At 60.0% G+C, this 115,343-nt stretch carries 75 protein-coding genes (1 of these 75 only partly in view); 35 read left to right on the forward strand and 40 right to left on the reverse strand.

All coding sequences use genetic code 11. The features are described 5' to 3' along the window. The first annotated feature begins 17 nt into the window (after positions 1-17). A complete protein-coding gene (locus tag HS122_05030) occupies positions 18-1,202 on the forward strand; it encodes an MFS transporter (protein ID MBE7537755.1) in 1,185 nt (394 codons plus the stop codon). 6 nt (positions 1,203-1,208) lie between these two features. Here HS122_05030 and HS122_05035 read toward each other — a convergent pair whose 3' ends face one another. The 3 genes from HS122_05035 to HS122_05045 all read right to left on the reverse strand — a co-directional run bounded on the left by HS122_05035 (position 1,209) and on the right by HS122_05045 (position 2,900). Then, positions 1,209-1,637, reverse strand: coding sequence for an SUF system NifU family Fe-S cluster assembly protein (locus HS122_05035; protein MBE7537756.1), 429 nt, complete (start codon positions 1,635-1,637; stop codon positions 1,209-1,211). 154 nt (positions 1,638-1,791) lie between these two features. Continuing rightward, complete coding sequence (locus tag HS122_05040; GenBank protein MBE7537757.1) at positions 1,792-1,983, reverse strand: hypothetical protein; 192 nt, start codon at positions 1,981-1,983, stop codon at positions 1,792-1,794. Between the two features lie 8 nt (positions 1,984-1,991). Continuing rightward, positions 1,992-2,900, reverse strand: coding sequence for a folate-binding protein (locus tag HS122_05045; GenBank protein MBE7537758.1), 909 nt, complete (start codon positions 2,898-2,900; stop codon positions 1,992-1,994). Positions 2,901-3,189: 289 nt separating this feature from the next. On the opposite strand from HS122_05045, the gene HS122_05050 reads away from it, so the two are divergent. Next, positions 3,190-4,248, forward strand: coding sequence for a 3-deoxy-7-phosphoheptulonate synthase (locus tag HS122_05050; protein ID MBE7537759.1), 1,059 nt, complete (start codon positions 3,190-3,192; stop codon positions 4,246-4,248). A 112-nt stretch (positions 4,249-4,360) separates the two neighbouring features. Next, the gene (locus HS122_05055) at positions 4,361-5,347 is read left to right on the forward strand and encodes a malate dehydrogenase (GenBank protein ID MBE7537760.1); all 987 of its coding nucleotides are present in this window, start codon (positions 4,361-4,363) and stop codon (positions 5,345-5,347) included. A 36-nt stretch (positions 5,348-5,383) separates the two neighbouring features. Here the strand turns inward: HS122_05055 and hflB are convergent, their stop codons facing one another. Continuing rightward, positions 5,384-7,252, reverse strand: coding sequence for an ATP-dependent zinc metalloprotease FtsH (gene hflB, locus HS122_05060; protein ID MBE7537761.1), 1,869 nt, complete (start codon positions 7,250-7,252; stop codon positions 5,384-5,386). Between the two features lie 125 nt (positions 7,253-7,377). Continuing rightward, the gene (locus HS122_05065) at positions 7,378-7,566 is read right to left on the reverse strand and encodes a hypothetical protein (protein MBE7537762.1); all 189 of its coding nucleotides are present in this window, start codon (positions 7,564-7,566) and stop codon (positions 7,378-7,380) included. Positions 7,567-7,822: 256 nt separating this feature from the next. Here HS122_05065 and HS122_05070 point away from each other — a divergent pair, with 256 nt between their 5' ends. The 5 genes from HS122_05070 (at position 7,823) to HS122_05090 (ending at position 13,305) form a co-directional block, all read left to right on the forward strand. Then, positions 7,823-8,341, forward strand: a complete 519-nt coding sequence (locus tag HS122_05070; protein MBE7537763.1) for a DUF4388 domain-containing protein — start codon at positions 7,823-7,825, stop codon at positions 8,339-8,341. Between the two features lie 7 nt (positions 8,342-8,348). Further along, positions 8,349-10,106 (forward strand): response regulator, encoded by a 1,758-nt coding sequence (locus HS122_05075; protein MBE7537764.1) that lies wholly within the window; start codon positions 8,349-8,351, stop codon positions 10,104-10,106. Positions 10,107-10,150: 44 nt separating this feature from the next. Continuing rightward, positions 10,151-10,981, forward strand: a complete 831-nt coding sequence (locus tag HS122_05080; GenBank protein MBE7537765.1) for an RDD family protein — start codon at positions 10,151-10,153, stop codon at positions 10,979-10,981. 39 nt (positions 10,982-11,020) lie between these two features. After that, positions 11,021-12,082: a 6-bladed beta-propeller gene (locus tag HS122_05085; protein MBE7537766.1), complete on the forward strand. Its 1,062-nt coding sequence runs from the start codon at positions 11,021-11,023 to the stop codon at positions 12,080-12,082. A 143-nt stretch (positions 12,083-12,225) separates the two neighbouring features. Next, positions 12,226-13,305, forward strand: coding sequence for a lactonase family protein (locus HS122_05090; protein ID MBE7537767.1), 1,080 nt, complete (start codon positions 12,226-12,228; stop codon positions 13,303-13,305). A 228-nt stretch (positions 13,306-13,533) separates the two neighbouring features. Here HS122_05090 and HS122_05095 read toward each other — a convergent pair whose 3' ends face one another. Then, complete coding sequence (locus HS122_05095) at positions 13,534-14,289, reverse strand: GDSL family lipase (GenBank protein MBE7537768.1); 756 nt, start codon at positions 14,287-14,289, stop codon at positions 13,534-13,536. 80 nt (positions 14,290-14,369) lie between these two features. Between HS122_05095 and hflX the strand changes: the two genes are divergently transcribed. After that, a complete protein-coding gene (gene hflX, locus HS122_05100) occupies positions 14,370-15,653 on the forward strand; it encodes a GTPase HflX (protein MBE7537769.1) in 1,284 nt (427 codons plus the stop codon). A 56-nt stretch (positions 15,654-15,709) separates the two neighbouring features. Here hflX and HS122_05105 read toward each other — a convergent pair whose 3' ends face one another. The 19 genes from HS122_05105 to HS122_05195 all read right to left on the reverse strand — a co-directional run bounded on the left by HS122_05105 (position 15,710) and on the right by HS122_05195 (position 45,425). Continuing rightward, on the reverse strand, positions 15,710-16,009 hold the full coding sequence (locus HS122_05105; GenBank protein ID MBE7537770.1) for a Dabb family protein: 300 nt from the start codon (positions 16,007-16,009) through the stop codon (positions 15,710-15,712). Between the two features lie 73 nt (positions 16,010-16,082). Next, positions 16,083-17,144: an inorganic phosphate transporter gene (locus HS122_05110; protein ID MBE7537771.1), complete on the reverse strand. Its 1,062-nt coding sequence runs from the start codon at positions 17,142-17,144 to the stop codon at positions 16,083-16,085. 12 nt (positions 17,145-17,156) lie between these two features. Continuing rightward, positions 17,157-17,795 carry a DUF47 family protein gene (locus HS122_05115; GenBank protein MBE7537772.1) on the reverse strand — a complete coding sequence of 213 codons (639 nt, stop codon included), beginning with the start codon at positions 17,793-17,795 and terminating at the stop codon, positions 17,157-17,159. A gap of 504 nt (positions 17,796-18,299) precedes the next feature. Continuing rightward, entirely contained in the window at positions 18,300-19,082 is a 783-nt protein-coding gene (locus HS122_05120) for a 3-hydroxybutyrate dehydrogenase (protein ID MBE7537773.1), read from the reverse strand. A 24-nt stretch (positions 19,083-19,106) separates the two neighbouring features. Next, a complete protein-coding gene (locus HS122_05125) occupies positions 19,107-20,459 on the reverse strand; it encodes a 3-oxoacid CoA-transferase subunit B (protein MBE7537774.1) in 1,353 nt (450 codons plus the stop codon). A gap of 52 nt (positions 20,460-20,511) precedes the next feature. Continuing rightward, on the reverse strand, positions 20,512-21,690 hold the full coding sequence (locus HS122_05130; protein ID MBE7537775.1) for a thiolase family protein: 1,179 nt from the start codon (positions 21,688-21,690) through the stop codon (positions 20,512-20,514). A 208-nt stretch (positions 21,691-21,898) separates the two neighbouring features. Further along, the gene (locus tag HS122_05135; protein ID MBE7537776.1) at positions 21,899-22,852 is read right to left on the reverse strand and encodes a 3-hydroxyacyl-CoA dehydrogenase family protein; all 954 of its coding nucleotides are present in this window, start codon (positions 22,850-22,852) and stop codon (positions 21,899-21,901) included. Positions 22,853-22,922: 70 nt separating this feature from the next. After that, the gene (locus tag HS122_05140; protein ID MBE7537777.1) at positions 22,923-24,926 is read right to left on the reverse strand and encodes a sulfatase; all 2,004 of its coding nucleotides are present in this window, start codon (positions 24,924-24,926) and stop codon (positions 22,923-22,925) included. Between the two features lie 2 nt (positions 24,927-24,928). Next, complete coding sequence (locus HS122_05145) at positions 24,929-27,304, reverse strand: hypothetical protein (GenBank protein MBE7537778.1); 2,376 nt, start codon at positions 27,302-27,304, stop codon at positions 24,929-24,931. A gap of 351 nt (positions 27,305-27,655) precedes the next feature. After that, positions 27,656-29,077, reverse strand: coding sequence for a sulfatase-like hydrolase/transferase (locus HS122_05150; protein ID MBE7537779.1), 1,422 nt, complete (start codon positions 29,075-29,077; stop codon positions 27,656-27,658). Positions 29,078-29,134: 57 nt separating this feature from the next. Beyond that, the gene (locus tag HS122_05155) at positions 29,135-30,724 is read right to left on the reverse strand and encodes a sulfatase-like hydrolase/transferase (protein MBE7537780.1); all 1,590 of its coding nucleotides are present in this window, start codon (positions 30,722-30,724) and stop codon (positions 29,135-29,137) included. Between the two features lie 184 nt (positions 30,725-30,908). Beyond that, positions 30,909-34,784, reverse strand: a complete 3,876-nt coding sequence (locus tag HS122_05160) for a TonB-dependent receptor (protein MBE7537781.1) — start codon at positions 34,782-34,784, stop codon at positions 30,909-30,911. 303 nt (positions 34,785-35,087) lie between these two features. After that, the gene (locus HS122_05165) at positions 35,088-36,116 is read right to left on the reverse strand and encodes a FecR domain-containing protein (protein ID MBE7537782.1); all 1,029 of its coding nucleotides are present in this window, start codon (positions 36,114-36,116) and stop codon (positions 35,088-35,090) included. Next, positions 36,113-36,673 carry a sigma-70 family RNA polymerase sigma factor gene (locus HS122_05170; protein ID MBE7537783.1) on the reverse strand — a complete coding sequence of 187 codons (561 nt, stop codon included), beginning with the start codon at positions 36,671-36,673 and terminating at the stop codon, positions 36,113-36,115. The genes HS122_05165 and HS122_05170 overlap by 4 nt, the downstream gene beginning before the upstream one ends. Before the next feature lie 17 nt (positions 36,674-36,690). After that, positions 36,691-36,963 carry a hypothetical protein gene (locus tag HS122_05175; protein MBE7537784.1) on the reverse strand — a complete coding sequence of 91 codons (273 nt, stop codon included), beginning with the start codon at positions 36,961-36,963 and terminating at the stop codon, positions 36,691-36,693. Positions 36,964-37,253: 290 nt separating this feature from the next. After that, positions 37,254-39,356 carry a hypothetical protein gene (locus tag HS122_05180; GenBank protein MBE7537785.1) on the reverse strand — a complete coding sequence of 701 codons (2,103 nt, stop codon included), beginning with the start codon at positions 39,354-39,356 and terminating at the stop codon, positions 37,254-37,256. Between the two features lie 4 nt (positions 39,357-39,360). After that, positions 39,361-40,956: a sodium/solute symporter gene (locus HS122_05185; GenBank protein ID MBE7537786.1), complete on the reverse strand. Its 1,596-nt coding sequence runs from the start codon at positions 40,954-40,956 to the stop codon at positions 39,361-39,363. A gap of 12 nt (positions 40,957-40,968) precedes the next feature. Next, positions 40,969-41,676 (reverse strand): PIG-L family deacetylase, encoded by a 708-nt coding sequence (locus HS122_05190; GenBank protein MBE7537787.1) that lies wholly within the window; start codon positions 41,674-41,676, stop codon positions 40,969-40,971. Positions 41,677-41,735: 59 nt separating this feature from the next. Then, positions 41,736-45,425, reverse strand: a complete 3,690-nt coding sequence (locus HS122_05195) for a TonB-dependent receptor plug domain-containing protein (protein ID MBE7537788.1) — start codon at positions 45,423-45,425, stop codon at positions 41,736-41,738. Positions 45,426-45,868: 443 nt separating this feature from the next. Between HS122_05195 and HS122_05200 the strand changes: the two genes are divergently transcribed. The 5 genes from HS122_05200 to HS122_05220 all read left to right on the forward strand — a co-directional run bounded on the left by HS122_05200 (position 45,869) and on the right by HS122_05220 (position 51,380). After that, the gene (locus HS122_05200) at positions 45,869-46,684 is read left to right on the forward strand and encodes a helix-turn-helix transcriptional regulator (protein MBE7537789.1); all 816 of its coding nucleotides are present in this window, start codon (positions 45,869-45,871) and stop codon (positions 46,682-46,684) included. Between the two features lie 52 nt (positions 46,685-46,736). Then, the gene (locus HS122_05205; GenBank protein MBE7537790.1) at positions 46,737-47,708 is read left to right on the forward strand and encodes an SMP-30/gluconolactonase/LRE family protein; all 972 of its coding nucleotides are present in this window, start codon (positions 46,737-46,739) and stop codon (positions 47,706-47,708) included. Between the two features lie 242 nt (positions 47,709-47,950). Next, positions 47,951-48,985: a TIM barrel protein gene (locus HS122_05210; protein ID MBE7537791.1), complete on the forward strand. Its 1,035-nt coding sequence runs from the start codon at positions 47,951-47,953 to the stop codon at positions 48,983-48,985. A 55-nt stretch (positions 48,986-49,040) separates the two neighbouring features. Continuing rightward, positions 49,041-50,156: an IS630 family transposase gene (locus tag HS122_05215; GenBank protein ID MBE7537792.1), complete on the forward strand. Its 1,116-nt coding sequence runs from the start codon at positions 49,041-49,043 to the stop codon at positions 50,154-50,156. 93 nt (positions 50,157-50,249) lie between these two features. Continuing rightward, positions 50,250-51,380, forward strand: a complete 1,131-nt coding sequence (locus HS122_05220; protein MBE7537793.1) for a Gfo/Idh/MocA family oxidoreductase — start codon at positions 50,250-50,252, stop codon at positions 51,378-51,380. A gap of 179 nt (positions 51,381-51,559) precedes the next feature. Here HS122_05220 and HS122_05225 read toward each other — a convergent pair whose 3' ends face one another. The 6 genes from HS122_05225 to HS122_05250 all read right to left on the reverse strand — a co-directional run bounded on the left by HS122_05225 (position 51,560) and on the right by HS122_05250 (position 63,658). Then, a complete protein-coding gene (locus tag HS122_05225; GenBank protein ID MBE7537794.1) occupies positions 51,560-52,294 on the reverse strand; it encodes a hypothetical protein in 735 nt (244 codons plus the stop codon). 81 nt (positions 52,295-52,375) lie between these two features. Next, positions 52,376-53,974 (reverse strand): sulfatase, encoded by a 1,599-nt coding sequence (locus HS122_05230; GenBank protein ID MBE7537795.1) that lies wholly within the window; start codon positions 53,972-53,974, stop codon positions 52,376-52,378. Between the two features lie 14 nt (positions 53,975-53,988). Continuing rightward, a complete protein-coding gene (locus HS122_05235; GenBank protein MBE7537796.1) occupies positions 53,989-56,469 on the reverse strand; it encodes a hypothetical protein in 2,481 nt (826 codons plus the stop codon). 25 nt (positions 56,470-56,494) lie between these two features. Continuing rightward, entirely contained in the window at positions 56,495-58,285 is a 1,791-nt protein-coding gene (locus HS122_05240; protein MBE7537797.1) for a hypothetical protein, read from the reverse strand. A 142-nt stretch (positions 58,286-58,427) separates the two neighbouring features. Beyond that, positions 58,428-59,951 carry a hypothetical protein gene (locus HS122_05245; GenBank protein MBE7537798.1) on the reverse strand — a complete coding sequence of 508 codons (1,524 nt, stop codon included), beginning with the start codon at positions 59,949-59,951 and terminating at the stop codon, positions 58,428-58,430. A 593-nt stretch (positions 59,952-60,544) separates the two neighbouring features. Continuing rightward, the gene (locus tag HS122_05250) at positions 60,545-63,658 is read right to left on the reverse strand and encodes a glycoside hydrolase family 127 protein (GenBank protein MBE7537799.1); all 3,114 of its coding nucleotides are present in this window, start codon (positions 63,656-63,658) and stop codon (positions 60,545-60,547) included. Here HS122_05250 and HS122_05255 point away from each other — a divergent pair. The 13 genes from HS122_05255 to HS122_05315 all read left to right on the forward strand — a co-directional run bounded on the left by HS122_05255 (position 63,657) and on the right by HS122_05315 (position 90,001). Continuing rightward, positions 63,657-63,917 (forward strand): hypothetical protein, encoded by a 261-nt coding sequence (locus HS122_05255; GenBank protein MBE7537800.1) that lies wholly within the window; start codon positions 63,657-63,659, stop codon positions 63,915-63,917. The two genes, HS122_05250 and HS122_05255, sit on opposite strands and share 2 nt — an antisense overlap. A gap of 159 nt (positions 63,918-64,076) precedes the next feature. After that, the gene (locus HS122_05260) at positions 64,077-67,436 is read left to right on the forward strand and encodes a hypothetical protein (protein MBE7537801.1); all 3,360 of its coding nucleotides are present in this window, start codon (positions 64,077-64,079) and stop codon (positions 67,434-67,436) included. A gap of 115 nt (positions 67,437-67,551) precedes the next feature. Then, complete coding sequence (locus HS122_05265; protein ID MBE7537802.1) at positions 67,552-69,942, forward strand: hypothetical protein; 2,391 nt, start codon at positions 67,552-67,554, stop codon at positions 69,940-69,942. A 263-nt stretch (positions 69,943-70,205) separates the two neighbouring features. Beyond that, positions 70,206-71,453 (forward strand): DegT/DnrJ/EryC1/StrS family aminotransferase, encoded by a 1,248-nt coding sequence (locus HS122_05270; GenBank protein MBE7537803.1) that lies wholly within the window; start codon positions 70,206-70,208, stop codon positions 71,451-71,453. A gap of 52 nt (positions 71,454-71,505) precedes the next feature. Next, positions 71,506-74,274 carry a carbohydrate binding domain-containing protein gene (locus tag HS122_05275; protein MBE7537804.1) on the forward strand — a complete coding sequence of 923 codons (2,769 nt, stop codon included), beginning with the start codon at positions 71,506-71,508 and terminating at the stop codon, positions 74,272-74,274. Positions 74,275-74,360: 86 nt separating this feature from the next. Beyond that, positions 74,361-77,084 carry a c-type cytochrome gene (locus HS122_05280; GenBank protein ID MBE7537805.1) on the forward strand — a complete coding sequence of 908 codons (2,724 nt, stop codon included), beginning with the start codon at positions 74,361-74,363 and terminating at the stop codon, positions 77,082-77,084. An 81-nt stretch (positions 77,085-77,165) separates the two neighbouring features. Continuing rightward, positions 77,166-78,518, forward strand: a complete 1,353-nt coding sequence (locus HS122_05285) for a neutral/alkaline non-lysosomal ceramidase N-terminal domain-containing protein (protein ID MBE7537806.1) — start codon at positions 77,166-77,168, stop codon at positions 78,516-78,518. Between the two features lie 252 nt (positions 78,519-78,770). Further along, positions 78,771-79,082, forward strand: a complete 312-nt coding sequence (locus tag HS122_05290) for a transposase (GenBank protein MBE7537807.1) — start codon at positions 78,771-78,773, stop codon at positions 79,080-79,082. 217 nt (positions 79,083-79,299) lie between these two features. Continuing rightward, positions 79,300-82,962 carry a TonB-dependent receptor plug domain-containing protein gene (locus HS122_05295; protein MBE7537808.1) on the forward strand — a complete coding sequence of 1,221 codons (3,663 nt, stop codon included), beginning with the start codon at positions 79,300-79,302 and terminating at the stop codon, positions 82,960-82,962. A gap of 206 nt (positions 82,963-83,168) precedes the next feature. Then, positions 83,169-86,273 (forward strand): hypothetical protein, encoded by a 3,105-nt coding sequence (locus HS122_05300; GenBank protein ID MBE7537809.1) that lies wholly within the window; start codon positions 83,169-83,171, stop codon positions 86,271-86,273. Between the two features lie 128 nt (positions 86,274-86,401). After that, complete coding sequence (locus HS122_05305; protein ID MBE7537810.1) at positions 86,402-87,547, forward strand: DUF5009 domain-containing protein; 1,146 nt, start codon at positions 86,402-86,404, stop codon at positions 87,545-87,547. A 25-nt stretch (positions 87,548-87,572) separates the two neighbouring features. Beyond that, complete coding sequence (locus tag HS122_05310) at positions 87,573-88,499, forward strand: heparin lyase I family protein (protein ID MBE7537811.1); 927 nt, start codon at positions 87,573-87,575, stop codon at positions 88,497-88,499. After that, positions 88,496-90,001, forward strand: coding sequence for a sulfatase (locus HS122_05315; protein MBE7537812.1), 1,506 nt, complete (start codon positions 88,496-88,498; stop codon positions 89,999-90,001). Before HS122_05310 ends, HS122_05315 begins: the two co-directional genes overlap by 4 nt. On the opposite strand, the gene HS122_05320 is transcribed toward HS122_05315, so the two are convergent. Both HS122_05320 and HS122_05325 read right to left on the reverse strand, forming a co-directional pair. Next, positions 89,974-90,903 (reverse strand): ROK family protein, encoded by a 930-nt coding sequence (locus HS122_05320; GenBank protein ID MBE7537813.1) that lies wholly within the window; start codon positions 90,901-90,903, stop codon positions 89,974-89,976. The genes HS122_05315 and HS122_05320 overlap by 28 nt on opposite strands. Positions 90,904-90,908: 5 nt before the next feature. Then, positions 90,909-92,438, reverse strand: a complete 1,530-nt coding sequence (locus tag HS122_05325) for a sulfatase (GenBank protein MBE7537814.1) — start codon at positions 92,436-92,438, stop codon at positions 90,909-90,911. 68 nt (positions 92,439-92,506) lie between these two features. On the opposite strand from HS122_05325, the gene HS122_05330 reads away from it, so the two are divergent. Beyond that, positions 92,507-93,547 (forward strand): LacI family DNA-binding transcriptional regulator, encoded by a 1,041-nt coding sequence (locus HS122_05330; protein ID MBE7537815.1) that lies wholly within the window; start codon positions 92,507-92,509, stop codon positions 93,545-93,547. A gap of 56 nt (positions 93,548-93,603) precedes the next feature. Here the strand turns inward: HS122_05330 and HS122_05335 are convergent, their stop codons facing one another. Continuing rightward, the gene (locus HS122_05335; protein ID MBE7537816.1) at positions 93,604-94,674 is read right to left on the reverse strand and encodes a LacI family DNA-binding transcriptional regulator; all 1,071 of its coding nucleotides are present in this window, start codon (positions 94,672-94,674) and stop codon (positions 93,604-93,606) included. A 226-nt stretch (positions 94,675-94,900) separates the two neighbouring features. Between HS122_05335 and HS122_05340 the strand changes: the two genes are divergently transcribed. From HS122_05340 to HS122_05370, 7 genes are all read left to right on the forward strand, one after another. Next, positions 94,901-98,545, forward strand: coding sequence for a hypothetical protein (locus HS122_05340; protein MBE7537817.1), 3,645 nt, complete (start codon positions 94,901-94,903; stop codon positions 98,543-98,545). A 3-nt stretch (positions 98,546-98,548) separates the two neighbouring features. Next, positions 98,549-100,120 carry a sodium transporter gene (locus HS122_05345; GenBank protein ID MBE7537818.1) on the forward strand — a complete coding sequence of 524 codons (1,572 nt, stop codon included), beginning with the start codon at positions 98,549-98,551 and terminating at the stop codon, positions 100,118-100,120. Positions 100,121-100,142: 22 nt separating this feature from the next. Further along, a complete protein-coding gene (locus tag HS122_05350) occupies positions 100,143-103,316 on the forward strand; it encodes a carboxypeptidase regulatory-like domain-containing protein (protein MBE7537819.1) in 3,174 nt (1,057 codons plus the stop codon). 14 nt (positions 103,317-103,330) lie between these two features. Then, a complete protein-coding gene (locus HS122_05355; GenBank protein ID MBE7537820.1) occupies positions 103,331-104,695 on the forward strand; it encodes an alkaline phosphatase family protein in 1,365 nt (454 codons plus the stop codon). A 423-nt stretch (positions 104,696-105,118) separates the two neighbouring features. Next, complete coding sequence (locus tag HS122_05360; GenBank protein ID MBE7537821.1) at positions 105,119-105,535, forward strand: DUF4038 domain-containing protein; 417 nt, start codon at positions 105,119-105,121, stop codon at positions 105,533-105,535. A 41-nt stretch (positions 105,536-105,576) separates the two neighbouring features. Then, the gene (locus HS122_05365; GenBank protein MBE7537822.1) at positions 105,577-106,692 is read left to right on the forward strand and encodes an IS630 family transposase; all 1,116 of its coding nucleotides are present in this window, start codon (positions 105,577-105,579) and stop codon (positions 106,690-106,692) included. A 3-nt stretch (positions 106,693-106,695) separates the two neighbouring features. Beyond that, complete coding sequence (locus tag HS122_05370) at positions 106,696-107,721, forward strand: DUF4038 domain-containing protein (protein ID MBE7537823.1); 1,026 nt, start codon at positions 106,696-106,698, stop codon at positions 107,719-107,721. A gap of 90 nt (positions 107,722-107,811) precedes the next feature. On the opposite strand, the gene HS122_05375 is transcribed toward HS122_05370, so the two are convergent. The 6 genes from HS122_05375 to HS122_05400 all read right to left on the reverse strand — a co-directional run. After that, positions 107,812-109,899, reverse strand: coding sequence for an NPCBM/NEW2 domain-containing protein (locus HS122_05375; GenBank protein MBE7537824.1), 2,088 nt, complete (start codon positions 109,897-109,899; stop codon positions 107,812-107,814). Then, positions 109,896-110,708, reverse strand: a complete 813-nt coding sequence (locus tag HS122_05380) for a hypothetical protein (protein ID MBE7537825.1) — start codon at positions 110,706-110,708, stop codon at positions 109,896-109,898. The genes HS122_05375 and HS122_05380 overlap by 4 nt, the downstream gene beginning before the upstream one ends. Then, positions 110,705-111,919 carry a peptidase M14 gene (locus HS122_05385; protein MBE7537826.1) on the reverse strand — a complete coding sequence of 405 codons (1,215 nt, stop codon included), beginning with the start codon at positions 111,917-111,919 and terminating at the stop codon, positions 110,705-110,707. Before HS122_05385 ends, HS122_05380 begins: the two co-directional genes overlap by 4 nt. A 417-nt stretch (positions 111,920-112,336) precedes the next feature. After that, complete coding sequence (locus HS122_05390) at positions 112,337-113,578, reverse strand: CoA transferase (protein MBE7537827.1); 1,242 nt, start codon at positions 113,576-113,578, stop codon at positions 112,337-112,339. After that, complete coding sequence (locus HS122_05395) at positions 113,578-114,429, reverse strand: CoA ester lyase (GenBank protein MBE7537828.1); 852 nt, start codon at positions 114,427-114,429, stop codon at positions 113,578-113,580. The genes HS122_05390 and HS122_05395 overlap by 1 nt, the downstream gene beginning before the upstream one ends. A gap of 19 nt (positions 114,430-114,448) precedes the next feature. Continuing rightward, positions 114,449-115,343 carry the end of an SUMF1/EgtB/PvdO family nonheme iron enzyme gene (locus HS122_05400; GenBank protein MBE7537829.1) on the reverse strand. 1,265 nt of this gene lie beyond the right edge of the window, so 895 of the gene's 2,160 nt are visible here — the last part of the coding sequence; its start codon lies off the right edge, out of view; the stop codon is at positions 114,449-114,451.

Consider the following 115,343-nt stretch of genomic DNA (forward strand, 5'->3'; position numbering starts at 1 on the left):
CAGCCTTTCTTGGCTGGATGTTCGACGGGCTGGAAATGGGCCTGTTTCCATTGATCGCCCGGCCGGCCTTGCTCGAAATGCACGTGGTGTCGGCGACGGGGGCTGCCGACAACTTCGTCGGCTACTGGATGGGTGTCATCACAGCGGCATTTCTGCTGGGAGCTGCGGCTGGCGGACTGATCTTCGGATGGCTGGGCGACAAGATCGGGCGCGTCCATGCCCTTGCTGCCAGCATTCTTACCTATTCCCTCTTCACGGGTTTCACCTACTTCGTCCAAACCCCCGAGCAGCTCACAATAATCCGCTTCATCGCCGCGCTCGGCATGGGTGGCGAATGGTCCCTCGGAGTGGCGCTTGTCATGGAGGTCTGGCCGGAAAAGTTCCGCCCCATGCTCGCCGGCATCATCGGCGCGGCCGCAAATATTGGTTTCGCCCTGATCGCGATCGTCGGCCTCTTCGTGCACGTTACCCAGCATTCCTGGCGCTGGGTTGCCATCGTGGGCGCCGCGCCTGCGCTGCTGACATTCATCGTGCGCATGTTCGTGCCGGAATCCGAAAAATGGGAGCAGGCGGCTAAGGCTGAACCGACCCGCCCCATCAAGGAGGTTTTCTCCGGACCTTACCGGGGCACAATGATACTCGGCATAGCCTTCTCGGGAATCGTGCTGATCGGGACCTGGGGATCCGTGCAGTGGCTTCCGCTTTGGGCCGATCAACTGACGGGGGGGGTGGATCCCGAGGCAAAGGCTTGGACTGGACTCCTTAGCGGAGGCGGCGCGATTTTCGGCTGCATAGGCGGAGGCTGGCTCGGCGGACTATTCAAGCGGCGAGCGGTGTACTTCACCCTGTGTCTGGCCTCTCTCGTGGTTTGCGCCCTGCTGTTTCGAGGAACAGACGCCTATGGCGCCAAGTTTCTGACGCTTACGTTCCTTGCGGGCATGACAACGGCCGCATTTTACGGCTGGCTGCCGCTCTACCTGCCGGAGTTGTTCCCGACCCGCATCCGGGCAACCGCACAGGGTGTCGCCTACAATACCGGACGCATTTTTGCCGCCTTCGGGGCGCTCTACATGGGTCAGCTTATGCAGTCCTTCAACGGAAGCTACGCCCGCGCTGGTGCCATCATCACGCTCATTTACATTCTGGGCATGATAGTGATCTGGTTCGCACCCGAGACCAAGGGCAAACCCCTGCCGGCTTAGGTTCGATCAATGGGTTGGCGGCCCTCGCATGGCCTCGAGCGCCGCGTGCCAGCCCAGCGTGGCGCACTTTATCCGTGCCGGAAAAGCATGGACCCCGGCAAAGGCTGCAAGGTCGCTGATCTCCTCCGGCGCTTCGCCCGATGTCACAATCTGTTTGAACTGATCGTAAAGCGCCTGGGCCTCGCCGGTGGTCTTGCCCTTGACCTGGGTGGTCATCAGTGAAGCGCTCGCCTGTGATATGGCGCACCCCTGACCGTCGAAACTGATCTCGGCGACGCGATCGCCGTCCATCCGCAAATAGACACTGCACTGGTCACCGCAGGTCGGATTGTCACCGTGCGCCACGCGGTTGGCGGTTGGAAGCACCCCCCGGTTCCTGGGGCGGCGGTTGTGATCCAGAATGACTTGCTGATAAAGGTCGGAGAGATCGCTCATGAATGCATGGGCCACCATATGCGGTGGCGACTCTCTACCAATGAGGAAATTGCGGAAATCTTCAACCGTGAGCATGGGTGCGCTCCGTCGTGCCTGGTTTGAAGGTTCGTCCCCTTGATCTCGAATCGAACGCCCGACATTCCCAGCGTCCAGCCTACGGAGTTTCTCCTTTTCGTCCCTTGACAACCTTTTCGAGCAGCGCAGCCATGGCCTCCTCGCGATCAATCCCTCGTTCAATCACCCATTGATCGCAGCGTTTCTGAATCTGCGACGCCATGGTTTGTGCCTGCGCCCGCGCCGCTCCAAGATTCTCAAGCAACCGCGTAATCTGTTCGTGCTCGGTCATCTCAATCATCACTGAAACACCCGCAATTGTTCCGGTCCGTTCGGTTCAAGCGACAGCCCCTGTGCCGGATCAAATCCACGAAGTACGATGAGTGCAAATCCCACATACCCTCCCGCTGAAAGCGATGCCGTTGTCCGGAGTTCACCGATGCGTGCCGCTCCTTGGTACAACGCATGAGGTTGCTCCGCTGGTCTTTGCCCTTCCCCAACCACACGCATCAACTTCCTGCGAATCTGCCCCATCGACCTCAGCCGCGCCATGGTCTCCTGGCCAAGGTAACATCCCTTGGAAAAAGAAATGGCAGACTCCTCCAAACCCGCCTCTTGCGGCAATTCGCCAGGCCCCACATCCGCCGGCACCGCCGGAATGCCCGCAAGGATGCGGCCGCGATCCACCGCCTCCACCCCGAGCAAGGGATCCGCCCGCTGCGGAAGGAGCAGCTTCGTCTCCGATATCCACTCCACGCTTGGTTCAATTCCGCGCCGACCACTGAAAAGAAAACCCCCGCCAGATCGATGAAATTTCTTGGAACGCAGCATGGCTCCCGTGGAATCTGAAACCCACCGGACCGCTGCCTCACCACACGCCAGCACCCCATGCCAGACCGAAGAAAAATCTTCGACAATGACGTCGTCAGCAACGATATAGGTCTCCATTCGTTCGCGAAAAAAACTTCCGGATGTGCCATGGCTGAGAATCCGAAATTCATGATCACTGATTTTGAAAATCAAACTATCCGCCAAAAGCCGCCCTTTCTGGGAAAGCCAAAGAGCATACGAAACGGCCCCGGCTTCCTGTGACCTTAAATCCTGCGTCACTTGACTTTGCAAAAAATCGAGCACATCGTCTCCCGTCACCTTCAGCCATGCGGCAGGGCGATATTCAAAGAGGCCGGAGGGGTTTTCTGAAATATTCACGTATTTAAATTACTAGCTATAAGTATATTAAGAATCCTTACACGAAAATTACCAAACTTTCGTTTGACATGGGATGCAGCCGGTGTATCACTTGGACCATCAGATTTTTCGATTCTCCCGCATAGCGGGAGTTTTGGGGTAACTAAGAAAGCAAATGGCCGGTCGCTTAGGGGTAGGCGACCGGCCAACTTTTTTTATTCGATTCGCCTTTGGCAATCCTGAATGGCTTCCAGCCGACTCCGATGACGGGCTTGCGTGGATCGCCCTCCATCCGCCAATTTGGCAGGTCATGCATGTTACGTCCGACATCAATGTCGTTGAGAACCGTGCCCTGCCATCTCCGGCGGAGCTGCTGGCCGAAATTCCGAAATCTGCGACACAGTCCGCCTTCGTGACCGAAGCTCGTTCCCAGATCCGGCGTCTCATATTCACGGATGACAAGCGGTTCCTCCTGATCGTCGGCCCGTGCTCAATCCATGATGTCGAAGCCGGCCGCGACTACGGCAGGCGGCTGGCCAACCTCTCCCGCGAGGTCTCCGATCGCATCATGATCGTCATGCGGGTCTATTTTGAGAAACCGCGCACGACCGTCGGCTGGAAGGGCCTCGTCATGGATCCGCACCTGGACGGAACGCACGACATCGCCCATGGGCTTCGCACTGGCCGCGCCTTTCTCCGCGATATCCTCGATCTGGGTCTGCCAACCGCAACCGAGCTCCTCGACCCCATCACCCCCCAATACGTCGCCGATCTGATCTGCTGGGGCGCCATTGGAGCCCGCACGACCGAGTCCCAGACCCATCGGCAGATGGCGTCCGGCCTTTCCATGCCCCTCGGTTTCAAGAACGGAACCGACGGTGGAATCCAGACGGCCATAAACGCCATCAAGGCCGCCTCGCAGCCCCAGACTTTCCTCGGCATCAATGTCAATGGCGCCGCCTCCGCTGTCGTCACCCGCGGCAACCCCAACTGCCACGTGGTGCTTCGCGGCGGATCCGCCGGCCCCAACTACTCCGCGCAGCACATTGCACAGACGGAAACCGCGCTCGAAAAGGCGGGACTTCCCCTCTCGATCCTCGTCGATTGCTCCCACGACAACTCCCTCAAGAAGCCCGAACGTCAACCCGAGGTCATGCGGACGCTGCTTGCCCAGATCGCCTCCGGAAACCGGTCCATCATGGGTGCCATGGTCGAAAGCAATCTGAGCGCCGGCAGCCAGCCGTTCCCACAGCCCCGGGAAAACCTTCGTTACGGAGTCAGCATCACGGACGGCTGCATCGACTGGGCGACCACCGAATCGCTCGTCCGCGAAATCCACGCAGCTCTGGCACCGCGCTTCAGCAAATAGGGAACCAGGCGGAGTTCCGCCGACGCAGGACATCTCCGGCATCATTCTCCAAAAGCGGCAGGCAGGGATTGCCTCCACAGCCTCGCACTTCGTACACTCGCTCCTCTCATCAATCATGAAAGCTCCCTTACGTGTCGCTGTGACCGGTGCCGCCGGCCAGATCGGATATTCCCTCCTTTTCCGCATCGCCTCAGGCGCGATGTTCGGACCCGAACAGCCGGTGATCCTCCAGTTGATCGAGGCACCGATCGAAAAGGTCATGAAGGCCTTGGAGGGTGTCGCCATGGAACTCGACGACTGCGCATTCCCGCTGCTCAAGGGAATCGTCATGACCGACGACGCCCGGGTCGGTTTCAAGGACGCCAACTGGTCCCTGCTGGTCGGCGCCAAACCACGCGGTCCCGGCATGGAGCGCGCCGACCTCCTCAAGGACAATGGAAAAATCTTCATCGGGCAGGGCCGCATCATCGATGAAGTCGCCTCTGCGGACGCCCGTGTCGCCGTCGTCGGCAATCCGGCAAACACCAACTGCATGATCGCCGCCAGTCAGGCGCGGCGACTCACTCCCGATCGTTTCACCGCCATGGTTCGGCTGGACCAGAACCGCGCGCAAACCCAGCTCGCGAAGAAGGCCGGCGTCGACCTGACCACCGTCCAGAACATCTTCATCTACGGCAACCACAGCCCGACGATGTTCCCCGCGTTTGCCCACGCCACGATCGGCGGCAAACCCGCCTCCTCGGTCATCAACGACGCCACCTGGCTCCAGGGCCCCTTCTGCGAAACAGTCGGCAAACGCGGAGCCGCAATCATCGCCGCACGCGGCGCCTCCTCGGCCGCCTCAGCCGCAAACGCCCTCGTCGACCACGTCCGCAGCCTCGTCACTCCAGGCGCCATTCACTCCGTCGCGGTGAAGTCCAACGGCGCCTACGGCTTCGATCCAAACGTCTGGGCCGGCATGCCGGTCAGGACAACCACGCCCGGCAGCTACGAGGTCATCCAGGGCTACGCCATGGACGACTTCGCGAAATCAAAGATCGCCGCGACGAACAAGGAGCTCGTCGAGGAGCGCTCCATGGTCGTCGACATGCTCGGTTGACATACTGTCATCGCGGAAGCGGACTCTTCGCGCTCTTCAGGAAGCCGCTTCCGCAGGGCTGGCCTCAGCAATCAGCTCGCGAACTTCGTCGCCCAGGATCGTCTCCTTGTCGATCAAAGCCCGGGCTATGGCATCAAGCTCCACGCGATGCTCCCGCACTTGATCCAGCGTATGAGAATACTGTTCGGCCAGCAGCGACTTCATGTGCTGCTCAGCCTCATGCACGGTCTGCGCACTGGCGAGCGGCTCGCTCGAATCCGGTCGGCTCAACGCGAGAAATCCGAGGGGTGACATTCCCCACTCAAACACCATCTGCCGCGCCAGCGCCGTCGCCTGCTGGATGTCCGCGGATGCTCCGCTGGTGATGCGACCCAGCGCAACCTCCTCCGCCACGCGCCCCGCCATCAGGCACCTGATCCGTGCGATGATCTGATCCCGCGAGAAATTCACGAGGTCGCGCTCGGGTGAAAAGTGCGTGCTGCCAAGCGAACCTCCGCGCGGGATGATCGTCACCTTGTGCAGCGTCACACTGCCGTCGCCGGTCAGCACCTGCATGAGCGCATGACCCGCCTCGTGAAAGGCGATCACGCGCCGGTCCTCCTCCGTCATCACGCGCGTATTTTCACGACCCCAGGAAATCTTGTCGCGCGCCTCCTCAAGGTCGGAGCGCAGCACCGTCGTCCGATTGTGCCGGGCCGCATGCAGCGCCCCCTCATTGATGAGATTCGCCAGATCGGCTCCCGAAAATCCCGACGTGCCCTTGGCCACCTCGGCCAGGTCGACACTTGCGTCCAGCCTCACCGCAGCGGCATGCACCTTGAGGATCTCCTCGCGTCCGCGCAGGTCGGGCAGCCCGACGTACACCTGGCGGTCGAACCGCCCCGGACGCTGCAGGGCCTTGTCGATGATGTCCGCGCGATTCGTCGCGCCAAAGACCACGACGGCGTCGTCGGACGAGAAACCGTCCATCTCCACCAGCAGTGCGTTCAGCGTCTGCTCATGCTCCTGGTTTCCGGAGGCGCTGCTCCCGCGCTGGCGTCCCACCGCGTCGATTTCGTCGATGAAGATGATGCTGGGAGCGTTGCGGCGCGCCTCCTTGAAGAGCGAGCGCACGCGCGAGGCTCCGACGCCCACGTAAAGTTCAACAAAATCAGACCCCGAAAGGCTGTAGAATTTCGCCCTCGCCTCCCCCGCCACCGCCTTCGCCAGCATCGTTTTTCCCGTTCCAGGCGGCCCCACAAGGAGAACCCCCTTGGGCATCCGCCCTCCGGCCGCGCGAAAGCGCTCGGGCGCCTTCAGAAATTCGACAATTTCCGAAACCTCCTCCTTGGCCTCATTGCAGCCGGCAACCGAAGAGAAGCGCACGCTCGAGTTCACCGGCTGAAACGCCTTGGACGAAAAGGCATGATTGCGACCCGCCAGCTTCATCAGCACGAAGGCGGCGACCACGAACAGCAGCGTGATCCCTAGCACCTGGGTGAGGCCGTCCACGACCGGAAGCGCGAGCTCCGCGACCGTTTTTCCACCGCCCTGCCCGCGAAGCCAGGCCAGATCGCCTTCGAGAAAACGCCGCTCCCGCAGCAGCGTGATGTCCGCGTCGGTCAGGCGGCCCGTGCTGCGCACGATCTCCGGGCGGCGCCTGCCATCGACCTCAACAAACGGCGCGCCGATCGCCTCCGCCCGAACCTCAGCCAGGCCCTGCGAACCCGAGAAGTATCCAATTTTCCCCGACAAATAGTCGCCCGCCCTGACCTTCTCCATGAACTCAGCCATCGAAACCTGCCGGATTCCCTTTGAAAGCGCGGCCGGATCCGGCTGCTTGTGCGTCAGGTAGACATCAAGGCATGCGAATGCGGCGAACAACCCGACCCCCGCTGAAATCCACGCGATGACGTTTCTATTCACTCCCTTCCTACTCGGCGCACCGCACTTCAGATTTAGGCGGGTTTTGGGCCGCATCACCGTCCGGACGCAGCCCCACCTGCGCGAACCTCCCTGTTCGCGGACCAACCGTCAGACGCGAGCGATGCTCACGCCTTTTCGTCCAACAATGCCGGTTTCTCGTCGGAGGCTATCGCCACCTCGTTGATCAACTTGAGGGCGGCATGTCCTTCCAGGGTCACCATGTCCTGGACCTTCCTTGCCACCTCCACGTCGTACAACGATGCGATGTCCACCGGAAGCAGCGGCACCGTGCTGACTGACGTCACTGAGTTCATGCCGGGAATATCGTCTTTCCGACGCGCAAGTTTAGCTCCTCCAGTGTCATACAACACGCATGCAACTCGTATGAACACTATCCCTCAGCCGATCCCGGGAATATTCCCCGGGGTGCCTGAGGGCGCCCCCGGGCGGCATCCCCGGAATCCACGGATTGTTTAAGGGAAACCGATAAATTTCGACCAAACCATGCCGATCAAACGGTGCGCGTCCGCCTCCACTCTTCGAGGCATCCGGCGCGCGCGCCGTACCTTCATGGAAACCTCGTCACCTTCCATCGACCTCCTCTGGGAGTTGAGTGAAATCGAACGCAAGCTGGCCACGGCTCCGGATGCAAAGGGCTACCTGAAGCTGGCCGCCGGATATGCCGATGCAGGCTGGCTCAAGGATGCCAAGCGCGCCGTTCAGCAGGCAACCGCCCTGTCCAACGGTCTTCCCGTGATCGCCGAGACAAAGGCGCCCGGATGCATCGGGCCCTGCACGCCGCCGGTCCTCCTGGAAATCATGCGCTCGCTCCACCTCACGGCCAAGTCAGGCGATCTCCGGCTGGAGGTTCCCGGTGGCGTTTCCGTCACCATCCACTTCCTCAAGGGTCATGTGATCGACGCCCAGTCCTCCGACACCACCCGCGGTGAGAACGCATGGCAGCGCGCCACGTCGCTCCCGGCCTCCTCCTACCATTTCAAATCCGGACATCCCGACACCAACATGCGATCGCTGCAGGGCAGCACCCGCGACATGATCGACGCGTTCGCCAAACGCATCGCCGCCTGATCCCGACATGCGCATCCTGATTCTCGAAGACGAACGCGCCACAGCGCAGCTGCTGGGCATGCTGCTCACCACGTCCGGCCACACCATCGTGCACGCCGTCGACGGCAACGAGGGGCTGAAGCAGCTTCGCGCCGCACCCTGCGATCTCGTCATTTCCGATGTCCAGATGGTCCCCATGGACGGGTTCCAGTTCCTCTCGGTCGTGCGCGACGAGTTTCCCCGCCTTCTGGTTGTCCTCGCATCCGCATGCAGCGACCTTCACGCGCGCGTGGAGAGCCAGCCGCACAAGCCGTTCGACGTCGTCCACAAGCCGTTCCGCATCGAGGAAATCCGCCGCGTGCTGAACCGCGCGGCGGAGGCCCTCAATGTCCAGGCCGGAATCGCCCAGGCCTCCACCGCTGGAGCGTCCGCATCACCATCCGATTCCACGGCATCCATCAACAATGCCCTTGCCGCTCTTTTCCCCGGCATCGCATTTGCCGCGACACGGTCGAAACTGGCGCGCATGATGCGCCAGCCTGGCAACGCTCTGGTCGTCGCCGAGCCCGGACTGATCTGCCCCGACTCGCTTCAACTCTGGCGCGAGGCGTCTCCCAACCCGGGTGCTTCCTGGCAGGTGCTCGACGCGAAAAACTGCGACACCGACACCAAGGCCGCGCTCTTTGGAGAGGATGGTCTTCCCGGCCCGATCACGCTCGCCGCCCGCGGAGGCACCCTCGTCCTTCTCAACCTGGATTCACTGCCTGCAAGCGACCAGGCGAAACTCACCGGACTGCTCCAGGGCACGCCACCCACGCGGATGATTGCAACCGTCCGCCGCGATCCCGACCTCCTGCTCGAGGAGGGTTTGATCGACGAGTCCCTCTATTTCCGCTTCTCGACAAGCGCCATCTCCATCCCTGCGCTCTGTGATCTCGTCGAGCACATCGACGCGATTTTCACGGATGTGCTTCGCGCGTCGCCTGACTTTCCCTTCGCGTCGATGGATCTCCAGATTGAATCCGCGGCTTCGGCCGCCATCCGCGGCTATCGCTGGCCCGACAATCTGTCGGAGCTGCGGGCCGTCGCCGACTGGACAGCCACGCAGATGCGCTCTCCACGGGTGGTCCTTTCCCACCTCCCGGAGCGCTTTCGGGGAATCCACATTGAGACGCTCGCCGACGCCCTTGCGAGAGCGCAGCGCGAGCACCTGCAGCGCGCCATACGCGTCACCCCGAGTCCCGCCGAAGCGGCACGGGCCCTGGGCGTCACCCACGAGGATCTGACCCGGGCTCTCGCTTCGAATGGACCGGATCTCTTTTCAATCGGCAGCGAGGCCGTTCAACGGACGGAAGGCGCCCCGGCCGCATCAGTCGGGACACGCACGCGAAACGGATTCCTCATCATCGCCGCCGATGACCGGCTTCGCCTCCCGATGGAGGCGCATTTCGCGGGCATTTCCATCGACACCCGTAGTGCGATTGACGGCCTGCAGGCCATCGCGCGGATCCTGCTCGCACCTGTCAGGCCCAGATTCGTGATCATCTGCGGGCCGACTCCTCCCTTTGAGCTGCCGGAATTCATCGCGCAGCTTCGACGCATCGAGCCTTCGCTCACCATCGCCACCCTGGGCGCCGAAACCGAGATCGACGGCGTCTCCTGCTTCCCCTCGCTCGACTGCATGGACAAGTTCGCGTCCTGCGTCGCCCACCTTCTCAGCGCGAGAACGCCCGCGCCCGTCAGCCCTCCGGCGGCCGCGGCCGCGGTCGCTGTCGCTGTCGCGTGAGAAGATTCTTGCGCGCCTGAAAAAGACCGCCTCCCATCGAAGGGATGGCCTCCGACGGAGAAAAATCTGGAAACAGGGAATGCGGGGTCGTCTCGCCGCGGGGATTCACCCTTTCTCAAGCCGTCATCGGTCGCACGCTCGCCACTCCATGGAAGCGGCTGCTCTCCATTCTTCTGGACATGGTTGTCGTCGCGGTGCTCTCCCTGCTCTCCGGCCCGTGGCTCGGCCTCGCCACCGGCGCCATGCTGATCGTGCTGTTTGGAAACGATCCTGAAGCGCCGATCCCCAAGAAGGCCGTTCGATGGGCCTGCCGCGCCATGGGCGCCATCGTCATCGTGCTTTCCGTCCTCGCCCTCGGCCATCTCCCCTTGCTGAAGGAGCGCGGGTTGCAGATCGATGCGCTGACCGGATTCGAGCCCAGCCAGGCCCAGCGGGAGGTCATCGTCCTCCCGCCCAACGCGACAAACGGAGAAGTGCGCACGGTCGTCGATCGACTTCAGCACCAGGTGGAGGAACTGAAGAAGGACAACGAAACCCAGCGCAAAACCGCGGGTTCGTGGCTCGGACAAACTCGCACACTGGCAGGCGCGCTCGGCGTCACATTCGGCTGGTCGGGGGTGTACTTTACGCTGCTCGCCGGAAGCTGGCATGGCCGCACCCTCGGCAAAGCGCTGTTCGGCATCCAGGCGCTGAAAACCGACGGATCCGCCTTCACGTACTTCGATGCATTCGTGCGCCACGGTGGATACGTTGCAGGTGTCGCGATGGGCATGACCGGCTTTCTCAAACTGCTCTGGGATCCCAACCGACAGGCCGTCGAGGACCGCATTGCGGGCACCGTCGTGGTCTGCGTCACAGGGCAGGCCACTGCCTGACTTCAATCCCGCCACAAGAGCACACGCGCACTCACCGTCATGCCGTCCTCCGACAGTCTTCCTCGCCGCCAGTTCATCCGCCTTTCCGCCGGCACGGCCGCAATCACCGCAATCGGCTGCGGTTTTCGCGGGATTTCCTTCGCAGACACCACCGCGCTTCCGACCCTTGGCCAGGGCGTGTTCCGGTATCGTCAGGTGACCGGCTGGGGCGAACTCGATGCCCGCACTCCAGTCAACAACTGCCACGGCCTGGCGCAAGATCGCCAGGGTCATGTGATTCTCCTGACCGACGACGTCACCAACAACGTCATCATCTACGACAAGGCGGGAAGGCTGGTCCACAAATGGGGCACGTCCTTTCCCGGCGCTCACGGCCTTTCGCTGATCGACGAGGGGAAACGACAGGTCCTGTACATCACTGATCTGAAAACCAATCGTGTCACGAAGACTTCGCTTGATGGTGAGGTGCTCAATGAGTGGCTCTGGCCATCAACGCTCGGAAAGTACGCCAAGGCAGACGAGTACCGGCCGTCGTGGACCCTCCATCGCGACAACGGTGAGTTCTTCGTCCTCGATGGGTACGGCCGCGACTATATTCTCCATTACGGCTCGGACGGCTTGCAGCGCCGCATCTTCGGAGGACCCGAGGGCGGCATCGTTCACTGGGGTCCGCACGGCGGCATGATTGACCGGCTTCCCAAGGGCGCGGATTCGTTGTTGATCGCCATGAGCGACCAGCGCTATCTCCTGCGTCTCGATCTTGATGGGAATCATCTGGAGCGGATCGAACTTCCGGGCGGCAACCCCCGCCAGATTAGAAAATACGGAACGCACTATTTCGTTGCCCACCTTGCCGACAACTGGCCCGCGGACCGCAACAGCCGTGGCTTCATTTCAATCCTCGACGAAAATTTCCGTGTTGTTTCCAACATCGGCGGACTGCCTCCTCACTACGACGACAATGGCCGGTTGCTCCCGATGTCGCACGATGGCTCAGTCTTTCAACACCCGCACGACCTGCTCGTCGACGACGACCAAAGCCTCTACGTCGCGCAATTCGCATCGGGCAGAACCTATCCGTTGAAGTTCGAGCGCGTATGAGGCGATCCGAACGCGCACCGCCGCCCACGATTTGCCGTCGACCTGCCTGTCGTCGCCCGGCATTTTTGATCGAATTATCCTGAGAGCGAAATTTCGAACTCATGCACGTCAAACCATCCCTCACGCTTGTTTTCTCCTGCCTCATGGCCCTCACCTCCATTTCGAACGCGAAGGAAATCCATGCGTTCATCGGCACCTACTCTCAAACCTCCAGCAAGGGCATCTACGCCGTAACGCTCGACCTGGAATCCGGCAGGCTGGGACCGGTGTCCCTTGCCGCCGAGGCGCGGGATCCCTCCTTCCTCGCCTATTCCCCCGATCTGAAGTCTCTCTACGCGATCAATGAATCCGAGGGGCGCATCCGCTCCTTTTCCGTCGGAAGGGATCACACGCTGCGCCCGCTCAACGATCTTCCCACGGACGCGGGTTATCCGCCGGATCTGGCCGTAGATCCAAGCGGCAGGATGATCGTCAGTGCGATCTACGGTGGCGGTGCGGTCGTCGGGTTTCCGATCATGAAGAACGGTTCGCTCGGCCAGCGCTCCGCATTGATCAAGCACAGCGGAAAGTCAGTCAACGCCTCGCGCCAGGAAGCGCCCCACGCCCATGGCGTCACGTTCTCGAAGAACGGCCGGTTCGTCGTGATCCCCGATCTCGGCATCGATCAGGTGAAGGTCTACGCTGTTGATGCTGCAAAGGGAGGACTCGCCGCATCCGCAGGCGATCACCTCGCCATCGAACCCGGAAGCGGTCCGCGGCACGCCGTGTTTTCCAAGGATGGAAAATTTCTCTATGTGATCAACGAGCTGGTCAGCACGATCACCGTGGCATCATTCAACGAGAAGACCGGTGGGCTCAAGACGCTGCAGACCGTGGGCACGCTGCCGGCCGGTTTCACCGGAGAAAGCTCCACGGCGGAAATCGCGCTGCACCCCGGCGGGCGCTTCATCTACGGCTCCAATCGCGGGCACGACAGCATCGCGCGCTTCAGCCGCGACGACAAGTCGGGCAGGCTCACGTTTCTCGACACCACGCCAACGGGCGGACGGACGCCGCGGCATTTCGCAATCACCCCCGACGGCCGATGGCTCGTCGCGGCCAATCAGGACAGCGACACGCTCTGCGTTTTCCGGATCGACGCGAAGACTGGCGCCCTCACTGCCACCGGCAGCACCGCAAACGTGCCACGGCCCGTGTGCGTGCGGTTTGAGAGTTATCCGTAGGCGAGTCGGCTCCAACCTGCGGTGGCTGTGGCTGGTTTCCAACGCCACGCGCGATCTCCAAGCCGGTCACGACGGAGCGTGCCCCTCCAACATTTGTCCCCACCCCTCCATTTTCCCTGCCCCCGTTTGCCTTGCATCCACCCCTCCGTTGGAGGGGCATGCTTTGTCATTCCCAGGGGACGCCCATCACCCCACGCCGCCGGTCAGCGACGTGCGATCGATCCGCCCCTACTTCAGCAGCTTGTTCAGCGGTCCCTTGATCGCGTCGGCCCAGATTTTGTAACCCGCCAGATTCGGATGCAGAAGGTCCGGCATGATGTCCTTCGACAGCGTGCCATCGGGTTCGAGAAAGCGCTTGTTGATGTTGAGAAACACGACGTGTTGTCCATCCTTCAGTTTCGCGATCATCTTGTTGATCTCATTGACTTGGGCGCGCTGCGGGGCGTCCTTCTCACCACGCGGAAAAATCGCGAGCAGCAAAATTTTGGCATCCGGCAGTTTGGCGCGCAGTCGCTCCACAATGGCACGCACCCCCTCGGCCACCTCGGCATTTGTATTGCGGGGTGTCGTCTTGTCAGGCTCAAACCCCGTGTTGTTCGTGCCAATCATCAGGACCACGGCCTTCGGCGAAATTCCGTCCAACTCCCCATTGTCAATGCGCCACAGCACATGCTGGGTGCGGTCGCCGCCTATGCCAAAATTGACCGCCTTGAGCGGCGCAAAGCGCTCGTTCCAGATTTCCAGTCCCTTTGTCCTCCATCCGTCAGTGATCGAATCGCCGAGGAAAAGGACATCGACATTGCCCGCCTTCGCAATCTCCACGAAACCCTTGTGCCGCGCCAGCCATCTGTCATCGCGCGGAACAGGCACCGTCGCTGTGTTTGCTTGAACGGAAACCGCAAAGGCCGCCATGAGAAGCAGGCCGGACAAGGCACGGGAAAAACGGGGTGTTTTCATCGGCCGGCAGACTGTCACTCCCGCCATGCCCTGGCCAGATCCTTTTTTCCGGGCGCACTTCAGTTGACGATTCGGCGAACCTCGGGCTGACTGGGCGGTTCATCTTCATGGCAGACTTCCTGGACACCCCGGCCAACACCAAACTCGAACGCGCCTTTCTCGTGGGTGTGCAAACCTCCGACATGGCGCCTGGCGAGGGCGCGGAGTTGCTCAGCGAGCTGCGCGAACTGGTGGAAAACCTCAAGCTCACCGTCTGCCAGTCGTCCCTCGTCAATCTCCGCACACCGACTCCCGCGCTGCTTCTTGGCTCCGGCAAGGCGAAGGAAATCGCCGAGCTCGCCAAGGCCGAGGGCGCCGATGTCATCGTCTTTGACGAGGCGCTTTCACCGGCACAGCAGCGCAACTGGGAGGAGCTCTCGGAACTCGCCGTGATCGACCGCCAGGAGGTGATCCTCGAGGTTTTCGCCGACCGTGCGCAGACGCGCGAGGCCGTGCTCCAGGTCGCGCTGGCGCGCATGGAATACTCCCTGCCGCGCCTCACCCGCGCGTGGACCCACCTCTCGCGCCAGCGCGGCAAGGGTGCGCTCGGCGGCGAGGGCGAGACGCAGCTCGAGCAGGACCGGCGCATCGTGCGCGATCGCATCGTTCACCTGAAGGCGGAGCTCGCCGAGGTGCGCAAACAGCGCGGAACGCAGCGCCGCCGCCGCCAGCGCGTCCCGGTGCCCACGGCCGCCATCGTCGGCTACACCAACGCCGGAAAATCCTCGCTGCTCAACGCGCTCACCGGCGCGAGCGTGCTCGCCGAGGACAAACTCTTCGCCACGCTCGATCCCACAACGCGGCAGCTTCAGCTCCGCGGAAACCAGAAGCTGCTCGTCACCGACACCGTCGGTTTCATCCGCCGTCTTCCCCACGGTCTGGTCGAGGCGTTCAAGGCCACGCTTGAGGAGGTCGTTGTCGCCGACTTTCTCATTCACGTCCTCGACCTCACCAGTCCGAATGTCGCGCACCACCACGCCACCACGCTGGCGGTCCTGAAGGAACTGGGGGCCGACGACAAACCGATGATCACCGTCTTCAACAAGGTCGATCTGGCCGACAGCGCGGCGCTCACGCGCGCCCATCACCTGGCACCCGAGGCGCTCCGGCTTTCCGCGCGCACGGGCGAGGGCCTGCCAGCGCTCGTCGACCGCTGCCTCGAGCAGATCGCCGACACGCTCTGCATGTCCACGCTGCTCATCCCGCATGAGCGCTATGACATCGTGGCCCGCCTTCACCAGGTCGGCCACGTGCAGCATGAGGAGCAGCGCGACGACGGCGTTTTCCTGCAGTGCCGTTTTCCACCGGCACAGTCGGCGATTTTTGCGCCGTTTGTCGTCAACGGAGACTGACCGCGCGGCGATTCCGTCACCGCACGGAGTGACGACCCGCACGCCGGTCGATCCCGTTACTCGGCGTCGTAGATCTGCACCTTCGACCAGTAGGTCTTGAAGGTGTTCACGAACTTCTCGTGGATCGGATCCACCTGGTAGGCATCGTGTGCGGCAACGTCCCTGCAGATGACCGTGAGGCCAACCGAATAGGAACGGTCGATGACCGGCCGGGGCGTGGTTGCAGCAGGGGCACCGACGTGGACCGCGGTGACCGACGTGATCGTGCCGAGCGACTCGACGCCCTTGCGAAATTCAGCGCATTGCGCGGCTGTCAGGTCGGGTCTGAGCCAGAAGAAGACGGTGTGAACGAGCATGGAAAGGGTTGAGAGCGGGTCCAAGCCGATCGAAACTCCCGAAAAACTCCAACTCAAAAGGCGGATTATTCCGTTAGATCCAGAGGCTCAGCAGCCGCTGCGTGCTCCACCCGAGCAGCGCCGTGATCGGCAGCGTCAGGACCCACGCCCAAAGAATACGGGAAACTACGCCCCACTTGACTGCGCTCGCCCGCTTGGTGGCTCCCACGCCCATGATGGAGGTCGAAATCACGTGCGTCGTCGAAAGCGGCACCCCGATGTGCGTGGCGGCCTGGATGATCACCGCCGCCGTCGTCTCCGCAGCAAAGCCATGCACAGGCTGCAGCTTCACCATCTTGTGCCCCATCGTCTTGATGATGCGCCAGCCGCCAGCAGCCGTGCCCGCGGCCATCGTCAGCGCGCACAGCACCATCACCCATCGCTCCACCTTGAACTCGGGGGTGCGCAGAAATTCCATCCAGAAGGGCACATGGTCAAAGGCGCCGGCCTGCGTCCCCGTGAACAGCGCCAGCGCAATGATGCCCATGGTCTTCTGAGCGTCATTCGATCCGTGGCTGAATCCCATCCAGGACGCGCTCACAAGCTGCAGCTTTCCAAAGATGATGTTGATCACGCGGGGACGCACTTTCCGCAGAATAGCGTAGAGAACGAACATGATGATCGCGCCAATGATGAAGCCCATCAAGGGCGACAGCACCATCGGCAGAACCACCTTGGGCCACAGCCCCGTGTGTTTTCCCGCTGCGTCGACGACTGACCAGTGCAACACGTGCCAGTCCCCGGCGCTGGTGCCCACCGCCGCGCCGCAAAGCCCGCCCACAAGCGCGTGACTGGAGCTCGATGGAAGGCCGAGCCACCAGGTGAAGAGCCCCCAGATGATCGCACCCACCAGGGCCGCAAGCACGGTGCCCATCGTGAGCGCGTGCATGTCAACCAGTCCCCGACCGATGGTCGTCGCCACCGCCGTTCCCCACATGGCGCCCGCAAGATTGAAAACGGCGGCCATCGCCAGCGCCTGCCGCGGGGAGAGCACCTTCGTCGACACCACTGTCGCGATCGCATTGGCGGCGTCGTGAAAACCGTTGATGTACTCGAACACCAACGCCGCAAGAAGCACCAGCAGGAAGAGCGTCATGGGACGGTCTGCTCAGGAGTACTTCAATACGATCTGGAAAACCACGCTGCCGGCATCGCGGCACCGGTCGATGCACTTCTCCGTCATCTCGAAGAGATCCTGGAGGATCATTGTCTCCTTGGCATCGGTCGGCCCCACATAGAGTTCACGGATCAACCCGAGCATGACCTTGTCCGCCTCGTTCTCAGCGTATTTCAGACGTTCATTCGCCTCCTGCACCCCCTCAAGTTTCGCGCCCTTGCGGAGCTGCTTGACCATGAAGGCAACCGCCGCCGCCGCCTGTCCGAGCAGTTCCGCCTGTCGAATGAAACCCTCTCGCGGAAGTCTGCCCGGGTAGAGCGACAGGCGCGTCACCAGCTTCTCAACCGTCTTGGGAATGCGATGCAGCGCCAGCGACAACGCCTCGATGTCCTCGCGCTCAAGCGGCGTGACAAAGGTCTTGCAGAGCTCTTCGGTGATCTGCCCGGTGATCTGCTTGTTCTTTTGGCGACGCTGGATGAACTCATCGAGATCGCCCGCCGCGGTGCCGGTGCCGCTCTTCTGCAGGTAGGCCAGAAAAAGTTTTGTGCTGGTCAGAACCTCGTCCGCACTCGCCTCAAGCAAGTCGTAGAACTTCTCATCTTTGCCGAACAGTTTGCGAAGCGTGAGCATGGGATGAAAATTCTAAGGGAAAAGCCGCCCACGTTGTAAACGACCTTTCTCCCGTGAACCGATGGTTTAGCCCAAGTCTTTCAAGGCAAGTCGCTTAAAATTCCTGGCATCGGCTGCCATGCTGAAATCCAGTGCGCTGCCTCAGCCTGACGCGTCCTGCGCCGTTGGCGCGCCGACCCCGGAGCCCCAACGGGGCGCAACATTTCCACCAATTGGTCGGCACTTTTCCAAAGCCCCGACGGGCCCCAACACCGCCACCCACGGCGGGCGCGTCTCCGAAGCCCCAACGGGGCGCAACATTTCCAGCCCATGGCAACGCCATGGGACTTGCATCGCACAAAATCCGTCGAGCCCTGAAGGGGCGGCCCAACTCGCGCTCAAAATTACGTTCAATCAACACCGCATGCCCCGCGTCCCGCAACGCATTCAACGCCGGATCCCAGTCGCTCACAAAACAATTGGCGGGTTCACAACCCACCCGTGCGCGGTGTCCGGCCCGGTGCCTCAACGGGCTGTCCATCCGCCATCGATGGGTAGCGCGGCGCCGGTTATTGAGCAGGCCTCGTCCCCGCAGAGAAACACTACCAACGCCGCGATTTCATCGATCTCAACAAACCGCTTGCTCGGCTGCGCGGCGAGAATGACTTCCCGAATCACGCGCTCGCGGGGCAGTTGATGCACCTTCGCCTGATCCTCGATCTGGCTCTCCACCAGCGCTGTCCTCACGTAACCCGGACAGATCGCATTGCACGTTACCCCCGTCTCCGCCAGCTCCAACGCCACACTTCGCGTCAGCCCCACCAAACCATGCTTTGCGGAAACATAGGCGCTCTTGTAGGGCGACGCCACCAGTCCATGGGCGGACGCGATATTGATGATTCGACCCCAGTTGCGTTCACGCATGCCCGGCACGACGCCTCGGATCGTGTGAAACGACGCATTCAATGCGATGTTCAGAATCGCCGTCCACCGCTCGGGCGGAAACTCCTCGACCGGCGACACAAACTGAATCCCCGCATTGTTCACGAGGATGTCGATCGATCCAAGTTTCTCCGCGGTCGCCCTCACCAGATCGACCGCCCGCTCCGGTTGACTGAAATCCGTGGCATCGTGGACGACTCTCACCCCCTTGCCCGCCGCCAATTCAGCCTGCAGCCGCGCAATCTGCTCCGGATCTCCCATGCCGTGCAGCATCAGGTTCACTCCACGCCGCGCCAGCGCACGTGCGATGCCCAGGCCAATTCCACTGGTGGAGCCGGTTATCAGTGCGTTTTTTCCAGCGAGCATGGTGACCGCCCAGTCCAAATACGCCTATCGGAGCGCGACTTCAAATGGCGCGCCCGTCTGTTTTCGCACTGCTTCGAGGTCCGCACCCGGTTGCAGCTCCACGAGCACCAGCCCTCCGCCCGCCTTGATTTCAAACACGGCGAGATTGGTGATGATCACGCTGACAACGCCCTTGCCGGTCAGCGGAAGCGTGCACCGACGCAGAATCTTGGGGCTGCCATCCTTCGCCGTGTGCTCCATCACGGCCACCACGCGCTTCACCCCGGCGACCAGATCCATCGCACCACCCGGGCCCTTCACCATTTTTCCCGGCACCATCCAGTTCGCGATGTCGCCATTCTCAGCCACCTCCAGCGCACCAAGGATCGACAAATCAATGTGCCCGCCCCTGATCATGGCAAACGAGTCCGCACTGGAGAAAAAAGCCGAACCGGGGATCGTTGTTATCGTCTGCTTGCCCGCATTGATCAGATCCGGGTCGACCTGATCCTCCGTCGGAAACGGGCCGACACCAAGCAGGCCGTTCTCCGAATGCAGGGTCACCTTGATTCCCGGCGGAATGTGGTTGGCCACAAGCGTTGGAATGCCGATCCCGAGATTGACATAATAGCCGTCGCGCAGCTCCCGCGCGGCACGTCCGGCTATCAGCTCGCGCATCGGCGATTCAATCCTGGGGGATCCACTCTCCCGCACCGTGCGCGACTCAATGCGCTTCTCATACCGCTCACCCTTTACAATGCGATCGACAAAAATTCCCGGGACATGGATCTGATCGGGATCAAGCGCCCCCGCATCAACCAACTCCTCCACTTCAGCGACACACACGCGGCCGCACGTCGCGATCATCGGGTTGAAGTTCCGCGCGGTCTTGCGAAAGATGAGGTTTCCCTGGCGGTCCCCTTTCCACGCCTTGATCAGCGAGACATCCGTCTGAATGCCTCTCTCGAGCACGTACTCCTTTCCGTCGAAAACCTTGGTCTCCCGCCCTTCCGACAACTGGGTGCCGCAGGCTGTGCGCGTATAGAATCCTGGGATGCCCGCGCCTCCGGCCCGGAGGCGTTCGGCCAGCGTGCCCTGCGGAATCAGCTCCAACTCAAGTTCACCCGCAAGCACCTGCCGCTCGAATTCGCGGTTCTCCCCAACATAGGAGGCCATCACCTTCCGGACCTGCCGGGTCGCAAGCAGCAGTCCCATGCCGAAGTCATCGACACCCGCGTTGTTGCCGACGATCGTCAGCCCCTTCACCCCGCTGTCGCGGAGCGCGAGAATCAGATTCTCGGGGATGCCGCACAAACCAAAGCCGCCGGCCGCGATGACCAGATTGTCCTGAAGCACGCCTTCCAATGCCGATCGAGAGCTGGAGTAAACCTTGTTCACGGTGAAAGTTTATCAAAGGCGGAGTCGGAAATCCTCCAGGATGCGCCCCGTTTCATGACATCTCCACGCACACGGCCAGGCCCTCACCACCGCCGATGCAGATCGCGGCAACGCCGCGCCTCAGCCCGCGCTCGCGAAGCGACGAAAGGAGCGTGATCAGAATGCGGGCGCCACTGGCGCCGATCGGATGGCCGAGAGCAATGGCACCGCCGCGAACGTTGACCCTTTCAGCCGGCACGCCGAGCTCATGCATGAACGCCATCGGCACGACGGCAAAAGCCTCGTTGACCTCCCAAAGATCCACATCGGCGACGCCCCATCCCGCCGCATCCAACGCCTGGCGCGCGGCGGGCACGGGCGCCGTGGTGAACCACACCGGCTCCTGCGCATGCGCGCCAAAGGCGACGATCCGCGCCAAGGGACTGAATCCCTTCGCCGCCGCGTGCGCCGCAGTTGTCAGAAGCAGCGCCGCGGCTCCGTCATTGATCGACGACGCATTTGCCGCGGTGATTGTGCCGTCCTTCTGAAAGGCGGGCTTCAAGGTCGGAATCTTGTCGTACCTCACCTTCGCGGGCCCCTCGTCGTGCTCGATCTTCGTGAGACCACCTTTCGCATCAACGATCTCAACGGGAGTGATCTCACCGGCGAAGGATCCGTCCTTTTGCGCGGCATTCGCGCGCCGAAAACTCTCCACGGCAAAGGCGTCCTGCTGCTCACGGGTGAACGAATACTTCGCGGCGCATTTTTCCGCACAGGCTCCCATGTGCAGATTGTCGTAGGGATCCCAGAGCCCGTCGGATACCAGCGAATCGATCACCTGCTGGTGGCCCAGGCGATACCCGTCGCGAGCCTTCGGAAGAAGGTACGGCGCCTGCGACATGCTCTCCATGCCACCCGCGACAACAATCGATCCCATTCCCGCCCGCAGCGCATGCGCGGCCTGCATGACGGACTGGAGCCCCGAGCCGCAGACCTTGTGCACCGTAACTGTTCGAACCGACAACGGGATCCCGGCATGAATCGCAGCCTGCCGCGCTGGTGCCTGCCCCTGCCCCGCCTGCAGCACATTGCCCAGAATGACATCGCTCACGTCGCCCGCAGCCACGCCGCCGCGAGCCAGCGCCCCCTTGATGGCCGCAGCCCCAAGCCTCCACGCAGGGACAGCCGCAAGCCCGCCTTGAAAGGCTCCGATTGGAGTACGGGCAGCCGAAATAATGACGACGTCAGACACCGGGGAATTTTGATTCAAACTTTGAAGGCAAGAATATCATGCCAAGGATAATCGTCTGCTGAGGACATTGGCTACGTCCGTTGACTCAATGTTGCGCACTATCGTCGCACAGGAGGCGGCGATTCCGAATCAGGAACCGCCCGTCGGAGTCGCATATTGGCGATGCTTCGCCGTGCGGGCGCGCTTTTCCAAGACACAAGTCTGATTTCTACTTTGATCGCGCCGCAAGCTCATGATCCCTCCGCAGGTGGCGGATCAGTTCCGCCGTCAAGTCCTGCTTCAGCCTCGCGATTTCCTCTTCCGAATAGCGCTTCCAGCCCGCACCGGACTTCACACCCAGTTTCCCCTGTTCAACCAGCTGCTTCAATCCATTCGGCGGCTCCTTGTCAGCGCACAATTCTGCAAAGATCGACCGACAGACTTCCAGGTACACATCCAGCCCGCCAAGGTCCGCCGTGCCGAAAACTCCGCTGATCGGGATCCGTCGGCCGAAGCCGGCCCTCGCCACCGTGTCGACATCCTCCGGCGACGCGATTCCCCTGGCCACAAGATCCATGGCCTCGCGCTGGAGTGCGAACGCCAGCCGGTTTCCAATGAAACCCGCAATTTCCCGACGCACCAGCACGGGTGTCTTGCCGCATCGCTCAAGCAGTCCCTTGATCTCCCCCACCACCGCAGGTCGCGTCAATGGATGAGGCACAAGCTCAACCAGGGGCACCAGATGCGCGGGATTCCAATAGTGCATCACGAGGAAGCGCTCCTTTCGCTTTCCGCCCAAGATGCCATCAGCCAGACTCGACGGCACAAACGTCGATGTATTGCTGGCAAGAATCGTCGCGTCGCCGCACAGCTGGTCCAGCTGTTTGAACAGCTCATGCTTCAACTCCAGCCTTTCCGGGACGGCCTCGATGACCAGTTCCGAACCGGCAACCGCCTTTTCCATCCGCTCCCCGGTGGCGATCCGGCCAGCCACGTCATCAACGGAAACCGCCAACAAACCGTGACTGCGCAGCATGGCAGCATTGCTGCGCACCGTTTCCATGGCGCGCTCAAGCTGACGCGCATCGATGTCCTGCAGCCGCACAGAATACCCGTTCGCCGAAAAATTCAGCGCAATATTCGCCCCCATGGTGCCGGCACCGATAACTGTGATTTTCTGCATGACAATTCCAATCGTTCTTTTCTCGTCCGGACGCTGACTGGCGAATTCCAACGGAATCCGCTACTCTCAATCAGAATGACGCAAGCCAGCAAAGGCTTCTCCCGATAGAAAGACCACCGCCTAGCCGAGGAAATGTAGATAGGCGGATAGGATGCTCTGGTGTGATTTCGATCGGTGCCACACCAGCATCAGTCAAGTTCCCCGCTTTCGCCACCGGCATACTCGCCTGGTCGATTTGGCTCAGGGCGTGAACGACGATCCACTGACGCATCAGTCCAAGATCTCCAACTGGCTTGGTCGCAGCTACGCGTAGCAGCACATCAGCGATTGGTCGCGCGGCGTCACCCAGCCGGTCCGCAACATTCCCCGCGACCAGCGCCTCCAAGGGCCGGCCGTTTTCAAGCAATCTGGCCACAACTGGCAACGCGGGTCTTGCGTCGCCGATCTGCCCCAGTGCTTCGGCAGCGGCAAGAGCTACTTCAGAAAAGGAATCCTCAAGCGCATGGCCGAGAAGCTCGGCTGCTGGCTGGGCCTTCTTTCCAAGAACTCCAAGGCCAACCGCTGCCCAATACCGCACGGGCGGATACTCATCGACCAACGCATGCGCCAAGGCAGCCAGACCATTCGCACCGTCCTCCATCAAACGCACAGTATCGATGCACCGATCAAGTTGGTAGGCATCACTGTGAGCATAGGCATATTCGCTGCCACCGACTGCAAAATCCCGAAGCATTTGTTCGGGGATCAAGCCCGTGTCCCTGGTAGCTCGCACCCAATCGAAGTGTAGTTTTCGGAGGCGCCGCAGCTCCATCGCGTAATCCGGATTTGCTGAAAGATCCTGCAGCTCCGCCGGGTCCGATTGGATGTCATAGAGTTCCTCAATGCCTTGCCGAGCTGCCATGAAATGGGTCAAGCCAACTGGCAGACCACCGACCTTCGCCAGGCGACGGAATTCCTGCGAAGTCTGGAGGAGATCCATGTAAGTCAAACCAGGAAAATGTGGGAGGTCGGGACGATAGTTGCGGTGATACCGAAACCGGTCGTTTCGCACTGTGCGGCTGGTGTCGCATCGCTCATCCATACGGTCACGAATGCCATAGACATATTCACGTGGCTCGCCCGTCGATGAACCGAGAAAAACCCGCCCGGGCATCATCGCTGGAGGTTCGATCCCTGCAACACTCAGGACCGTCGGCGCCAAGTCCACAGTACTCACCAGTTGCCGATCCGCCGTACCGGCCGGAACCTGCAGCAGATGGCGCCAACGCGGAGGACAATAAACGATCAGCGGCACCCGGGTGCTTGAGTCGTACAGGAATTGCTTGGCGCGTGGAAAGCCGGCACCGTGATCAGAGAAGAATATCACAATGGTCTCATCCTCAAGCCCGTCCTCCTGAAGTTGCAGCAGCAACGCCGCTACCTGCCGATCGAGCGCGGTGATCATTTCGTGATATCGAGCCCATTCCTTCCTCACAGCCGGGGTGTCGGGAAGCCACGCTGGAAGTTTCAATCGGGAACCATCTCGTTGGGCAATCTGCACCGCACCTCCTGCGGCGCGGGCAAATTGCTCGGGAGTCGCACGCAAGAACTGCTCATGGGTCACCTTGAAATCAAATACGCTGAAGAAAGGTTGGTTTTCCGATCGATTCCGCCAGTGGGCTTTCCGACTCGATTCATCCCACGCGCCGCGCGGGGTGACAAAATTGTAGTCCTCCTTGACGTTGTTTGTGCAATAGTAGCCGGCCTTGCGGAGCAGAGCCGGCAACAGTGGAGTCTCGGCTGACAGTGTCGCGATGCACCTCATGTGTTGAGACCCAAGCGACGAAGCGTACATGCCAGTGATGAGACTCGAACGCGAAGGTGCGCAGACCCCGGCAACGGTAAAGGCTCGTTCATAGCGGACTCCTCTTGCCGCCAATCGATCCAGGGTGGGAGACTGCGCGTCGGGATCACCATAGGCACCGAGATTTGGACTCATGTCCTCGGCCAATAGCCACACGATGTTGGGTCGCGGATTCGCGGCGATTCCGACAATCAGGCAAGCAAAGGCCGGATATGTCAGAACATACTTCACGATCAATTTGGACGAATATCCGACAGAATTTCGCGCGCCGACCCGGCGGTCCCCAGCAGATAGATTGGAGAGTCGCTCAGCAATACCGTCGGACTCTTGATTGCCCCGCCCATCGCATCCTGGCACTCGAGTTCAGTTGGAACGGTGATTGCAGTCTGCCCGGACGGATCCCACAACACGACCGTCGCGTGCGAGCCCGACTCAAACGCAACTCCGAATCCCGCGGCAACCGTCCTGTCCGTGACATGGCGCGGCGTCGCACCCATAAGGTTATTGAACACAGCCAAGGCCGGAAAAATCTTGCGCACGGCGCCGTCGGCGAAAAGGCAGCTCTCAGTGCCGGGCTTGTTGACCGAACCCGTGCAGCCGGAGTGCAGAAAGATCTTTTCTCCTCCACGCGCAAGAAAAAGCGTTGCATAGCGGATGGTGTAGTCGGCGACCTGCTTTTCAGTCAGCAATTGTGGTTCCGACCACAACCCCGGAATGGGAACAAACGGCTCGCGAGGAAGATCGTCAGTTCCAAAATAGGAGAATTCCGTCATCCAGAGCGGCTTGATCCCGCCATGGGCGGCCATGGTTTCAAGGAGCGTATCCATGGAGCCCGTGAGCGTTTCGGGCAACCGGAGTTTCCCACCATTCCGCATTCCTGCCGACGGATAGTCGTGCACACCAAGAATGTCGCAGAAATCCAGCAGACCGTTTTTCAGCATCCGTTGGGCTGAGACGTCCCCCGGAAACATTCCGCCGCCTACGATGCGTGCTTGAGGGTTCGCCGATCGAATAGCCGGCACCGCCGTGCGCAGCAAAGCGAGGTAGTCCTCGAAAGTGTAACTCTTGAGTTCCTTCGTCTTCAGCACCTCTTCGCTGGGCAGCGAATACAGCGTGAAGAGCGCCTCGTTCAGGAATTCCCAGACCTGAATGCGATCCTGGTAGCGCTTGACCGACGTCGACACAAAACGGTTCAGCTCCTGGGGATCCTCGGGCAGCCACGCCCAGCGTGCGCGCAGGAGCAATTCCTGGTCGTCGCCCTGGCCACCACCACCATGACGGGGCGAGTACTTGCGGATCGTCGCAAGGTCCGCGGCGGTGGAATTCCACTCGGCTGACGGAAACGGAATCATCGCCATCAGATTGAGCCCCTGATCCGTCACGCGATGGACCTGCGGGTCGCTGACCTCCCAATGATAGTCGCCGCGGGCAGGCTCAATGTGCTGCCACTTGAGGGACCAGTCGCGATACCACGTGATGCCTGCTTTTTTGGCGAGAGCGAGCAGGTTGGACGTGGGATAGGCATGATTGACGCCCATGACAGTCTCCGTCGTGGTGCGGGGAGGGACAATAGCAACCCGCAGCAGGCGCGGCTTGATCGAGAAATCCCCGCTGCTGCACATGGGCTGGATCCGGTAGAACCCGCGCCAGTGTGGCGGCAATGAGACTACTTTTTCTGCGGCACCTCTCGCGGGTATCTCCAAGTCGGCCTCGGTCAGCTCGACCGGTAGGTCGGCATAGTCGGTCACCTTGAAACTGAACCGGGCATAGGCTGTCTTGTCGCTGTCGTTGGATGCGGTGATTTTCAACGTCACCGCGTCACCAACCGTGAACACCCCGGACAGTGCCGTGGTGGTGACGCCCACCTCGAGCTCCGCGCGCGGCGCGAAGTCCGTGGCCTGTGTGCCTTTCTCGAGCTGGATGGCATCAACATCCACCGCCACATTCTCCTCTTCCGTCAGGTCGGGCCCGGCCAGGACGAACAAAAAAGGATGCCTGGCGACAAACGTATGGCTGTAGCGCCGCCACTCTTGTGTCAGTGTCACATTCTTGAGTATTTCCGCCCCTGGCTCCGACAGGCCCTCGCCGGCATCGTCGTTCTGCACTCCGAAGGCACCCCTGACACCTTCACGCGATGCACGCATGTCCAGCGATATCGTATAAGTTTCGCCCGGAACCACCTCGATCCAGCCGAGATTGGCCGCCAATGGCCGCAGTTCGCGGTGATTGACGGGACGGAAGTAATCAAAATTAAAGACCGGGGTATTCTCTCCGCCCAGCCGGATCCTCAGGAAGGACTGTCCGTGGGCCGCCCCCTTTTTTTCCACCTGGCCGTGCAAGGATTCAAAATTGCCCCAGTTGGGAATCAGAGGAGCCCAGGCGTTTTTGTAGCCGGCACCCCGCCCGAGCGAGGACCATCCGGTGCTGCCCGCTTCAAAGGAGCCGTTCGGCACAAGGTTCTTCCCGCCCACAGCTGGAACCGTATCGGTAAAACGAACTCTTTGCTGATTTTCAGCGCCGTGGGAGACGGTCAGCCAAACGCATGGAATGACAATGACAGCCAGCCCCATGGCCCACCTTTGCAAGACGCTGCCTGTTTCCAACTTCATTGTTCGTTGTGATGGCAATACTCGGCGAGACAGGATGCTGTAAGTGGCATGGATCTGGAGGGGGTAGATTTCACCTTGTCATCATGCTTGTTCCCTCCGTCTGCCGCTACGCTTTATGGCTCAATGCATGGCACTATTATATCGAGATTCGCGCTTCCGACCCGCTTCCCCCCGAAGGCTTCCAAAGGATTCTTCGGAATAATCCGGCCATGGGCAGTCGGGATTGTGAGTCCCGAGAATTGCGGAGCCTTCGTCAGAAGATATCCCGCATATTTTTTCATGGGCTTGATTGCGCAACAGCCAGCACAGGACACGGCAAGTTCGGTCGTCGCGCCAGGTGGAAGACGAGCATCAGTTGATGATATACGCGGCGGCAATGGTATCCTGGTTTGATTTGATCCACTCGCGCATGTACTGTCGGTGCTCCGCCAGGATCGATTGATATTCCGGGCTGCCGGCTAGGTTCCGCATTTCGCCGGGATCCTTGTTCAGGTCGATCAATTGCTCGCGGCGGTCGCCCGAATTGTAGATGACGTATTTGTAGCGGGCCGTCCGGATGACGCGGAAGGCGCCGCCCTCGATCACCACGTAGCTGCGCCAGGAAGTCTGCTGTCCTTGAGCCACCTGATGCAGGCTCTGACCCGGCAGCGATGAAGGGACGGGGATGCCGGCGAAGCCCATCAGCGTGGGGATGAGATCCAGCCCGGTGGAAATCAGATGCTCCCGGTCCACCACACCGGGTCGGACGACGCCCTTGTAACTGACGATCAGTGGTATCCGGATCGCTTCCTCGTAGGGCACCGACTTGTGCTCCAAACGATGGGCGCCGGCCATCTCGCCATGGTCGCTGGTGAAAACCACCAAGGTGTTCTCATCCAGACCCGTCTCGCGCAGGGCGTCGAGCACCTGGCCAATCTCAGCGTCGGCTTTTTCCGTGAGTCGGGAGTAGGCCCAGCGATGCAAGCGCCACTGTTCCGTGCTCCAGTTCTCCCGGATATAATGGCGGTAGACCCGATTGTCCGCCGTCCACATTCCCTCCGCCTCGCCCGGCGGAACCTCGAAATTGTCCGGCAGGGGCGGACAGATCCTCGCAAAGAACTCCTCCCGGGAAACGCCCGGGGGAAGTTTCAACGCCTCGTCCAGATCCCGCAATTCCACCTTCGAATTCATCAGCGCAGGCCAGTAGATCTTCTTTGCCTGTGCGTAGTCCCGCAGGCCCATGTAGCAGATGTCGTGCGGATTGATGAACGAGGCGACCAGGAGGAACGGCTGCGTGTGCTTTCCCCGGAGGAAGGCAACACAGGCATTGGCCAGACCCGCCCGTTCATCCTTGGAAATGAACTCAAACCCGCTTTCCGCGGGCTTCACCGCCGAATGCCACTTGCCACCATAGGCTGCCACATAGCCTGCACCTCGGAAGACCCGGCCCAGGCTGTGGTTCAGGACTTTCTCGGGCACAGGCAGCATGACGCCTTCATTGAAACCAATCCCCATGCGGCTGGGCAGAACTCCCGTCATCATGGAGGTACGCGACGGTCCGCAGACCGGATTCGCGCAGAATGCCTTCTCGAACCGCACCCCGGAGGCGGCGAGTCGGTCGAGGGCCGGCGTGCTCACGTAGCGGTTGCCTGTGCAGCTCATCATGCCTGCTTGCTGCTGATCGGTGATGATCAGAAGCACATTCGGCCGCTTCGACGGAGCCGCGCCAACCGGCGTGCCCAGGAAGGAAATGGCACAAGCGAGCGCCACGAACGGCAATTGTGTCTTGGTCATGAAATCTTTTTTTGGAGGTGAAGTATTGTGCTCCGAACGACAAACGGACCGTCATCATCAATCGGGCAATGGGCCCGTGCTATCCGATGTTTCCGCCAGAGTGGGCGGCAGGTGGTCGACGAATTTCGCCTCGGTCCGCCGTAGCTCGGCGATCGCCCTGTTGCGGAGTTTGAGCAGGAGCGCCTGGTGTTCCGGCAGCACGGCGAGGTTGGTCAACTCCTCGGGATCGGTCTCCAGGTCGTAGATCTCCTCCATTTCATCGGCGATCAGGTAGCGGACATATTTGTACCGACCGTCGCGCAGCAGAACATACCACGGGATGTTTGCGATGCGAGTGAGACGGCGATCGGTCGGGATCACGTCAGTCTCCGCGCCGTAGCTGTCTCCGGTGTTGGTCATCAGCATCGGGGAGTTCCAGGTCGTAGTCTCCGGGTTCTCCAGCAACGGGCGGATGTCGCGGCCATGAGTCTTCCAAGGTATCCCCACCCCGGCGGTGCTGCAAAGCAGATCGATCAGATCAGGCGCGTTGACCGGATGCCGGCACACCTTGCCGGCAGGAATCCGGCCGGCCCAAGAGATAATCAGGGGCGACGCAACGGTCGCATCATAGGGTGCCACCTTGTGGTTGAAGCCGTGCTCGCCAAGGCCGTAGCCTTGGTCGGCGGCGAAGACGACGAGGGTGCTTTCCAACTGCCCGGAGGCCTCCACGGCGGCCAGGACGCGCCCCACTCCCTCGTCCAAAGCCAGCATACATTCGTTCACCTGCTGGATCCAGGAGTCATAGGTCTTCTCGGCGAACACGGTGTCGAAGCTCGTCTTCCTTTCTTCGTTCGTCCGCATGACCGGCCGGCCATCGCGACCGGGCTTCCAAGCTTTGGTCTTTTCCAAGTACGCCGGTTTGCCAGGCCACGGGCCAAAGATGTCGACCGGCATCGGCGCGGACTTCCCAGCAAAGAATCCCCGGTGTCGTTCGGCAGGCGTCGTCGGCCCGTGAACCGCAGGGTAGCACAGCCACAAGTACCATGGCTTGTCGGGGTCCCGGTGCCGACCATTGATGTAATCGACCGCCAGGTCGGTGTAGTTGTCAGTCGAGTAACCTTGGACCGGCTGATCCACTCCGTCAGTGGTCAGGATCTGACTGGCGTAGTAATTGCCAGCGTTCTCCGGATGCCCGGGCCGGTTCCAGACAACCTGGTAATCCCAGTCGCGGCCATAGCCTGTATCGGTACCGGTGTGCCACTTGCCGATCTGCGCGGTCTGGTAGCCCTGCTGGCGGAACTGGGCCGGCACAAAGGGACACAGCGCCGGGTCGTAGGAGCTGGACGGATACCGTCCCACCATCGTCATGCTCATCACCGCATGCTGGAGTCGACCGGTAAGCATCGACGCCCGCGACGGCATGCACCAAGCCCCGAAGTAGCTACGCTCAAACCGCACGCCCCTCGCGGCCAATCGGTCGATGTTCGGCGTCCGGATCCACGCAGGACCGCCGCCGTAGCAACCCAGCGTCCTGTATGACTGATCGTCTGAGAAGATAAACAGTATGTTCGGCCGCTTGGCCCCGGGCGGGTCGGCGGCGAGCAGCCGAGTAAAGGAAAACAGGACCACGCTGACAAGCAGGACAGTCCGGCGCAGACGGAAGGACATGGGTGGATGCGGGGAGGTGGGTGAGCAGCGAAGCAGGTGAAGGAGAAGCATGGCCACCTGCTGCTAAAGAGTTTATATTCAGAAGGCGTTTCTCGATACGGATCAACGGCAGAAACCTTCAGTTAGCCTGTCACTCTGACAGAATTGCTCCAGATGTCCTCCTGCCCGCACGATTCGGTGGCGACTAGAATTCGAAGGTGTTGGTGATTTGCCAGCTCACACCTTCCTTGATACGGAAGGCTGCAGCCGAGCCGTCCGGCTGCGCGTTGATCGGGATCAGTTCATTCTTGCCCAATAAGTTCCTGGTGTTCAGCTGTGCATGCCACTTGATGTTCCTTGATATTTTTCTCGTGTATCCGATCCAAAGGTCAAGGCCCTCATCCCCTGGACCATAATACGGTTTCTTGATATCATAGGAATTCAGCGAAACGCCGTTGATGGTCGTCGTAATCGAAGGATAGCCGATGACAACCTTGTCCTCCCAACGATATGCCCCACCCAGATTGAAGTTCTTCAATTTTCCCTCCGAGAAACGATAGTTGGTGATAAAATTGACCCGCCATTGCCGAACTTCCGGTGCAAGACTGCCGTCGAGCAGTTGCTGCAGCTTATAGTTATTGTAGACTCCGCTGTTCCATCGCTCGCTGTATGTCGCCGTGCCGGTCCCACTCATCAGCATATTCCCGCCAGGGCCGTTCCAAACAGCATTGCGCGCGTCCATCCACTTTTTCATTGTACCCCCGGCGATATTGGTCCGACCAGCTTTGATGTTCGCCGCATTGAGGGCGATATCCCAATCATTCACAGGCTTGAAATTGAGCTCTATCTCATAGCCCTTCGAAAACGTGTCCGTGGTCCCAGTCATGCCCGCAGGTGGCAAGGCAAAGCTTGCGCCAGCCCCCAGCTGCCAAAATGCATCGGTCGGCTGACCACCCAGATTCCACGCGGTCCAAATCTCGGGGGCGAAGTTATCCAGGACAGCCTTGACGTCCTGCTGCTGTCTCGCTCGGTCTGCCTGGGTCTGCGTGAACACACCGTTCACGACCGCTCCATAATTGTATTCCGGTCCGGCATAGAGAGGGTTGCCAGTAAGGCCCGCTTCGTAACGTTTCGCGCTGATCCACGAGGCCCGCTCTATGTCGCCAATGACGTTGGCATTGAGTAGCGTGTAGGATGCGTTATTGGCAGTGCTGTCGAATTTGTTTACCCTCACTAGGAAACGACTGTCGAGAAACGACACCACTATGCCATAGTCGGTTGTCACTCCTTCCGGGCTGTCCATGGGCTTGGCCAGGACATCGACCCGGCTTGCTGCCGGCTGGAAATTCGAGGAAGTGTTATAGAACAAACTGAAATCCATACCCTTGGGCAACCTGTTGCGAATGAAATCCGGCGTGTGAACGACCACACTGTAGCTCTTGCTCGATACGTTCACCCGGTTCGACGGTGTGGTGGGGAGCACGTAGCGGGCAGCTGATTCATCGGCAAATCCGTCGGGCGCGTTGGTCGCAGCGATCTTGTAGGCCTTGTCAATGTCCTTACGGTAACCGAAAGTTGTGACGATCTTGTCTTTCCAGAAGTAACCCTGCCAGACGAAGGCCTGTGAACTGACCTTGTCGCGACCTTTGTTCGCGAAGGTAGTGAGAAGGCGCTTGTCTCCGAGGTCGGTACTCAGGACCTGAACAGGGACATTGGTCCAACCAACGTAGTTGGCCGGATTTTCCGACTGGGTCGAAACAAGGTTGTTTCGCAATGGATTCACCCAAACCGCCGCTGGATTGACGTAACTGGCGTCCGCTGGATTTCTTGACGGCTTCCAAGTGGCGTCAAATGCGACAGCAGTATTGTTGGTCAGAAACAATTCCCTTTGGATGTTTGAAAGGTTGAGACCGGAGGCCGAATTTCTGCCCCTCAAATCGGGTCCGAGGTAGGTGATGGTATTGAATTCACGCCGGATAAACAACTGGCCACTAAACAGGCTGGAACCGGTGTTGATCGCGTAATTTCCGCGTGATTGATCCGCCCGGAAGTAATCGTTCTGGCTGACCGCCGCAGTGAAGACATGTCTGCCGAGAAATGTGGCGAGCCAGGATTGTTTCAGGAAATCATCGGCCCGCAGCTCAGCGAACGCGGTCACATGGAGATCCTTGCGCTCTGTCTGCGTGCCGTTCCCTCCCTGAACCGAGCGGTTTGCGACCATCGGCCGGCCGACATTCGGATTGGGTGTCCCGTCCGGGAGAAGCGAATTGACATCAACCGTAATGGCGGCGTCGCCAGTGCCCACGCCCCATAAAAAGGCGTCATTCGACATTTCATAGCGCTGATGATCGAACGCGACCTCAAGGCCGACCCGGTTGTTCCAGAAGGTCTGGCTTAGGGCGATGTTGACCGCCTCGAAGTTGCGCCGTTCCCTTTTCGTCGGCCCATCGATCAACAGATGAAAATAGTCGTAGATGCTGGTATCGACAATGGCCTTGTTCTTGATATCAAAAGCGAATGGCACGCCCAGGCGCCTGGCTATTTCACTGGTCGTGCCCACCATGCTCAGTCGCGCCGTTCCAAACAAGCCACCGATGGTTCCGTCGACAGACCCGTTGGGCCCAAGACCGCCTATCGCCTCATTGTATGCGGTCTGATTGGCGTAATATTTACCGATCTGCACCCCGCTTACGCCCGGGTCCAGGAAAGCATAATTGCCATTGTTTAGATCGGATATTCCGGGTTGATAAAACGTACTGCTCGGCAACAATGAACCCGACCCTGGGATAGAGGGAAAAAACAAGTTTCTATAGCGGAAATCATCGGTGTATTTATTGAGATTGTTGAATACCCTTCCGTTGACCGTGGTCGTACCCGTCTCGAACCAGGGGGTGATTCGATCCATCGGCGGCATGCTGCGCGGGTTGTTGGACTTGATCTTACCGTGCTCATAATTGACCCGCAGGCTGGTGTGAGCCGATCCCTTGTTCAAAAATCTCGGATCATAGCGGAGCGCTCCGAAAATCCGTTCGTCATCATTGAACGCCGGTTTCTGCTGATAGTAAGTGCGGTCCTTCAAAGTGTCCAACCTGATGGCCAGCTCTTTCTTCAACAGCACGCGGTTCAAATCCAATGACGCACGGATGCTGTTGTTGCTGTCGAAGCGTGTCGCCACCGAGCCAAGGTTCTTGAATCCCGCCTGCTTGAGACTGCTATTGATCAGGCCTCCCGGACTGCCCAGGCCAAAAAGAATCGCGTTGGGTCCGCGCTGCATTTCCACACGGTCGATATTGTAGGTGTCCCAAGGGATGTCGGTCGTGTTCAGATCGCGGGTGTTGTCGGCAGTGGCAAGGCCACGGATGCGGTTGTTCTTGTCGGGCTCCGCCAGCATGCCTCGCTCAGTGAGCACGACGCCGTTGCCCGCACCCGTGAAGTTGCCTCCGACCCCGCCGATCTCAGTTCCCAGCGTATAGACGAGGAGCTCTCGGCTGTTCCTTGCGCCGATATCCTTGAGAAACTGTGGTGTGATGATCGAGAGAGCTGAGCCAATATCCCGCCGGTTGGTCCTGATGCGCGTGCCAGCCAATGTGCTTGTCGCCAGATAGCCGTCGTCTTCCTCGCCTGTCACCGTGAAGGGTGAGAGCACGATGGCATCGTCATCCTGCGGCGGAGCGTTTCGCGATTCCGACGCTGAAGCCGCGGTTGCCCCGGCGGTCGTGGGCACCGGGGACTCAGTGCGACGTTCGGTCCGCGCCACCGCCACCGCGCTATTGCTGGCATCCCGGCTGGCGACAAGCGGCGTGTCGGCCAGCATTTGATCAAGCGCCTTGGTGATGTTGAACCTGCCCTTTACCTCATTGGTCGTCACCCCGGCGAGGTCCGCGTTGGAGTATAGCAACTGCTGGCCTGATTGCGCGGAAAACAATTTCAGGGCATTTACCGCGCTACCAGCAGGAATATCGAAGGTCGCTTCTCTGGTCATATCCGCAGCCAGCGCGCTCGCGGATAAAGCCAAGCTGCACGCCAAGGTGACGAAGGCTAACCACAAGGACCGACAAACAACAGAGGAGTAGGAGGTCATGATGGATATGGGCGGAATGCCGCTGGGTTGCTGGGGGTTGCGGAATCCGCTTGGATATACATGACGGAAGGATTGAGAAATTCACTAGAAGCTTGCGGGATTTCCTTCGCCAAACCAGCGATCAGACTGCAACAGCTGCCTACCGCGGCCCAAGGCCGGTTCCCTGCCAGTCGGGCGTGCCTTTAATCCGGTGGTCTGTTACCCGCAGATTCCACCCTAACCTGCCAGTCGGCTTCGTCCCAATGCAGCCTCTGCCATCACCCGCGGGAGCTGCATGGGATCAATCGTGGCATGAGTGGCATCCTACCGGCGAAGGCGAAGGATCGTCTTATCGCCGGAGCGTTCCGCAATGACATCAAAGCGGGCTTCGAGAAGCTCGACCAGAACCTCGCAATTGTCCGCACGGAAGGTGCCGCCGAACGTGCGGCGGGCGAGACTCGGACTCTCAATGACCAACTGGTGCCGATTGTAACGGTTGAATTGCGCCACCACCTCGCTGAGCGGCTGCATGTCGAATTCCAGCAGTTTCACCTGCCAGGCGAGCGCCTCTTTCGCCTCGGGTGAGGAAATCGCCACAACCGTCGCCGTCGGCATGGCAAACGTGGCGGTCGGCAGGGCGAGCGTTGCCTTTTGACCAGCACCCAGGAGCGGAGGCTGTTCGTTCTGACCCGACTTTGGGAGCACGGATTGGCCCCTCGCCGCGTCTTCCAGCCGCACCTTCCCTTCCGTCACCAGCACTTCCAGCCTGGAAGAGGTCAGCGCCACGTTGAAGGCCGTGCCAACGGCCCGGACCGACACTCCTGCCGCGCTCACGATGAACGGGCGGGCAGGATCCTTCGCCACCGTGAAGAAGGCCTCGCCGCGTCGCAGGTCCACCCGCCGCTCGTCGGCGGTGAAATTTGCGCTCACGACCGTGTCGCCATTCAACCAGACAGTGGAAGCGTCAGGAAGCTCGAGCTTCTTCATTCCACCCGCCTCGCTCGCAATGGTGTATTGGACGAGCCGGGGATTGGGACCCGGCCATTGGATAAACACAATGGCAATGGCGGCGGCAGTGGCAAGGACCGTGGGCAACCAAACCCTGCGGATCTTGAAAACCGGCCTCCGCTCAACCACCGGCACGCTCTGGAAGCTTCTCAATTTCTTGATACGATCGAGGTTTTTCCAGATTTCATCGAACTGGCTGTAATGTTCGGCGTGACGGCAATCCGCACTGAGCCACTTTTGAAATTCCTGTTCTTCATCGGGAGTCAGGCCGACTTCGCGCCGGCCGAACCACTCGGCGGCCTGGCGATCGATAGCGCGGTTGATGATTCGTGGACCGGTGTTCATGCGCAATCCTTGTGCGCCCCATGGGCCCGGAGGTAATCGCGGCATTTCATCATGCCGGTCGTGGTGTGGGCGCTGATGGTGTGTCGCGAGATCCCGAGCAGTTTCGAAATCTCGTCATAGGAAAGGTTCTTGAATTTCTTGAGCAAAATCACCTGTCGGCACCGCTCCGGGAGTGCCAGAACCGCCTCTTCAAGCAGCTCGAGCTCCTGATCATGAATGTCGCCGCCCGTGGCGCCGTGTTCCTCAATCAAGTCGGGAATTCGCTCGATATTCACTAGATCATCCGTCGGCATGGCGTATTTCCGTCGAAAAACATCCACGGCCAGATTCCGGGCAATGACGAACAGCATGGATTTGGGAGACCGAATTCCGCCGTGCGCGCGGACCCGAATGATGCGAAGGTAGGCTTCCTGAATCACGTCATCCACGTCGGTCAGAGAGGGAAAACGACCGCGCAGGTAGGCTCGGAGCGCCGGCTCGTGTGGGTGCACATCGCTCGCGAACCAGCGGTTTACCTCGCAGGCGGGAAGAACAGACAGATGGGTGCAAGCATCCACGGTTTGAAGCAGCCGAATCAACTCCAGTTCAAGCCCGGTCGCATGAGATTGAGGGTGAGCAATGATTTGCCCGCGGACCAAGGGGAAGGTTCCCTTTCAGCAGTTTCCGCGAAGTGAATTCCTTCCATTGAGAATCGCTCACGCTGCATTCTGGCACCAATGAGCATCCAATCGCTGTCGCGGGCCGCTTGCGCCATATCTCTGGCCATCCCAGCCCCGTGCGCATCTGAAAGCAAGCGTACCAAGGCGACGCAGATCGCGGACTGGAAACAAAGAATCTGCTTGTTCATGTTCCAAGTCGGGCAGGGTGGGTGCCGGTGCTGGTTTCTGTGCGATCTCGATTTCGACGCGACCGTTCGGTGTGAGACAGTACTCTTTCACCATGCGCTCTACCACGCTTAAGCGCTCAATCGCTGGCACTATTCTCTCGGTAGCCCAACTGCGGCCTTCGGTCCTGCGAAGTCGGGCCGCGTTGTGGGATGCGGTAGCTGGCTCCAGCTCAAAGGGCAGATCGTGTCAGGTATGGCTGCATAAAGGTGACAGGAATCGGGCTTGCATCCTGAAACCCCGTCGAACCGATTCATCTCGTGGGTGGCGACAAGCGTGGCTCGCGCTCCAGCTTATCTCGGTCGAGCACCACGAAGCTGCTCGCTTGCCTCCCAGCTAGATACAGGTATCGATCCGTCACTGCCAGGCCGTAGGCCATCTTGATCCGTCGGTCCTGAATGAAGTATCGCATCACGGGATGGTCGGGGTCGCGCACGTCAATCGCCGCCATCGAATCGTTGGTCGAGTTGATCACGTACGCAGTGCCTTCCCGCACGGATATTCGACCGGGCCCGCGCAGGCCTGGATCTGTGAAACGGCTCCTCAATCTCAACCTTCCAAAGTCCGATATATCGTAAACCGAGACAGTACCGGCGTTGTAGGCGACCGCGTAGAGGAAACTCCCATCTGCCGCGAGGGCACATGTGCCCTTCAATCGCTCGCGGTCGTAGTCACGATCTACGATCACCGGATGACGGGGATCAGCGATGTCCACAGCGATCACTGATGAGCCTGGGCCATAGCCGGCGAGATAAAGCATCTGTCCGTGCGGCAATACGGCGAAAGCGCCGTCGCCGGTATGGAATTCCGCCAGGACACCGGGAGTAGCGGGATCAGCGAGATCCAGAACATAGACCTTGCTTTCCGAAGCGTGGGTCACAAATGCGAGCGAACCCTGGAATGCGATCTTCCGCAGCCGCGTGTAGCTCGACCGTGTCGTCTCCAGGACAGCCCCTTCTCCACCGACGCGGAGTGCACTCCGCCTCACGGGTCGTGAGGGATCGGAAATATCGTAGAAGCTCACAATGGCGTTGGACATGGAAACCACGGCGAGCAGGTCACCTTCGGCCGCGACTCCGAAGGGGTCGAGGATATCCGAGGCGCGAATGCTGTGCACCCAACGCGCACTTCCGTCCGACCCGAGCTGGAAGATCGCAACATTGCCACCATCGCGGCAGGGTACGTAGGCGTAGCCTCGGTGGACAAGGATGTCCTCGGGTTCGGCCAACTCTCGAAAATTCACTGTCTCGCTCACGAGCGCCGTGCCGAAATCGCGCTGAGGCGAAGGCGGTGGCGAAATGCCGCCCTGCCGGGCGACCCTGGTCAGCTCGGCCAGTCTAGCCCGCGGGATTACCTGGCGGACGATGTTGCCCTTCACCGTGCCGGCGATCGCAACCACGAAGTCGGGCGCGTCCAGTCGGATGCCATGATCGAGCCAATCGCCCGACGAGGCTGTGGGCAGCGCGCCCAAACTCACCCAGTTTTTTCCGTAGTCGAGAGAGGCATAGATTTCCCGTTCTTCGGTGTAGGTGGAATAAAGCACGGCGCCATAACCGATATTGATGAAATCGTCCGCCGAACCGCGGAGCACAGCCACATTTTCCCACCGCTCGCCCAAGTTGCCGCTGCGGTAAACTCGGCCGGCCTGATCGGCCTGCAGAACATAGGAGGCACCCAAGTATTCGGTGGCGAAAAGCGCACTGTCGCCCAGCTTCTGCTGCCGGTTCCAAGTGCGGCCGTCGTCGGTGCTCTTGAAGACCGACCCCTCGAAGCCGTTCAAGACAATGCCGTTTCCGACCCGCATGAAACGATAGAGCGCATCGCTCGAAACGATCCCGAGGTCGACCCAAGTCGCGCCATCGTCCGTGGAACGATAGACGTGACCGCCGTCGGAATCCGTGTCGTTTGTGAGCAGCGTGCCTGTCTGGGTCACCATGAGCCCGTAGGCGGCGGCCGCACCCACGCGATTGCGGTTCGGCGCGGCTGGACGCAGTTGCCGCCAGGTTCCGCCGCCGTCTCCGGTGCCAAAGATCTCCGCGCGATCTGTCAGCAGGTAGAACGCCTGACGGCCGCGGGCCGCGAGGCAGGTGATGGCATCACGCGTGGGAGAGGCGATCTCGTGCCAGTGCGCTCCGTAATCGGAACTCAGAAAAATCCGACCAGGATCCGGTTTTCGCGTGGCACAGACCACTGTTCCGTCACCAAGATCACAAATCGCATCGATTCGACCAGCAGAGCCCAGCGATTGAATTTCCCAGGAAGAAAACGAGGCCCGAATTGCCGCTTCGTCGAGTCCGGTCGCGCCTCGAAGCAGAGCCGCGGCACCACAGAGCAGGAGCAACAGGCAGCATTTCATCGACCTACCAGTAACGCCAGTAGACCACCACCCACGAGACGGCATAGATGCTGAACCATAGCTTCAGATTTGCATACCATGGCCGGCGCACGCCCTCATCGTAATGGGCAAGGATCGAAGGTTTCCAGTGGAAGGGTTCACACTTCTCAGGCGGAGGCGGCTCCGTGAGAAGCGAGACCAGTACAATGGCAACCATGATGATCACTTCGGCAATGAAAGCCTGGTAGAACCAGTGGAGATTCCAGCCCAAATGGTAATTCAAAAGCACAACACCGCCCTGGATCACGAAGCCACCGAGCAGGCCAAACAGTGCTCCGGCGTTGTTGGTGCGCTTGTAGAGAATCCCCAGAAAGATAACTGAAATGATCGGAGTTGAGAGAAATGTGATGCTCTGCTGGAAATAGAGGAAAATTCCACCGAACTTCACGATCAGCGGAACCGTCAACCCCGCGAGCACGAGCGTGACGCAGGACGCGATTCGCCCAACCCGGATCAGATCCAGATCGCCCACGCCGGGTCGGAGGGGCCGGTAGATGTTCAATGAAAAGATTGTGGATGTCGAGTTGGCGAGTGCGCTCACCGTTGACATGACCGCTGCCAGAAATCCGGCGAGGACTATTCCACGCAGGCCCCAATCCGGTGAAAAATGTTTCAATGCAAACGGGAACGCCAGGTCGGGTGTCGCCAGGGCTGGTGCCTGCTTCATCACATAAATGTAGTGCCAGACCACAAGACCCACGAGGCAGGTCACCAGCGGCCGGAGAAATCCGATGAACCCGGCAAACACGATGCCCATGAGACCATCCCACGTCGAGCGTGCGGCAAGCACGCGCTGGATCATCACTTGGTTCGTGGCCTGATAGAAGATGAACAGTCCAAGCGATCCGGCGATGAGCCCCAGCATCGGCGCAATGCCGTCGCCCGGCGGCCGGTACAGATGAAAGCGATCCGGAGCCGCGAGTTCCATGGCCCTCCACCCTCCCGGCACATGCTTCAGGGAAACCCAAAAGAGAAGCAGCCCGCCACCCACCAGCATCGCGCACTGCACCGCATCGGTGTACATGACCGAAATGTACCCGCCCTTGATGGTATAGGCCGCGACAAGCGCGATCGTCGCCCAGAGAATGAGATGAAGGTTCCAGCCAGTGAGATCTGAGAGCGCCAGCGCGCCTCCGTAGAGCACGGGCGGCATAAAAATGAAAATGTACGCAAACAGCATCGTGTAGCTGTAGATGCGCCCGGCGGCCGGTCCGAAGCGTTTCTCCAGAAACTCCGGCATCGTCGAAATACGGTTCTTCAAGTAAATCGGGATGAAAAAGACCATCAGCAGCGTGTAACACGGCAGGGCAAAAATCTCCCAGTTCGCAATGCTGAGTCCGTGTTGAAAGGCGGCTCCGGCAGTTCCAACAATCTGTTCACTCGATACGCTTGTCGCAACGAACGCCGCGCCAATAATCCACCATGGGAGCCGTCCCTTGGTGAGGAAGTAGTCGTCGGCAAGCCTCTTTTCCTTGCGGCCCGCAAACATCCCCACGATGACAACGAAAAGGATTGATCCCCCAATGATCAGAAGATCGAGGTTCGATAGCTGGAAAACCATGACGATTTCCAATCAGGGAAGAACCCGGTAGGCTTTGACGCGATGAAAGGCCTCTTCACGTCGGAACCCCTCGGCGTATTTACAACCACAGTTTAGTCCACGAAAGCGCGCCATCACGTCGAGCATGTCCATGATGTCAGCGTCGGAATGCTCCTTCATCGATGCGAGCTGGCTCACATGCCTGCTCAGCATCGCACGCTTGGTCTCCATGACATCCGTGATGTCCACATACTCCTGAGGCACGAAGTTGATGCCGCTGGGATGGTCCATGTAAAACACCTGACTCAGGCCAAATCGGCATGGCGGGCGCTTCGGTCCGGGAATGTTGGGCAATCCCTTCTGATGGTAGGCATCAAACACAAGCTGCCCAACGTAGCGATGATCCGGATGGTAATCATCCGGACTGTGTGTCAGAATGATGTCTGGATCCGCTTCACGAAGAATATCTATCATCAGATTCCGCTGTGCCTCGTTCGGATAGACACACTCATCATCCACCCCGCCCCAGATCAACTTGGCGCCGATCAAGTCGGCGCCGGCTTGGGCTTCGGCGTGTCGTGTAGCCGCGAGTTCGGCGGGTCTTGCGTGCAGATCTCCCATGTTGCCGCTCGTAAAGCACGCATGAAAAATCCTGTGCCCTTGGCGCGCGTACTTGGCCAGGGTGCCGGCACAAAAAATTTCTATGTCGTCAGGGTGAGCCGCAACAGCGAGAACGTTCATGAACAAAAGGGCCGGCAGGCGAATGCGCTCTGCCGGCAATAGAGGGGGATGTCTGGTTTTTAGAACTCCAATGTGTTGGTCACAGCCCAAGCGGATCCAACCTTGATTCGGTAGGCGGCAGGCGTGCCGTCAGGCTGGGTATTGATTGGGATCAGCTTGTTCTTTCCGAATGCGTTGTCCACATTCAGTTGGATTCGCCAGGTGAGCTTCGTATTGATCTTCTTCGAATAACCAATCCAGACGTTGACATTGGTGTCGCGTGGTCCCCAGTAGGGATGCTCGACATCATAGGTCTCGGACTTTATTCCAGCGATGGTTGCATAGACTGAGGGATAGCCGATCGCGATCTTGTCCTGCCACTGGTACGAACCACCGATATTGAAGCCTTTGAAACGGCCGCTGGTAAACCGATAATTGGTTATTAGATTGAACCGCCATGGGCGCAGTTCGGCGTTGTTGGTTCCATTGAGAAGCTGGCTCAGCGACCAAGGGCTCCACACATTCGCATCCCACTGATCCTTCCATGTTGAGCGGCTGGTGCCTGATGTGCGAAGCAATTGACCGCCCGCACTTGTGAAGTAGGCATTCTCGGCCTCAAGGAACGCCCGAGTGCTCGAACCACCGATATTTGTCTGAACAGCCTTCGTCTTTGCAGCATTCAATGTGATATCCCAGTTGTCAGTCGGCTTGAGGTAGAGTTCATACTCATATCCTTTCGACTCATTGTCACTGGTTGCAGTCATGCCATCCGGAAGAAACCCGCCGAGGCCTGCCGTCCATGGCTCATTGTAGTTATTTTGCCAGCGGTAGTCAGACATTGCGGCTTGGCTGCCAATCGGCATTTTCCACGCTTCCCAAAAGGCGGGATTGGTGATGAAAGGCGAACTGAGTGTGGCCTGAACTGCGGCCTTCTGATCGGCGATGTCCTGTGCCGTCTGAGTAAATACACCATTCACATTGGTGCCATAGTTGTAGCTGGATCCCGCATACTTTGGATCGCCCGTCAGACCCGCCTCGAAGCGTTTTGCGGCGACCCACGTGCGCACCACAAGACTTCCTGCAAGCCATGCATTGGCCACATTGTAGTTGGCACCGGTGGACAGCGACTCATACTTCGTAACCTTGAGCGCAATCCGGCCATTCATTGCTGAAAGCATGACTCCATAATCCTTCGTTTCACCCGAGGGCGGAGCAATGGGCACGTTCATGATGTCCACACGGCTGGAGGCGGGTACAAAGTTCTTCGACTTGTTGGCAAAGAGACTGATATTAATGTCGGTCGGCAAACGTCGGCGAATGAACATGGGAGTATGCACCACTACACTGTAGCTCCGAGTCTGGCCCTTTATGGTGTTGAAGGGTTTCTCTGGAAGCACATACGAGGGGTCCTGCTCGTTTACTGTGCCGTAGTTCGTTGTCGGCTGAACCTTGGAATAGGACTTTGCGGTATCCTCGCGCCAACCATAAGTGGGAATGACGGTATTGTCGAACAGCGAACCCTGGTAAACAAGTATCCTCGATGCCAGGGAGCTTCGCCGTTTGACGGAGCTGGTGAGCAGGGAGTCCATGTCGGGCTCGAAATAGAGCGTGTCCACCGGAAGATTGACCCAGCCGACGTAATTGGCGGGATTCTCCGACTGAGTGGAATTCGTGCGCCTCCACGGATCAAACCAAGTTGCCGCCGGGTTTACGTAACCGTTCGCAGCCGGATCGGTTGGCTTGTTCCATCGGGAATTGAACACCCGCAGTTGCGAACCCGATGCTGGACGCTGGTCAACCGAAACGGCATTGAGGTTACTGCCTTGAGCTGAGGTGGCATTCGCAAGACTCGAACCAAGATAGCTGATGGTCTGGAACCAACGGTAAGGATCAAGCGCACTGCCAATGATTGCATCCGGGTCGGCTGTGGCACCCAGAGGAGCAAAGGCGGAGCTTGCCGCGCTCCGCAACTTGCTCTTGTAATCGGTTTCATTGTAGACGCCGGTAAGCGTATGACGTCCAATGATCTTGGTTAGCCATGATTCACGCAGAACGTCCGTGGCCCGAAATTCGGCAAATGCGGTCGCGCGTTTGGATTCGCGGCGACTGCCGGAATCGGAGCCACCATAATATGTCGAGGTGGTGATGAATGGGCGACCCACATTCGGATTGGGTGAGCCATCTCCCAAGACCGTGTTTATGTCGACCGTGATGGCACCGTCAGTTCCATTGTATGGATTATAGTCATTCAGATAGTGATGCTGCTTGTCGTAAACGAGCTCTATGCCCAGGCGGTTTTCGAAGTAGGTCTGGCTCAGGTGAAGGTTGATTGCCTCAAATTCCTGACGCGTCAACCGATTCGGGCCCGAGATGCCCTTGTTGTAGAAGTCAAAGATTGAGGAATCGGTAAGGCTGGCATTCTTGTAAGCGCTGGCGAACGGGAGCTTCGCCGCCGCGGCCGCCTGTTGCTGCTGGGTAATAACAAGCAGCCCGTTCGTCGGCATGCCTTGGATGCTCTTGTCAATGGTTCCGTTAGGCGCGAGACCATACTGCTGACCGACATAGAACATGCCTGGAGCGCGGAATGGACCGCTCTGCGTACTGGAAGACGGATCAGGGAAAATCGCGTAGCTTCCCTGGTAAAGGCCTGTCAACCATGGCTGGAAGTTGGGACTGCTTGCCGTCATTGAACCAGAGTTGGCAACGTCCGCGAAGTAGTAGTTGGCGTAGTTGAAATCAAAGGTCCTCTTCGCAAGATTCAGATGCTGATACCCTGCTGTGTTTGCAGGCATCGTTCCGGTCGCGAACCAGGGAGTTATCCGATCGACCGGAGGCATCGTGTAGGGATTGCGCGCCTTGACTTTCCCCGTTTCAAAATTGGCGCGCAGAGACGTGCTGATCGACTTGGTATTGAGAAACTTCGGGTCGTAGCGAAGCGCTCCATAAACGCGCTTGTTGTCGGAAAACGAGGGCTTTTGCTGAAAATAGGTGTAGTCCTTGAGCAGGTCGACCCTCATGGCCAACTCGTCCTTCAGAAGAACCTGATTCTTATCCAGCGCGAAGCGCCAGCTGCCATGGCTGCCATAACGTCCGGTAATTGAACCGTTGCTCTTCCGCAGATCAGCCTGCTTTAGGCTGGAATTGATGAGACCCGCTGGGCTGCCCAATCCGAAAAGGATGGAATTGGCGCCGCGTTGGATTTCGATTGTATCGACATTGTACGCGTCCCACGGGATGTCGGACGATTCAAATTCGCGCGTATTGTCCGCAGCACTGAGCCCGCGGATGCGCGTATTAAGATCCGGTCGCGCCATTTTTCCCCACTCGTAAACGGTCTGACCCGCGCCGTTGCCACCGAAGTTGCCATAGAGTCCTCCCACTTCGGTGCCGGTCGTCATCGTCAGGAGGCTCTGGGTATTCGTCGCCCCTGTATCCCTCAGAAACTGCGAAGTGACGATCTGAAGGGCTGAACCAATGTCATCAACGTTGGAACGAATGCGAGTTCCAGCCAGGGTGGTCTTCGCCCGATAGCCTGTCTGGGCCTCTCCGTAGACATTGAACGGCTCAAGACGGACTGTCGCATCTTCCGATGATTCGGTGTCCTCCGTCGATGCGACGTCGGCAGCAGTAAGCGGCCGAGCGGGTGTCGTGGAGGCGGACCCCGATCCGGGGCTTGCAGCTTGACCCGATAGGGAGACGGCGGCTGCCGCCGACGCAAGTAGCGCGCAGAGCGGCTGCAGGAATTGCCTGAATCCAAGTATGTTGTTCATTGGGCAGTGGGGTGTCTGGGTTTTGAAATCTCAATCAGCACAAGCGGTCACGCATGTGTGATGATTTCCTGATGAGAATGCCAGTTTCCAGGCACAACGGCTACGCCTCAACTCTCAAACGCTGACACTATTATCTCACCTCGCAATTTCAGCCCAGAGACTGACCACCGCACGCGGAACAAATCACTGGATGGGTCGCAAAAAAGCGGACCCGTGTGAGCTTCCCGCCTCAAGATTTGCCCAAGTTTGCGCACTGTGTCAGGAGTTCAACGCAAGCACCTTCATCCTGCCTTGCCATTCGAAATCGACGATGAAAGCCTCTCGAAACATCGATGCCCCTGCAACGCGAAGAAATTCAGTTCGCCTCAAACAGCACCCTTCGCATTCTCCGTTGGAACCGGAGCGTTGATCGTGTTGAAATCGTGCAAGGCGCGGGCCGGTCCGTGCCAATTTCAGGCCATGGCGATCACTGGCACTATCATCGAGCACAGGAGTTGACTTTCATTCAGCGTGGTTCAGGCACGCGTTTCGTCGCGGATCACATAGAACTTTTTGAGGCGGGCGACCTGCTGCTGATCGGCGCGAATGTGCCGCACTATTGGCACCAGCGGAGCGTTTCGTCCGGTCTGGCCATTCAATGGGATTTTCCCTTCGATCACGGCATTTGGAGCCTCGGGGAGACGGCATCGCTGCGCAGGCTCGCCGATTTTTCACTGCGCGGTCTTCATTTTGAGGGCAGGACCGCGGAAGTTGCGCGCCGCCAGATGGAAGAACTGCAGAATCTCACCGGTCTCGCGCGCCTGGCTCTCTTTCTGCAGATTCTCGACGGGCTCGCTCGTGCGCCTGGCAGGGAAGTCCGGCCGTTGTCCGCCCGCCCGTTTGCACTGACGGGTTCAGCGGAGCACCAGGAGGCAATTCGCCAGGCAGTCAGCTATATTCTCGCCCACTTTCATCAGCCGATCGGGCTCTCCGAACTGCTGCGTCTAACCAGCATGAGCCGAGCAACCTTTGCGCGGCAGTTTCGCCGTCATGCCGGCAGATCGTTCTCGACGTTTCTCAACCAGGTAAGACTACAGGCTGTCTGCCGCGCGCTTCGCGACACCACCGAGCTGGTCGGAAACATCGCGCTCGACAATGGATTCAGCCAGCTCTCATTCTTCAATCGGCTCTTCCGTCGCGAATTCGGCTTGTCTCCCAAGGAATTCAGGGAAACAAAATCGAAAACCCGTGCGCTGCCAGACAGCCCGATTGGCCAGTAGTGGAGGAGGAATGGCTCCCTCGATGGGAACAAGGCACCAATTGCAGCCATCAATGAAATCCCTTCAACGCACTCCTTCCGGCAAGGTCAATCACTTGTCCCCCACAATCTGCCTCGTCTTGCTTTGGTGCACCTGCTCGTTTGGTGATCCCATCCCTGCGACAGAAGGGATCAGCAAGGACACCCTTGAAGGCATCGTGATGCCAGGTGCAGCCCTGGCGAAGCTCGCAGGAGGCATGCAGTTTGTTGAGGGGCCCGTATGGTTGAATGGAGCGTTGGTTTTCAGCGACATTCCTGCGAACACGCTTTGGAAATGGTCGGCGTCGGACGGTCTCACCGTTTTTCGGAAGCCAAGTGGCCACGCAAACGGCAACACGCTTGATCGTGCTGGCAGGCTGATCACCTGCGAACATTCCAACCGACGCGTAAGCATTCTGGAGGCGGATGGAACCGTGCGCACCCTTGTTGAACGCAGCAATGGTCGGCGGTTCAATTCACCGAATGACGTTGTCGTAAAATCAGACGGCAGCGTATGGTTCACCGACCCCTCCTACGGCCTCCCGTCCCCTGAATCCCGGGAACAGGCGCTCAATCAAGTCTACCGTTTGGATCCAAGGACCGGCAATGTTGCGATCGTGGCAAGCGACTTCGACATGCCCAACGGGCTCTGTTTCTCCCCAAACGAAGATCTGCTCTACGTCTCGGATTCCGGCAGTCCGCGGCACGTGCGAGTTTTCACGGTCAACCCGGATGGTACGCTCGCCGGTGGTCGGGTATTCTGCCGCATCGAGGTCGGTGTGCCCGACGGAATCCGCTGCGACGCCAGCGGCCGTCTCTACGTCAGCGCCGCGGATGGCGTTCACGTTTTTTCTCCCAGTGGTGCGGAGACGGGTAGAATATTCGTACCGGAAACAACGGCGAACCTCTGCTTTGGCGGTCCTGATGGCAGGACACTTTTCATCACGGCGAGCACTTCACTCTATTCCATCAAACTGCGGACCGCAGGGGCAGGATGGGGCAGATAGGCAATCGCGCACACCGACCACAGTGTAGTCGACGAGACTGTGCAGGACATACTTCAGAGGTCTTGCGGCGAAGCGGCCGAGCAAGGTCGCCGAGGATGGATTCCGTCCTGTTCAGGCAAGTCCGCGTCTGATACCTGAGACAACAATATCAACGATTGAGCGAAAAGTCGTAGAGGTTGTGAGGTATCCCCGATATGGTTGGTGCGGCATCTGTCGCAGACACATCACCATCCATGTCCAGCTTGAACAACTACCGCTTTTCCTTTGGTCCTTGGAACATCAGTGAGGGCTCCGATCCGTTTGGCCCCATGACACGGGCTGCAGTCGACATCGAATCCAAGTTCGCACTTTACCGTCCGATGGGTTTCGAAGGCGTGCAGTTCCACGATGATGACGTGGTTCCTGACATCGACAGTCTGACACACGCACAGGTGCTGGCGAAGGCGGCCGGTGTGAAGAAGGCATTGGACAACCAGGGCCTCGCCGCAGAATTTGTGGCGCCAAGACTTTGGTTCGCACCGCAGACCATTGATGGAGGCTACACATCCAATTCAGCCGCCGACCGTCAATATGCGATCGACCGCTCATTGCGCTCGATCGACATGGCCCGCGCCATCGGCACAAAAGCGATTGTGCTGTGGCTTGCGCGTGAAGGAACGTACGTTCGTGAGGCCAAGAATGTCGTCACCGCCTACCAACGTCTTCTCGAAGCTGTCAACAGGATGCTGGCCTACGACAAGACCATCGAGGTTTGGATCGAGCCGAAACCCAACGAACCCACCGACCTCGCATTTGTGCCGACTGCCGGTCACGCGGTATCGCTGGCCTACGCGTCTGACGACCAGAGTCGTGTGAAGATCGTCATCGAAAGCGCGCACGCCATTCTCGCCAATCTTGACCCTGCGGATGAAATGGCCTTCGCGCTCGCTCATGACAAACTGGGCAGCATTCACCTGAACGACCAGAACGGGCTGAAGTACGACCAGGACAAGAATTTTGGAAGCGCCAACCTTCGCGGAGCCTTCAACCAGGTCTTGGTGCTCGAAGAGCATGGGTATGGCCGACGCGGCGAATTCGTGGGCTTGGATGTGAAGGCCATGCGCACGCAGCGCGGCTCTCCGGTCATTGATCACCTGAAGACCACGCGCCAGATCTTTCTTGATCTCGTCACAAAAGTCCGAGCGTACGACCGCAGGCGTGTCGAAGACTTCCGTGCGGCGCGAGACTATGAGGGCTTGGAGCTCTACACGCTCCAGCATCTTCTAGGCGCCCGCTAGTGTTCTGTTGCTGAAATGACTAGACTTAAAAGTCGTTATCGTTCAACCTGCAAGCATGAGCAGGAAACCGACGATTCTGACGGTCACGGCAGACCAACGTGGCGTTTTGGAGCGCTGGGTGGGCGCGCACGGTACGCCCCAGCAGGTGGTGAAGCGCTGCCGGATCATTTTGCGCAAGGCCGAAGGGCTGGACGATGCCACGATTGCGGAGGAGCTGGAGGTGAACCGGCACACCTGCCGGCTGTGGCGCCAGCGCTTTGTGTCCGCAGGTCCGCAAGGATTGTGGGACGTGGCGAATGGCCGCGGGCGCAAGCCGCGCCGAGGGCTGGCGAAAAGGATCGTCGAAGCGACGCTGCACACGAAGCCGCCGGGGCGGACGCACTGGAGCGCGCGAACCCTGGCGAAGGCGCAGGGCGTGCATGCGAGCACAGTCGCGCGTATCTGGCAGGAGCATGGGTTGCAGCCGCACCGACAGGAGACGTTCAAACTCTCCCGCGATCCACAGTTTGTGCCCAAACTGCTCGATGTGGTGGGCGTTTACCTCAACCCACCGCAAAACGCGGTGGTGCTCTGCGTGGACGAGAAAAGCCAGATTCAGGCGCTGGATCGCACGCAACCAGGCCTGCCGCTGAAGCGCGGTCGCTGCGGCACCTGGACGCACGACTACGTGCGCCATGGCACGACCACGCTGTTTGCCGCATTGAACGTGGCCGCCGGCAAGATCAGCGGCCACTGCTTCCCGCGCCACCGGCACATCGAGTTCCTGAAGTTCCTGCGACAAATCGACGCGGAATATGCCGAGGCGGACGAGCTCCATCTTATCGTCGACAATTACGGCACCCACAAACACGAGCGGGTGCAGCGCTGGCTCGCCCGGCGTCCACGCTTCAAACTGCACTTCATTCCCACCAGTTCGAGCTGGCTCAATCTGGTGGAGCGCTGGTTTGCCGAACTCACCGGCAAGGCGGTGCGTCGCGGCAGCTTCTCCAGTGTTCCCGATCTGATCAACTCGATCACCCGCTTCATCGAGCAATGGAACCAGGAGCCCACGCCATTTGTTTGGACCGCCAAGGCGGAGGACATCCTTGCCAGGATCGAACGCTGTCGTCGCCGGCTCGAGGCCATCCAGCCCGGTTGCACCCGGCGAAAGCCGCGCAAGAAGGCCGCATGATATATGTATAGTCATTTCCGCGACAGAACACTAGTGCGGGCTGGCGCTTGCGGCAATCCCTCCCGGCCAGTGAATCGAAAGCTACGCTTTGGAATGATCGGAGGCGGACGCGGAGCATTCATTGGCTCAGTCCACCGCTTGGCCGCATTGATGGATGGGAAGGCTGAGCTCGCCGCCGGCGCGTTCTCCAGCGATCCCGCCCGCTCGCGTGCATCGGGTGCCGACCTTTTCCTTTCACCGGACCGCGTCTACGGCAGCTATCACGAGATGATCAAGGCCGAGGTCGAGCAGCCTGCGGAGAGAAGGCTCGATTTCGTGGTGATCGTCACGCCCAACCATGAACATTTTCCACCGGCAAAGCTGCTGCTTGAATCCGGCTTCAATGTGGTCTGTGACAAGCCCGTGGCGTTCAGTCTGGCCGAGGCTCGCAGGCTCCGTTCCATCGTGCGTCGCACGGGCAAGGTGTTTGTGCTCACCCACAACTACACGGGTACCGCCATGGTGAAGCAGGCCCGCGCCTTGGTTCACTCGGGCCACCTCGGTGTCATTCGCAAAGTCGTGGTGGAGTATCCGCAGGGCTGGCTCGCAACCAAGCTTGAAGCCAGCGGCCAAAAACAGGCGTCCTGGCGCACCGATCCAAAGCGAAGTGGCGCGGCTGGAAGCATGGGAGACATAGGCACTCACGCCGAAAATCTCGCGCGTTACATCACAGGTCTGCGCATTGAGTCGCTCTGCGCCGATCTCACCGCATTTGTTCCCGGCCGACGGCTCGACGATGACGGCAATATCCTGCTGCGATTTCACGGCGGTGCGCGTGGCGTGCTCCTCGCTTCGCAAATCTGCATCGGCGATGAGAACGCCTTCAACATCCGAGTATACGGTGACAAGGCCTCGTTGGAATGGCACCAGGAGTACCCAGGCGATCTCGTGGTCAAATACCCCGACCGACCGCGCGAGCTCTGGCGTCATGGCAATTCGTACCTCGACCCGCGGGCAGCCCGTCTCACCCGGGTCCCACCCGGCCATCCCGAGGGCTATCTGGAGGCTTTTGGAAACATCTACCGTGAGGCATTCCGCGCGATTGCCGCTGAGGTTGAGGGCCGAAAACCGCCCAGGGATCTGGATTTTCCCACGATCGAGGACGGCGTTGACGGCATGATCTTCATCGAGACCGTGGTGAAATCCGCCAAACACGGCGCTCGCTGGGTGAAGTTCCCAGCTTAGCGACAGGACCATGAAGCAGTCACTTCCAGCCCGGACACACGGGAGCCAAGGAAGTGAACGACTGTCATCCTTCAGCGCCAGCAGCCATGCCATCTGTGACGAGCGCTTGCCAGGTCTTGTTTGACGACCTGCGCGACCCTTTACCGGGAAACAGTAGGCATATGCCCGTGAGGCGCACGCTACTCCCGCGCTGCGATCAATTTTTTCGCCGCAAGGAATTTTTCGATCGATTCCGCGACAAGGCGATTGCCTGCGGGAGTCAGATGCACGCCATCGCTGGCAATGTATCGCGCGGGACCGTGCAGTTCCATCAAGTCGCGCAGGAAGCGGTCCAGATCGAACAGCGGCAGCCCGAGCTGTTGAGCCAGCTGACGCGTGCGCTGGCGGTACCGTTCCACCTCCTGATCCAGTCCTCCGCGCTCAAGAAAATAGGGCTTTCCGCCGTCGACATGCCAGGAGTTTATGACGGGAGGAAAGGTCAGCAGCACCATCTTCCCGCCGCTCGCGATGACCGCGCGGTGGATGGCGCGCAGGTTGCGCTCATAATCGTCGAGCGTAACGTTGCGAACTCCTTCTGTGGCGTCGTTGCCACCAAACTCCACGAGCACCAGTCCCGGTCGGTGGCTGAGCACGTCGGTTTCCAGGCGCCGCAGGCCTTCGCTCGATGTGTTCCCGTCACCGCCGGCATTGATCAGCGTCACGCGGTGGCTTCCGTTCTCGCGATACCTGGCCGAGAGCAGTTCAACCCAGCCCAGACCTTGGGGCACGCCATAACCATGCGTGATCGAATCGCCAAAGGCCACCACGCGCATCTCTGCGCTTGGTGGTGCACTGACGTGATGGCAGCCGGCTCCGCAGGCAAGAAAGCCAGCAAACAGGAAAACGATTCGGATCAGCGGAGTCGTGCGGAGCATTCCACAATGAGGGAGCACTGGAGTTTCAAATTCAATTTCAGGCGCTTGAGCACGGTGGTGAGCGCATGGAGGATCGAAAAATCATGATCTCGGCGGGCGGGCGTCGCGCCAGCCCTTCCGGAGTTTCGCTGTCAGTTCGCGGACAATTTTCGCATTCTCCGGCCTGGCGGCAATATTCTCATTCTCCGCAGGATCAAACTCGTGATCGTAGAGCTCCGTCGTCACGATTTTCTCCATGGCGTCGAATGGGCACCAGATCGTGAAACGGTATCGGTCCGTTCGCATGGAGTAGCCCATCAAACCATTTTCCGGGTAGCGATCGTAGCCCGGCGGATTGGGAATCGCCAGCGGGACCACGTTATGCGGCTTCTCGAGTTTCTGTCTCCAGTACTGGGTGAACGCGGCTGACTTCCATGGCAGGTCAGGATCCGACAGCAGCGGCGCAAAGCTGCTGCCCTCAAGGTTCTTCGGTCGCGGCAGCCCGGTCAGTTCGCACAGGGAGGGATACATGTCCACAAACTCCACCAGGGCATTCGTATGCTTTCCCCGGGACTTCATTCCGGGCGCGCTGACGACCAGCGGGGCGCGAGCAGACCCCTCGAAATTCGTCAGCTTCGCCCACAGGCTGTGCTCGCCCAGGTGATAGCCGTGATCGCCCAGCAGCACGACAATCGTATTGCCGGACAGGCCGAGCCGGTCGAGCTCCGCAAGGATCCGCCCAACCTGCGCGTCAATGAAGCTGATGCAGGCATAGTAGCCATGCACAAACCTACGGCGCAACTCGACGGGGATGACTCCATCCTTCGGAACATCCGAAAACGCGCGAAATTCATTCCAGGACACCTGCAACGCGATTGGGGGCGCATCCTTCGGAGGAAAGTTGTTCTCAGGCAGGGTGAGCTTGGATGGATCGTAAAGTTCCCAGTATTTCTTCGGCGCGATTAAAGGCGTGTGTGGCTTTAGGAAGCCGACTGCCAGAAAGAAAGGCTGGCTGTTCCCCACTCCAAATTTCTGCCGCTCCTTGAAGTCATAGAGCGAACGAATGGCTCGGTCGGCGATCTCTCCATCAGCGAGCACATTGTCGGGCAGATCCGGGGATTCCGCCAGAAATCCGCGGACGATCGTGTTGAGATAGTCATCAACCTGGGCACCCGTCTTCTTTTGCGTCGCGGCATACACGCGGCGAGCCTCGGCAATCCCGGCGTCCGTATAGTAGTAGCGCGGCTTCGGGCGCCATGCGGGCACACTCCATGACGGCGGATCATCCATCCGGTTGGCATCGGATGGCGCATCAATCAAGCCCGGACCGAAGGCGGCGTGAAACACCTTGCCTATGCCCTCGCTGTGATAGCCGTGGTTCTTGAACTGTTGCGGCAGGGTGACAACGTCGGGCACGCGTTCGCGAAAATGGGTTGTCAGATTGTAAACCCGGGTTGTGTCGGGTCGAAGCCCTGTCAAAAAACTGGCTCGGGACGCGTTGCAGATGGCCTGCTGACAATACGCCCGGTCGAAAACCATGCCGCGCGCTGCAAGGCGGTCGATGTTCGGCGTGAGCACTTCCCGATTTCCATAGGCTCCGATCTGCGTGCCGAGATCGTCGGCCACGATGAAAAGCACATTCGGACGATCCGCAGCAACCATGTCGGCGGCGGAAATAAGCAACGTCGCAATCAATGACACGAGCGGGACGAGTCTCATGGTAAGCAGTGTTTCATTTCTTGGTCCATATATTGCAGCAGGCCCTCGTCGCCAAATTCCCGGTCATGGAGGCAGGCCGCCTCCCGCACAATCCCCAATATGTTGCCAAGGTATTTCCGTGGGGCGTTTAGATGGAGACTCCACAGAGCGGGATTCTGCTTTCTCACCAGCGGTAAATAGTGATTCCGGTACTCCACCACCTGTTCGATTGCCGCTCTCAGAAGCCTCCGCGACTGTGCAACCTGTCGCTGACGCATATCCGGCTCACTGGTATTTCGCGCGGCATTCGCAAACACGAGGGCCTGATGATAGTCCCGGTGCAGCCGCACCAGAGCCTGGGTGGCTCGGGCCAACTCATGCAGATGCTGAATCTCCACCGCATCAGGCGCCGTAACCACGGCCTCCGCCAACAGCCGCTCGGCACGATCAGCAATGTCGATCTCCTTCGTAATCGAGAATCGCTTCAGCCATTTCCGCTGGGTCGATGACGTCACACGGCGGAGTTCCTCCGGTTGGGGAGCCTGGGGCATGGTGAACGAAAACGTGATCCACTGGGCGATGCCGGCTACTTCCTCTTCCGACAGCCCAGCATTTTTCAAAGCCGACATGTCGGTCGACCATGGCTTGAGGTATTCGCCCCAGCGGAAAAAATCCACGCTCTCGATACAGTCAGGCTTGGTCTCCAGATAAAACGCCTCAGTGATCTTGTGAGTGCCTTGGAGTGCCTGGAATACCTTTTGCCCGGCCGAGGGACCATACTTGGCCTGACACCAGTTCCGCATATACCGATTCCCGTCCAGGTCCGGATGCCAGCAACCGACCTCGACACCGGCTCCTTGCAGCATCCCGCCAATCATGCCGCCTCGAGCATATCTCTGCAGCGTCTGCAAGTGGATGGGCAGTGACCAGCTCAGGTGGCTCAGGATGGGCGAAACAGGCGAGACTATCCCCGGCCCGTCCGCTTCGTAATGCTGGAAGAAAAAAATGATCGGCACGCCCTGCCCCAGGATCTCACTGTCCGGGGCCAGCCACGACTGGCAATCGCTCCCCGGTGGTGAGCCCAAGGACAGGAAGAACGCTTCCACCTCGGGCCCAAGGCGTTGCTTGAGCTCCCGGAGCACCGCCACCCTGTCACCATGGAATTCCGGATGATGGATCGGGATGAAGTGCTGCAGGGCGGCCGGGCAGGTCATGAACCGGATCGTGGGTTTCACTGCGCGCGCAGTCCGGATGATCAATTCCGAATAGTCGGAGATCCGTTGCAGGTAGGGGTATTCCTTGCATCGGGCGCAGCCGCAGACCAGTTCGCCTCCCACGTCGGAAAGCATGAAGTGCAGGATCTCGATCTCCGGAAAGGTTTCGACGAATTCCTTGACCGCACTCTCCACGAATCGGCGGGTGGCCGGATGAGAGGGACAAAGGTTCCTGCGATCGTTGCCCAGTTCGTGGGCCAGATGGTCTCCAAACGGTTCCGCAAGGATCCCCGGATGAACCCGGGCGATGGCTTCCCGATAAGCCTGCGTCGCCACCCGGCCCGGCGCGAAGTTGAAACTCAGGGGATTCCAAGTGATTGCCGGCATGGCGCCTTGCCTGATGGCATTGGCATACTTCGCATGCAGCCTCCTCTGTTGCCCGAGTATCTGCTCCTCGCGCTTCTCCCCGCCTAGTTCGGGGAAATCCCTGTAACGAAGAAGTTCCTTGGTCGATCCTCCACCCCAGTCGGTGGCCATCGACATGTTCAGACGCCATCGTCCGATCACGTCGGGCGGTTCATCGACAAAGACCATCATCGGCCAGCCGCGATAACGGATGCTGGGCACAAAGCTCTGATCAATCCGTGGCACCCCCCGCCGGCTGCTCCGTTCCTCGAGCTCATGGGCCCCATAGAGCACCCCGCGGTCCACGGGCGATGTGATCAGCAGCATTTCCCGTCGGTCCTGCCTGACCGGCTTGATGATAAAGCCGTCGCCATTCAAAGTCTCGTCGGTCACCTGAAGGCCCGCCTGCTCCGCAAGCGCCGAAACCAAATCGAATTGCCCCGGCGCACCCAGGACAACAATCCGCCCATCGGGCAGCGTTGCGGGAAGCGTCTTCCGACCGGGGTCCACTTCCACGACCACACCGTTGCTCAGCCCCAACTTGACCAAGGCAGAACGCAAGGTTTCAGCCCCGGTTCGGATTGGGGCCGATGCATTGTCAGCTATCACTATGGCCTCGACCCGATCGCCCCAGATCGGTTGCGCCTGCAACTCCTCGCGAGTGAAGCGCAGAACAAAAGGCGAATCGGGATATCCCAGCGGCAGCGTCTGTACGCAACGCATCGGCTCGGAGTAGTCGTAAGACCAACCAACCTTGCAGAGGAGGCAGAACAACCACAGTCCAATGAACGCCCAGACAGCACCAGGCACCTCGGCCCGCATCGACGCAGCCTGCGAACGGCAGCAGGTGGTCGAAGGCAAAGGTGGGCGGAATATCATGAGCATGGGTAGGTTGGACAGGCGATCATAAGTCCCAACGCGCAGCCCGCGGCTTGCGCAGGAGGATTTTCACGACCGCGCCGGGCTTGAGATCAAACTCCACCACCAGGTGGGTTTCACCCGCCGTGTTGCCAACGAGGGTGTAGGGCAGTCCGCCGGTATCGATTTCCGCGGGAGAAGCGTCGCTGGCGATCGGCACGTTCCACAACGCGAGGGCGTACCCGGGGAAAGTGGCCTCGGTCTGCATGTCCAGGGTGAGCGTGAGTCCGGCGGATGCGTCGAAGCGCTGGGTCCGGCGAACCCGAACGTCGGGGAGGACTGTCCGGTGGAGGACGCTGCCCTTTTCCCTGCTCTCGGTCCGGGTGTAATCGAACCACCAGACCGGGTTGGGGCTCTCGCGCTCGAAGCGCACCTGCCGCCGCTGCTCCTCGATGAGGATGAATTCGCACGAAAGCGGATCCTTGAAGGGCAGGCTCAGGGCGGTGGTGGGCACAACCGGGGTCTCGCGCAGCCGCTGCACGGTGGAGAGCCGGGTGCTCCACGGGATCCGGGCTGGCGAGGAAAGCACGCCATGGTGGTTCAACGAGCCATGGGTCCACCAGGCATCGTAGAGCTGGTGTCGGGTCCGGCTGGAATACACGGTGCGCGGCGTCGCCGGGTAGTGGCGGCGGAAGTAATCCACGAAGTCGAGGCTTCGGGCAAAAGCCAGCTTGTACCGCTTGGTGAGCTCGAAGGCGAGCAGGCGCTGGTAACGCTCGACATAAGCGAGCATGGCGGCCGTGTGGTCTCCCGCATAAAAGATCGGGTTGGGATTGTCACCCCACGCGCGGTCGGTGCCTCCGTAGAGCGGGGTCACGATCGCCGGACGGCGATTCATCTTCGCCAGGTTGCGCAGCTCGTCCAGGCCGTCCTCGAGACACTCGACCGTGCGCTCGAAGCGGCCTTCGGCGGCGCTATAGTGCCAGTCCACCGGCCCGAGGAAATGAAATGATCCGCAGAAATCCCACTGGTGGGCCACGACCTCGCCACCGCCCCCCTGACGTATGCGCCGGCTGTCCTCGGGCGAGGAATAATAGGGAAATTCCGGCATGCCGAGCCAGGGCATGCAATTGGCCTCAACGAGGCCGCAGTGGTCGTTGATCCCAAGAGCCGCGAAGGCGCGCGGGTATCCCGGGTCCTCGTTGTGCCGCATCTCGACGCGGACAGCGCGATGGTCGAGCGGATCGGGGATGAACACGCGGGCCTTGGCCAGGCCCTCCCCGTATGCCTGTACGAGTTCCTCGTGCGTGGTGCCCGGCAGGTCCGGCAGATGCGGCACGACAAGGTCACCGAAGCTCCGGTTGTACCCGAGCAATTTCCGACCCGTGGGATTGTCGGGGTTGAATTGGTCCAGCGGCAGACGGTAATCCAGCGGGATTCCCGTGGCATGAAGCGTCGGCTCCGGCGTCAGACTGCCGAACGTGGAAAAGGACAGCACGATGTAAGTCTCATCGATCACCGCAAAGTAGCGGTACTGAACTTCGTTTCCGGTCCGCCATTCCGCGAGGTAGTTCCCAGTCTGCACCGGCCGGTAGCGAAAGACGGCGGCGGCGCCTTCCCGGATGAGCGACGCCGGTTCGGACGGAAGCCGGGCCAGCCACCGTAGGTCGCCTCCCGCCTGGAATGCATCGCCGGGGTCCGCCTGTTCGAGATAGCGCGGGTAAATGCGAAGTTGACCGGCATCGACTTCCGGCGGCAGGTGAAACCGGAACTCGATCGACTCACCGAGGCTCAGGAGCCGGCTCGTCGTGGTCCAAAATGGCTGAGCACCGCTCACCGCGACTTGGAAGGCTGCAACGCCGATCAGGATACCAAGCGCGCACGATAACGAACGGAATCGCAGCGGCGACAAGGCTGACAACGTCCTGTCAGAGGCAGGTGAAGAGGGAAGCGGTGGTGGACCAAACATGCGGATAGGGTTAGTCGACATGAACTGGCACCGGCGCATCCCTTGACTCCGCCTCGGGTCCATCGACCAGCACGGCATTCTCGATGGCATAGAGTCCGCCACCGGTGCCGTGGAGCTTGAATCGCTGCGGCTCTTCCAGCAGGGCGAGATCCGCGGCTTCTGCGAGCCTAACTCTGCCAATCAACTCTCGGTCCACCCAAGCCGCGAATCCATCGCCATCACGACGCAACCTGAGCCGGAATGTGCGGCCGGCGCTCCAGTGCGGTCCGCGCATCGCAGTCAATGGCTTCATCGGTGCACCGGGAGGACAGGAGACGAGTCGGGCTCCCTGGTCCGACAGCTCAAGTCCGAAGGCACCCTCGCGACCGGGACGATCATCTGGTGCAAGCATGAGGAAAGCGTAAGCCTGGTCGCCCCAGCTCGTGAAATCCAAGGTGAGGCTGCCTTGCCTGCCAATCGCGTACTCCACAACTGGCGTGATCTCGCTGAAGCGCGCTACCCTGGTTCCGCCAAAACGGAAGGTGTTGCCCTGCCGGCGGTCCCACGGAACATGGCAGGTGAGGACAGAATTCTTCTGGCTGCTCACACTCCAAGCTACGAGCGTCGCCCAGAGTTCGTCGCCAATCAAGGAAAGGGACCAGGAGTCTGCGGTCGTTCCACCATCCTCGACCGGATTGGTGCCGTTGTTGTAGCCCCAGGAACCGGGCACAACGCGCCAGCTGCTGGGATTCAGCGGGTCGGCGAGATCGAATTCGTAGAGCCGTTGCACCCCTGTTGGATCGTTGATCGATGGTATCTGCCAGGTTGAAAGATATCCCTTGCCGTCGCGTTGGAAACCGCCGCCGCCTTCCTCTTGATTTCGGACAAGGATTGGCGCAGCTGCTATTTGACTGTGATCCAGCGTGGTTTGCAGGTCCGGCAGGATAAGCCCGCGAATTGTGATGTCGCGCTGGCCATGCTGCCAGAGCAGCACGTAATCCCCGGTGGCAGTCCGAGGATAGATTCGGATTCCGATCATGCGGCCATCGCTGCCCTCCTGGCGTGGGAGCCCGGCGTAGAGCACATGCGTGGTTTGCCACGGGCCGGCAAAACTCTTGGTGCTCGAACGCAGTATCCGACCATCGATGTGCTTCCAGTCCACAAAGCCATTGCTTCCATCCGCCGTGGTGTAGGCCAGACAGGGGGTGCCTTCCAAGTCTCGGAATGCGAAAGGATCCCCGGCGTAGGTCAATCCCGTGGCAGTTGGATCGACGAGCAATCCGGTGTTTTCCCACGTGCCGCCAGGACGTTTACGATGGCCGTAAATGCGCGCATAGGATCCTTCTCGGCCGCCTCCGTATTGCTCATCCACCGAATAATACGACGTGAACTGGTAAAGGGTGCCATCCTCGTCGGCCACAACGCCGGAGTTGTTCTGCGGGGCGCAAAGCGGATCGAACTTTCGCTGGTTGCCCGTGCAGATCACCTCGCGGGCCGACCATGGCACACGGCTGACGGGCCCCGCTGCGCGAACGGCGCGAAACGGCCGCGGCATTTCGGCAATGGCCCAGGTACCCTGCAGCTGCACCCCGGCGACCACATCGCAACCAGGTTCCCCACCTGACACAATCTCCACCGAGATCATCTCGCCTGCCTCTACTGCGAGCGGCGGAGACAATAAGGTCCGATATTCCTGCCCAACATCAAGAGGTGGTTGAGTTCTCCCATTCGTGCGCGTGTGCAGGTTGAGCGGAAAGGGATGGACTGGGATGACGGCGCGCTCAGCCCGACGCTCCCCGCGAATGCGCAGTCCCGCCACGATGGGTTGCCGCGTCGGTCCCAAGCCGTTTGCCAGCCTTACATAAAACCCACTGAGCGTGAACGACTCTGTCGCAACATGTTCAAGTATGACCGCCCCCGGCCGCACCTGCGTTCCGGCAAGACGCCCTTCAGGAGGAAAAGATTTCGAACCCAAGACCGGGGATTGCGCATGAGAAGCAGTCACCAGCAATAGACACTGAAGTAGGGAGAAAGCGAGCAAGAGGGGCACGCGGCAGCCTATCAGTTCATGGAGACCGTCTCTCCATCTGAATTCTCAAATAGCAGTACTATCATCTCATCGATGCCACGTGGTGCGGATCTTCGTGACTACCTGACCGTGCCTCCTTGCTTGAGATCGAACCATGAGGTGTACTTGTCACCAAACAAGCCGGCGCTCGAGAAATCACATGCGTTGAATTGCCTTCCGCCGCCATCGGTCAGTCGGGCCAGGATCCACGGTCCTTCTCCAGCAGGTGTTTCGATGGGCTCGATCTTCAGGCCATCGAGCGTGAGAGCGATGGGCTGCTCTTGCTGGCCGGCGTTGTATCGGGCATCGCAGGAGAAGAGGATCGGCCCCTGGAAGACGGCGACTTTGCCGGCATAGTCTTCCGCGCCGGTTTGAAAACGCGGAGTGAAGTCCAGCAAAAGGGTGAGCGTGTCGCCGGTGTTCCACTGGCGACGAATCGGCAGGTAGCTTCCGGCCGGCGGCGCCGAAAGCGCCTTGCCGTTCAACGTCACCCGGGTCTGCGCGGACCATTCCGGAATACGGAGATGTAGAGTGAAGGTCTCCGGCTCCTTCACCGTCACCCCGAGACGGATGCCACCCCGGGAGGGATATTGTGTGGTCTGCTCCAGGCTGATCCGGTTGCCCGACTCCAGATCGGCCACGATTTTCGAAGGACCGTAGAAGTTGAGCACCAAGCCATCCTGGTTTTCCATCAAGGCCCAGTTGGCGATATTGCCCAAGGCGCGGGCCGCATTGGTGGAACAGCAGCTCAACGCTCTCCCGTCGTGCGGACCCTGCCGGTTCAGCACGCAGAACTGCCGGAGCCCATCCGGTTGAGTGGCATAAGTGGAGCAGGTTCCACCATAAGGAATGGAGCCGAGGGCGCTGTTGATCGCGCTCCACTCGAGTTCGTCGGCGACACGAGAGTCGCCGGTCAGCCGCAGCATATCGGTGGAAAGGAGTGACCAGGCAACCGTGCAGCAAGTCTCAATGGTTCCCTTGTTGAACGGCGTGCCGAGCAAGCCTTCGTTGGTGGAGAAGCCGCCCGTGATGTGCCGCTCGGTCCTGCGCAGGGTTCGCCACAGGCGTTCAAAGGCGGTCTTGTAGGAGACGTCTCCGCTCAACCAATACATTTCGGAGAGCGCCATGATATTGTGGACACTTTCCCAGCGGCGCACCGGAAAGTCGCTGACCGTGGGATGACCCTGGCCAAGGTGATAGAAAGCCACGCCACCCGGTTCATTCCATGCCTCATGAATCATGTAGTTGGCCAGATCCAGGTAACGTTGGTCCCGTGTCACGCCATAGAGCCGCACGATGGCATGGCTGATCGATTCGCTGGCGCCGCCCGTCTTGGGCAGGACGTCGCCAGCCGGGCCGTAAGCCTGGATCACGAGATCGGCGACCCTGCGCGCGGCCTCCAGCGCGGGCCGGTATTGCGTATCCTCATAGTAGTCGAGCAATCCACATAGAGTCGCATAATGATTCCAGAGCTCCAGCGAGCCAGCGATGCTTTCGAATGGCCCAAGGTAGCCGTCGGCGCGCTGGGTGCTGATCAAGTCGCGCACAAAGGCGTCGACATGCGCCTTGAGCTCGGGGTTGCGCGTCACGCGCCAGATCAGTTGGGCCGAGCTCAGGTATTGTCCGGTGAATACCCCTGCCCAGGGTGGAAGTCCCTTTTCCGGACGCTCACGCTGAATGCGCAAGAGTCCCGGGTTCTGCTGGGTAAAACTTTTCATGTATTCAGCCAGACGACGGATGCGGCCTCCGAGGTAGCCCTGGAGCCGGATCTCGAGATGGGCCGGCTTCACCAGCTGCGGAGTGACTGCTTGGCCGGGGGACAGCAGCCAGTCCCTGGAATTGGCTTCGTGGAAGATCAGTCGATGAATCTGGCGGGAACGGGTTTCGCCCTGCGGGGATCTTGCGACGATGGTCCAATAGATGTCCGATGCTCCGGCTTGATCGAGTGTCAGATTGATTTCCCGGGAAGTGCCGGCTGCGACCGTTTTCAATAGTTGAGTGCCGCGGGCATCCTTGAAGGTCAGTACCCGATATTCGCCGGCCCCGAGCGATGGCAGCCATTGCAGTTTTGTCCCCTTGGGTTTGTACGAGTGGGAGCCGTCCGAGGGACCGAGGAGTTGCGGAGGAGGTGGCGGTGCGGGCTTGCCGCCGATTGCGCGGAGTTCGCCGGGCACGATCAGGGAATTCTCTTCGCTGAGGTTCAGGGCGGTTGCCTTGATCCAAGCTTCCGAAGGGTTGCCAGCCAATAGGCGGACTTCCTCGATGTCGCCTCCGTATTGTGATTCCTTGGCATCGGAAACCGAGCGGCCGATGCGGACCTGGGTCGATTCGAGCCGGAGCAGCGAATGGAAGTCCTTGGCGGTCCCACGTCCGCCCAAGCTGATCAGGCGCGACCCGGTGGCGGCATTGTAGGAAAATACGGCTGACTGCCATTGGCCGATGCCGACACCGTCCAAACTCAATTCGGAAGTGCCGGAGCGAAAGAGCAGGCGGCCGCCGCTGGTAAGCACATCGAATCCGCTGCTGGAGAAAAGAGTGAGGGGTTCGGTATTCGCCGGCCTAAAGCGGCAAATCAGGGTCAGGTTGGGACTGGCGGCCTGATCCTGCGGGGGAGTCACTTCCAGATAGCCCCGATTGCTGCTGTCGAAAGTGATCCAGCGATGGGACTGGTCCATGATCAACCCGGCCGTCCAGCCATTCTGAACCACGAAACCCTGTTTCAATAGGTCCGACCCCCGCCCGGTGGCGTCCGTCAGGTCGCCGGACAAATGGAGGACAGCCAGATGCGACTTGTCCCAGATCAGCTTTGTCGGGAGAGCAGGGGCATGGGGATTGCCAAGATACAGGTCGAAGCCCTGGCCGGAAGTTCCAGCCTTGATCTTCGGAATGCGGACATAAAATCGGATGTCGTCCGGTCTCCAGGAGACCATCTCCAAATCCAGAACGGCACCATCCGCTCCAATGGCACGCAGGTCACGCCCGCCGTCTGCCGAAAGGGTTCTTGGAAAATGTGCATCGCCCAACTTTACCCATAAAGGAAAATCAGCAAGATCTTCGCCGATCGACGAAGCGTCGATGCCAATATGCTGGCGATGGGTCCATGCCTTGTCCCACCATTCGTTCGCATGCAGGAAGCCCGCGGACGCAAGAATGAATGCGACGCATCGAACACCGCGCAGTTTTCGTGAAGCCATGAGACAGGTATGCACCAATTTCCAAGCGAGATACTACGCCTCAGCACTCAATCTTCGCTACTATTTGCTCAGCGAAGGCACGATTTCCCTGCACTTCGGGTTCGCAGATCCTCCCGGACACGCACTTTCTCAAACCCGCGGAGCAGTCCACTACGACAACGAGATTCACCGCTATGATCTCACGGAGTTCCTCGAAGACACTCTCGAGCAGGACCGCATTCAGCAGCGCATATTTTATGACCACGCTTTTCTTCATTGAGCCAATAATGTGATTCTTTGAGAGCATAGACGTAGCCTTCATCCACATAAGAAGGCATGCTCGGAAACACATCGCCGCGTCCAGTTGCCCAGGCACATGCCTCGCCGGTATTGTCGCCCAACCCAGATATTCCGCCACGGCACCGCCGAGATTCGTCCCATGAAGCCATCCACAATCCTCGCATCCCTCCTTTTGCTCTCAACGCTGGCCGGCACCGCGGCTGCCTCATCTGAGACACCTCGACAGACTGTCCCTCTTGACGGCTCATGGTCCTTCCAACTCGATCCCGACAGCGTCGGGCGGAAGGAACAATGGTACAAGGACGCCAGACTGCTCTCCGGCAGGATCGTCGTGCCCGGCGCTTGGGACGCCCAGGGATACGGTCCGGAAACGGACAAGATGCGGCACAACTTCATCGGCAGGGGCTGGTACAAGCGAACGGTCGACATCCCGGCCGCCGCCGGCGACCAGCGCTTCTTTCTGCGCTTCGGCGGCGTGTACCGCGCAGTGCGCGTGTGGGTGAACGGACGTGAAGCCGGCTCTCACCTCGGCTACGTTTCGGCCTTCGAGTTCGACATCACTCCTTTCGTGAAGCCGGGCCAGCCGGCATCCATAGCGCTCGAGGTCAACTCTCAGCAGCAAATCGACGTCGATCCGCTCATGGGCTGCATCGACATCCCCGACCACCTCTTCAGCTTCTGGGGCGGCATCTGGGGCCACATCGCGATTGAGCGCCGCAGCGCGACCTGGCTGGAGGAACTGTTCGTGCAGCCACAGCTCGCCGCCGGCAGCGCACTCGTCTCCGCCCGGCTCAGCGGCGCGGCCGGCACCGCCGACACCGTGCGCCTCGATGTGTTTGCTCCGGACGGCCGCAAGGCCGCCGAACGCCAGGTGCCGCTCCACCAGGTGCTCGCCAACGACCGGATCGAACTCGTGGTAGAGCTGCCCGACGCGCCGCGATGGACTCCGGAAACGCCACATCTGCACCGGGCCCGCCTCACACTGCTGGACGGAAACCGCACGGTGGACGTCGTCGAAACGCGATTCGGCATGCGCAGCATCGAGATCCGCGGCACCGACTTCCACGTCAATGGAACGAAATACTACCTCAACGGCTACGGCGACGATGCGGTTTATCCGGATACGATCGCGCCACCATCCGACAAGCAGTTCTACCTCGACCGGCTCAGGGTCGCCAAAAGTTACGGCTTCAACTTCGTCCGTCACCACAGCCATTTCCTGCCGCCGGAATACTACGAGGCCTGCGACGAGATCGGCATGTTCGTCTCGCCGGAGCTGCCAATTGCCTACATGCGCTACTACAACCGCGCGAAGGGCGCGGCCCGCGACACCTACCGCCGCGAATGGGCCGGTGCCATTCTCCGCTACCGCAACCATCCCTCGATATTCGACTGGTGCATGGGCAACGAGCTGTGGGGCGGCGTCGACCTCGCCCCTGAACTCTACAACCTCGCCAAGCGCCTTGATCCCACGCGCCCGGTCATCGATACGGACGGCGTCTTTCCAGCGGGCTTCATCGACGGAACCAAGGATCGTGCCACGGTGGACTTCTACACCGTGATGTTCGGCATCCTCACCACGCCGCTCGAAAACCCGGACAAGTTCAAAACCGGCACCCCGCTCAAGCCGGTCATCACACACGAGGAGGGCAACTTCGTCAGCTTCCCCCGCCTCGATTCCATCCCGCTCTACGACCAGTCGCCATTCAAACCTTTCTGGCTGACCGTCGCCCGCGACAAGATTGCGCGGGCTGGACTCCTCGACGAAACGGCGAACTGGTCCCTGCAGTCGGAGAAACTCTACTACCTCTGTCACAAATTCAACCTCGAGGCCCTGCGCAAGAATCCGAAGATCTCCGGCTACCACTGGTGGCTGCTGCAGCCTTGGTATCCCGGTTCAAACGGCTTGGTCGACGTCCACCGCCGCCCGAACTCCATCACGCCAGAGCAGGTCCGCCAGATCAACGGTCCGGTCGTGCTCCTCCAGGACGGCCTGCAGCTGAACTACCGCGGTCGCGAGCAGGTCCGGCTCCAACTTTCAGTTTCGAACTATTCTCCGAACGTATTCAAGGACGCGACGCTTGCCTGGCGAATCAACCGCGGCACGGAGGTTCTTCAACGGGGCAATCGTTCCACCGGGGAGATCGAGCAGGGTCAGATAGTGCCGCTCGGCGCGCTTGAGTTCGCGCTGCCCGATCCGGCTGGCCCCGAGAAGTTCCAGGTCCAGATCGAACTTAAGGCTGGCGGCAAGATCTGTACGAACCAGTGGGAAGCCTGGGTCTATCCCTCTCGCTCCCCAACCGTCGACGCACGCGTGCCTATGTATGGCAGCGCCGATCTCCTCCCCATGCTGAAGGCATTCAATCCGCGCCCAATTCCTGCCGACGGCGTGCTGCCGGCACCAGCCGTGTACGTGGCGCGCCAGCCCAACTCCCGCCTGCTCGAGACCGCTGAGCGCGGCAGCAGCGTGGTGCTGCTTTCGCCGACGGATGTTTTTCCCACGGACGTCACCACCTGGAAAACCGCCTGGTGGCTCGGTGTGTTCCCGGGCGACAGCAACGCCGGAACGGTCGTTTACGATTCACCCGTGACAAAGGCCATGGCACCCGACGGTTGGTGCGACGCCGGCTGGTTCCACCTGCTGCAGGGCGCACAGACCGTCATCCTCGACACCCTGCTCGCTCAGCCGGACGTCCTGATCCGCGCACTGAATGTCCACAGCGCGCCGACACCCTTCACCCGCGAGCTCGATTTCGACTACGTCTGGAGAAACAAATCGCTGCTTTTCGAGACCGGCGTTGGCCAAGGCTCATGGATCGTCAGCGGACTCAACTTCGACAACGCGCTCCGTCACGGCGGGCCGGAAGGCCCATGGCTGCTCGCGCAGCTGCTCACCCGCGCACAGAGCCTGCCTCACCCCCGGCACTCGATCCCGCTGGCCACGCTCCGCGACGCCGTCTCAAAATCGCCGTTCGCTCAGGGCTCGCTGGTGTCAGGCTATGCCCGCACCCTGAAGCACAAGGGCGAGACTGCGCGCGGCCTCAGCTACCGCGAGATCAACGCTGACGGCCTGCGCATACGCCAGGAGGAGGCGCTGCATGAACTCGCCTGGGAAACTGCGCCAGTGCCAACGGCCGCTCGCACGACCTTCGTCTTTGCCGGTGGCACGGCGTTCGCCGAGCGCAGCGCGAGCAACATGGGCTTCGGCCTTTGGGTGAACGGTGCCAAGATCCTCAACTTCGATGCCACCAAGGAAGCGACAACCTGGCGGAGCGACGACGGCCGCTACATTCTAGGCTTCGTGCCCGTGCTCAGCCAGTCCTCGTGGTCCGAGTCGACAGGCCTGTTCTACCTGTCTGTGCCCGGCGAAGCGCTCACCGCAGGCCAGCCCGCGAAGATCCGCGTGCACTCGATCGGCCACGACAACGCCCGCTGGTTCATGCTGAACCCATACACCGACGTCCTCGACGGAGCCATCGTCGCCGACGCCACACGCTGACCTTTTCCCTTCCGGCGCATCCGTGCGCCGGCGTCACCTCCCGTCCTTTTCCGCCAGCCACGTCCTTCGGCGTGGGTTGGCGAATGTGCCCTTCCTTGCTATCATGCACCGGACCATGCCGTCCCTCCACGCGCCGCACGTTCGCCTTCTTCTCCTCGGCTGTCTCGGATCCGCCATCGGGTTCGTTTTCGCCGCCGCTGCAATCAATCCCACCGAGGTGCGCGTACGCTGGCAGCCGCGGTTGCCACCCACCGACGCCCGGAACCTGGTGCCGAACAGCGGCTTCGAGCTCGGAGGCGCCGGCTGGTCGAGTCTTGGCGAAAGGACTGCCTGGGGCGGCGACCTTTCCTCGCTTTTCGGCACCGTCACCACCGCCGAAAAATACGAGGGCGACCGCAGCCTCGAGGTGGCCATGGGCCCCGGCGTCACACCGGTTACCCACTTCGACTGCTGGCCCGCCGCCACCGTCGTACAGGAGGCCCCGCTCGCAGTGAACCTGGGTTGGATCGACGTGGTGCCAGGAAAAACCTACACGCTCTCCGCCTATTTGAAGGCCGACCATGCCGGCGTGCCGGCGCGCCTCGTCATGCGCTTCGGCGGCGACCCGGCACCCGATCCGCACCCGACCAATACCGAGCACTCTGTCGTGCTTTCCGAACGCTGGGAACGCCATGCCTTCACCTTCAAGGCAACTTCGATGAGCGTATGCGTGGGCGTCGGTCCCGACCTCCGCCGGCGGCCCGGCGCGAGCGCCCGCGTGTGGATCGACGCCGTGCAGTTCGAGGAGGGTGCGCAGGCGTCCGCCTACGAGTCCCGCGCTCCGATCGAGGTGGCGATCGAGTCCGGCCACTTCGGAAATGTCTACACTGTCGGCGAACCTCCAGGTCTTCGCGTGACGACCTTCAACCGCTCAGGTAAAGGCGCGGATATCGACGTAGACGTCACACTCACGGACTATTTCGACCTGCCGCTGCCTGGGTCCCACCAGCGCTTCAACGCACCGGCAGGCAGACAATCCGTCGTCACGATGCCTCTGCCGCTGCCCGGCCCAGGCTATTACCGCGCAACGGCCGTCGCAACGTCGGCCGGTCTTCGGCAGGAATCGCGTTTCCCGCTGGCATTGATCCACGACTACCGCAGGCCCGAAACCCTGTTCGGGCTGAACCACGCTCCGACCAATCGCGATCTCCTCGACCAATTCCGCCGCGCTGGCGTGTTCTGGGCCCGCGAATGGTCGCTCGACTGGGAGGAGGTGCAGCCGAAGCCTGGGCCGTTCCGCTGGGAGGAAGCCGATCGGCAGGTGTCCCGGCTGGAGGTTGCCAACTGGAAGATCCTCGCCCTCCTGCCGGCTTTCGCGTCCGCGAAATGGGCCAGCTCGCTCCCTCCCGACTACAAGCTGCCGCCGAAGGTCTGGCGAGCGACCCCCGAATGGGCCTGGCTCGCAGTCGCGCCGAAAGACAACGCGAATCTGGCAAACTATATCCGGGCGACTGCGACGCGTTACCAGGGTCGCGTCGCCTACTATGAATTTCTCAACGAGCCCACGACCAGCACCGCACTGCCCGCACCCTACCGCGGACTGCCGGGTTTCACCTACGACGCGCAAGCCTACGTGGATCTCCTGAAAATCGCCTCGCGCACATTGCGCGACGCGAACCCGTCAGCGAAGCTTGTCGGCGGATACTCACTGGAGGTGCTGCACCGCGCCCCGCACTTCATCCGCGCCGGCGGTCTCGAGCTCATCGATATTCTCAACATTCACCCGTACGGCTTTTTCGAGGATCAGCCCGAGGACTTCATCCCGCAGATGAACGAGCTTCTTTCACTCATGGACCATTCTCCAACGGGCCGAAAGCCGATCTGGGTCACGGAAGCCGGCTACTACGCCGAGGACGACAAGGCGCGTGAGCCGTGGATCGAGCCGAACGCGCCATTCGCGATGGAGAGCGAGAAAGCGGCGGCCGACCAGACGATCCGCCACGCGGTCATCATGTTCTCCCACGGGGTGGAAATGATCTTCTACCACATGGGCAGCTCCGGCGAGGTGAACGACGGCATGCGCGACCTCGGCAACGCCCTGCTCGGCCCCGGGGGCACGCCCCAGAAAACCTATCCGGCCCTCGCGTTCCTGTCGCACCTGTTTGCCCCCGGATTCAAATACGTCGCCCCGCTCGACAAGCCCGCCTTGCTCAAGGGCCTGCCCACCGATTCCATCTACGGATACGCCTTCCAATGCGGCAGCAAGGCTGTCCTCGTCGCCTGGTCGCCGGGCGACGCGCAGCACGACCATGTGTGGATGCTCAAGATTCCCCGCGACGTCGACGCCTACAATCTTGTCGGCACGAAACTCCACGAAGGCGGCAACGGCAAGACCGTGGTGCTGGGCGACTCGCCGGTTTATCTCGTCACGGAACTCATGCCCGCCGAAGATCTCGCCCGCTCGCAGATCCTCAGAGTCGGCCGCCACCCCCAAGCCCTCCCGCCACCGACGTTCATGGGCTTCTAGCGGGAATTGCTGAAACGCACCGGAGGTCCAAAAAAATTGCTGTTCGCATGCGAATGAGTCGAAGCTAACATTGGTGCACACACGCTGAGCGAATAGTCCCATTCTTTGAGCTCATGCACGTAGCTTGGAAGCATCGGAAAAGGCATGCTTTTCGCTGCAAGCTCAATGCCTCGAGCCATGGTTTTCTCAGTCGCTCAACTCGGCCCCCGAATCAATGGATCGAGGAATCATCAAACCCAATTCAATCAACAAGACCCTTCCTCATGAAACAACCTGACTCTTCAGACCTTCAATGGCCCCATGAATTTCCCGGCGTTCACTGGATCGATGAAAAGGAGGAGCTAAGCGTCCTTGATGTGCTGCGCAATGGCTCGCTCTTTCGCTACTACGGCACCAAACCGCCGCATCATGTGGACGATCTTGAGCATGCGGCACGCGAGTTCTATGACGTGAAACACGCCCTCGCGATAAACAGCGGCACCGGAGCGTTGATCTGCGCGATGACTGCGCTCGGCATCGGCCCGGGCTGCGAGGTCATCGTCCCCGCATTCTTGTGGGTGGCCTCCGTGGGCGCGATCGTCCAAGTCGGAGCCATTCCTGTCATCAGTGAAGTGGATGACTCGTTCAACCTTGATCCTGCCAGGCTCGAACGCGCCATCACTCCACGCACCAAGCTCATCATCGCCATTCATATGGCGGGCGCACCGTGTGATATGGACCCAATCATGGCCGTTGCTCAACGCCATGGCATCAAGGTACTTGAGGACTGTGCGCAGGCCAACGGCGGCTCATATCGGGGCCGCAGGCTTGGCTCGATTGGACACATGGCCATTTTCAGCCTTCAGCTTAACAAGAACATGACCTGCGGTGAAGGTGGTTTGATTGTCACCAACGACGACAAACTCTACGAACGCGCCTTTTCAGCCCATGACATGGGCATGGTGCGCCGGAACGGACGCCTTGCCCAGCCTGAGGACTATGCGCTTTCCTGGGGCCAGGGCCGACGCATGAGCGAACTTTGCGGTGCCGTAGCTGGTGTGCAGCTGAAAAAACTGCCGGCTATCCTCGATCGGATGCGCAACTCGAAGCGTCGCATCAAAGCCGGACTCACCGGAACGGCTGGTTTGGCGTTCCGCAGGATTGTGGACGACAAGGGCGACACCGGTCCGTTTCTCATTCTGCTGCTGGAAAATGCCACAATCGCACAGGGCCTCCTTGTCCAACTGCGGAGCAGCGGCTTTCACAATGCATTCCGCATCGCGGACTACGGCCTTCACATCTATTCGAACATCACCGCATTGGTGAAAAAAACTCCACTGTCCCCCGCCGGCAATCCTTGGTCGGCACCAGAGAATCGCTCGAGCGTTTACCAATACGCAAAGGGCGCGTGTCCTCTCAGTGACTCTCTCTTCGAAAGATCAGTCCTGCTGCCCATTCCCTCCTGCCTCACAAGCGCCCAGGAAGACACCGCAATTGGGACAATAAAGAAGGCCCTCCGCACCAAGGCATAATCCGCAGGAACGGGGGAACAGCGTGAATTTTCGTCCTGTTGAAATGCCAGGAGTGACATTGCGAACAAGCCTGCTCGTCCTGGCATTTGCCGTCTGTTCGACCATTATCGTTGGCCAGGATATGAACCTCGTCGTGAACGGCTCGTTTGAAGAGCGGGTTCACAATCTTCCCGCGGGATGGATGAATGAACTGGACGAGAAAGACCAAGCCATAGCGACATGGAACATCGATGGCGGAGCCACGGGGAGCGGCAATTCAGTGAGGATCGACTGCACATCGTCCCCCATGCCAGGAACCAGCTATGCGGCACTGCTGCAAAAGGGAATCGCGCTGATTGCCGGGCGGGAGTACACTCTGGTTTTCAAGGCCAGGAGTGCGGCAATCGCGGACAGCGCATTCTCCGTACAAGTAAAGGACACGCGCAATCTTTCGGTACCAGTCTTTCGGGCGATCGTAAGGGCAGGCACAGAGTGGAAGGAATTCCAGTTTGCATTCAAACCGGACCGTGACATGTCGCGGGACAATTCGCTCCTGCAGTTCGTGCTGGCATCGACCGGCACGGTCTGGCTCGATGATGTTTCCCTGCAAAGCACATCGAATGCGGGTGCCAACGTGGTCGCTGCGCCAAGATTTCAGCCGCGGCTTGCCCGCACTGCCTCAAGAAACCTGATACCGAACGGCTCCTTCGAATGCGGAGGAGACGGCTGGCTGTCACTAGGCGAGGGACTGCCCTATGGGGGAAACGTTGCCGGCTTGTATGGCAATATTGAGACTGGTCGGTCCCCGGACGGTGCACACTCCTTTCGAATCGATCATGGGCCCGGTCTCACCCCCGAATCATACTTTGACTGTTTTCCACCACAATACATCCGGCAGCGCCGACTATTGGTCGCCAATCGCGGATGGATGGACGTCGAGCCTGGACGCCCCTACACTCTCTCTGCTTTCATGAGATCCGATCGGCCCGGCACAAAGGGGGTCCTGCAGTTTGTCTTCAATGCGGATGCAAATAAGTCAATGGAGCCTTTGACAAAGGAAGTGCTGCTCACTGGAGAGTGGCAGCGTTTCTCGTACACTGTGATCGCTCCGGCCGACAGCGTTTATATAGCAGTCGGTGCAGACGTCCGCGATGCGGCCATGTCTGCAAACATCATGTTCTGGGTGGATGCCATCCAACTGGAAGCTGGCGAATCAATGAGTTCTTTTGAACCACGGAACCCCGTTGAATTCGGATTCAATTCAGAGAGATATGGAAATGTCTATTCTGCCGGGCCCTCGCCAACCATCCAGATTGTCGGTCACAATACTTCCAGCGTTCCAAAGGAAATCACGTTCGACATCCAGTTGACGGACTACTGGGACCAGCATCTCCCCGCACGCACGATTGCTTTGACACTTCCAGCCAACGGAAGATCTGTCCTGCCGCTGCCGCTGAACCTTCCAACAGGCTACTATCGTGCGCAATTCTCCTGGAATTTGGACGGCCAGGCGCACATCCATGGGATGCAGCTATCGGTCATTGAACCCTACAAGCATGACGATTCTCCATTCGGCCTGAACCATGGACCGACCACCTTGGAAGCCTGCCGCCAGATCAGGCAGGCGGGTGTGACCTGGATTCGGGATTGGGCGGTGAACTGGGAGTGGGCGGAACCCCAGCGGGGCAAACTCTCATTTGCCCCAATCGATCCACACCTGCAAAGGCTCCGAAAAGCAGGCATGAACATTCTGAGCCTGCTGCCGTCGAATCCCTCAACAAGTTGGTCTACAACAGCCCCGGATTCCGTGCCAAACAAATCCTGGTATAGATTGGCCTACGCACCCAAGGATCCAGGACTGCTGTTTGATTTCGTCGCAAAAGCCGCATCGCATTACAAGGGTTTGGTGACATACTGGGAGTTTCTCAATGAACCGTTATGGGTTCCGGATTTCTGCCTGCCGAAAAAGGGAGGCTATACAATCGAAACCTACATCGGTCTCCTAAAGGGCGCAGCGAAAGCCATTCGGTCTTCAAATCCCGATGCAAAAGTCCTGGGTGGTCTGGCAATCCAGCCAGAGATAACCTTCGGCGATGAATTCATCAAGGCTGGCGGTCTTGACTTCGTCGATATTTTCAATCTCCACCCCTATGCGGGCACGCGCGAACCGGAGTCGTTCATCCCAAATATGGAGCGCATATGGCGCGTGATGGATGAATTTGGCATTCGGAAAACGATCTGGGCGACAGAGGCCGCCTACTACGGAATAGATGAATTCCCCTATCTGCCCTGGAGCCCGCCAGTAAACCAGTTCGCTGCCAATCGACTCCTAAAGAGCGAGCGACAGGCCGGTGACTATATCGTGCGGTTTTCAACAATCATGCTTTCATACGGTGTGGAAAAGATCTTCTGGCACGAACCGATCGCCGATGACGCCAACAAGGGGGTCACGGATATCGAAAATCCTTTTGTGGCACCGGGCGGATTTCTCCGCAAGGCATGCGTGGCGCTCTCCGCCTTCACAAACTTGCTTGGGCCAAAACCGGCATTTGGCGGGAGACTTCAAGTTCCGAAGCAGGTTTCGGGACAGGGTACAGACAACGTCCATGGCTATGCCTTCGCGAACGGCGAATCCTCAATCTTGATTGCCTGGGCCACCGAGAAACGAGGCGAAGCGAATTGGACGATTCATCCCCCCGCACATTCAATGGTCAGAAGCGTAACGGGCGCCCTTCTGGAAGGCAGCGGAATCAGGCTGTCGGAATCACCTGTCTATATTCAAAGCAATAGCCTCACTCCAGGAGAACTCGCCCGGCAATGTGTTCTCACCGCGCTCCAGTAGTTCTCATGGCGAGCACTCATCTCCAGCCAAGGATCAGTCACTTCCTCTCAATCTGTCCATCCAGGCAGCACAATCTACATTGCTGAATGTCGACGCTGGTTCGAATTATGACCATGAGGCACCTCTTACCCTGGTTCTCTTCAATTGCCGCTTTAATGGTGGCACCGTGTATCGCGCGCAACGAGACTCCTCCAACTCCACAGGCAACGACGATATCTGAAGGTGACAAGGTCAAGTCACCGGGTAGTCAGGACAAGGAGTGGTGGAAGAACACTGGCCACCCCAAAGGGCAGTGGTGGCTAACCTATCCCGGATATGAACCCGAAGAGGCCAGAAAGATCTGGGCACGCGTTGGAATTCCGCCTGCACCTGTACTTTCTGCCGAGGACGCCCTGAAGACGTTTCAGGTCGACCAGGGATTTCGAGTGGAGTTGGTTGCCTGCGAGCCCATGGTGATTCGTCCGGTTTTCATGAGATTTGATGAAGCTGGCCGTCTTTGGGTCGCAGAAATGCCGGGATATATGCGGGATGTTGCCGGCACGGGGGAGGATGCCCCAACCGGCCGAATAGTGGTGCTGGAGGACCTGAATGAAGATGGGCGCATGGACAAGTCGACCGTGTTTCTGGACAAGCTGGTGATGCCACGCACCCTGGCTTTTGTTCCCGGCGGCGTTCTCGTGGTTGAACCACCCAGGATTTGGTATGCCCAGGACAAGGATGGCGATCTTGTCGCTGACGAACGAATCGTTGTCGCGGAACACTATGGAGAACGCGGCAATCCCGAACACTCCGCGAATGGGCTCCTGCCAGCAATGGACAACTGGATGTATTCGGCAAAGAGCGCGGAGCGCCATCGATTCTCCGGTGGCCAGCTCATATCCGAGCCAACTCTCTTTCGTGGACAATGGGGTATCGCACAAGACGATGCGGGTCGACTTTACTACAACTACAATGCCTCACCGCTCCACGCGGACATGGTGCCCGGCGAATATTTTCTACCTGTCGAGGGGATGGACCTCTCTCAATCGCGGAATCTGAGGGGACCCATGCTGGTGAATGCATCATTGGTGGATGACAATTCAGTCTATCCGGTTCGGGTCACCCCATTGGTCACGCTAGGAGCATCCGACCTCAGACCCGACGGAACGTTGAAACACTTTACAGCAGCTTCGGCTCCGCATGTCTATCGCGCGTCATTGTACCCCGAAGACTACCGGGGCAGTGTGTTTGTGGCCGATCCCGTCGGCAATCTGGTGAAGCGCTTCAAGCTTGAGTGGCGTGGCGGCCAGCCAAAGGCGCTCGCGACGGGTCATCAGCGGGAATTTCTGGCCTCAAGCGACGAACGTTTTCGCCCTGTATTCATGGAAACAGGACCTGAGGGGGCCCTGTACGTAGCCGACATGTATACGGGAATCGTAGAGCACAAACGATATGTAACCGAATATCTGCGGGAACAGATCCTCAGCAGAGAAATTGGCGCCTTCGCGCCAACGGGGCGAATCTATCGCATAGTTCCCACACAGGCCCGGGCACCCAAACCAACGAAGCTCGATCATGCTTCTCCTGAGCAATTGGTTCGGCAGCTTTCGTCGGACAATGGCTGGGTCAGAGATACGGCACAACGACTGCTGGTGCAGGGAAAACCTCATCAAGTGGTTTCCATGCTTCGCGCGATGGCAAAGGAGGATTCCAACGCCCTCGGCCGTTTGCACGCACTTTGGACCCTCGCCGGTCTGAACGAAATCGATATCCCTGCATGCGAAATTGCATCGCACGACGTTCATCCTTGGATTCGATGTGCGGCATTGCGAGTGAGTGAAACTCTTTCCACCACAATGCATCCTTCGTTGATGGATTTGTATCGTCGGATCTCGTCGGATCCAGACATCGAGGTACGACTGCAACTTGTTCTAACGTTGGGTGCGGTACGCACTCCAATGGCTCTGCAGCTCATGATTGATATGCTTGAGAAGGAAAGCGACATGCGGATGGTGAGTGCCGCGGCGGCAGGCATGATATCGGCTCCGATCGAGGCAATACGCGAGCTCATGATGCTTTCCGGTTGGGAACAGGAAACTGAACTGCGCCATGTGTTGCTCGAGCAGCTTGGACTGATTGTCATGCAGCGTCGAAACGCCTCCATGGTGTCGGCCGTCTTCAGCATCCTGAGTCACAAGGCTGCTACGGACTGGCGTGTCAAAGCTGTGCTTCAGGGGCTTGCGTTCAAGGCTGCGAGCGGATCAAGATTGGAATTGCCGGAAGAGCCACGATTGTTTTCTTCGATGCGAGGGACTGGGGGCGAATCGGTTGACAAGTTGCTGGCGGATCTCTCCGCGAAATTGACCTGGCCGGGAGACCCCTCGCAAAAGGCTCCAACCCTTCGCCCTCTGACCCCATCAGAGCAGACATTATTCGAAATCGGGCGCGAACACTATACATCAATCTGTGCCGCCTGCCATCAATCAAACGGACAAGGGCTGAATGGTGTGGCTCCAACACTTGTAAGATCGGAGTGGGTCACCAATTCACACGAACTCCCAATCAATATTATCCTGCATGGCGTGAGCGGGCCAATCGAAGTCAGCGGGGAAAAGTGGAACATGGTGATGCCCGGACTCGGTTCAACTGGCGCGCAGCTTGACGATGAAAAAATCGCGGGAATAGTAACCTATATTCGCCGTCAGTGGGGTAATATGGATTCACCTGTTTCTCCGGCTGAAGTTGCCCGGATACGCGCGAAATCGCGCAACAGGACTGCGCCGTGGACCGCCGTCGAGCTGATCAATCTTCAAAAGCCCAACCCCCTTTAAGCAATCCCGCTTCAATAGTCTCACTCATCATAACGCACCTATCCTCGAGTTTGAGGCTCCGTATTCAAAGTCATTTATCATATGACATCGATTTCATTCTCGGTGTTTTCAAGAGCTCCTGCGCTCCTGATGCCATGCTTGCAACGCGGCGCTGCTTGGGCGCTGCTGCTATTGCTGGTGTGCACCCGAATGCCTGGTGAAGCCTTTCGGGCGGGGGTGGCGAGAGTGGATGTGACGCCAACCGAATCCAAGCAGCTACTCGGTTATTCCGCACGAAAATCTACAGGCATACACGATCGACTCCATCATCGTGTGTTGGTGCTGCACGACGGCTCGACGGAAATTGTCATCGTTTCATCGGATTTCTGCCTGATTGCTCCGTCCTTCTACGACCAGGTGGCTGCTCGACTGGAAAGAGAACAAGGCATTCCGCGCATCAATTTCTGGTGGACATTGACACACACCCATTCAGCCCCGGAGGTGGGTGGTCCCGGACTGCCGGAACAATTCCTGGGACATCGCTACCGGCATCCCGTGGATACAGCCTACGCGGATTTTGTGGAAAGCACTTTATTGAATGCGATAGCAGAGGCGCGGAAGCGGCTTGCACCCGCAAAATTGGGTGTTGGATGGGGATACTCCCGTGCGAATATCAATCGTCGGGCAAGGGATCTGGGTGGGCGCACATCACTGGGGATGAATCCGGACGGAGCGGTGGATAGGAGAATTGGTCTGATCCGAATGGAAAAGGTTGATGGAACCCTTCTGGCACTGCTGGCAAACTATCCGATCCATGGAACTGTGATGGGGCAGGAGAATCTATTGATCAGTGGGGACGCCCCGGGAACAGTGGCCAACTATGTTGAAGAGAGGACCGGAGCAACGATGCTGTTCATCAACGGAGCTGCCGGCAACCTGGCTCCCATCTACAGCGTATATCCTTCCCCGTCAGCCGGGAGACTTGGTCAATTTCGAGTGTTGCTGGGGGACAAGATCATCGAAGCAAACAACAGAATTGGAGGCATGACTGGCAGAGTGACGTTGAAAGCTGATGAGCTGATTGTCGAAACTCCCATGAAGGAGGGATTGGCCTGGCCCGAGAGTCTGAAGAGCTACGCAAGACTGCGACCCGACGGCAACACGGCCGTGAAGGTGCCGGTGCGATTCTTGAGAATCAATGACGAGATTGCGATCTGGGCGGCGCCATTGGAGCTGTTCTGCGAGATCTCGAACGCCGTCAGGGATCAGTCTCCATTCCCCTACACATTCTATTTTGGGTACACAAATGGCTGGCTTGGGTACTTGCTCACCGCGGACGAATTATCGATGGGCGGATATGAACCAACGGTATCTCCGTTCACAGCGGCAGCTGAGGAAGACCTGCGCGAAGCCGTTTCCGGCCATCTCAATGGAGGTTTGATTTCTAGCCGCTGATTTCGAGTCGAATCCTGGCGATCGCGGACTGCTGCGATTGGATATGGGATTCCGGGCATCCCACGGATTAGTTTGCTGGAAGCACGTGCGAATTGGCCGAAAGATCCGGAAGTGGAAGGGGTATGATTAGCAGTCGGGTGCGAAAACAAAAGTCACGGAGAGAGGAAGAACCGCAACCTGTCCAACCGAGGATTCGACGAAAGGAAAACCCGCCCACGAGCGAAGGCGGGGGCTTTTCAAGGCAGTGAGGCGATGGGCATCGGCAAGAACGAACGTGCCAGCAAACCCCGGGACAGTCGCGGCGGTTGCTACGTCCGCAGGCTGAAGAGTCAGATCGGTACCCTCGAACTGCGAGTGCCGTACGACCGTGGCAGGCTGTATTCCGCGAAGGAGTCCGCCCGTTTCCGGCGCCGCGAGAAAGTGCTGCTGCTCGCAATGCCCGAATCTTCCGCAGAAACGAATCACTGCTCGGCCTGGCTCGCATCATTCTCTTGTTGGTCGCGGACGCAGCTTTCCAGTTTGGCCAGCGTCTCATCGAATGATCCAGCCTCTGGCCGCCGGTGATCTGTGAGATATTAGTGTCAGAAATTGAGCGCCTAGATGTAGCGAGCTATCCGTGAACCTGACATGCTTCGCGTGCTTTCAAGGTTCTATCGATGTCGTGGCTGATCGGCCCATTTTGCGGTCGGCTCACGATTAATGGTTTCTCCACCTCCTATCCAAATCCCGAACGGGAATCTTGGTCACCTCCCATTAAAGATTTTTCCACCTCATTGCCTCCATGAATATCCACTATGTCTGGCTGCCTCGTTCGCTCGCATGCGGACTATTGCTTGTCGTCGCCCTGTCACCACTGGCCGCTCAAACCGTTCCCGCGGCCCCGTCCAAGCTTCCTCGTACCAGAAACGTTCCAAAACAGGATGAACTTGTTGTACGCAGCGAAACTGAAAACCTGCTTGATGAAACTCCACTCGTACTATCGCCATTCAGCGTGCAGGGCGACGCAGTGGTGGGCTACCAAGCCAAAACGACCCTGGCAAGTACGCGGCTTCGCACCAAGGTCGACGATGTAGGCACGGCCCTGCAAATCGTTACCGCGCAATTCCTCAAGGATACCGGCGCGACTGACAATCAGAGCCTGCTAAGCTATACCACGGGCACCGAGGTTGGAGGTTTTGCCGGAAACTTTGATGGAAACGTCAGGGGGGCGACGATCCTCGAGAATTCGTTGAGCCGACCCGATTTGAACACCCGCATTCGCGGACTTTCCCGCGCGGACAATACCAGGGAATTTGAATCGACTGACATCAAATGGGATTCCTACAACATTAGCTCCGTCGAGATCCAGCGTGGAGCGAACACAATCCTGTTTGGGTTGGGCAGTCCATCAGGTTTGATCAACGCCAGCCTCAAGCAGGCGGAATTCAGGAACGCAGGTGAAGTTTCGATTCGATTCGACGGCGAAGGAAGTATCCGCAGTACCTTGGATTTGAATCAGGTCATCCTGAAGGATCAACTGGGCTTGCGGGTCGACCTGCTAAAGGACAACAAGAAATACTATCAAAAACCTGCATTCAACAATGATGCTCGCGCTTTCGCGACCATTACATTTGCCCCGGAGATTCTGAACAGACGATCGGCGCACACGACGCTCCGGGTCAGCTACGAGAAAGGCAAAATCAAATCAGAAAACCCCCGTACTTTGGCGCCGGTGGACATGATCACGCCTTGGTTTAAGACCGGCACCTACACGGATCCCAACGGGAAGGTGACCAATAACCTCAACAAAACGACAGTTGATCTGAGATATGGAAATCTATATTTCGCGGACACGCCCGGTTCCGGGTTCGCGTTGACCTCGTCGCCCAACTATCAGCCCTGGATCGATAGCTTCTACCAAGGCAATTTCGCCTATTTCAGCGACCCAAATTCTGACCAGCAAACCGGGAAGTACATGATGTCGTCATTCTTCTATCTGGGAATGAACCATGGCATCGGAGCCAACGGCGCTATCGACGGGAACATCGGCGGTCAAAGCAATCAAACCATGCGAAACGTCGCGACAAACGCGTTTTGGGCCATTCAGGCAGGCGTTCCCTTTGCGAGCAATTACGTTCAAAGCAGTCTCAGTGACACGAGCATCTTTGATTTTTACAACAAGCTTATTGATGGTCCATCAAGACGCGAGGGACAGGATTTTGAAGCGATCAACGCCAACCTCAACCAGACATTCCTCAACAACCACATCGGACTTGAGGCGCGGTTCGACCGCCAACACTTTCATTCCAGCTATTCCAACCCCTATGGTGGCTCCCTGGCGGGTATCAACGTCGATCTCAATCGGTTTCTGACAGATGGATCGCCCAACCCAAATGTAGGACGCGCCTTTCTTCTTGGTGACTATCTATATGGTGGCAACGACAGCAATACAACCAGGCAGAGCTCGCGGTTGACCGCATTCCTTGACGGCAAGGCCGAAGACCTTCCATTTCTGGGGAAGGACAGTGTCATTGCCAGGATTCTCGGCCGCCATGTACTTACCGGAGTCATTTCGGAGAGCTCCAGGAATTCGCGCACAATAAGCGGAGCCTATTCGGCCCTCGCACCAACCGGAGGACAAAGCGATCCCAATGCCATCTTGGGGAACTCGCTGGATCCGTATCTTCGAATCAAGACAATAAGTTACCTGGGACCTGACATGAGAAGCCTCTCCACTGCCCAGGGATTGAATCTAAGTCCCGTAGGTGCGGCACGAAAACCAACATCCACTTCTCTGACAGTATTCGATTCAAAGTGGAATAGACCGGCCAACCCGGTCGCTGCGGGCTATGTAAATCCGGCGGATGCATGGTACAATCCCCTGCTTCGAACAAACTCCACCCAATCGGAAAATCCCGCCAACTATGTCGGATGGGTCACCTTGCCGGTTCAGCCCCTCTATTGGGACACCGACATGTACCGCCTCGCGACTCTCGGGTCCTTGGAAAAGCAGACTGTGGATTCAAAGGTCTTTGTCTGGCAAGGATACATGTTTGATGGCAATCTCATCCCGATCATCGGCTACCGCAGGGACACGGCAAAAGCCTATAGCAAGAGCGCTCCAACACTGTACAACTACGCTCAACTGGGAAGTCCCTCTTTTGTCCTGCCCGACGCCCCATTCAATACAGTCAAAGGCATCAACCGCACTTACAGCCTGGTAGCTCACACGCCCCAGTTCATTCGCAAGCATCTGCCGTGGGGAATGACATTCAGCGCTTTCGCCAACAAGTCCAAGGACTTCGAGCCAAGCGCAGGCCGGGTTGACATTCTGAACCAGCCACTGCCGGCACCATATGGGGAAACCGAGGACTATGGAATTACGGCTTCAGCGTTCAATGGTCGGCTCGCTCTCAAGGTCACCAAATTCAAGACTACCTCAGCCGGAGCAAGCAGTGGCCTAACTTACATGTGGGTCGCGGGCGCAGATGTCCAGCGAGCCTGGGTTCTTGCCAAACGCTACGAGGCGGGACTGAGCGGCAATCCAACTTATTCCGGTCCAACCTACAATATTGGAAAGTACGTCAATGGCGTGTATACCATCACGCCGGAAGACCGCTCGAGGCAGCAAGCGATGGTCCAAGCAACCCTTTCGTCACCCTTCATTAACAATCCGGTGTTCTGGAAGGCTTGGGATATGGAACTCGGTACACCCAAGGGACAGACAGACGCCAGATGGCAAAATCTGGATCTATCAATGACCATCCCACCCGGCATGACCGGCCTTCAGGATGAGGTGTCGGAAGGCTACGAAATTGAAATATATGCCAAACCGACCGACAATTGGGACGTCACTCTAAATGTGGCCAAGGTGACCGCCCAGAAGACCAATATTTTCACCGGCGGGGCAAATGGGGCGTTCTTGGCCGAAGGCGACAAGCTCTTTATTGACGGTCTGGTTGGCCAACTCCCTCGCTATACGGGTGATGCCCCTGTAACGCTCGGTGACCAATGGAAGCAATTGGTGTCAACTCCACTGCAGCAATTGAGGGCGCTCAACGGATCGAGCAATGCAGAGATCCGCCCATGGCGTTGCAATCTTGTCACGAGCTACAACTTCAGTGAGGGTTCCTTCAAGGGGACAAACATTGGACTCGGATATCAATGGCAGGACAAAGTTGTCATCGGTTATCCCTCGGTGTTCAAAACAGTCAATGGCGTGAAATCGGAAACTATCGATATCGCGAAGCCGTACTATGGACCTAGTGACGATAGCGTCAATCTATGGATCGGATACAGTCGAAAAATTACCAATAAAATTGCGTGGCACATCCAGGCAAACGTCACCAATATTCTGGGGAAAAACGAACTCATACCGATCAATGTCCAACCTGACGGAAGCCCCGGTGCTTTGCGCATCAAGTTGGGCCCCTCGTGGACGGTGACCAATTCGTTTAGTTTCTGACGACGATATCACATTCAGCGGATCTGAAAGCATTCCCCCCGCGGCTGCGCGTCAGTCGCAGGCAAGCCCCTGAAAGGCAAGTGCCCCCCGTGCGGCCTCGTCGACGACTGCTTCATCCAAGGCGCGGACTCCTCACGCAATAGTTTGCACGGGGCTCGTGTTGTCGCACGGGGGTGCGCGGGGCCTTCTTGGGCGCCCTCCCCTCCATGCGCCACGCATCTCCCTTCCTTCCCCTGGCCCCGGGTCGCACGTCCGTCCGCAAGCGCCCTGCCGTTTCTCCACGTTCGTGGTCGATCGCCCCCACCGCTCGCGCCGCCCTTGTCCTGGCGCTCGCACCCGTGGCCGCCATCGGCCAGGCTGTCGCTCCGGTGGCAACCGCCGCGCCTCCTCCCGAGGATGTGCAGGAACTGTCGCCCTTTGAGGTCCGGGCTGAAGAGGACAGCGGCTACACCGCACGGGACACTCTCGCCGGCAGCCGGCTCAAGACTGAACTGCGCAATGTCGCCTCCCAGATCCAGGTGATGACCCCCGAGTTTCTCCAGGATATCGGCACAGTGTCCGTGGAGGACGCCTTCCGCTACTCCATCAATGTCGAGAACGTCAGCGAATACACGGCCTATTCGTCCGGCGACTTCAACAACCGGGTCGTCAACCCAAGTTCCGACAACCGAATGCGCGGGCTGACCACCAGCAGCCGATCGCATGACTTCTTCGAGACTTCCATCTTTCTCGACAGCTACAACTCCGACCGCATCACATACTCGAGCGGCCCCAACGCCATCCTCTTTGGCGTGGGGAAGCCATCCGGCATCGTGGACATCAGCTTCAACCGGGCTCGCATCGGGCGCAACAGGTACTCCGTCCAGTTGCGCACCGACAACTACGACTCCCTGCGCACATCCATCGACATCGAGCGCACACTCATCCCAAATCGCCTCGCCATCCGCATCGACGCCCTGCAGCAGAACCAGAACACGTTCAGAACCTATTCCGGTGAAAACACCCGCCGGCTGTTCGGCGCGTTCACCTTCACCCCGTTCAAGAACACCACCATTCGCGGATGGATGGAGCATGCCGACATCCGCGCGAATCAGGCCCGCAACACCGTGTTCACGGATCGCGTGACCCCATGGATCAACGCCGGGCGCCCCATCTTCAACAACGGCACCGGCACCTCCGGCACGACACCCGTCCCGTCCGCCAATGACCCGCTCTTCCGTCGCTACACCACAACGCGCAATGTGTACGTCTTCGGCCAGTCCGCCGCCGATGTCCCCTTCATGGTTTGGGGTGCCAGTGCCAACCCCGTCACGAGTGCCACGGCCCGCTACTCGGTCACGACAAAGGGCCCCGGCGATCTCGCCGCGGATCCCGATGTCTATCCCTACAGCCTGAACGACTCCGGCATCTTTCCATTCGACGTCAATGTGCATGGCAACGGCACAACCAGCTGGATGCGCGGCCGGATCCTCGGAGCGACCGTGGAGCAGCGCATCGGACATGACCTCTTCATCGAGGCGAGTTTCAACAAGGAAAAAAACCGCTATGACTTCGTCGACCTCATGCGCGGCAACCAGAACTCGCTCTATGTCGACGCAAACCGGTTCCTGCCGGACCGCGTGACGCCAAATCCGAACGTCGGACGCTACTTTTTTGAAGGCAGCGGGCGCGGGGGCATCCGTCGCTTCGAGCGCGAGGAGGCCCGCGCAACCGTCGCCTACGAACTTGACCTGCGAAAGAGGAACGCATGGCTGGGTCACCATCGTTTCGGCCTGCTCGCGCAGCGCACCTACTCCGTCGACGGACAACCCGACAGCGACCTGCGCATTGTGCCTGATGGCGTCAATCCCGTGGACAACTGGACCAACGCCACTTACGCGTATCAATGGAGATCCTATGTCTCCAATCCGCAGGATCCCTCAACCGGCAACGTCTTCTACCTCAACCTACCCTTCGATCCGCTGAAGATAAACAAGATTCCTGGCTACACGATCTATGGTCCCGACAATCCGATTGGTTTGACGGCGCGTTCAACAAATCTGCGGAGCATCACGCTGCACGGTGCCGCATTCTCGATGCAGAGCACATTCCTGAAGGACCGGCTCGTGACAACCTGGGGGCTCCGGCGCGATAGGGTGACCAACTGGAGCGCCATCGACGAACCCGGACTGCTCGGCCGCCTAGGCTCCGGAGGGGCCAATTCCGCCTGGGCCTCCGTCATGGACATTCCAATAGGCACGCAGAATCAGAAGTTCTACTCTGGAAGCACCTACAGCGCCGGTGCGGTGCTCCACGTGACGGAGTCGGTCTCTGCGTTCTTCAATCGCTCAACAGGATGGAGCTCCGCTCCAGGCACCCGCTATCCTGACAACTCCCTTCTAAGCGGATCCAAGGGCGTGGGCACCGACTACGGCCTTCGCTTCAGCCTGCTCGACGGCCGGGTGAGCCTGCGCGTCAACCGCTACGTCAACACTTCGGGTCCCGACCAGTCGGACTTCCGCGTGCAATTGCGCAATCCCGTCAACGACATTGAGCTGATCATCGCAAATGCGACGGCGGCGGGCCTCATCAAACCCGCGCCACCGCCGACCACGTTCGTCACGGGGGCGGTCGCCACCTACGAGGTCACCTCGATGGCCGAGGCCACCGGCTACGAGTTCGAGCTGACGGCGAATCTCACGCGCAACTGGCGCTTCACGCTCAACGGTACGACCGGCGAGACGATCGAGTCGAAAATCGGCGCACAGTGGATCGACTACATTCACAGCCGGGTGAAGGTCTGGAGCGACAACGCCACCCTGACCGATCCGGAATCAACCTCTGCAACGACAATCCGCGACATCGCGCGCACCCTCATCAGCAACATCAATCTCATCAAACAGGCGGACGGCCGCACTACCGAACAGGCCCGCGGAAAGCGCCTGAATGTCGTCACCCGCTACACGCTCGATCACGGCAGGTTCAAGGGCGCATTCGCTGGTGCGGGATACCGCTGGCGCTCCCGCTCCGTTGTCGGCTACAAGTCACAGGTGCTCCCGAATGAATTTCCATTCGCGGGCATTCCCGACCAGATCGCCGTGCCCGACATCAATCTCCCCGTTTATGGCCGGCCCGTGAACGAGACCGAGCTCTTCTTCGGCTATTCGCGAAAACTCGGCCGCAAGGTCGAATGGCGCGCGCAGCTCAACATCCGAAACGTTTTCGACGACAATGGCATCATCCCGCAGCGGGCGAATTCCGTCGGTGCCGTGACTGTCTTCACAATCCCGGAGCCGCGTTCGTTCGTGCTCACCAACACGTTCTCCTTCTGAGCAGCAGCCTCGCGGCGCTGCGATCCATCATGCCCGAACACGCCGCCGCTTCCCCTGTGCAGCCGCAGGCGGCCCTCGAACCCAAGCCGCAGCGCGTGATGTCTGTCGATGTGCTGCGCGGGTTCGACATGTTCTGGATCATCGGCGGCGATCACCTCGTCAAGGCGCTGAACAAGATGGACGGCGGTCCGGTTGTCGCCGCGATCGCCTCCCAGCTCACGCACGCGAAGTGGCGGGGTTTCACCTTCTTCGATCTGATCTTTCCGCTGTTCCTGTTTCTCACCGGAGTGTCCATCGTTTACTCGATGGATCGTTTGCTCGCCTCGGCCGGCCGACGCGCGGCAATGATCCGCATTGCCCGGCGCAGCATCCTGCTGTTTGCGCTCGGTGTCATCTACTACGGCGGAGTTTCGCAGGGTTGGAGCGACATGCAGTGGGCCGGCGTGCTCCACCGGATAGCGCTCTGCTACTTTTTCGGTGCGACTCTTTACGTGCTGATGTCACGCCGCGGCATTGTTTTTGCCCTGCTCGCCTGTCTCATCGGCTACTGGGGGCTCCTCACCTTCGTGCCCGTGCCGGAGCTGCGTCTCGACAAGGCCGGCGTTGAGCAGCTCGCGGCCAGGGTCGGCAGCCATTCGCCTGCAGCGCTCGCCGCGGCGGTCCCTTCCACCGTTCGCGGCAGCTACGAGGAGGGACTCAACCTCACCCACTACCTCGATTTCCGCTATCTTCCCGGACACAAGCGCAACACCTACTACACCAACGAAGGCCTGCTCAGCACCATTCCCGCGGTAGCCACCACGCTCTTCGGCATCCTCGCAGGATGGATTCTGACGAGTCCCCGTCACGATGCCCGACGCAAGGCGCTCCTGCTGATCGCCGGCGGAGCGGCGTGCATCGTGGCTGGCGTGCTTTGGGGACAATCCTTCCCGATCATCAAGCGCATCTGGACCTCCTCTTACTGCCTGGTAGCCAGCGGCGCATCATCCGCCCTGCTCGGAGTGTTCTACCTGCTCATCGACGTGTGGCAGGTTCGCCGCTGGACCGCGCCTTTCCTCTGGATCGGCACCAATGCGCTGGTTGTTTACCTCGCCGTCAACCTGATCGACTTCGAGGCGATCTCCAAGCGACTCGTGGGCGGAGGCATCCAGGAATTCCTGGATTCATCCCTGACGCGCGGTGCAGGGGCGCTGCTCATTGCGCTGGTTGCGCTCCTGCTGCCGCTCCTCCTTGTCCGGTTTCTGTATCGCAACAAGATTCTCATCCGCCTTTAATCGGACGCACACCCGGACACAAATCATGCAGCCATTCCATCGCACGCCATCCGTTCCGCTTCTCGCATTCGCAGCGGTGTGTTTGTCGTTCTTCGCGCCTTCGCTCCACAGCGCGAAAATCAAGGAACGCTCGTTCACCGCCGATGAAGTTTTTGACTATGGAAAGAGGATTCTCTTCCAGGACAATTTCGGCACCGGCAGGTTTGGCCGGTGGAAGTTTTCCGAGAACGCCTCGTACAACATCGAGTCTCCGCACGCCGATCGACTGGCCATCGTCGACGCGCCCGGGCTCGGACCGGGACGCAAGGCGGCAAGGTTCGTCGTGCTTCGCGCGCCAAACTCCTTCCGCTCGGAGGTGGCCCTGCCCCACGAGACCGGCAGCCAGGAGCGCTGGTACGGCGAGCGCATCTTCATTCCGGAGGACTGGGTGATCGATGATGACAAGGGCGACGACATCGTGATGCAATGGCACGCGATACCGGGCAACTGGCGGTCCACATTTCCCAACCTGGCCATATCGATCAGCGGCGAAAAATGGTGGATCAAGCAGAACTACGGAGCCGCTCAGACCGAGCCCACGCGCACCACCTCCGCACTGACCGATCCTGTCAGACCCGGCGCCTGGGTGTCATTTGTCGTCCATGCAAAGTGGTCTGCGGAGAAGGACGGTTTCCTGAAAATCTGGAAGGACGGAGTCCTCGTGCATGATGTGAAGGGACCCAACATCTACACCACCATCGGCGTCGTCTATTCGCCCTATTTCAAGACGGGTATCTACCATCCGACATGGAATCTGAAGACTCCCGAGCGGCAGGCGGCCTTTGCACAGTCCGGTGGCAGGGCATCCAGGAAGATTATCTACGCGACCGACATCAAAATCGGCGGTGAAAACGCCCGGTACGAGGACATCGCTCCCGCTCCGCTGAAATCGTCAGACGCTCCCGCAAAGTGACGCCACTCGTCTTCCCTCAAAGGCTTCGGAATCATCGCAGCCACATTTCAAGGCGCGCCTCGACACGTCTCCTCCAATTTGTCCTTGGTCTTGCCACTCTGATTGCCGCTTCGTCCTTCGGCACCGCCGCACCCGCGCAGCGCCCCAATGTCCTGCTGATTCTCGCCGACAACTGGGCCTGGCCCAACGCCGGCGCTCTTGGCGATCCGCTTGCGCACACGCCAGCCTTTGACCGCATCGCGCGCGAGGGCGTGGTTTTCACGCACACCTTCAATCCCGTGCCATCCTGCTCGCCCACGCGATCCTGCCTGCTCACGGGTCGCATCGCGCACCAACTGGGTGAGCGCGCCAGCCTCTGGAGCGCATTCCCCAAGGACTCGCCGGTCATGACTGAAATTCTGAAGGCGGCCGGCTACGAAATCGGCTACAGTGGCAAGCCATGGGGGCCGGGAAATCACGAAATATCCGGCTGGAAGGACAATCCCGTCGGACCAAAGTACGCCAGCTTCGAGGAGTTCCTCTCACATTCCGGGTCAGCGAATCCGTTCTTTTTCTGGCTGGGAAACACGGATACCGCCACCAAGGGAGGGCGGCTGCCCTTCCTGGACAAGGCCACCGCTGTCATCAAGGCCTCGCAGATCGTCGTTCCCCCGGAGCTGCCCGACGCGCCGGAAACGCGGCGTGATCTTCTCAATTACTACGGCGGCGTGATGTCTCTCGACGAAACCGCCGCCCACGCCATCGCCCTGCTGGAAAAATCAGGTCAGCTCGACAACACCGTTGTCATCTACACCAGCGACAACGGCTGGCAGATGCCGCGCGGGCTCGCCAACTGCTACGACTCCGGTTCACGCGTACCGCTCGCCATCCGATGGGGCGCCCACCTGCGGCATGGGCGCCGGGTCGACCAGTTTGTGAACGTGGCCGAACTCGGGCCCACCATCCTCGAGCTCTGCGGTGTTCCACCACCGGCATCGATGACGCTGCACAGCGTCCGCAATCTGCTGCTCGGACTTCCGGATTCCACTCCCCGCGACGCCGCCTTCATCGAACGCGAGCGCCACGCCAATGTCCGCCACGACAACCTCAGCTACCCGATTCGCGCCATTCGCACGCGGGATTTCCTTTATATCCGCAACCTCCGGCCCGACCGCTGGCCAGCCGGAGATCCCGATGTCCTGTTTGTCCACGGGCGCCCCTACGGCGACGTCGACACCACCCTCACGAAGGACCTGCTGCTGCGCCACTTGAAGGATCCCGGCTACGCACGCTACATCTCCCTCATCTTCGACAAGCGGCCAGCCGAGGAGCTCTACGACCTATCCAAAGACCCGCACCAGATCGTGAATGTCGCCGGCCTTCCCGCCTATGAGAATCAGCAGGCCGCCCTGCGCCAGCGCCTCGATCGCTGGATGAACGAAACCCATGACCCGCGCGTTGATCCAGGGTACGATGCCTGGGACTTCTACCCGTACTACGGCAAACCGCCCAAACTCGACTGAGTGTCGGGCATCCGGCGAGCGGCGCCCGCGCGACGCGCCCCAGTCTGTCCAGCGGATTTGATCGGAACACGCCGCACAACCGCGGTCAACGCACTGCCCGTGCCGCGGTCGGATGCCGATCGATGTTCATCCCCGTCGCATTGATGGTTTGAATGCAGCGGGTGCAGCAGTCCGGTCGCCAGCACCGCTGCTCCCACAATCCCCGCATTGTTGCGCAATGCCGCGGGTACAAGCTCCGCACGATGGCGGAGGTGCCTGAAGAAGCGGGCGTGGTGCACAGCCTGGCCGCCGCCAAAGATGATGAGCTCGGGCCACACGAGGCGCTCCACCAGCTCCAAGAACTCGTTCACGCGCACGCACCAGACGGGCCAGCTCAGTTTTTCCGCGGCGCGTCTCGCCGCGGACGCATACAATTCCGCCCGGTCGCCATGCAGGGGCAGCCCGCCGAATTCGCATGGAATCACCACGCCGTCATGCGCCAGCGCCGAGCCAATGCCCGTGCCAAACGTGAGCACCAGCGTCTTTTCCGACCGGCCCCGGCCCGCGCCAAAGCGCATCTCCGCCCGCGCCGCAGCCTCCGCGTCATTCAGGATGACCACCGGACAGCCGGCCGCCCGAGAGAGCATCCGGGTGTCGACGCCCGCGGTTTCCGGATGCAGATTGTCCGACGTCACCACGCGCCCCTTCTGCACCACGCAGGGGAAACCGATCCCGACCGCAGCCGCGCGCCCAAAGCTCCGCGCCATCGTCGCAATCGCCGCCAGCAGTTGTCCCCTCGCAAGCGGGCGCGGTGTCGCCATCGCGCGCGGGTTTTCCAGCAGCCGCCCAGTGACAGGATCAACCGGCGCCGCTTTCAACGATGCGACCCCAATATCGATGCCGATGACATGCTCCGCGCTCATGCAATCTAGTGCGTGAAGAGGTGCGCGCCATCGAAGTTGTCTTTATCCCACGTGTTGACGTCGCCGTGGTAAAAATAGTGATCGATGCTGTCATCACCGGGGTTGAGTCGCGGGTCGTTGGTTGCGCGCATCCAGTCCATCACGCGCTGCTTCAGTGAGCTCTGAACCGCGGCATATTCCGGCTTGTCGGCGACATTGACCAGTTGGTCCGGATCCTTTCGAAGATCGTAAAGCTCCACGGCGGGCCGATGTTCGAAAGAGAGCTCAAAATAGCGCTGCATTCCGGGATCGTTCCGCTTGTTCATGAGAAACGTCTTGATCGGTCCGTTGTCGATGTCGCCATACGGTCCGACCGACTGGTGCTTCACCGGATCTCCCGCCGGCCAGCGGTCGGGTCGGAGATTGAGCAGCAGCAGGTAATCACGGGTACGGATCCCTCGAATCGGATAACCCAGATCTCCGGCGCGCACATTGGCATGGCGTTCGCGCTCGACGAAAACGGCGTCCCGCTTGACGGAATCCTTCTTCCCCTCGATCAGGCTCGCAAAGCTGCCGCACGTCATCGACGCCGGCACGGGCAGGCCGGTCAGTTCGAGCACGGTCGGCGCAAATTCGCTCAAATTTACGAAGCCATCGACCCTGCGTCCGCCGGCGATTGATCGACCCCACACCGCCATTGGAACCTTGAGTCCGTCGTCGTAGCAGTTCGCCAGCCCCCGCGGAATCTGCCATCCGTTGTCGCTGCAGCAGATCACGATGGTGTCCCTGGCAAGCCCATGCTTCTCCAACGCCTCCATGGCCGCACCAACCGCCTGATCGAATCGTCGCACGCCATTGTAGTACGCCAGCAGCGCGGCGCGGACCTCGGGTGTATCCGGCAGGTGCGAGGGAACCTTCACCGAGGCGGGATCAAGTCCCCTGGCCGCCTCGGCATGGTAGTCCCACTGCCCGATCGCGGTGTCGAGATTTCCGAGCCAGAAGAAGAACGGCTGTCCATCTGACCGTTGTTTCAAGAACGCGCCGAAATCGGCAAACCGGCGGCCAACGGGATTCTCCGCCCAGCCGCTGGCGACATAGTTGCCCGGCCCCCAGCCCTTGCCCGAGTAGCCCGTGACATAACCTGCGCGCCGCAGCAGATCCGACAGCAGCGGATACTCCGAGGGAAGCGAACTCCACAGATTCACCGCCTCTCCGAGCTGGTGGGCGTAGCGCCCCGCGAGCATGCTTGCGCGTGTCGGTGAGCAGGACGGCACGGGACAGAATGCATTGTCGAAATAGACGCCTTCGCGCGCGAGGCGGTCGAAATTGGGCGTGCGCACGGTGCGATCGCCCGCAAAGGAACTGTGCGGCGCGGCCCAGTTGTCGGCGAGGAGCAGAAGAATGTTGGGACGCCGCGGCTGCGCGCCGTCCGGGCCCGATGGCGCGGACCATCCCATGCCTGACCCGAAACACAGCCACCCCGCGAGAAGCATGCAGAATCGGACAAGAATTCGATCGTTCCGACGATCGAGGATCGGTGGGGGATGCGGAGCCATGGCTGTGAGGGCTGCAAGCGTCCGGAATTCGTTTGAAAAAACGAGGGGGCTCTTGTGCAAAGTATTGCATGCCGGGACCACGGACCAGCATGAACCAGTTGGCGAAGGCTGCGGGGGTGAGTGTGTCGACCGTCTCGCGGGCCTTGCGCAGCCAGTCCTCCATTCCGGAGGAGACGAGGCGTCGCATCCAGCAGCTGGCGGACAAGCTGGGATACAGGCCCGATCCGATGTTGAATGCGCTCTACTCGTATCGCCGTGGAATCACCAAGGCTGAATACCAGCCGACGCTCGGCATGGTCGCGACAAGCGCCGACTGGAAACTCAGCCTCGCCTGTCGTCTCTACCATGAGGGAGCCGGGCGCCGCGCGGAGGACCTCGGCTACCGGGTCGAGGTGTTTGTCGTCGAGCCCGGCAGACTCACTGCGCAGAGGCTCGCAGGCATACTGGAAACGCGTGGCATCCGCGGTGTCATGACCCTTCCGATCCTGGATGCCTCGGCGAACCTTGACCTGCTCCCGCAGAAATTCGTCGTCGTGGCGCTCGGTTACAAATTCCAGGCGTCGTCGATCAACCGGGTTTCGATCAATCATTTTTCTGCGATGGGCCAGGCCTTGGAGCAACTCGCCGCACTCGGGTACCGCAGACCCGGACTCGTGCTGCGCGCCGAGAGCCCCAGGATCGCGCCGACCGGCGTGACACACGTCGGCAAACTCTGGGAAGGCGGTTACCTGGCCGAACGCGCAAAACTTTTCCCCGAATTGGACATACCCGCCATCAAGACAGCCGATGCGCGCCACCTCAACGCCTGGTTGGGTCGATACTCTCCCGACGTCCTGATTTCGCAGGACCGCGATGTGCGCCGTCTGCTGGACCGTGCGAACACCGGCTTTCCAGTCGCCTACACGATGGTCGACGACGACACCACGCTGACCGGAATCCACCAGAATTCACTCCAAGTCGGGCGCCGCGCAGTCGATCTGCTGGTGGCGGAACTCTACCGCCCCGAAACAGAATCGTCCGCCGCCCCGGTGACCCTCCTGGTGGGCACAACTTGGAACAGTGGGACCGCCGCGTGCTTGGAACACACGCGCATGGGACACAAGCCATAGACACAATAGTGTCAGTCTTGGATATTCCTCGTCTCGGGGCCGGCTCCAAGGACTTCTCATGCGGACCGGGTCATGCACGGCCCATCTGATTTTCGAGGCACCAGAACCACAGGTTCTAGATAATGAATATCCTCGGGTCGAGCCAGACCACGAAGAAGTCGAAGCAGGCTTTGTCCAATGTGGCGACCATTCTCAAAAACCTGATGATCCACCGTGGTCAGAGGGGGGTCGCAGAAAGCCGAGGCGCTTGTGTTTCCATAGCCCGCAATTGAAACATCCATGCCAATTCTAAGCCCGCGTTCCCGGCAGGCTGCAATCGCACCAAACGCCATCGCATCGGTCGCGCAGATGATGGAAGTCGGCGGGTGTGCGCTGACCAGCAGCGAACGACAAAGGGCGTATCCGCTGGATTCGCTCAGCTCGCCGTTGAGCATCCTCAAGGAATCTACCGGCAATCGGCTCTCCTCGATGGCGCGGACATAACCCTGCTGGCGCAGCTGCGCGAAATAGTAGTGAAGGGGCCCGTTCAGCAACGCGATGCGTGCATGTCCGAATTCAATCTGACGCCGTGTGAGCAGGTAGAACGCCTTTTCGTTGTCGGTATCGACCCATGCGTACGGTTCGGTGTCGCCGGTTCGTCCATAGGTGACGAACGGAATCCCCGCCTTACGGGCGAGTTCCACCCGGGGATCCTCAATCCGGGTCCGGCCGATGATGAGTGCGTCGACCCAGCTTCCGCGCACCAAATTCTCATACAGGGCTGTTTCACGCGCCGGATCATTGCGGGTCTGAATCGTTGCGATCAAATGATAGCCCGCGTCCTCCAATTCAATCGCCGCCCCTCCCAGGAGACCGGAATAGACTGAGTCAACCCCATGATTTCCCTCGCTGACAGCGGGCAGAATCATTCCCACCGCCGATGTGGTTCCTGATTTCAGACGTCGTGCGCCCGGGTTGGGGCGATATCCGATCTCGGTCGCGCGTCTCCTGATGCGTTCCCGCGTTGCAGGAGAAACATCCTTATACCCATTCAACGCACGAGACACGGTTGAAATGGAAAGTCCCAAGTCGCGGGCTAGCGAAACGATCGACATGTGTATCCGAAATGGCCGCGTGCCAGTCTCCAACCTTCAGTTTCCGACCCAAAGGGGGTCCCCAAGGCGGAGACATGACAGCGTTGCCTCGTGGAGCGTCGACCCAACATCAGCGGATGAAAAGGAAATATTGACAAAAACCTTTTTGTGGCGGGAAATGCTCAAACACCCCTCTCTCATTCCCCGCGTTCAGCCATGTGATTTTTCGCATCGATCCGAAGCTCTGAATTTCTCATTTTCATAAACAAAAACGTTTTTGTTGAATTCGATCCCATCACCTTCATTCGACCCCCGCATCGATTGCGGTTACATCCTCGAACACCAGCTCGTCGAGCCCAAGGCCTATCATCCGCTTCTGCTCTCGAACGGCCATTGGGGCTTCTACAGCTCGATTCGTGGAAGCGATGCAAGCCTGGGACATATGGGCGGCTTGATCGATAGAACGCCCGAAGACGTGTCCCGTCCGGTCTCCCTTCCTGATTGGAACAACGCGGACTACTTCAATGGCTGCGCATGGCTCAACTCCAGCGAGCTTTCCGCCAACGTGCTTCGAAACTATCGGCAGATTTTGAACATGAAAGGGGGGGTCCTGGAAACCCGCTACGACTGGCACGATTCCAACGGCACAAGCTCAGTCGAATGCACAAGTCTTATCAGTCAGGCGCAACCCCATCTGGCGGCATCCCGCTTCAGCGTAACCCCGCATAGGTCCGGCCCCGCGCGTTTCCGGTTTTCGCTCGGCACAACTTGCAAGGAACCGGCTCGTCTGGCCCTGGCTCGACTCTCATGGGAGCAGCTCAAGGACGTGCTTGCCAATGGGGAGGCAACGATACCGTCCGGTGTTTCGCCAGACAAGCGCCCAGCTCCACCAACCGAGATCCTGACCTGGATGGACCTGCAGCTCGCCCTGGCCGCCGAAGGCAGGGCATTGCGCATCAACAGCCTCACCGCACCCTCACGCGCCGCCCTTTGGTATTCCGGCGTGGCGGATATCGAGCGGCTGCACGTCGACCAGGAACGCATGATCCTGTCATTGAAGGGCCGCGCACGGCATGGTGTGTCTTTTGGGCAGGCGCTGGCCGTGGATGTGCCAAGTGGCTTGGATATCCATGGGGTTCGATCATGGATCGATGGAGAATGCGCTTTTCTTGAGATCGACGCCCACCTGACAGCTGGAAGCCCCTGCTCCTTCGTCCGCCATGTCTCAGTGTCGCGCGAAGACTGGGATTTTTCCAAGGATGGCGACGTCGAGCGTGTCCACGACGCCCGCCAGCAAGGATGGGAACACGCGCTCGGCGCGCAGCGGGCTGAGTGGGAGCAACTATGGCGGGCCGACATCGAAGTGGACGGTGATCCGGATTTCCAACGCGTGATCCGTTCGGAAATCTTCCAACTCCTGCAAATCTCAACCCGGGACTATTTTGCCGGAGTCGGCGCCTGCGGAATTTCCTCCTCGTACTATGGCCATGTCTTCTGGGATGCGGATAGCTGGCTTTTTCCAGTCCTCCTGCTCCTTCATCCACAGCGCGCCCGAAATCTCGTTGAATTTCGCTTCCGCACGCTGACCTGGGCAAAGGCCAACGCCGAGCGCCAGGGTCTGCGTGGCGCAAAGTATCCATGGGAGTCGGATGCGGTGATGGGTACGGAGCAAACGCCTCACTTCGCCGGGGTGAACGGGGAGCGTGAGATCCTGTTGAATGGCTGCATCGCCATCGCCCAATGGCAGTACTTCATTGCGACGCAGGACCGTGAGTGGCTGCGCGATCGCGGCTTTCCCGTCATTGCCGCAACCGCCGACTTCTGGCTCAGCCGCGGGACGCGCGGCTCCAACGGCGAACAGTTCGACATTCTGGCCGTAACCTCGGTTGATGAAAAGTACACGCACGTGAACAATGAGGCGTTCACAAACGCTGTTGCTCGTCGAAATCTGGAAATTGCAACCCTGGCGGCCCGCGAACTTGCGCTTGAGCCCGACCCGTTGTGGCAGGCGGTCGGCACCCGCATCAATCCGCCATTCTCCGAGACCGAGAACCGTCACCGTGTCTTTGACGAGAACGTGCCGCATGACCGGCGCACCTGGATGGCAGGATCGCTGACATTTCTCAGTTCGCCCAGTCTCGATCACCCCATGTCGCGCGACGTGCGACAGAACAACTACCGCTACGCGCTGGAAAAAAACAACGCATTGTCGCCGGAACCCAACCAGATGATGCAAAGCATGCTGGCTGCTCACGCCGCACAGCTGGGGGACGGAGACGCCGCGCTGCACTGGCTCACCCATGGACAGGAGTCCTTTCTCAAACCCCCTTTCCTGCTGCGCAGTGAAACCGCGGGCAACAACTGCACCCATCACTACGCGGCCGGAAGCGGCTTTCTTCAAAGCGTGATCTTTGGATTCACGGGGCTGCGCATCTCCGATGACGGCCTGCAGGGCAGATACGCCCCGGTGCTTCCCTCCACCTGGCGCTCGTTGACTCTGCGGGGACTCCAGTTTCGTGGCGCACGTTTTGACATCGTGCTGTCGAGAAACCCATCGGGCCTCGTCACGCTCGACAGGCAACCCGGGACGGACGGGAAATCCGCAACGGATGCGTTTTCGGCGCTTGCCCGCAAGTCGTGCGAGGTGCTCGATGCGAACTGGAGGGACGGATACACGATTCCTTCCGCACGGCTCTATCCGTTCCAATGGAACTGGGACTCCGGTTTCATCGCCCTCGGCCTTGCCTGCCATCGGCCGGAACGGGCCGTCGCCGAAATCCGAAGCCTGCTCAAGGGACAATGGCGAAGCGGTCTGCTTCCACACATCGTGTTTCACCGCGATGACCCGAATTATTTTCCGGGGCCCGATGTCTGGGCGACGGACAACATTCCCGACGGTCCGCAGGGGGTGCGCACCTCTGGAATCGTTCAACCACCGGTTCTCGGCTTCGTCGTGGATCGCATCGCCTCAACCCCGATGGGAAGGACGCCTCTTTGGAATGCATTCGAAAGGGAAATCTTTCCGCAGCTTGTCGCCTTTCACCGCTATCTTTACGAGCACCGCGATCCCGGGCGGGAGGGATTGGTCTGCATCCGGCACAACTGGGAGGCCGGCACGGACAACTCCCCTCCATATGACACCGTTCTTGAGACAATCGACCCACGTCAGACACGCGATGTCACCGCGTTGCGGCGCGACCTGAGGAGCATTTCTGAGGGCCAGCGCCCGAGCCACGACAACTATCGCCGCTATATCCACCTCGTCGATCTGTTCGTTCGGTGCGGCTACCGTGAAAAGGCCATCGCGGATGAATCGCCGTTTCTCGTTCAGGACGTGCTGTTCAACTCACTGCTGGTCCGCTCAAACTCGGCCCTGATTGCGATGGGCAGGCGCCACGGCCTTGACACATCTGAACTCCAGCACTGGTCCGCGCGGACGATTGAGGCGATGAACCGCAAGCTGTGGGATGAACGTGACGGGTTCTACTATTCCTACGATCTGAGCGGGGAACGGCGGCTGCCCATCAAGACATCCTCGGGTTTCATGCCCCTGTTTGGAGGCGTTCCGAGCCAGGCCCAGGCAGCCAGACTGGCCGGCCACCTCCATGAATCGTTCATGCCGGGCAGGGACTGGCGCTTGTGCGCGTCAACGGCGCCATGCGAAACGTCATTTGATCCCATCAAATACTGGCGCGGACCCGTTTGGGTGAATCTCAACTGGATGCTCCATCATGGACTGAATCGATATGGTTTCCACAGCGCCGCTTCACGGGTGAAATCAGACACGCTGCGGCTTCTTTCGGAAGGCGGACTGTTTGAATATTTTGACCCAAGGCCCGGCGCCGCGCGCGGCCTCGGATCAGACAACTTTTCCTGGAGTGCGGCACTGGCGCTGGACCTGCTGCACAATCCCAACCCGCTCTGATCGATGAACGCACTCGATTACGGCCTGGTCGCCGCCTACTTCATTTCGATGATCTGGTTCGGATTCCGGTTCAGGCGGAGCCGCGGGGGAACCGAGTACTTTCTGGGTGGAAAGACGTTTGGAGCCTTCTCGTTGTCCATGTCCACGATGGCCACGCAGCTTTCGGCGATCAGCTTCATTTCAGCGCCTGCGTTTGTCGGTCTCAGGCCCGGAGGAGGAATGCACTGGCTCACGTTCGAATTCGGCGTCCCCCTCGCGATGGTCGCGATCATGATGATCATCGGACCAATGCTCTATCGATCGGGCGTCCTGAGCGTCTATTCGTTTCTGGAGAACCGATTCGACGGCACCTCCCGCATGCTTCTCGCCAGCTTGTTCGTGATCATGCGCACATTCGGCGCGGGCATCTCCATCGGCATGGTGTGCATGGTGCTTTCCACGATCACCGGAATGGCGTTCTGGAGCATGATGGGGCTGCTTGGCGCAATCACCGTCATCTACTCTCTCGAGGGAGGAATGAAGGCGATCGTTTACAGTGAAGTCGCCCAGATGATCATCAAGTTTCTCGGAATACTCGCAATTGTGGGGGCGGGATTCCACTACATCGGGGGCTGGGATGCCTTCGTTCAACACGTGGACCGCGGTCGCTTGCGCGTGGTTGATTTCTCCAACGTCGGATTCGACGGGCGCGAGTTTGGATTCTGGCCCATGCTGGTGGGGGGCTTCTTTCTCTACGTGTCCTACTACGGGACTGATCAGACACAGGCGCAGCGCATCCTTTCAGCAAAAGACGAGCCCACTGTGCGACGGCTGCTCTATTTCAACGGGCTGTTCCGCTTTCCCGTCGCGTTCTGCTACTGCATCGGCGGACTCGTGCTCGGAAGCTTCGCCTTGGCCAACGCCGGCTTCGCGGATCAGATACCGGCCGCCAAACCAGACATGATGATACCGGTCTTCGTGGCCGGCTATCTTCCCCATGGAGTCATCGGGATGATCGTGATTTCGCTGATCGCGGCCGGCATGTCATCCTACAGCTCGACCATCAACTCGGTGAGCGCTGTGGTGATGGAGGATTTCGTCACACGCTTCCGAGCCGTTCCACGGGACAAATACGTGAAATGGAGCAAGTGCGTGGCGCTCACATTCGGCATCCTGACCATGGCCCTGGGATTTCTTGCCGACCGTATTGCTCCAACCGCAATCGAGGCGATCAACAAGGTCGGGTCGCTTGTATACGGTCCGATCGCAGGAATCTTTCTGCTCGCGGCCTTGGGGTCCTGGGTCCGACCCGGAGCTGCAAACATCGGTGTCGTTGCGGGCGTGCTGGTCAATCTTTACCTGTGGCTGGCGTGCAAGCAGATCTTCTGGCTGTGGTGGAACGTCACAGGCGCCACGGTGACCGTGCTGCTTGGAGTCGCTCTAAGCATAGCCCTGCCGCGACATGCATCAACGCCGCTGGTGTTCGGCGGATTCCTGCGGCAGCAGCCAGGACGCGAAGGTGTGATCCTCCTGCTATATTTCGGCGCCATCCTGGCGCTATCCTTGGTTCTGCCACACTTGATCGCCGCTTCCTGATCCCACTTGAGTCTCCAAAATCATGAATACCTCATCAAATCCACCCACCGCCCTGCCCTTCAGGTGTTTCGCATCCATGCGCAGTCTCGTGATCTACTTCCTCCTGATGTCGGCCATTGCGGTGCCCCGCGACGCAATGGGCGCTGAAACCGGAGAGATAGAAGGGAGAATCCTGAATTCAACCACAGGAGATTCCCTTGAAAAGGCGCGCATCTCCGTGGAGGGCACAACAATCGAGGCGTTCAGCGACCAGGGTGGTTATTTCCGCATTTCCGACCTGCCAGCAGGCAAAGCCCGCGTGAAGGTTTTTTATACCGGACTCACCCCTGAGTTCAGGGAGATCGAGGTGCAGCCGGGCCGTGCGTCCCAGCTCAACGTGAATCTCGTCTCCATCGCGGCCCGGGGGATGAAGATGCACGACAGCGACACCGTGGAACTCGCGAAGCTTGTCGTCAGCACCTCGCGCGAAATGTCCGGAGCCGCGATCGCAATCAACGAACAGAGGTTTGCACCAAACGTCACAAACGTGGTCGCAGCTGATGAATTTGGCTACGTGGCGGAAGGTAACGTCGCCGAGTTTCTCAAGTACCTGCCCGGGGTCGCGGTCGACTTTATCGGAGGAAACGCTCTGGAGATCTCACTTCACGGAGTCCCGTCCGCCAACGTCCCGGTCACGGTCGCCGGCTTCAATCTTGCGGCCGCGGAAGGTACGGGAACCTCACGATCGGTGCAGGCCGGATTCGCCTCAACCAACAACCTGTCCCGGATCGAGGTGTCGTTCACCCCCACCCCGGAAAGCCAGGGGGCCGCGCTGGCCGGAACCGTCAACCTGGTTCCACGCAGCGCATTCGAGCGCTCCAAGCCGGCCTTCGGCGGAAGCGTCTACATGAGCATGCGGGACAATGCGCGCGACTTCCACAAGACGCCCGGACCACTCGACAAGCCCACCCGCAAGGTTCATCCGGGATTCGACTTTTCACTCATCTACCCCGTGAACAAACATTTTGGCTTCACGCTCTCAGGGGGGCGCTCGACGCAGTACGTCGAAGGATCGCTGCTCAGCAACACCTGGCGCGGCACAACCGTGGGGACAAACGGGACCACTTTCCCAAACACCACGCCGGACCAGCCATACCTTTCCACCCTTCTCGTGAGCGATCGACCCAAGAATCAGGAGCAGGCCTCGTTTGGAGCAACCATGGATTTTCGTCTGTCATCCCGGGACCAGATTTCCTTCTCCTTTCAATACTCCTCATACGAAGAGACAAACATCCTGCGCTCGGTCACCTTCAACGTGAATCGAGTGCTGCCGGGAAATTTCTCCTCCACATTCACCAGGGGAGCCGTGGGCGCCGGAGACCTGGTGCTCGCACGCAGCGGCCGCAATCGCACGAATCAAAACTACACGCCCACGCTGGTCTGGCGCCACAACGGCCCCATCTGGCGTGCGGAAGCCGGAATTGGAAGCTCGCGTGCCGTCTCAAGAAATCGAGACCTTGAAAACGGGTTTCTCAACACCACTCAGGCTCGACGCACCGGTGTCACCGTCGCCTTTGAAGACTACACAACGATGAGACCCCGGGTGATCTCAGTCACCGATGGCACAACGGGCACCCCCGTTGATCCCTACAGCCTCTCCAGTTATGCTTTGACTACGATGACCACGACCAACCCCCGAAATGTGCAGGATCTTCAGACGGGGGCGTATGCCAGCATCGGGCGAAGCTTCAACTGGCGCGTGCCATTCTCGCTGAAGGCTGGAATCGACCTGCGAAAAACGGAGCGCAACAATCTTGGCAGCACGACGACCGCGACGTTCGTTGGCGCCGATGGCCGTGGCAGCACGACTCCTTTGGGTGGCAGTGATGATCTCGCCGTGCCGTTCCTGGATGCCAGCTTCTCGCAGCGCACCGCACCCTATGGATTTCCAAGGATCCAATGGATCAGCAATGAGCTCCTTTGGAAGGACTACAATGCCAACCCCTCCCACTTCGTGATCGATCGAAATGCAGAATACCGCTCAATTGTCAGCACCTCAAAATATGCGACCGAACTGATCTCCTCCGCCTATCTGCGTGGCGACCTGAGCCTGATGAACCGCCGCCTGCGCATGGTCGGTGGGCTGCGTGCAGAGCAGACAAATGTGGAGGCGCTCGGACCACTCAGTGACCCAACCCTGAACTATCAGCGCAATTCAGATGGCAGCGTCATCCTTGGTTCCAACGGCAAGCCCCTGCTCAAGGTTCCGACCACCGATGCCCTGGGCGTCTCCAAGCTCACCTACATCGAGCGGGGCATGAAGGCGGAGAAGGAGTACCTGCGTCTTTTCCCGAGCATCAACGTCAGCTACAACGTCCTCGACAACTTGATCGCACGCGCCGGCTACTACCATTCGGTCGGTCGTCCGGATTTCAATCAGTATGCCGGGGGCGTCACGCTTCCTGACACGACGGCCGCCCCGAGCACATCCAATCGAATCACTGTAAACAACGCCGGTATCAAGGCGTGGAGCGCGCAGTCAATGAACGTGCGGCTGGAGTACTACTTCCAAGGCGTCGGCCAGATATCGCTTGGAGCCTTCAGAAGAAGCTTCAACAATCTTTTCGCCGGAACCCTGTTCCGGCCAACACCGGAATTCCTCGCCCTCTACGGGCTGGATGAGGCCACATACGGCCAGTACGACGTTTCCACCCAGTACAATGTTGACGGCAAGGTCTACATCCAGGGACTGGACTTCAGCTACAAACAGTCGTTGACATTCCTTCCCAGCTGGGCGCGGGGCCTGCAGGTCTTTCTGAATGCAAGCGCGCAACGCACCACGGGGGCCAACCTGGGAAGCTTCACCGGAGTGAACTCACTGCCGCGCAGCGCAAGCTGGGGAGTGAGTCTGACCCGGCAGAAGTTCAACGTACAGGTGAACTGGAGCTACCGGACAAGGCAGCGTCGGGCACCCGTTGCAGCGGCGCCAAGCATTGAGCCGGGAATGTATAATTGGATTGGTGAACGCCTCTTTGTCGATGTCATGGGGGAATACCACCTCTGGAAGAGGATCTCGGCGTTCGCAAACTTCCGGAATCTGCTTGGGGTGCCGGAGAATCTGGAGATTGCCGGCCCAAGCACCCCTGATCACGCCCGCTTTCGGAGCCGGCAGGAATACGGTGTGCTCTGGACATTTGGCCTCCGTGGGCGCTTCTAGCCTGGATCATCCTCATGCATCGCGTGCGAATCATTTCACTCCTGCTCGCTCTCTTGCTGGTGCCATTGGGAGCTGAGCCGCGTGCGGATCGCCATGTCATCTTGATCACCATCGACGGATTTCCCGCCCACCTTTGGCCGGATCCCTCCCTTCCATTGCCCAACCTTCGTGCAATGGCCGCCCATGGTGCGCGGGCCAGGGCGTTGTCATCCAGCAACCCAACCGTCACATGGCCCAATCACACCACACTCGTGACGGGCGTGAGTCCGCGCCGCCATGGCGTTCTTTTCAACGGATACGTCACTCGCCAGGGCCCGGGTCGTCCCACCCACAATGAGCCGTGGACCGACAAGTCGATCATGGTGCGCGTGCCCACCGTCTATGATGCCGCCCACGCCGCAGGGCTTGGCACCGCGGAGTGCGACTGGGTCGCCATCAGCAGGGCCGGCACCATTGACTGGAGTTTTGCAGAGTTGCCGGATCCAAATGGAAAGGTTGCGCGGGAGATGGTTGATGCGGGAATAGCCTCCTTGGATGAGATCGTTGCAGCACACGGTGGCAAACAGCAGCGGAACATCGTCTGCAGGGATGAGCTCTGGCTGCGTGCGGCTCAGTTCATATTTGAACGTCATCGCCCCAATCTTCTCCTGCTTCACCTGCTCAACACCGATTCCACGCATCATCGATATGGTCCCGGATCGCTGGCCGGTTATTCGGCCCTCGCCCTGGCGGACCGTCTGGTCGGAGAATTGGTTCGCACCGTCGACGCCACCGGTCTCCTGAAGCAGACAACATTTATTGTAACGACGGATCACGGCTTCAAGAAGGTGCAGACCCACCTGTACCCCAATGTCACCCTGAAGCGCGCGGGTTTGCTGCGCAGTGCCGGAGCGCGCATCGTGGACTGCGCCGCCTACGCTGGGGCACAGGGTGGGATCGCTTTCATTTATGTCACGGATCCGGCTCGCAGAACGGAGCTGATTCCCAAGCTGAAAAGCCTCTTTGTCGGTGCCGAAGGGGTGGATCGGGTCATTGATGGAACCTCTGCGCCCGGCCTGGGCATGCCCGGGCCGGATGAAAACCAAGCCATGGGCGACTTGATCCTTTTCGCCAGGGCCGGATTCTCTTTTTCCGGCTCCGCGGCGGGGGAGGTTGAATCGCATCCGTCGGTGGACTACGGTGGATCGCATGGCTATCCAGCCGATGATCCTGAAATGGACGGGATTTTTGTCGCCAGCGGCGGAGGCATCCGCGAGGAGGTTGTACTGGATCGAGTGAGCAACATGGATGTGGCACCCACCATCGCTCATCTTCTCGACGTGCCCCTGCCAAACGTCGAGGGTCGCGTGATTGATGAAATCCTGAAGCCGGACCCATGAATTTTCGCCGATACCGGTGTCGGGCCCGGCAATATCCATTGCAGCAGCCATGGTATGCGGCTGGCCTGCACTGGGTGGTTTCATCGGCGACGAATGAACACACTCCCCGGCTCTCCGATATCAGTGCATTCCAAGGATTTCGATCGATGGTGATCCCTTTCACAATGGATTTCGGATGGCATTATTTCTTTAAGACCAGTCATTTCGGGAAATCACCCGTCGACGTCACCTCGATTACAAAGAGCCACCAGCTCGTTCCGAGGCCTGAAGTCGGCTCCGAGGTGCCGAAACATCCAGTCGCGAAGGACGTGTAACGGATTTGCTCCGGCATCGCATCGTAAGATCAGGCGCACATGCACTGGCGCCAACCGTTGACTTGCGATGCCCTCCTCGATCGCGAAACCAATCCGTCCCTCCCACCGCATGACTCGCCACTTCTGCCTTCTGCTGCTGTCGCTCGCCTGCGGCGTGACGGCTTTGACCGCCACAACGGATGCGGGATGCCTTCCGGTCACCATAAGCGCTGACAACCGATACCTGGTCGGATGCGACAAGAGGCCCTGGCTTGTGCATGGTGACACCGCATGGTCCCTGCTTGCTGCTCTAACCACGGAAGAAGCCGAGCGCTATCTCGAGGATCGAAGGCGGCATGGCATCAATGCCGTGATCGTGAACCTGATCGAGCACAAGTTCGCGCCCGCCGCCCCCAGGAACCGCGCCGGCGACGCTCCATTCCTGAGCCCGACCGATTTCTCTACACCCAATGAGGCGTATTTCCGGCACGCCGACCGGATCCTGAAGCTCGCCGGCGAAAAGGGCATCCTAGTGTTCTGTTGCTGAAATGACTAGACTTAAAAGTCGTTATCGTTCAACCTGCAAGCATGAGCAGGAAACCGACGATTCTGACGGTCACGGCAGACCAACGTGGCGTTTTGGAGCGCTGGGTGGGCGCGCACGGTACGCCCCAGCAGGTGGTGAAGCGCTGCCGGATCATTTTGCGCAAGGCCGAAGGGCTGGACGATGCCACGATTGCGGAGGAGCTGGAGGTGAACCGGCACACCTGCCGGCTGTGGCGCCAGCGCTTTGTGTCCGCAGGTCCGCAAGGATTGTGGGACGTGGCGAATGGCCGCGGGCGCAAGCCGCGCCGAGGGCTGGCGAAAAGGATCGTCGAAGCGACGCTGCACACGAAGCCGCCGGGGCGGACGCACTGGAGCGCGCGAACCCTGGCGAAGGCGCAGGGCGTGCATGCGAGCACAGTCGCGCGTATCTGGCAGGAGCATGGGTTGCAGCCGCACCGACAGGAGACGTTCAAACTCTCCCGCGATCCACAGTTTGTGCCCAAACTGCTCGATGTGGTGGGCGTTTACCTCAACCCACCGCAAAACGCGGTGGTGCTCTGCGTGGACGAGAAAAGCCAGATTCAGGCGCTGGATCGCACGCAACCAGGCCTGCCGCTGAAGCGCGGTCGCTGCGGCACCTGGACGCACGACTACGTGCGCCATGGCACGACCACGCTGTTTGCCGCATTGAACGTGGCCGCCGGCAAGATCAGCGGCCACTGCTTCCCGCGCCACCGGCACATCGAGTTCCTGAAGTTCCTGCGACAAATCGACGCGGAATATGCCGAGGCGGACGAGCTCCATCTTATCGTCGACAATTACGGCACCCACAAACACGAGCGGGTGCAGCGCTGGCTCGCCCGGCGTCCACGCTTCAAACTGCACTTCATTCCCACCAGTTCGAGCTGGCTCAATCTGGTGGAGCGCTGGTTTGCCGAACTCACCGGCAAGGCGGTGCGTCGCGGCAGCTTCTCCAGTGTTCCCGATCTGATCAACTCGATCACCCGCTTCATCGAGCAATGGAACCAGGAGCCCACGCCATTTGTTTGGACCGCCAAGGCGGAGGACATCCTTGCCAGGATCGAACGCTGTCGTCGCCGGCTCGAGGCCATCCAGCCCGGTTGCACCCGGCGAAAGCCGCGCAAGAAGGCCGCATGATATATGTATAGTCATTTCCGCGACAGAACACTAGTTTTTCTGTTTCCGTGCTACTGGGGCTATGACGGCAAGAACGAGGGTTTCTGGCATGAACTTATCGCGAATGACGCGGCGCAGTGCCGCGCCTACGGACGATTCCTCGGCCAGCGCTACCGGAGCTTTACAAACATCGTCTGGGTGCATGGCGGAGACTTCTCCCCTCCGGACGATTCTCCAGGCGTGGCGCTCGGCCTCGAAATCCTGCTCGGGATAAAGGATCGCGATCGCCCCGGCCGGATGCACAGTTTTCACGGCAAGCGTTCGACCACCGCCTTGGACCACCACAGGTTCGCCCCGCATCTCGACCTCGATTCCATCTACACTGGCGATGAGTTCGTCCAGAGAGGGCCCGCCGAGCCCTGGAGACTCTCCCTCCATGCCTACAATCGGGCCAATCACCGGCCGGCCTTCCTCGTGGAGGCCCGCTACGAAAACGAGGCTCAGACAAATCCGGTGCTCATCGTCATCGGGGCCAGGGAGCGCATCCGGCGGCAGCCCTATTGCGCGCTGCTGAGCGGCGCGATGGGGCACTTTTTGGGCAATGACGCGGTCTGGCAGTTCAAGGCGGGCTGGGACGGCCCAAGGGGCATCCACTCGCCAGCCAACGCGGACTTGGTCCATTTTCGCGAAGTGTTCGCAACCCGCGCTTGGGAAAAACTCGTGCCCGATCAGGCCCACCAGACTGTCGTAGCTCACTACGGTGCGCCCAACGCACTCGACTATGTGGTCGCCGCGCGTGCCGCCGACGGCAGCCTTGTCATTGGCTACGTGCCCTCCACGGGCACAGAGTCACGGACAATCAGTGTCGATCTATCCCGGCTCAGTGGAACAGTGAACGGGCTCTGGTTCAATCCAACTTCCGGCACCTGCACAACCGTCAAGGGATCCCCCTTCGCAAACGTGGGAGTGCGGGAGTTTGCAACACCAGGGGACAACGGCACGGGGACCAACGACTGGGCCTTGATTCTGGAATCCGTACCAGCCCGGTAGAAGACGCAGCCCGGCACGGGCGATCCGCCTGCGGTTCGGACGGATCAAGGCTGGCGGACGAGCGTCGCAGCACGTCGCGCAGGGTCTGATTTACGGAATGGCGACGATGCGCAGCAGGCTTGCGCCGTGGAACGGCACTCGCGTGGTAAACTGCTGTGAAAACTCCCCGAGATCCAACTGGCGCCACACGTCGCGCACCCGGAAGCGACCGCTAAGATCAAGCTCCGCAGCCGACACCGAGACTTGTACGGATTCGCCCCAGTCGACGTAGGCCACTGGATCGCCCATATCCTGCGCAGTAGCATGCGGTTTGATGCCCGCAAGCTGCATTTCCTTGCTTTGGGCGAATCCCGAGGGATCACCCACAGGGCCGGTGATATGGAAGAGCCCGATGGCCTTCGCGCCACCCTCGAGCTCCTTGACCATGATCATCTGGTTGTCGCGGTCCCGGAGCACCCGACCTTGGCTCCCGGATGGATCCTGGTTGATCGCAATCACCTCGTGATTGCACAGCACGTTGAGCAGAAAGGGATCAAGCCGGGCAATGTCGCCACCGAAAACAAGTGGCGCGGCCATCAGCGACCACATGGACATGTAGAAATAGTGCTCGCTCGGGCTGAGGTCAGCTTTGAACACCTCGTTCTTGCGGAATGAATCGCGAACATACCCCGCAAGGATGTAATCGGGATCATTCCACTGCCCCGGCCGCGCATGCTCCCAGTAGTCCGCATTGATCCGGCCGACATAGAAGAATCCCGGCATCGCTTGGCGCGCCTTCCAGCCCAGATCGTCGGTCGTGCGCCAGACCTGGCTCATCCCGCCCGCCCAGGTCCATGCTTTGCCCATCCCGTACTGGCAGATGGTGAAGACGATGTCGCGATCCTGCCGCCCGAGTTCCGCAGCCATAAGCCGGAACGGTCGCTGTAGCTCGCGCAGCGAATGATTTGGGGCAATCTTCTCGTAGGAGCACCAATCGTACTTGAGCAAATCGTAGCCCCATTCCGCAAACGTGCGCGCATCAATCGCCTCGTGTTCGTAACTCGCGGCAAAGCCGGCGCAGGTCGTTCGACCGGGCGAGCTATAGAGCCCGGCTTTGAGGCCCTTCGAGTGAATGAAGCCAGCCAGTGCCTTCATGTCGGGAAAGTTCCTGTTGCCAAGGAGACGGCCGGCAGCGTCGCGCGAAGGTCCATCCGTCGCCGGATCGCCGCCGTCCACCCGCACGGACCAGCAATCGTCGATGCTCACGCAATCATAGCCGTAGTCGGCCATGCCGGACGCGATCATGGCTTCAGCCGCCCCGCGGATGATTGCGTCGGTAACGGAACGTTTGTGAGCATACCAGCTGTTCCAACCCATGGGCGGCGTCAGCGCGAGTTGATCGCCGATGACAAGGGTGAATGCGCGCGAGGAGGCACCGTGAGCATTTCTCGCCTCCAGGTGAATCGCATGACGGCCGCCGGACGGAGCACGGCCGCGAATCATGCCCGTGGATTCGTCGAGCTTCAACCCTGCGGGCAGTCCTCGAGCTCCAAAGGCGATCGGTCGCTCTCCCGTACAGGGAATGCGAAACTGAAAAGGCGAGCCGGGACGCGCGCCAACGACCATCGGCCCGTTGATGCGCGGTGTGACAGGAGGCGGCGGAGTCAGCAGGTATGGCCGCTCCTCAAGCCAGGGCGCGGGGGCTGGCGGCCGTCCGCGATAGGTGATAGAGACGTCCAGCCAATCCGCGAAATCCGTGCGGTTGCCATCACCGGCATCGGTGACGAGAAACACGAGGATACGGACGCCGGCAAGGGGAATTGAGAACGGCCGTGCCTGTTCGCCCGCACGCATCAGACCGCTGTCCCAGAGGACACGGCGGTCTCCGAGCACATGGAGCCGAACGGTTGCATCCCTGCCCGCATCGTCAGCACCCGCCCAGCCGGTGAGCAGCTCCGCGCATCCATCGAGTTCAAGGATCAGCGTGCTGAACGCCCGCGTGCCGACACCGGTGTCGAACTGCCGGCCCGCGACGCTCAACAGCCCTCCGGCGACCGATCGATTGGCCAGCGCCGTACCGCGTCCAGTGCCGGAAGTCATCGCCGACAGGTCGATTTCATGCAGACCGATTCTGCCCGACTGGTGCGCTTGGACCGCTGCTGAGACCATCGCAAGGGCGATCAGAAACCCGTGATTCATTTCGACTTCATCCCGATCCTGCGGCTGCCGCGCAGCCGGTCGGCAAAATCAAAGAAGCGCTCCCAGTCATACGCGGTGATCGCATGCCTGCCAGTGCGAACATGATAGCCGATCTGACGCCCAATCGGCACATCGGGCGCAGGCCATTCAGTTGTGCCGAGTCCTTCGATTCCAAAGAGGCGGTAGGCCGGCTCGGCGTGCACGGCACCCAGGAACTCGCCGCGTGGATCAGCCCAAAGATCCTCCGTCGCACTGGCCACGTATAGCGCCCGGGGGGCGGCTAGGGCGAGGAGCATGTGCTGATCCGTCGCGCGCGCCAAGGCGCGACCGGCGAACTGGCTGTAGTTCTCGCAGTACCAAAACGGAAATGTGCGGACGGAATCGGCGATGGTTTCACCGAAGTCGCGGCGGCCAAGCGACGCGCCGCCTTCGCCGCTGTCGTTGGAGATCACCAGTGCGAAACGCTCGTCCTGCGCACCAGCCCAAAGGGCCGTCTTGCCCTGGCGCGAATGCCCCAGAACCGCGATGCGCCCCGCATCAATAGCGGGATTAGTTTCAAGGTAGTCGACGATGCGGCTGAGTCCCCAAGCCCAGACTCCGATGGCACCCCACTCATCCGGCTCCCGCGCAGTGCGTTCCGCCCTCTTCATGAGGTAGCCGCGCAGGCCTGTCCGCCAGCCGTCACGCTGATCCGGCTCAAGCTCGCCATAGTAGTAGGTGGCGACCGCATAACCGCGCCGCAGCGCGAGCGCGAGCGGCCAGGATGCACTCCCCTTGCCGCGGGTGGCATCGGTCGTGCGATTGATCATGGCTGGACCGCACCAAGGTATTCATAAAGCACCTCGGCGAGATTCGCCCCATAGTCCTCCCAATGCCGGCCGGACGTAAAGTCCTTCACGCCGGCGATCCAGTTGCTGGCGAACTCGTGCACGACCCCGTCAATGCCGAAACGCTCGAGCCAGCCGTCGCCAAGCGTGCCGGGATTGCGGAAGCTCGTGCTGGTTGAGCCATCGGTGAACCAAGTGTGCTGGCGCAGAAGCCTTTCCAGCACGGCCATTCGATCGCGGTAGCGCGTCAAGTCGGGTACGGACGGAGCGCTCAGGTGAAGTTGGCCCTGCTGATGGTCGTTGTGGAGCTCAAGGGCAAGGTGCGGCTTCCGCCCGGAGGCGATCATGCCCTCGAGCCACCTTTCGAGAGCCGCGTTTTCTGGAGCGCTGCGGGCGTCGATGGGGCGGTCCCAGCCTCGGTTGAGATCACTGCCAAGCGCGTTAAAACGCGTGCGGCCGAGCGCGACTCCGTCCTTGTTCGCCATGGGCATCGCGTAGACGCAATAGCGTTCGAGGAACCTCCTTGCGTCCGCATCGTTGGCCAGCAGACGGCGCACGAGGCCTTGCAAGACCCAGTTCCCCACCGGTTCCCAAGGGTGGGCGCGGGCCCGGATGAAGACGCGATAAGGCGCATGCAGATTGCCGATGCGGAGAATCTCCAGACCGCGGCCGAGGACCGTGCGGCCGATCGGCATGATCTTCACGAGGGGATGACCGCACACGGAAGCGAGGAAGCGGTCAAGGTCGGACACCCGATAGGGTTCGAGGCGCGCCACGTAAAGTTGCGGCCCCGGCATCGTGAGGTGGAGCCGAACCCGGTCATCAGGCAGGTTATCGAGTGAAACCCCGCGCCAGCTGCGGCCGTCCTCAGAGACAAGGACACTCCTAAAATACCGGCCGTACAGGCTGGGGCCGCCGTTCCAGACATTTTCAAGATTGCGAAACTCAAAAGTGAGCTTCGTGCCGGGTTGGGCTTGGATCAGGAAGTGCACATGGCCCGAGGCCCGGTTCGGCGACTCGCGCTCGTGATCGTAGATCAGATGCAGGTCAATCGACCCGTCCGGCGCCTGCTCATACCAGAGCGGAGAGGCATTTTCGAAACTGGTGTCTATGAAATCGAGGACTGGGATGCGTGGAATCCGCCTCGTCGCAGGCGCCTTTCCAGACCCAGGCTGGTCCACGGCCGATAGCATGGACGGCAAGGCCAGACAGAAAAGAAATGCCAGCAAGGCTGCACGGACCCCCGAGTGCGGTGGAGGCTGGCCGAAACAATAGGCTGGGCGCAATGGAAGCGGCATAACGTTGGGCTGAAGGGCGGTCGCGCCCGCGATATTCAGGGCAGCAGGAGCAATGGACAAGGGATCGAGTTGTCAGAGATTGAGGAAGGGACCCGAAGAACCTGGGTCTCCTGACGAACGATGCTTCCGGGCCGGGAATCAACTACCCAAATATTCGCCAAATTGCGTTTCAAATGACCACTTCCTGTCCGCGCGGGCAGGCCGCAGGCTTTTCCCTGGCGGCCGGCCAGAATGCCCGGCGTGCTGCCAAGGGATTGTCGCAAGCTGCGCTGTTGGCGCTTGTCAACCCCGACCCCAGCGACCGACCTGGGATCACGACCCGGCCGCTGCCCTGCCCTCGATCGCAATTCCCGACGCCAGCAACCGTCCGTAATCCTCATCGCTCACGCCGCATTCCGCCAGCAGCTCACGGTTGTGCTGGCCGAGCGCCGGCGCGGGCGTGCGGATCGCCCCCGGCGTTCCGAGCAGCCGCGGCACGACGGGATGCATCGGAAGCGGCTTCACCTCCTCATCGGGGTAATCAGACACGATCTCGCGCTCGATGAAATGCGGGTCCTCGAGAATCTGCGGAATCGCATAAATCGGTCCAACCGTCACACCAACCTTCTCGAAATAGGCGACATTCTCCCGCTGCGTGTGGCGGCTGATGTACGCTCCGATGATGGCATCGAGTTCCTCCGCATGCTTCACACGGTCGATGTTCGTCCTGAACCTCGGGTCATCGATCAGTTCGGATCGCCCGATCGCCTCAAAGATGCGCTCCGCCATGCCCTGCGTTGAGCCGGAAAGCGCCACATAGCCGCCATCACTGCAACGATACGCATTGCGGGGCGCGGAGTTTGTCGAGCGGCTGCCCGTGCGGGGCTTCACCGTGCCGTTGAGGCGATAGTTGGCCGCTTGCGGACCAAGTATGGCAAACAGCGGATCCAAAAGCGGCAGATCAATGACCTGTCCCTGACCGCCATTCTGCTCGACTGATCTGAGCGCGATCATCACCGCAGACGCACCATAGAGTCCCGCCACCCCGTCCGCCAGATACATCGGCGGAAGCACGGGTTCGCGGTCGGCGAATCCATTCATCGACGCAAATCCCGACATTCCCTCCACAATCGTGCCAAAGCCCGGACGCTGACTGTACGGTCCGTCCTGTCCCCAGCCGGAAATTCTCACGATTACAAGCCGCGGGTTCAGAGCGAGAAGCTCCGCGGGGGCCAACCCCATTTTTTCCAAAACACCAGGACGAAAGCTCTCGATGAACAGCTGCGCAGTCGGCGCCAGCCGGCGCAGCAGGTCGATGGACTCGGCTCGGCGCAGATCGAGCGCAAGGCTCTTCTTGTTGCGCGCATAAATTTTCCAGTGCGTCGACACCCCCTCCGTCCGCCAGGCGCGCAGCGTGTCGCCTTCCGGTGGCTCAACCTTGATGACCTCCGCCCCGAAATCCCCGAGAATCTGCGTGAGCACATTGCCGGCAAACAGCCGCGAAAGATCCAGCACGCGAAGGCCGGTAAGCGGCCCGCGTGCATCGGGGGTGTAGTCGCGTTGCTTGAGCGGCATCAGGTTTTCTCCGAACCCGCGTGGGAAACAATCATCCGCGCCCGGCGCAGCGAGGGGGCGTCGATCATCCGGCCATCGACAACAAACGCGCCGTCGCAGGATTTTTCCGCAGTCGCCACCACGCGCCGCGCAAAGGCAATCTCATCGGCGGTTGGTTGAAACACCTCGTTCACGATCGCTATCTGGCTCGGGTGAATGCAGGTCTTGCCCGAATAGCCGAGTCGCCGCGCACCCAGCGCCTCGGCGCGGCAGCCATCCGCATCCTTGATGTCCGCAAACGCCGCATCGAAGGCCCAAAGCCCCGCCTCCGCCGCGGCCAGGCGCACCGCGAGTTGCACGTGCATCACGGCGGCAGCGTTCGCACGTTCAATGCCGGATGGATCGAACAGATCCACCAGTCCGAGCTGCAAACCGGCCACGCGCGGATCCGCCGCCGCAATTTCCGAAGCGAAGCGCAACCCGCGGGGCGACTCAATGTTCAGGAGAAGGCCGATCGGCCGGGAGATTCCGCACGCTTCCTCGATGCGTGCGAGCACTGCCACGGCCGCGTGCACCTCGGCGGGAGACTCAACCTTGGGAAGATTGATCAAATCTATTCGCGGCGAGACCGCCGCGGCGAGGTCGGCCTCGAAATGCGGCGAGCCAGTCCTGTTCACACGCACAATGACGATCTTGTCCGAGGAAACCAGTCCGGGTGAACCCAGCGCCGCCGCCACGTGTCTGCGCGCGGCATCCTTCTGCGCCTCAGCCACGGCGTCCTCAAGGTCGAATGACAGTGCATCGGCGGCCGTCACAAGCGCCTTGGGAAAAAGCTCGGGACGCGAACCGGGGACGAAGAGTTTGCTGCGCATCGGAACCTGTTCCGGAAATTCAAACGGAATCCTTCACACAGCGAAATCCAAGCATGCCGCTGCGATCCCTGCCCGGACTCATCAGCAGGTACTTGCCGTGCTGGTCGAGCTGGTACGCCTGTGGAAAATACCAGTGCGACGTCTGCGGCTGGTAGGCGCTCCCGCCGCGCAGCACCGCGGCCCGCGTGTGTTCATCCGCAAATTCATCCGTCCATTGCCAGACGCCGCCGACGAGATCCATGACGCCAAATGGACTCGCGCCGGCGGGATGCAGTCCGACATCCTCCGGCGGCACAAGCGTGCGCCCGCGGTTCGGAGCCGGCATGTTCGCGGGGTTCCAGTCATTGCCCCATGGATACAGCCTTCCGTCCGTGCCCTGCGCCGCGTACTGCCACTCCCACTCATGGGGCAGGCGTTTGCCGGCCCATGCGGCGTACGCACGCGCATCCTCAAGCGAAACCCATGTGACCGGCTTGTTCTCCCATCCACGCGGAGGCGCGCCGCGTTTCCAATCGCGCAGGAAATTGTGATCGTCAGCCGGCCGGTAGCCCGTCGCCCGGACGAAATCCCTGAACGCCGCATTCGTCACCGGGTGGCGGTCGATGTGAAAGGCGTCGATCCTGAGCCGATGCAAATGGGAGCGGCGCGGGGACGGTTCCCAAGGATACTGGACGTCAAGTCCGTCCCAGGTGAAACCCTCAATCTCAACGCCGGTCACCCGAAATTCAAACGTCGCCGATGGAATCCTTACCATGCCTTCCGGCGCATTGACAACGGGCTTGGTGCGGACGACGGGAGTCATCCGTTGCAGAAGCGGTCGCCACTCCGCGGATAGCGACCTCAGCGGCGCGCGTGTGAGCGCGCGGCGTTCCCGCAGAAACCCGTCCAGGTTCAATGGCCTTGCGCCCGGCTCG

The sequence above is a fragment of the Opitutaceae bacterium genome (assembly GCA_015075305.1).
Taxonomy (GTDB): domain Bacteria; phylum Verrucomicrobiota; class Verrucomicrobiia; order Opitutales; family Opitutaceae; genus UBA6669.

Bases quoted from the DNA above. Each gene is read 5' to 3' on its own strand.
- HS122_05030 (MBE7537755.1), top strand. From the start codon at position 18: ATGTTCGACGGGCTGGAAATGGGCCTGTTTCCATTGATCGCCCGGCCG.
- HS122_05035 (MBE7537756.1), bottom strand. From the start codon at position 1,637: ATGAGCGATCTCTCCGACCTTTATCAGCAAGTCATTCTGGATCACAAC.
- HS122_05040 (MBE7537757.1), bottom strand. From the start codon at position 1,983: ATGACCGAGCACGAACAGATTACGCGGTTGCTTGAGAATCTTGGAGCG.
- HS122_05050 (MBE7537759.1), top strand. From the start codon at position 3,190: ATGCATGTTACGTCCGACATCAATGTCGTTGAGAACCGTGCCCTGCCA.
- HS122_05065 (MBE7537762.1), bottom strand. From the start codon at position 7,566: ATGAACTCAGTGACGTCAGTCAGCACGGTGCCGCTGCTTCCGGTGGAC.
- HS122_05070 (MBE7537763.1), top strand. From the start codon at position 7,823: ATGGAAACCTCGTCACCTTCCATCGACCTCCTCTGGGAGTTGAGTGAA.
- HS122_05075 (MBE7537764.1), top strand. From the start codon at position 8,349: ATGCGCATCCTGATTCTCGAAGACGAACGCGCCACAGCGCAGCTGCTG.
- HS122_05080 (MBE7537765.1), top strand. From the start codon at position 10,151: ATGGCCTCCGACGGAGAAAAATCTGGAAACAGGGAATGCGGGGTCGTC.
- HS122_05085 (MBE7537766.1), top strand. From the start codon at position 11,021: ATGCCGTCCTCCGACAGTCTTCCTCGCCGCCAGTTCATCCGCCTTTCC.
- HS122_05090 (MBE7537767.1), top strand. From the start codon at position 12,226: ATGGCCCTCACCTCCATTTCGAACGCGAAGGAAATCCATGCGTTCATC.
- HS122_05095 (MBE7537768.1), bottom strand. From the start codon at position 14,289: ATGGCGGGAGTGACAGTCTGCCGGCCGATGAAAACACCCCGTTTTTCC.
- hflX (MBE7537769.1), top strand. From the start codon at position 14,370: ATGGCAGACTTCCTGGACACCCCGGCCAACACCAAACTCGAACGCGCC.
- HS122_05105 (MBE7537770.1), bottom strand. From the start codon at position 16,009: ATGCTCGTTCACACCGTCTTCTTCTGGCTCAGACCCGACCTGACAGCC.
- HS122_05110 (MBE7537771.1), bottom strand. From the start codon at position 17,144: ATGACGCTCTTCCTGCTGGTGCTTCTTGCGGCGTTGGTGTTCGAGTAC.
- HS122_05115 (MBE7537772.1), bottom strand. From the start codon at position 17,795: ATGCTCACGCTTCGCAAACTGTTCGGCAAAGATGAGAAGTTCTACGAC.
- HS122_05120 (MBE7537773.1), bottom strand. From the start codon at position 19,082: ATGCTCGCTGGAAAAAACGCACTGATAACCGGCTCCACCAGTGGAATT.
- HS122_05135 (MBE7537776.1), bottom strand. From the start codon at position 22,852: ATGCAGAAAATCACAGTTATCGGTGCCGGCACCATGGGGGCGAATATT.
- HS122_05145 (MBE7537778.1), bottom strand. From the start codon at position 27,304: ATGAAGTTGGAAACAGGCAGCGTCTTGCAAAGGTGGGCCATGGGGCTG.
- HS122_05150 (MBE7537779.1), bottom strand. From the start codon at position 29,077: ATGACCAAGACACAATTGCCGTTCGTGGCGCTCGCTTGTGCCATTTCC.
- HS122_05155 (MBE7537780.1), bottom strand. From the start codon at position 30,724: ATGTCCTTCCGTCTGCGCCGGACTGTCCTGCTTGTCAGCGTGGTCCTG.
- HS122_05160 (MBE7537781.1), bottom strand. From the start codon at position 34,784: ATGACCTCCTACTCCTCTGTTGTTTGTCGGTCCTTGTGGTTAGCCTTC.
- HS122_05165 (MBE7537782.1), bottom strand. From the start codon at position 36,116: ATGAACACCGGTCCACGAATCATCAACCGCGCTATCGATCGCCAGGCC.
- HS122_05175 (MBE7537784.1), bottom strand. From the start codon at position 36,963: ATGAACAAGCAGATTCTTTGTTTCCAGTCCGCGATCTGCGTCGCCTTG.
- HS122_05180 (MBE7537785.1), bottom strand. From the start codon at position 39,356: ATGAAATGCTGCCTGTTGCTCCTGCTCTGTGGTGCCGCGGCTCTGCTT.
- HS122_05185 (MBE7537786.1), bottom strand. From the start codon at position 40,956: ATGGTTTTCCAGCTATCGAACCTCGATCTTCTGATCATTGGGGGATCA.
- HS122_05190 (MBE7537787.1), bottom strand. From the start codon at position 41,676: ATGAACGTTCTCGCTGTTGCGGCTCACCCTGACGACATAGAAATTTTT.
- HS122_05195 (MBE7537788.1), bottom strand. From the start codon at position 45,425: ATGAACAACATACTTGGATTCAGGCAATTCCTGCAGCCGCTCTGCGCG.
- HS122_05205 (MBE7537790.1), top strand. From the start codon at position 46,737: ATGAAATCCCTTCAACGCACTCCTTCCGGCAAGGTCAATCACTTGTCC.
- HS122_05215 (MBE7537792.1), top strand. From the start codon at position 49,041: ATGAGCAGGAAACCGACGATTCTGACGGTCACGGCAGACCAACGTGGC.
- HS122_05220 (MBE7537793.1), top strand. From the start codon at position 50,250: ATGATCGGAGGCGGACGCGGAGCATTCATTGGCTCAGTCCACCGCTTG.
- HS122_05225 (MBE7537794.1), bottom strand. From the start codon at position 52,294: ATGCTCCGCACGACTCCGCTGATCCGAATCGTTTTCCTGTTTGCTGGC.
- HS122_05235 (MBE7537796.1), bottom strand. From the start codon at position 56,469: ATGATATTCCGCCCACCTTTGCCTTCGACCACCTGCTGCCGTTCGCAG.
- HS122_05245 (MBE7537798.1), bottom strand. From the start codon at position 59,951: ATGCCGCGGCCGTTTCGCGCCGTTCGCGCAGCGGGGCCCGTCAGCCGT.
- HS122_05255 (MBE7537800.1), top strand. From the start codon at position 63,657: ATGAGACAGGTATGCACCAATTTCCAAGCGAGATACTACGCCTCAGCA.
- HS122_05250 (MBE7537799.1), bottom strand. From the start codon at position 63,658: ATGGCTTCACGAAAACTGCGCGGTGTTCGATGCGTCGCATTCATTCTT.
- HS122_05260 (MBE7537801.1), top strand. From the start codon at position 64,077: ATGAAGCCATCCACAATCCTCGCATCCCTCCTTTTGCTCTCAACGCTG.
- HS122_05265 (MBE7537802.1), top strand. From the start codon at position 67,552: ATGCCGTCCCTCCACGCGCCGCACGTTCGCCTTCTTCTCCTCGGCTGT.
- HS122_05270 (MBE7537803.1), top strand. From the start codon at position 70,206: ATGAAACAACCTGACTCTTCAGACCTTCAATGGCCCCATGAATTTCCC.
- HS122_05280 (MBE7537805.1), top strand. From the start codon at position 74,361: ATGTCGACGCTGGTTCGAATTATGACCATGAGGCACCTCTTACCCTGG.
- HS122_05285 (MBE7537806.1), top strand. From the start codon at position 77,166: ATGACATCGATTTCATTCTCGGTGTTTTCAAGAGCTCCTGCGCTCCTG.
- HS122_05290 (MBE7537807.1), top strand. From the start codon at position 78,771: ATGGGCATCGGCAAGAACGAACGTGCCAGCAAACCCCGGGACAGTCGC.
- HS122_05295 (MBE7537808.1), top strand. From the start codon at position 79,300: ATGAATATCCACTATGTCTGGCTGCCTCGTTCGCTCGCATGCGGACTA.
- HS122_05300 (MBE7537809.1), top strand. From the start codon at position 83,169: ATGCGCCACGCATCTCCCTTCCTTCCCCTGGCCCCGGGTCGCACGTCC.
- HS122_05305 (MBE7537810.1), top strand. From the start codon at position 86,402: ATGTTCTGGATCATCGGCGGCGATCACCTCGTCAAGGCGCTGAACAAG.
- HS122_05310 (MBE7537811.1), top strand. From the start codon at position 87,573: ATGCAGCCATTCCATCGCACGCCATCCGTTCCGCTTCTCGCATTCGCA.
- HS122_05320 (MBE7537813.1), bottom strand. From the start codon at position 90,903: ATGAGCGCGGAGCATGTCATCGGCATCGATATTGGGGTCGCATCGTTG.
- HS122_05325 (MBE7537814.1), bottom strand. From the start codon at position 92,438: ATGGCTCCGCATCCCCCACCGATCCTCGATCGTCGGAACGATCGAATT.
- HS122_05330 (MBE7537815.1), top strand. From the start codon at position 92,507: ATGCCGGGACCACGGACCAGCATGAACCAGTTGGCGAAGGCTGCGGGG.
- HS122_05345 (MBE7537818.1), top strand. From the start codon at position 98,549: ATGAACGCACTCGATTACGGCCTGGTCGCCGCCTACTTCATTTCGATG.
- HS122_05350 (MBE7537819.1), top strand. From the start codon at position 100,143: ATGAATACCTCATCAAATCCACCCACCGCCCTGCCCTTCAGGTGTTTC.
- HS122_05355 (MBE7537820.1), top strand. From the start codon at position 103,331: ATGCATCGCGTGCGAATCATTTCACTCCTGCTCGCTCTCTTGCTGGTG.
- HS122_05360 (MBE7537821.1), top strand. From the start codon at position 105,119: ATGACTCGCCACTTCTGCCTTCTGCTGCTGTCGCTCGCCTGCGGCGTG.
- HS122_05365 (MBE7537822.1), top strand. From the start codon at position 105,577: ATGAGCAGGAAACCGACGATTCTGACGGTCACGGCAGACCAACGTGGC.
- HS122_05370 (MBE7537823.1), top strand. From the start codon at position 106,696: ATGTATAGTCATTTCCGCGACAGAACACTAGTTTTTCTGTTTCCGTGC.
- HS122_05375 (MBE7537824.1), bottom strand. From the start codon at position 109,899: ATGAATCACGGGTTTCTGATCGCCCTTGCGATGGTCTCAGCAGCGGTC.
- HS122_05380 (MBE7537825.1), bottom strand. From the start codon at position 110,708: ATGATCAATCGCACGACCGATGCCACCCGCGGCAAGGGGAGTGCATCC.
- HS122_05385 (MBE7537826.1), bottom strand. From the start codon at position 111,919: ATGCTATCGGCCGTGGACCAGCCTGGGTCTGGAAAGGCGCCTGCGACG.
- HS122_05390 (MBE7537827.1), bottom strand. From the start codon at position 113,578: ATGCCGCTCAAGCAACGCGACTACACCCCCGATGCACGCGGGCCGCTT.
- HS122_05395 (MBE7537828.1), bottom strand. From the start codon at position 114,429: ATGCGCAGCAAACTCTTCGTCCCCGGTTCGCGTCCCGAGCTTTTTCCC.